The 112,627-nt window shown below is 65.5% G+C and carries 114 protein-coding genes and 2 pseudogenes (2 of these 116 running past the window's edge); 48 read left to right on the plus strand and 68 right to left on the minus strand.

Going from position 1 to position 112,627, the window contains the following annotated elements; genetic code table 11:
• Positions 1–395: the end of an NADH:flavin oxidoreductase gene (locus OIE68_RS17410; protein ID WP_327100404.1), read on the plus strand. Its footprint begins 724 nt before the window's first position; the window shows 395 of its 1,119 coding nt (coding positions 725–1,119); its start codon lies beyond the left edge, outside the window; the stop codon is at positions 393–395.
• Between the two features lie 15 nt (positions 396–410).
• On the opposite strand, the gene OIE68_RS17415 is transcribed toward OIE68_RS17410, so the two are convergent.
• Complete coding sequence (locus OIE68_RS17415) at positions 411–1,262, minus strand: phosphotransferase family protein (RefSeq protein WP_327100405.1); 852 nt, start codon at positions 1,260–1,262, stop codon at positions 411–413.
• Positions 1,263–1,884: 622 nt separating this feature from the next.
• On the opposite strand from OIE68_RS17415, the gene OIE68_RS17420 reads away from it, so the two are divergent.
• A complete protein-coding gene (locus OIE68_RS17420) occupies positions 1,885–2,178 on the plus strand; it encodes a hypothetical protein (protein WP_327100406.1) in 294 nt (97 codons plus the stop codon).
• 686 nt (positions 2,179–2,864) lie between these two features.
• Positions 2,865–3,053: a dihydroxy-acid dehydratase gene (locus OIE68_RS47100; RefSeq protein ID WP_396957061.1), complete on the plus strand. Its 189-nt coding sequence runs from the start codon at positions 2,865–2,867 to the stop codon at positions 3,051–3,053.
• Between the two features lie 48 nt (positions 3,054–3,101).
• On the opposite strand, the gene OIE68_RS17430 is transcribed toward OIE68_RS47100, so the two are convergent.
• The gene (locus OIE68_RS17430) at positions 3,102–4,025 is read right to left on the minus strand and encodes a helix-turn-helix transcriptional regulator (protein ID WP_327100407.1); all 924 of its coding nucleotides are present in this window, start codon (positions 4,023–4,025) and stop codon (positions 3,102–3,104) included.
• Positions 4,026–4,142: 117 nt separating this feature from the next.
• On the opposite strand from OIE68_RS17430, the gene OIE68_RS17435 reads away from it, so the two are divergent.
• Entirely contained in the window at positions 4,143–5,186 is a 1,044-nt protein-coding gene (locus OIE68_RS17435) for an NAD(P)-dependent alcohol dehydrogenase (RefSeq protein WP_327100408.1), read from the plus strand.
• Positions 5,187–6,030: 844 nt separating this feature from the next.
• On the opposite strand, the gene OIE68_RS17440 is transcribed toward OIE68_RS17435, so the two are convergent.
• A complete protein-coding gene (locus tag OIE68_RS17440; protein ID WP_327100409.1) occupies positions 6,031–6,831 on the minus strand; it encodes an IclR family transcriptional regulator in 801 nt (266 codons plus the stop codon).
• Between the two features lie 208 nt (positions 6,832–7,039).
• Between OIE68_RS17440 and OIE68_RS17445 the strand changes: the two genes are divergently transcribed.
• From OIE68_RS17445 to OIE68_RS17465, 5 genes are all read left to right on the plus strand, one after another.
• The gene (locus tag OIE68_RS17445) at positions 7,040–8,029 is read left to right on the plus strand and encodes an amidohydrolase family protein (protein ID WP_327100410.1); all 990 of its coding nucleotides are present in this window, start codon (positions 7,040–7,042) and stop codon (positions 8,027–8,029) included.
• 14 nt (positions 8,030–8,043) lie between these two features.
• The gene (locus tag OIE68_RS17450) at positions 8,044–9,567 is read left to right on the plus strand and encodes a bifunctional 3-(3-hydroxy-phenyl)propionate/3-hydroxycinnamic acid hydroxylase (protein WP_327100411.1); all 1,524 of its coding nucleotides are present in this window, start codon (positions 8,044–8,046) and stop codon (positions 9,565–9,567) included.
• A gap of 10 nt (positions 9,568–9,577) precedes the next feature.
• Positions 9,578–10,918 (plus strand): MFS transporter, encoded by a 1,341-nt coding sequence (locus OIE68_RS17455; protein WP_327100412.1) that lies wholly within the window; start codon positions 9,578–9,580, stop codon positions 10,916–10,918.
• An 88-nt stretch (positions 10,919–11,006) separates the two neighbouring features.
• Positions 11,007–12,071 carry a maleylacetate reductase gene (locus OIE68_RS17460; protein ID WP_327100413.1) on the plus strand — a complete coding sequence of 355 codons (1,065 nt, stop codon included), beginning with the start codon at positions 11,007–11,009 and terminating at the stop codon, positions 12,069–12,071.
• Between the two features lie 14 nt (positions 12,072–12,085).
• Positions 12,086–12,988, plus strand: coding sequence for a dioxygenase (locus OIE68_RS17465; RefSeq protein ID WP_327100414.1), 903 nt, complete (start codon positions 12,086–12,088; stop codon positions 12,986–12,988).
• Between the two features lie 561 nt (positions 12,989–13,549).
• On the opposite strand, the gene OIE68_RS17470 is transcribed toward OIE68_RS17465, so the two are convergent.
• The 5 genes from OIE68_RS17470 to OIE68_RS17490 form a co-directional block, all read right to left on the minus strand.
• Entirely contained in the window at positions 13,550–14,338 is a 789-nt protein-coding gene (locus OIE68_RS17470; protein ID WP_327100415.1) for a DUF3224 domain-containing protein, read from the minus strand.
• Between the two features lie 86 nt (positions 14,339–14,424).
• The gene (locus OIE68_RS17475; protein WP_327100416.1) at positions 14,425–14,772 is read right to left on the minus strand and encodes a YciI family protein; all 348 of its coding nucleotides are present in this window, start codon (positions 14,770–14,772) and stop codon (positions 14,425–14,427) included.
• A 19-nt stretch (positions 14,773–14,791) separates the two neighbouring features.
• The gene (locus tag OIE68_RS17480; RefSeq protein ID WP_327100417.1) at positions 14,792–15,670 is read right to left on the minus strand and encodes a virginiamycin B lyase; all 879 of its coding nucleotides are present in this window, start codon (positions 15,668–15,670) and stop codon (positions 14,792–14,794) included.
• Positions 15,667–16,308: a CatB-related O-acetyltransferase gene (locus tag OIE68_RS17485; protein ID WP_327100418.1), complete on the minus strand. Its 642-nt coding sequence runs from the start codon at positions 16,306–16,308 to the stop codon at positions 15,667–15,669. Before OIE68_RS17485 ends, OIE68_RS17480 begins: the two co-directional genes overlap by 4 nt.
• An 11-nt stretch (positions 16,309–16,319) precedes the next feature.
• Positions 16,320–16,706: a nuclear transport factor 2 family protein gene (locus tag OIE68_RS17490; RefSeq protein WP_327100419.1), complete on the minus strand. Its 387-nt coding sequence runs from the start codon at positions 16,704–16,706 to the stop codon at positions 16,320–16,322.
• 123 nt (positions 16,707–16,829) lie between these two features.
• On the opposite strand from OIE68_RS17490, the gene OIE68_RS17495 reads away from it, so the two are divergent.
• Positions 16,830–19,547 (plus strand): helix-turn-helix transcriptional regulator, encoded by a 2,718-nt coding sequence (locus OIE68_RS17495; protein WP_327100420.1) that lies wholly within the window; start codon positions 16,830–16,832, stop codon positions 19,545–19,547.
• Between the two features lie 667 nt (positions 19,548–20,214).
• Positions 20,215–21,732: an FAD-binding oxidoreductase gene (locus OIE68_RS17500; RefSeq protein WP_327100421.1), complete on the plus strand. Its 1,518-nt coding sequence runs from the start codon at positions 20,215–20,217 to the stop codon at positions 21,730–21,732.
• Positions 21,733–22,445: 713 nt separating this feature from the next.
• Here OIE68_RS17500 and OIE68_RS17505 read toward each other — a convergent pair.
• From OIE68_RS17505 to OIE68_RS17525, 5 genes are all read right to left on the minus strand, one after another.
• Complete coding sequence (locus OIE68_RS17505; protein WP_327100422.1) at positions 22,446–22,898, minus strand: hypothetical protein; 453 nt, start codon at positions 22,896–22,898, stop codon at positions 22,446–22,448.
• 107 nt (positions 22,899–23,005) lie between these two features.
• Complete coding sequence (locus tag OIE68_RS17510; RefSeq protein ID WP_327100423.1) at positions 23,006–23,899, minus strand: hypothetical protein; 894 nt, start codon at positions 23,897–23,899, stop codon at positions 23,006–23,008.
• Complete coding sequence (locus OIE68_RS17515; protein WP_327100424.1) at positions 23,896–24,207, minus strand: type VII secretion target; 312 nt, start codon at positions 24,205–24,207, stop codon at positions 23,896–23,898. The genes OIE68_RS17510 and OIE68_RS17515 overlap by 4 nt, the downstream gene beginning before the upstream one ends.
• Positions 24,197–24,763: a hypothetical protein gene (locus OIE68_RS17520; protein ID WP_327100425.1), complete on the minus strand. Its 567-nt coding sequence runs from the start codon at positions 24,761–24,763 to the stop codon at positions 24,197–24,199. The genes OIE68_RS17515 and OIE68_RS17520 overlap by 11 nt, the downstream gene beginning before the upstream one ends.
• A gap of 1,224 nt (positions 24,764–25,987) precedes the next feature.
• Positions 25,988–26,683 (minus strand): TetR family transcriptional regulator, encoded by a 696-nt coding sequence (locus OIE68_RS17525; protein ID WP_327100426.1) that lies wholly within the window; start codon positions 26,681–26,683, stop codon positions 25,988–25,990.
• 396 nt (positions 26,684–27,079) lie between these two features.
• On the opposite strand from OIE68_RS17525, the gene OIE68_RS17530 reads away from it, so the two are divergent.
• Positions 27,080–27,319, plus strand: a complete 240-nt coding sequence (locus tag OIE68_RS17530) for a hypothetical protein (RefSeq protein WP_327100427.1) — start codon at positions 27,080–27,082, stop codon at positions 27,317–27,319.
• A gap of 422 nt (positions 27,320–27,741) precedes the next feature.
• On the opposite strand, the gene OIE68_RS17535 is transcribed toward OIE68_RS17530, so the two are convergent.
• From OIE68_RS17535 to OIE68_RS17545, 3 genes are all read right to left on the minus strand, one after another.
• On the minus strand, positions 27,742–28,161 hold the full coding sequence (locus OIE68_RS17535; protein WP_327100428.1) for a hypothetical protein: 420 nt from the start codon (positions 28,159–28,161) through the stop codon (positions 27,742–27,744).
• 3 nt (positions 28,162–28,164) lie between these two features.
• Complete coding sequence (locus tag OIE68_RS17540; protein ID WP_327100429.1) at positions 28,165–28,494, minus strand: hypothetical protein; 330 nt, start codon at positions 28,492–28,494, stop codon at positions 28,165–28,167.
• 243 nt (positions 28,495–28,737) lie between these two features.
• A complete protein-coding gene (locus OIE68_RS17545; protein WP_327100430.1) occupies positions 28,738–29,751 on the minus strand; it encodes an alcohol dehydrogenase catalytic domain-containing protein in 1,014 nt (337 codons plus the stop codon).
• A gap of 388 nt (positions 29,752–30,139) precedes the next feature.
• On the opposite strand from OIE68_RS17545, the pseudogene OIE68_RS17550 reads away from it, so the two are divergent.
• A pseudogene (locus OIE68_RS17550) lies at positions 30,140–30,508 on the plus strand (LysR substrate-binding domain-containing protein); the annotation flags it as partial.
• Positions 30,509–30,590: 82 nt separating this feature from the next.
• Here the strand turns inward: OIE68_RS17550 and OIE68_RS17555 are convergent.
• The gene (locus tag OIE68_RS17555; RefSeq protein ID WP_327100431.1) at positions 30,591–31,322 is read right to left on the minus strand and encodes a cache domain-containing protein; all 732 of its coding nucleotides are present in this window, start codon (positions 31,320–31,322) and stop codon (positions 30,591–30,593) included.
• Positions 31,319–32,071, minus strand: coding sequence for a FadR/GntR family transcriptional regulator (locus tag OIE68_RS17560; protein WP_327100432.1), 753 nt, complete (start codon positions 32,069–32,071; stop codon positions 31,319–31,321). The genes OIE68_RS17555 and OIE68_RS17560 overlap by 4 nt, the downstream gene beginning before the upstream one ends.
• Before the next feature lie 424 nt (positions 32,072–32,495).
• On the opposite strand from OIE68_RS17560, the gene OIE68_RS17565 reads away from it, so the two are divergent.
• Together OIE68_RS17565 and OIE68_RS17570 are read left to right on the plus strand one after the other, a co-directional pair.
• On the plus strand, positions 32,496–32,765 hold the full coding sequence (locus OIE68_RS17565; RefSeq protein WP_327100433.1) for a hypothetical protein: 270 nt from the start codon (positions 32,496–32,498) through the stop codon (positions 32,763–32,765).
• 333 nt (positions 32,766–33,098) lie between these two features.
• Complete coding sequence (locus OIE68_RS17570; protein ID WP_327100434.1) at positions 33,099–34,046, plus strand: alpha/beta hydrolase; 948 nt, start codon at positions 33,099–33,101, stop codon at positions 34,044–34,046.
• 258 nt (positions 34,047–34,304) lie between these two features.
• Here the strand turns inward: OIE68_RS17570 and OIE68_RS17575 are convergent, their stop codons facing one another.
• Positions 34,305–35,009, minus strand: coding sequence for a DUF5995 family protein (locus OIE68_RS17575; protein WP_327100435.1), 705 nt, complete (start codon positions 35,007–35,009; stop codon positions 34,305–34,307).
• A gap of 438 nt (positions 35,010–35,447) precedes the next feature.
• Here OIE68_RS17575 and OIE68_RS17580 point away from each other — a divergent pair, with 438 nt between their 5' ends.
• Positions 35,448–35,747, plus strand: a complete 300-nt coding sequence (locus tag OIE68_RS17580) for a hypothetical protein (protein ID WP_327100436.1) — start codon at positions 35,448–35,450, stop codon at positions 35,745–35,747.
• A 24-nt stretch (positions 35,748–35,771) separates the two neighbouring features.
• Here the strand turns inward: OIE68_RS17580 and OIE68_RS47105 are convergent, their stop codons facing one another.
• From OIE68_RS47105 to OIE68_RS17595, 4 genes and pseudogenes are all read right to left on the minus strand, one after another.
• Entirely contained in the window at positions 35,772–36,014 is a 243-nt protein-coding gene (locus tag OIE68_RS47105; RefSeq protein ID WP_419150714.1) for a hypothetical protein, read from the minus strand.
• 366 nt (positions 36,015–36,380) lie between these two features.
• A pseudogene (locus OIE68_RS17585) lies at positions 36,381–36,668 on the minus strand (nuclear transport factor 2 family protein); the annotation flags it as partial.
• A 195-nt stretch (positions 36,669–36,863) separates the two neighbouring features.
• The gene (locus OIE68_RS17590) at positions 36,864–37,766 is read right to left on the minus strand and encodes an oxygenase MpaB family protein (protein WP_327100437.1); all 903 of its coding nucleotides are present in this window, start codon (positions 37,764–37,766) and stop codon (positions 36,864–36,866) included.
• A gap of 455 nt (positions 37,767–38,221) precedes the next feature.
• Positions 38,222–38,665, minus strand: a complete 444-nt coding sequence (locus OIE68_RS17595) for an NUDIX hydrolase (RefSeq protein ID WP_327100438.1) — start codon at positions 38,663–38,665, stop codon at positions 38,222–38,224.
• A gap of 471 nt (positions 38,666–39,136) precedes the next feature.
• Between OIE68_RS17595 and OIE68_RS17600 the strand changes: the two genes are divergently transcribed.
• Positions 39,137–39,694: a hypothetical protein gene (locus OIE68_RS17600; RefSeq protein WP_327100439.1), complete on the plus strand. Its 558-nt coding sequence runs from the start codon at positions 39,137–39,139 to the stop codon at positions 39,692–39,694.
• Positions 39,695–39,699: 5 nt separating this feature from the next.
• Here the strand turns inward: OIE68_RS17600 and bfr are convergent, their stop codons facing one another.
• The 3 genes from bfr to OIE68_RS17615 all read right to left on the minus strand — a co-directional run bounded on the left by bfr (position 39,700) and on the right by OIE68_RS17615 (position 40,790).
• Positions 39,700–40,182, minus strand: a complete 483-nt coding sequence (gene bfr / locus OIE68_RS17605) for a bacterioferritin (protein ID WP_327100440.1) — start codon at positions 40,180–40,182, stop codon at positions 39,700–39,702.
• Between the two features lie 61 nt (positions 40,183–40,243).
• Positions 40,244–40,441 (minus strand): (2Fe-2S)-binding protein, encoded by a 198-nt coding sequence (locus OIE68_RS17610; RefSeq protein ID WP_327100441.1) that lies wholly within the window; start codon positions 40,439–40,441, stop codon positions 40,244–40,246.
• A gap of 136 nt (positions 40,442–40,577) precedes the next feature.
• Entirely contained in the window at positions 40,578–40,790 is a 213-nt protein-coding gene (locus OIE68_RS17615) for a hypothetical protein (protein ID WP_327100442.1), read from the minus strand.
• Between the two features lie 21 nt (positions 40,791–40,811).
• On the opposite strand from OIE68_RS17615, the gene OIE68_RS17620 reads away from it, so the two are divergent.
• On the plus strand, positions 40,812–41,108 hold the full coding sequence (locus tag OIE68_RS17620; RefSeq protein WP_327100443.1) for a hypothetical protein: 297 nt from the start codon (positions 40,812–40,814) through the stop codon (positions 41,106–41,108).
• Positions 41,109–41,205: 97 nt separating this feature from the next.
• Here OIE68_RS17620 and OIE68_RS17625 read toward each other — a convergent pair whose 3' ends face one another.
• The 3 genes from OIE68_RS17625 to OIE68_RS17635 all read right to left on the minus strand — a co-directional run bounded on the left by OIE68_RS17625 (position 41,206) and on the right by OIE68_RS17635 (position 43,906).
• Entirely contained in the window at positions 41,206–42,183 is a 978-nt protein-coding gene (locus OIE68_RS17625) for a nitronate monooxygenase family protein (protein WP_327100444.1), read from the minus strand.
• Positions 42,184–42,245: 62 nt separating this feature from the next.
• Positions 42,246–43,157 (minus strand): adenylate/guanylate cyclase domain-containing protein, encoded by a 912-nt coding sequence (locus tag OIE68_RS17630; RefSeq protein ID WP_327100445.1) that lies wholly within the window; start codon positions 43,155–43,157, stop codon positions 42,246–42,248.
• Positions 43,154–43,906 carry an SDR family NAD(P)-dependent oxidoreductase gene (locus tag OIE68_RS17635; RefSeq protein ID WP_327100446.1) on the minus strand — a complete coding sequence of 251 codons (753 nt, stop codon included), beginning with the start codon at positions 43,904–43,906 and terminating at the stop codon, positions 43,154–43,156. Before OIE68_RS17635 ends, OIE68_RS17630 begins: the two co-directional genes overlap by 4 nt.
• A 90-nt stretch (positions 43,907–43,996) precedes the next feature.
• On the opposite strand from OIE68_RS17635, the gene OIE68_RS17640 reads away from it, so the two are divergent.
• Together OIE68_RS17640 and OIE68_RS17645 are read left to right on the plus strand one after the other, a co-directional pair.
• Positions 43,997–44,794 carry an enoyl-CoA hydratase/isomerase family protein gene (locus OIE68_RS17640; RefSeq protein ID WP_327100447.1) on the plus strand — a complete coding sequence of 266 codons (798 nt, stop codon included), beginning with the start codon at positions 43,997–43,999 and terminating at the stop codon, positions 44,792–44,794.
• A gap of 84 nt (positions 44,795–44,878) precedes the next feature.
• Positions 44,879–45,817: an SDR family NAD(P)-dependent oxidoreductase gene (locus OIE68_RS17645; protein ID WP_327100448.1), complete on the plus strand. Its 939-nt coding sequence runs from the start codon at positions 44,879–44,881 to the stop codon at positions 45,815–45,817.
• 63 nt (positions 45,818–45,880) lie between these two features.
• Here OIE68_RS17645 and OIE68_RS17650 read toward each other — a convergent pair whose 3' ends face one another.
• The 5 genes from OIE68_RS17650 to OIE68_RS17670 form a co-directional block, all read right to left on the minus strand.
• Positions 45,881–46,573 (minus strand): TetR/AcrR family transcriptional regulator, encoded by a 693-nt coding sequence (locus OIE68_RS17650; RefSeq protein ID WP_327100449.1) that lies wholly within the window; start codon positions 46,571–46,573, stop codon positions 45,881–45,883.
• Between the two features lie 95 nt (positions 46,574–46,668).
• Positions 46,669–47,706, minus strand: a complete 1,038-nt coding sequence (locus OIE68_RS17655) for a cyclase family protein (RefSeq protein ID WP_327100450.1) — start codon at positions 47,704–47,706, stop codon at positions 46,669–46,671.
• A gap of 18 nt (positions 47,707–47,724) precedes the next feature.
• Positions 47,725–48,123: a nuclear transport factor 2 family protein gene (locus OIE68_RS17660; protein ID WP_327100451.1), complete on the minus strand. Its 399-nt coding sequence runs from the start codon at positions 48,121–48,123 to the stop codon at positions 47,725–47,727.
• A gap of 42 nt (positions 48,124–48,165) precedes the next feature.
• The gene (locus tag OIE68_RS17665) at positions 48,166–48,564 is read right to left on the minus strand and encodes a nuclear transport factor 2 family protein (protein ID WP_327100452.1); all 399 of its coding nucleotides are present in this window, start codon (positions 48,562–48,564) and stop codon (positions 48,166–48,168) included.
• A gap of 40 nt (positions 48,565–48,604) precedes the next feature.
• Entirely contained in the window at positions 48,605–50,236 is a 1,632-nt protein-coding gene (locus OIE68_RS17670; protein WP_327100453.1) for an NAD(P)/FAD-dependent oxidoreductase, read from the minus strand.
• 228 nt (positions 50,237–50,464) lie between these two features.
• Between OIE68_RS17670 and OIE68_RS17675 the strand changes: the two genes are divergently transcribed.
• On the plus strand, positions 50,465–50,860 hold the full coding sequence (locus OIE68_RS17675) for a carboxymuconolactone decarboxylase family protein (RefSeq protein WP_327100454.1): 396 nt from the start codon (positions 50,465–50,467) through the stop codon (positions 50,858–50,860).
• A 38-nt stretch (positions 50,861–50,898) separates the two neighbouring features.
• A complete protein-coding gene (locus tag OIE68_RS17680) occupies positions 50,899–51,636 on the plus strand; it encodes an SDR family NAD(P)-dependent oxidoreductase (protein WP_327100455.1) in 738 nt (245 codons plus the stop codon).
• Positions 51,637–51,806: 170 nt separating this feature from the next.
• Here OIE68_RS17680 and OIE68_RS17685 read toward each other — a convergent pair whose 3' ends face one another.
• The 6 genes from OIE68_RS17685 to OIE68_RS17710 form a co-directional block, all read right to left on the minus strand.
• Positions 51,807–52,223, minus strand: a complete 417-nt coding sequence (locus OIE68_RS17685; protein WP_327100456.1) for a hypothetical protein — start codon at positions 52,221–52,223, stop codon at positions 51,807–51,809.
• Positions 52,220–53,083: an amidohydrolase family protein gene (locus OIE68_RS17690; RefSeq protein WP_327100457.1), complete on the minus strand. Its 864-nt coding sequence runs from the start codon at positions 53,081–53,083 to the stop codon at positions 52,220–52,222. The genes OIE68_RS17685 and OIE68_RS17690 overlap by 4 nt, the downstream gene beginning before the upstream one ends.
• 108 nt (positions 53,084–53,191) lie before the next feature.
• Positions 53,192–54,409, minus strand: a complete 1,218-nt coding sequence (locus OIE68_RS17695; protein WP_327100458.1) for a cytochrome P450 — start codon at positions 54,407–54,409, stop codon at positions 53,192–53,194.
• Between the two features lie 25 nt (positions 54,410–54,434).
• Entirely contained in the window at positions 54,435–54,629 is a 195-nt protein-coding gene (locus tag OIE68_RS17700) for a ferredoxin (protein ID WP_327100459.1), read from the minus strand.
• A 46-nt stretch (positions 54,630–54,675) separates the two neighbouring features.
• The gene (locus OIE68_RS17705; RefSeq protein ID WP_327100460.1) at positions 54,676–55,872 is read right to left on the minus strand and encodes an NAD(P)/FAD-dependent oxidoreductase; all 1,197 of its coding nucleotides are present in this window, start codon (positions 55,870–55,872) and stop codon (positions 54,676–54,678) included.
• Positions 55,873–56,146: 274 nt separating this feature from the next.
• Positions 56,147–56,389, minus strand: a complete 243-nt coding sequence (locus OIE68_RS17710; RefSeq protein WP_327100461.1) for a helix-turn-helix transcriptional regulator — start codon at positions 56,387–56,389, stop codon at positions 56,147–56,149.
• A 59-nt stretch (positions 56,390–56,448) separates the two neighbouring features.
• On the opposite strand from OIE68_RS17710, the gene OIE68_RS17715 reads away from it, so the two are divergent.
• Complete coding sequence (locus OIE68_RS17715) at positions 56,449–56,712, plus strand: hypothetical protein (protein WP_327100462.1); 264 nt, start codon at positions 56,449–56,451, stop codon at positions 56,710–56,712.
• Positions 56,713–56,717: 5 nt separating this feature from the next.
• Here the strand turns inward: OIE68_RS17715 and OIE68_RS17720 are convergent, their stop codons facing one another.
• The 4 genes from OIE68_RS17720 to OIE68_RS17735 form a co-directional block, all read right to left on the minus strand.
• A complete protein-coding gene (locus OIE68_RS17720) occupies positions 56,718–58,241 on the minus strand; it encodes a long-chain fatty acid--CoA ligase (RefSeq protein ID WP_327100463.1) in 1,524 nt (507 codons plus the stop codon).
• Positions 58,242–58,342: 101 nt separating this feature from the next.
• On the minus strand, positions 58,343–59,095 hold the full coding sequence (locus OIE68_RS17725; RefSeq protein WP_327100464.1) for an SDR family NAD(P)-dependent oxidoreductase: 753 nt from the start codon (positions 59,093–59,095) through the stop codon (positions 58,343–58,345).
• Between the two features lie 158 nt (positions 59,096–59,253).
• Positions 59,254–59,913, minus strand: a complete 660-nt coding sequence (locus OIE68_RS17730) for a TetR/AcrR family transcriptional regulator (protein ID WP_327100465.1) — start codon at positions 59,911–59,913, stop codon at positions 59,254–59,256.
• Between the two features lie 78 nt (positions 59,914–59,991).
• On the minus strand, positions 59,992–61,983 hold the full coding sequence (locus OIE68_RS17735) for a dehydrogenase E1 component subunit alpha/beta (protein WP_327100466.1): 1,992 nt from the start codon (positions 61,981–61,983) through the stop codon (positions 59,992–59,994).
• Between the two features lie 141 nt (positions 61,984–62,124).
• Here OIE68_RS17735 and OIE68_RS17740 point away from each other — a divergent pair, with 141 nt between their 5' ends.
• Positions 62,125–63,285 carry an acyl-CoA dehydrogenase family protein gene (locus tag OIE68_RS17740; protein ID WP_327100467.1) on the plus strand — a complete coding sequence of 387 codons (1,161 nt, stop codon included), beginning with the start codon at positions 62,125–62,127 and terminating at the stop codon, positions 63,283–63,285.
• 53 nt (positions 63,286–63,338) lie between these two features.
• Here the strand turns inward: OIE68_RS17740 and OIE68_RS17745 are convergent, their stop codons facing one another.
• The gene (locus OIE68_RS17745; RefSeq protein ID WP_327100468.1) at positions 63,339–64,202 is read right to left on the minus strand and encodes a mycofactocin-coupled SDR family oxidoreductase; all 864 of its coding nucleotides are present in this window, start codon (positions 64,200–64,202) and stop codon (positions 63,339–63,341) included.
• A 351-nt stretch (positions 64,203–64,553) separates the two neighbouring features.
• Between OIE68_RS17745 and OIE68_RS17750 the strand changes: the two genes are divergently transcribed.
• The 5 genes from OIE68_RS17750 (at position 64,554) to OIE68_RS17770 (ending at position 67,874) form a co-directional block, all read left to right on the plus strand.
• Complete coding sequence (locus tag OIE68_RS17750) at positions 64,554–65,702, plus strand: amidohydrolase family protein (RefSeq protein WP_327100469.1); 1,149 nt, start codon at positions 64,554–64,556, stop codon at positions 65,700–65,702.
• Positions 65,703–65,772: 70 nt separating this feature from the next.
• The gene (locus OIE68_RS17755; RefSeq protein ID WP_327100470.1) at positions 65,773–65,982 is read left to right on the plus strand and encodes a hypothetical protein; all 210 of its coding nucleotides are present in this window, start codon (positions 65,773–65,775) and stop codon (positions 65,980–65,982) included.
• Between the two features lie 58 nt (positions 65,983–66,040).
• A complete protein-coding gene (locus OIE68_RS17760) occupies positions 66,041–66,853 on the plus strand; it encodes a mycofactocin-coupled SDR family oxidoreductase (RefSeq protein ID WP_327100471.1) in 813 nt (270 codons plus the stop codon).
• Entirely contained in the window at positions 66,850–67,689 is an 840-nt protein-coding gene (locus tag OIE68_RS17765) for an NAD(P)-dependent oxidoreductase (RefSeq protein ID WP_327100472.1), read from the plus strand. The genes OIE68_RS17760 and OIE68_RS17765 overlap by 4 nt, the downstream gene beginning before the upstream one ends.
• Positions 67,686–67,874 (plus strand): ferredoxin, encoded by a 189-nt coding sequence (locus OIE68_RS17770; RefSeq protein WP_327100473.1) that lies wholly within the window; start codon positions 67,686–67,688, stop codon positions 67,872–67,874. Before OIE68_RS17765 ends, OIE68_RS17770 begins: the two co-directional genes overlap by 4 nt.
• A gap of 79 nt (positions 67,875–67,953) precedes the next feature.
• Here the strand turns inward: OIE68_RS17770 and OIE68_RS17775 are convergent, their stop codons facing one another.
• Both OIE68_RS17775 and OIE68_RS17780 read right to left on the minus strand, forming a co-directional pair.
• Complete coding sequence (locus tag OIE68_RS17775) at positions 67,954–68,598, minus strand: LuxR C-terminal-related transcriptional regulator (RefSeq protein WP_040701288.1); 645 nt, start codon at positions 68,596–68,598, stop codon at positions 67,954–67,956.
• Complete coding sequence (locus OIE68_RS17780) at positions 68,586–69,761, minus strand: sensor histidine kinase (RefSeq protein ID WP_327100474.1); 1,176 nt, start codon at positions 69,759–69,761, stop codon at positions 68,586–68,588. Before OIE68_RS17780 ends, OIE68_RS17775 begins: the two co-directional genes overlap by 13 nt.
• A 161-nt stretch (positions 69,762–69,922) precedes the next feature.
• Between OIE68_RS17780 and OIE68_RS17785 the strand changes: the two genes are divergently transcribed.
• Genes OIE68_RS17785 through OIE68_RS17805 form a run of 5 tightly spaced genes read left to right on the plus strand, consistent with a single transcriptional unit; the run spans position 69,923 to position 73,693 of the window.
• Positions 69,923–70,135, plus strand: a complete 213-nt coding sequence (locus OIE68_RS17785; RefSeq protein WP_327100475.1) for a hypothetical protein — start codon at positions 69,923–69,925, stop codon at positions 70,133–70,135.
• 34 nt (positions 70,136–70,169) lie between these two features.
• Entirely contained in the window at positions 70,170–71,357 is a 1,188-nt protein-coding gene (locus tag OIE68_RS17790) for an NAD(P)/FAD-dependent oxidoreductase (RefSeq protein ID WP_327100476.1), read from the plus strand.
• 16 nt (positions 71,358–71,373) lie between these two features.
• Positions 71,374–71,568 (plus strand): ferredoxin, encoded by a 195-nt coding sequence (locus OIE68_RS17795; RefSeq protein ID WP_327100477.1) that lies wholly within the window; start codon positions 71,374–71,376, stop codon positions 71,566–71,568.
• A 21-nt stretch (positions 71,569–71,589) separates the two neighbouring features.
• Positions 71,590–72,813: a cytochrome P450 gene (locus OIE68_RS17800; RefSeq protein ID WP_327100478.1), complete on the plus strand. Its 1,224-nt coding sequence runs from the start codon at positions 71,590–71,592 to the stop codon at positions 72,811–72,813.
• A gap of 22 nt (positions 72,814–72,835) precedes the next feature.
• The gene (locus tag OIE68_RS17805) at positions 72,836–73,693 is read left to right on the plus strand and encodes an SDR family NAD(P)-dependent oxidoreductase (protein ID WP_327100479.1); all 858 of its coding nucleotides are present in this window, start codon (positions 72,836–72,838) and stop codon (positions 73,691–73,693) included.
• A 48-nt stretch (positions 73,694–73,741) separates the two neighbouring features.
• Here the strand turns inward: OIE68_RS17805 and OIE68_RS17810 are convergent, their stop codons facing one another.
• From OIE68_RS17810 to OIE68_RS17825, 4 genes are read right to left on the minus strand one after another with little or no spacing between them, the layout of a single operon-like run.
• Positions 73,742–74,722 carry an NADPH:quinone oxidoreductase family protein gene (locus tag OIE68_RS17810; protein ID WP_327100480.1) on the minus strand — a complete coding sequence of 327 codons (981 nt, stop codon included), beginning with the start codon at positions 74,720–74,722 and terminating at the stop codon, positions 73,742–73,744.
• Entirely contained in the window at positions 74,719–75,936 is a 1,218-nt protein-coding gene (locus OIE68_RS17815) for an acyl-CoA dehydrogenase family protein (protein ID WP_327100481.1), read from the minus strand. Before OIE68_RS17815 ends, OIE68_RS17810 begins: the two co-directional genes overlap by 4 nt.
• Positions 75,937–75,969: 33 nt before the next feature.
• Positions 75,970–76,737 carry an SDR family NAD(P)-dependent oxidoreductase gene (locus OIE68_RS17820; protein ID WP_327100482.1) on the minus strand — a complete coding sequence of 256 codons (768 nt, stop codon included), beginning with the start codon at positions 76,735–76,737 and terminating at the stop codon, positions 75,970–75,972.
• A 10-nt stretch (positions 76,738–76,747) separates the two neighbouring features.
• Positions 76,748–77,896: an acyl-CoA dehydrogenase family protein gene (locus tag OIE68_RS17825; RefSeq protein WP_327100483.1), complete on the minus strand. Its 1,149-nt coding sequence runs from the start codon at positions 77,894–77,896 to the stop codon at positions 76,748–76,750.
• A 163-nt stretch (positions 77,897–78,059) separates the two neighbouring features.
• On the opposite strand from OIE68_RS17825, the gene OIE68_RS17830 reads away from it, so the two are divergent.
• From OIE68_RS17830 to OIE68_RS17845, 4 genes are read left to right on the plus strand one after another with little or no spacing between them, the layout of a single operon-like run.
• The gene (locus OIE68_RS17830; RefSeq protein ID WP_327100484.1) at positions 78,060–78,824 is read left to right on the plus strand and encodes a crotonase/enoyl-CoA hydratase family protein; all 765 of its coding nucleotides are present in this window, start codon (positions 78,060–78,062) and stop codon (positions 78,822–78,824) included.
• The gene (locus tag OIE68_RS17835; protein ID WP_327100485.1) at positions 78,824–80,020 is read left to right on the plus strand and encodes a CaiB/BaiF CoA-transferase family protein; all 1,197 of its coding nucleotides are present in this window, start codon (positions 78,824–78,826) and stop codon (positions 80,018–80,020) included. Before OIE68_RS17830 ends, OIE68_RS17835 begins: the two co-directional genes overlap by 1 nt.
• Before the next feature lie 10 nt (positions 80,021–80,030).
• Positions 80,031–81,176, plus strand: a complete 1,146-nt coding sequence (locus tag OIE68_RS17840; RefSeq protein ID WP_327100486.1) for an acetyl-CoA C-acyltransferase — start codon at positions 80,031–80,033, stop codon at positions 81,174–81,176.
• 19 nt (positions 81,177–81,195) lie between these two features.
• Positions 81,196–82,851 (plus strand): thiolase C-terminal domain-containing protein, encoded by a 1,656-nt coding sequence (locus OIE68_RS17845; protein ID WP_327100487.1) that lies wholly within the window; start codon positions 81,196–81,198, stop codon positions 82,849–82,851.
• 3 nt (positions 82,852–82,854) lie between these two features.
• Here OIE68_RS17845 and OIE68_RS17850 read toward each other — a convergent pair whose 3' ends face one another.
• Entirely contained in the window at positions 82,855–84,375 is a 1,521-nt protein-coding gene (locus tag OIE68_RS17850) for an acyl-CoA synthetase (RefSeq protein WP_327100488.1), read from the minus strand.
• 340 nt (positions 84,376–84,715) lie between these two features.
• Positions 84,716–85,381: a TetR/AcrR family transcriptional regulator gene (locus OIE68_RS17855; RefSeq protein WP_327100489.1), complete on the minus strand. Its 666-nt coding sequence runs from the start codon at positions 85,379–85,381 to the stop codon at positions 84,716–84,718.
• A 109-nt stretch (positions 85,382–85,490) separates the two neighbouring features.
• Between OIE68_RS17855 and OIE68_RS17860 the strand changes: the two genes are divergently transcribed.
• On the plus strand, positions 85,491–85,862 hold the full coding sequence (locus OIE68_RS17860; RefSeq protein ID WP_327100490.1) for a DoxX family protein: 372 nt from the start codon (positions 85,491–85,493) through the stop codon (positions 85,860–85,862).
• Positions 85,863–85,899: 37 nt separating this feature from the next.
• Here OIE68_RS17860 and OIE68_RS17865 read toward each other — a convergent pair whose 3' ends face one another.
• The gene (locus OIE68_RS17865) at positions 85,900–87,432 is read right to left on the minus strand and encodes an AMP-binding protein (protein ID WP_327100491.1); all 1,533 of its coding nucleotides are present in this window, start codon (positions 87,430–87,432) and stop codon (positions 85,900–85,902) included.
• Positions 87,429–88,628, minus strand: a complete 1,200-nt coding sequence (locus OIE68_RS17870; protein WP_327100492.1) for an acyl-CoA dehydrogenase family protein — start codon at positions 88,626–88,628, stop codon at positions 87,429–87,431. The genes OIE68_RS17865 and OIE68_RS17870 overlap by 4 nt, the downstream gene beginning before the upstream one ends.
• A 149-nt stretch (positions 88,629–88,777) precedes the next feature.
• On the opposite strand from OIE68_RS17870, the gene OIE68_RS17875 reads away from it, so the two are divergent.
• Together OIE68_RS17875 and OIE68_RS17880 are read left to right on the plus strand one after the other, a co-directional pair.
• Positions 88,778–89,569: an SDR family NAD(P)-dependent oxidoreductase gene (locus OIE68_RS17875; protein ID WP_327100493.1), complete on the plus strand. Its 792-nt coding sequence runs from the start codon at positions 88,778–88,780 to the stop codon at positions 89,567–89,569.
• A gap of 246 nt (positions 89,570–89,815) precedes the next feature.
• Positions 89,816–91,216: a FadR/GntR family transcriptional regulator gene (locus tag OIE68_RS17880; RefSeq protein WP_327101708.1), complete on the plus strand. Its 1,401-nt coding sequence runs from the start codon at positions 89,816–89,818 to the stop codon at positions 91,214–91,216.
• 96 nt (positions 91,217–91,312) lie between these two features.
• On the opposite strand, the gene OIE68_RS17885 is transcribed toward OIE68_RS17880, so the two are convergent.
• From OIE68_RS17885 to OIE68_RS17915, 7 genes are all read right to left on the minus strand, one after another.
• A complete protein-coding gene (locus OIE68_RS17885; protein ID WP_327100494.1) occupies positions 91,313–92,566 on the minus strand; it encodes an FAS1-like dehydratase domain-containing protein in 1,254 nt (417 codons plus the stop codon).
• A 22-nt stretch (positions 92,567–92,588) separates the two neighbouring features.
• On the minus strand, positions 92,589–94,085 hold the full coding sequence (locus OIE68_RS17890) for a fatty acid--CoA ligase family protein (protein WP_327100495.1): 1,497 nt from the start codon (positions 94,083–94,085) through the stop codon (positions 92,589–92,591).
• 476 nt (positions 94,086–94,561) lie between these two features.
• Positions 94,562–95,677 carry an acyl-CoA dehydrogenase family protein gene (locus OIE68_RS17895; protein WP_327100496.1) on the minus strand — a complete coding sequence of 372 codons (1,116 nt, stop codon included), beginning with the start codon at positions 95,675–95,677 and terminating at the stop codon, positions 94,562–94,564.
• Positions 95,677–96,159, minus strand: a complete 483-nt coding sequence (locus tag OIE68_RS17900; protein ID WP_327100497.1) for a VOC family protein — start codon at positions 96,157–96,159, stop codon at positions 95,677–95,679. Before OIE68_RS17900 ends, OIE68_RS17895 begins: the two co-directional genes overlap by 1 nt.
• 5 nt (positions 96,160–96,164) lie before the next feature.
• Positions 96,165–97,364: a cytochrome P450 gene (locus tag OIE68_RS17905; protein WP_327100498.1), complete on the minus strand. Its 1,200-nt coding sequence runs from the start codon at positions 97,362–97,364 to the stop codon at positions 96,165–96,167.
• Between the two features lie 419 nt (positions 97,365–97,783).
• Positions 97,784–99,016, minus strand: a complete 1,233-nt coding sequence (locus OIE68_RS17910; RefSeq protein WP_327100499.1) for a CoA transferase — start codon at positions 99,014–99,016, stop codon at positions 97,784–97,786.
• 76 nt (positions 99,017–99,092) lie between these two features.
• Positions 99,093–99,752, minus strand: a complete 660-nt coding sequence (locus tag OIE68_RS17915) for a TetR/AcrR family transcriptional regulator (RefSeq protein WP_327100500.1) — start codon at positions 99,750–99,752, stop codon at positions 99,093–99,095.
• 84 nt (positions 99,753–99,836) lie between these two features.
• Here OIE68_RS17915 and OIE68_RS17920 point away from each other — a divergent pair, with 84 nt between their 5' ends.
• The 5 genes from OIE68_RS17920 (at position 99,837) to pgi (ending at position 105,204) form a co-directional block, all read left to right on the plus strand.
• Positions 99,837–100,856, plus strand: coding sequence for a phosphotransferase family protein (locus OIE68_RS17920; protein ID WP_327100501.1), 1,020 nt, complete (start codon positions 99,837–99,839; stop codon positions 100,854–100,856).
• Positions 100,857–100,873: 17 nt separating this feature from the next.
• On the plus strand, positions 100,874–102,193 hold the full coding sequence (locus tag OIE68_RS17925; RefSeq protein ID WP_327100502.1) for an acyl-CoA dehydrogenase family protein: 1,320 nt from the start codon (positions 100,874–100,876) through the stop codon (positions 102,191–102,193).
• Entirely contained in the window at positions 102,190–102,936 is a 747-nt protein-coding gene (locus tag OIE68_RS17930; RefSeq protein ID WP_327100503.1) for a glucose 1-dehydrogenase, read from the plus strand. Before OIE68_RS17925 ends, OIE68_RS17930 begins: the two co-directional genes overlap by 4 nt.
• A gap of 79 nt (positions 102,937–103,015) precedes the next feature.
• On the plus strand, positions 103,016–103,615 hold the full coding sequence (locus OIE68_RS17935; RefSeq protein ID WP_327100504.1) for a cysteine hydrolase: 600 nt from the start codon (positions 103,016–103,018) through the stop codon (positions 103,613–103,615).
• On the plus strand, positions 103,612–105,204 hold the full coding sequence (pgi, locus tag OIE68_RS17940) for a glucose-6-phosphate isomerase (protein WP_327100505.1): 1,593 nt from the start codon (positions 103,612–103,614) through the stop codon (positions 105,202–105,204). The genes OIE68_RS17935 and pgi overlap by 4 nt, the downstream gene beginning before the upstream one ends.
• On the opposite strand, the gene OIE68_RS17945 is transcribed toward pgi, so the two are convergent.
• The 5 genes from OIE68_RS17945 to OIE68_RS17965 form a co-directional block, all read right to left on the minus strand.
• The gene (locus OIE68_RS17945; RefSeq protein WP_327100506.1) at positions 105,176–105,427 is read right to left on the minus strand and encodes a hypothetical protein; all 252 of its coding nucleotides are present in this window, start codon (positions 105,425–105,427) and stop codon (positions 105,176–105,178) included. The genes pgi and OIE68_RS17945 overlap by 29 nt on opposite strands.
• A 39-nt stretch (positions 105,428–105,466) precedes the next feature.
• Positions 105,467–106,492 (minus strand): phosphotransferase family protein, encoded by a 1,026-nt coding sequence (locus OIE68_RS17950; protein WP_327100507.1) that lies wholly within the window; start codon positions 106,490–106,492, stop codon positions 105,467–105,469.
• Between the two features lie 262 nt (positions 106,493–106,754).
• Positions 106,755–107,552, minus strand: a complete 798-nt coding sequence (locus OIE68_RS17955; RefSeq protein ID WP_327100508.1) for an enoyl-CoA hydratase/isomerase family protein — start codon at positions 107,550–107,552, stop codon at positions 106,755–106,757.
• Complete coding sequence (locus OIE68_RS17960; protein ID WP_327100509.1) at positions 107,549–109,060, minus strand: long-chain fatty acid--CoA ligase; 1,512 nt, start codon at positions 109,058–109,060, stop codon at positions 107,549–107,551. Before OIE68_RS17960 ends, OIE68_RS17955 begins: the two co-directional genes overlap by 4 nt.
• 10 nt (positions 109,061–109,070) lie before the next feature.
• The gene (locus OIE68_RS17965) at positions 109,071–109,382 is read right to left on the minus strand and encodes a hypothetical protein (protein ID WP_327100510.1); all 312 of its coding nucleotides are present in this window, start codon (positions 109,380–109,382) and stop codon (positions 109,071–109,073) included.
• Positions 109,383–109,672: 290 nt separating this feature from the next.
• On the opposite strand from OIE68_RS17965, the gene OIE68_RS17970 reads away from it, so the two are divergent.
• Both OIE68_RS17970 and OIE68_RS17975 read left to right on the plus strand, forming a co-directional pair.
• Entirely contained in the window at positions 109,673–110,446 is a 774-nt protein-coding gene (locus OIE68_RS17970) for an enoyl-CoA hydratase/isomerase family protein (protein WP_327100511.1), read from the plus strand.
• A 42-nt stretch (positions 110,447–110,488) separates the two neighbouring features.
• A complete protein-coding gene (locus OIE68_RS17975) occupies positions 110,489–111,481 on the plus strand; it encodes an LLM class flavin-dependent oxidoreductase (protein ID WP_327100512.1) in 993 nt (330 codons plus the stop codon).
• 41 nt (positions 111,482–111,522) lie between these two features.
• Here the strand turns inward: OIE68_RS17975 and OIE68_RS17980 are convergent, their stop codons facing one another.
• Positions 111,523–112,627: the 3' portion of an MFS transporter gene (locus OIE68_RS17980; protein WP_327100513.1), read on the minus strand. It continues 410 nt past the right edge of the window; the window shows 1,105 of its 1,515 coding nt (coding positions 411–1,515); the start codon falls outside the window, past its right edge; its stop codon occupies positions 111,523–111,525.

Genomic DNA, 112,627 nt, shown 5'->3' on the forward strand with positions numbered 1-112,627 from the left:
ACACCGCCCGCATCGCCCGCACCCCGGACGAGCTAGCCGTGATCCTCACCGCCCTGGTCGAGGCGGGCGTCGACGTTCTCGACGCCAGCACCCACCGTTTCGACCAGCCCGCCTTCGACGGCAGCGACCTGACCCTGGCCGGTTGGGCCAAGAAGCTGACCGGGGCGCCGAGCATGGCCGTCGGCAGCATCGGTCTGAGTAAGTCGTTGCGCGAGAACGGCATTCCCGAACCCGCATCGCTCGACGAGGTGTACCGGCGGTTGTCGGACGAGGAGTTCGATCTGGTCGCGATCGGCCGCCTCCATCTGGCCGACCCGGCCCTGGCCCATACCCTCCGCTCCGGCGGCCCGCTCCCCGCGTTCGACCGTGAGCGTCACGCGGGCGTGCTGTTCTGATCCATGATCCACGGCCTAGGGGTCGCGGAGCAGCTGCTCGATCCCTGCAGCGCAGAACGCGGTCACATCGATCTCCGGCGGTAGCTGTAGCCGGTGCGCCATCCGCAGCAGCGGGATACTGAGCAGGACGGCCGCCAGTATCTCGTTGTAGCGCAGGTTGCGCACCGTCATCCCGCTGCGTTGCTCGTAGCGAGCGATCGTTTCCTCCCGGGTGGGTGTTCCCGGAAGTCGTTCGGTGTCCTGGTATTCCGAGCACGCCCAATCCAGGAACAGCATCCAGGCGAGGTCGGCCTCGTGGTCGCCGATGTAGGCGATCTCCCAGTTGAGGACACCCGTGACCCGGAATTCGCTGTCGTAGAGGATGTTCGACATTCGGGCGTCGCCCCAGCAGAGGGTGACGTGCTCGGGCTCGTAGAGGTTGGCCCGCAACCATTCGGTCGCGCGGCGCAGGGCGGGCGGCTGGGTGTCCGACGCCCACGCCGGCGCGGACTCGATGTAGCCGATGAGCTGTTCGAGCGGAGCTGCGCCGAACTGGGGGAACGCCAGGAAGTCCAGATTCAGCGCACGCCAGTCGAGTTGATGGATCTGGGCGATGGTGTCGACAGGCCCCCACCACATCCGGGCCCACTCTTCCGGCTCGGCGTCGAAGTACAGCCCGGCGCAGTGATAGGACGGCAGATCGCCGGGCGCGCTGCCCTCGATGCTGTCCATCACGAAATACGGACTGCCGAGCGCGGTTCCCTCACGGTCGAGCCAGCGGACGGTGGGAACGGCGATGGGGGGTATCGGCGAGCCGTCGCATGACCAGCACCTGCCGCAGCAGGTCGTAGTCGGGAAACAGCGCCACCTCGGGGGGAGGACCGTCACGCCCCCTCTATTTGCCGATGACCAGCAGTTTTCGGTGTTGCAGGAGGTTGGCGTACTGGTCGATTCCCCCTACCGACATGAACCCCTGGCGCACCCGCCTCGGTGAGCCAGCAGCCGAACGGACGTCCCAAGTGCAGGCGAATCGCGTGGCAGACTGCTCAGATCAATAATTCGAGGCCGAAACCAACCCGGGGCATCAAATGGGTCCAGAAGGACCAGCGGTCATCCCAACCGAGTACGTCACTCGCGCTTCCGAGCAGAGGGAGCGGATCTCCATAGGTCAGGCCGTAATGCAGGTACCGGCTGTTGTATGCGCAGTTGGGCCACTCGGCGCCGATATGATTCGCAGCTAGGTTGATCATCTATACGGATCGTCGTGAGCAAGCCTGAGCAGCAATCGCTTTGGGCTTGCATCATGATCGAGGGGTGTCATATGAGCGCTGTCTGGGCAAGCGTCGTTGCTGTTGTCGGCACACTGCTCGGCTCGTTTACTACATACGGGTTTCAGCGACGAAATGCCATCAGAGCAGAGGACATTGCACGCGCTGAACGTCTTCGGCAAGAGCGGATAGCGGCCTACAGTGAGTGCGCGGGAGCGCTTGCGGACCTGAGGCGAGGTCTTGTGACTCTTTGGCTCCGAAAGTCCGACTCCGGCGATACCGCTGCGGCGTACGGAGAGGCCGACCGGCTCGGGAGTCTTGCACACGCCGCGAAGCTGCGTCTGGAGCTGGTGTCCGCGCGTCCCGAGCCACTGCTGGACGCAGCGGCGGCCCAGGTCAACGATCTGATCAAGGCCGAGAACTTGCCAGATCTCAGATCCCGGGAGCGCGCGGTGGAGGGTGCCTTGTCCGCGTTCATAGCAGACGCGGCGGCGCGACTCCTGACTGATTACCACGGCGGCGTAAGCAGGCGCTGAACGGCCGCTTACCGAGCGGTTTTCCGCCGTTCACAGCCTGCGCGAGATTCGGCCGGACGGTCAGCTTCTGAGACAACGGCTGCCCCGCCGGACGACGGACAGCCACCAACGGGGCGACGGATACAGACAAGCGGGCATGTCGACGGCTTCTGATAGTCGTATCCCGTACCAACCGTCAACAACGCCTCACAGCATGAGGACTTGACTCAAGGGACTCAAACGCCGTCTGGCCGACCATGTTTGGCGCATCATGATCGCCGACGAACAACACCACACGATCGGGGCGGGCTCCGCAGGACAGTCGAGGGCGAGTACGAAATCCTGCGCGGCCGGCTCAACCCCGCACACCAACACTTCGGATCAGTCACTTCCGGAACCCGCCACCGAACAGGCTACGACCAAACCCGCTCCAGCAGCTTGACAAACACAGAGGAACGAACCCCCGCCTGGCCAGGATCGGCTTCCCCGGTGCCCGGCAAGTTCTCGAAGTCGAGCGCACCCGAACCAGCGGCCGCAAGATCAGCGGGGCGAGATCATCGCCCAACTCGAGGTGCCGACGCTAACCGATGGCACGGTAGACACGCTTGGCGCACGTGCGCTCACCTCCGAACACACGCTCCTGCCCACTGTGCTGCAGCAGATAGCTCGCGGACGAAGGGCACAGGTGCACTGGTCACACTGCGGGGATCACTCGCACCCGAGGGCGCGGTCATCAAAGCAGCGGCGGCGTCACCACATCGCGGGGCCCTCTCGCACTCGTGTGCAACGGCGATCGCATTCGCCTCGATGTACCCAACCGCACCGTTGATCTCCTCGTCGACGATGAGGAACTCGACATACGCCGTACCCGACCTGGTGCTGCACCTCCAGCATGATCGGGGGGAGCGATGCGACCGGACGCGAAACCCAGCCCAGCCGGGGCGTCAGGGGCGGGTTGAGTTGATGGGCGCTTGGGCGGCGTCCGTGCCCCAGCTGGCCAGGAGACACAGCGCCTCCGCCGACGGCGAGCCCGGTTCCGCGTGGTAGACACACAGGTACTGCTCCGCGTCGTCCGGGAGGTACAACGTCTCGTACGCCAGGGTCAGCTCACCGACCAGAGGGTGCCGCATCCGCTTCACACCATGCCCCTTTTCCTTCACGTCATGCGTGGCCCACAGCCGCCGGAACTCCTCGCTCTTGACCGATAGTTCCCCCACCAGCGCCGACAGCTCCGGGTCGTCCGGATGCTGGCCCGCGTACAGCCGCAGATAGCTGACCATGTCGGACGCCTTGGAATCCCAGTCCAGGAACAGCCGCCGGTAGTCGGGAGAAAGAAAGGTCAGCCGCGCCCAATTGCGTTCGGCGTGCGGCAGCTGCCCCCAGTCGCCGAAGAGCGCCGCCGCCATCTGGTTCCAGGCGAGGATCTCCGACCGCGCCCCGGCCACGTACGCGGGCATCCTGTCCATCGACTCCAGCAGTTGCTGCAACGTGACCCGCACCTGCTGCTGCTTGGGTGCCCGATACTTGCGCCGCAGTTGCTTGGGCTTGGCGAGGTGGGTCAGGTGCGCGTGCTCGGCGTCGGTCAGCCGCAGGGCGCGCGCGATCGAGTCGAGCACCTCCGCCGACACATTGCGCCCGTTGCCCTGCTCCAGCCGTGTGTAGTAAGCCACCGAGACCCCGGCCAGCTGAGCCAGTTCCTCGCGACGCAGGCCCGGCACCCGCCGGTGCCGCCCTTGCCAGGGAATCCCTACGTCACCCGGCTCGAGCCGGGCCCGGCGCGTACGCAAGAACTCGCTGAGCTCGGCGCGCTGGTCCAGGCCGTCGGAGTGGGCGGCCTGAGCGTCGTCCGGGGCAGGATTGTCGCTCATGCTCTCCAGTATTCCCGGTCGTACGACTACGAGCCTGATCCTGTCAGTGGTAGGACCACTGGACGTACGCAAAGCATGGCCTAGGCGAGTGCCGGTTCGTCCAGCACGCTGGAAGCCATGACCACCACTGTTGCCGCATATGCCGCGCCCAGCGCCAAGGCTCCGCTGGAGCGCACCACCATCGAGCGCCGCACGCTCGGCGAGCACGACGTACTGATCGCCATCAAGTTCGCCGGGATCTGCCACTCCGACATTCACCAGGCCCGTGCGGGCTGGGGTGAGGCCATCTTCCCGATGGTCCCGGGGCACGAGATCGCCGGCGTCGTCGAGGCGGTCGGTTCCGGTGTGACGAAGTTCAAGGTCGGCGACCGCGTCGGCGTCGGCTGCATGGTCGACTCCTGCCGCGAATGCGAGCCCTGCCGCAACGGCCAGGAGCAGCACTGTGTGCAGGGAAATGTGCAGACCTACAACGGCATCGGCAAGGACGGCGAACCCACCTACGGCGGCTACTCACAGAAGGTCGTCGTCGCCGAGGCATTCACCGTACGCATCCCCGAGGGCCTCCCCCTCGACGTCGCGGCGCCGCTGCTGTGCGCCGGCATCACCACGTACTCCCCGCTCAAGCACTGGGGCGCCGGCCCCGGCAAGAAGGTCGCTGTGATCGGCCTGGGCGGCCTGGGACATATGGGCGTCAAGATCGCCCACGCTCTCGGCGCGGAAGTCACCGTCCTGTCGCAGTCGCTGCGCAAGAAGGACGACGGCCTGAAGCTGGGCGCCGACCACTACTACGCCACCAGCGATCCGAAAACGTTCGAGGAGCTGGCCGGTTCCTTCGACATCATCCTCTCCACGGTGTCCGCGCCGCTGAACTTCGGCGCCTACCTGAGCCTGCTGAAGACGGCCGGCGCGCTGGTGAACGTGGGCGCTCCCGAGGAACCCATCTCGCTGAACCTGTTCTCGCTGATCGGGGGCGCCAAGATCCTCGCCGGCTCCATGATCGGCGGCATCGCCGAGACCCAGGAGATGCTCGACTTCTGCGCCGAGCACGGCCTGGGCGCAGAAATCGAGCTGATCGAGGCGAGCCAGATCAACGAAGCGTACGAACGGGTCGACAACTCGGACGTGCGCTACCGCTTCGTGATCGACACGGCCACGATCTGATCGACACCTCGTTGGTCGGGGGCGCACTCACCGTGCCATCGGCCTGATCCCACGGGTAATCGAAGCCCTCCTCGGGCTCCGGCAACATCGCGCACAGAGATCGCCGGATCCCAGGAGGGCTCGCCATGTCCGCGGACGCTTGGTTACGCTTCGTCCTCCCCTGATTTCTCGTCCTTCTATGCCGCACATAGGGCGCACCGAAAGTCGGCTATGCGCTATCGGATGCCCTGGATCACTACACCCGCCGGCCCATCCGAAGAATCCGATACAAACCAGAATGCAAACCGTGGGGTTTCCGCGGGGCTGGGCCAAATAGAAACAGGTCAGGACCGGCACAATACCGGTCCTGACCTGCTATTTTGAGTGGATCTAAGGGGACTCGAACCCTCTGACCCCCACTCAGGAGTTCGAGTTATCTCATGATCACCGCTCGGTCCACCTATGGATGGTAATCGGGTCCGATCACCAATCGCCCGCCCGAACACCGCAGGTCGTCTCCGTTCCCGTGTTCGACACGCCCCGCCGGAAACACGAACCTGCGGCAACCGGACCAGAACCGTCACGCCACCTCTATTTGCCGATGACCAGAAGTTTTCGGTGTCGCAGCAGGTTGGCGTACTGGTCGATACCCCCTCTGGACACAGAGCTGTGGCATTTATGCCCCCAAAACCAGGTCAGGGCATCGCCACGACACATTATCTCCGCTGATCCCTTCCTGGTCCTGTTGGCCGCCGATCCTGATCAACGCCTGCTGGTGGTTTTCCCACCGCATGTCCTCGACGAGATGGCCGCTCGCCGCTTCTGCGAGGGGGTAGGCCGATGAGCATGCGCAGCGACGCCCACGTCAACCCAGACGATTCCGGCCATTGCCGAGATCGGCCGAGGCCGCCGACACCGCGTCGAGCAGCTCCGCGGTCAGCTCGTCGAGATGCTCGCTTGTGCTCTCGATGCCGGGAAGGACGACTGAGACCGCCAGGGGCAACGGGTCTCCGGCGGCGAATACGGGCGCCGCGACGGACACAATGCCGGGAATGACACCACCTGTCGTGACTGTGAAACCCTGTTGACGCGTGGTGTCCTGAGCGGCCAGAACGCGCTGATCGTCCCAGTCGGGCGCGGTAGACATCTCGCGATCGCACAACTCGCGCGTGAGCGAAACCGGCAGGTAGGCGAGAAAGATCTGGCCTACCGACGAGGACAGCAGCGGCAAGGTTGCGCCGACCCGCACAGTGAGCGGGAGCGGGCGCGTTCCGTACGCCCAACTCACGACGATCGGGCCTTGATCTCCCCACACCGCAACGTTCACTGAATGTCCGGTACGGTTTCGCAGCGCCTCGGCGTGGCTGCTCGTCACAGCCACTTCATTCGTCCGGCGCAGCGACTCCGCTCCGAGGCGGCGCATCGCCGGACCGAAATCGTAGAGCCCCGAAGAAGATTCCTGGGATGTCAAACCCGCACGACCGAGGCTGACGAGATAGCGGTGCACCTTGCTCGGCGCCATCTCGCTGGCTTGCGCAAGCGTCGACAAGCCCATCGGGCCACCACCTGCCGACAAGGCCTCGAGTACTCGCATCGCGATCTCGACGGACTGGATGCCGGTTCGTCCGTCCACCCGCCCCTGTTCGTCATGGTCCTCGACTGTCACATGTGCAGCATAGGCAACCCGCGATGAATTCACCATTGCGAAGTCCATTTCTCTATGTTTAACTCACCTCGCCACGTTTTGTGATCTAGGACATATCCGATGCAGAGAGTGGCCTGTATCCGTGCCCCGCCAGCAGGCGAAGTGACTACCGCACCGTCGGCGTCGGCACCCCTCGCGGCCACTGCTGCGCCACCACGAAGGAGTCGAGATGAAACTGATCGGGCTGGAAGAACACTTTGTGACACCCGAATTGGTGGGATACGGCAACTCGACGGCCTCGATCGCGCAACCCGCCGCGTGGGCCGAGGCATCCCGCCGACTCCTCGACCTCACCGAGGAGCGGATTGTCGAGATGGACGCCGCCGGTCTCGACATGCAGGTGCTTTCCCTCAACTCACCCGGCATACAAGCCGAAGCGGACGCGGGGAACGCTGTGCGTCAGACGATCACCGTCAATGACTTCCTCGCCGGCGTCATCGCGGAGCACCCAGACCGCTTCTCAGGTTTCGCCGCCCTACCGCTGCAGGATCCGGTGGCCGCGGCAGCAGAACTCGAACGTGCCGTCACGCAACTCGGCCTCAAAGGTGCACTGGTCAACGCGCATACTCAGGGCCGATACCTCGACGACCCAACGATGCGCGTGGTGTGGGAACGCGCTGAGGCGCTGGATGTCCCGCTCTACCTCCACCCGGCCAACGGTGTCGACACCTCGCATGTCTTCAGTGGCCATCCGGAACTGGTGGGACCGATGTGGAGCTGGGGTGTCGACACGGCCACGCATGTACTGCGGCTGATCTTCGGCGGCGTCTTCGATGACTTTCCGAAAGCGAAGCTGCTACTCGGCCACATGGGTGAGGGGCTGGCGTTCGTGCTGTGGCGGATGGACTCGCGCTGGAGCTTCCACGCCCACCATGGCATCGAGCTGGCCAAGGGGGTTCCGTCGGCGTATCTGAAGGACAACCTCTACATCACCACGAGCGGCGTGTGTTCGGCACCGCCTCTGCTGGCCGCGCTGCTCGCACTCGGGCCCGAGCACATCCTATTCGGTACCGATTATCCGTTCGAGTCCATCGAGACCGCGACCGATTTCCTCCGCAGCGCCCCGATCAGCGACGCGGACCGCGCCAAGATCGGGCATCTCAATGCCGAACGGCTGCTGCATCTCGACGTCGCCGCGCCCGCACCGGCACTCGTCTGAAGGGGCCGACAGCGATGACGACCAAGGCTGAATACGACGTCGCGGTGATCGGGTACGGGCCGGTCGGTATGGTCACCGCCGCACTGCTCGGACGGTCCGGACACCGGGTGGTTGTGCTCGAGCGCTACGCGACCCTTTACAACCGTCCCCGTGCCGCGATCTTCGATGACGAAACGATGCGCACGTTCGACCGGCTCGGGATTGCCAACAGCCTCGAACCGAAGATGCACCGGCAGACCAGCTACGAATGGCGCAACGGCTCCGGCGAACTGCTGATCGAGCATTCCTTCGCCGAGATCGGCAGGCAGGGTTGGGCCGAGTGGTACATGATGTATCAACCCGATCTCGAGGATGCACTCGACGCATGTGTCCGATTACTGCCGAATGTGACGGTCCGGATGAACACCCCGGTCACGGGTATCGAACAAGCTTCGGACCAGGTGGCACTCACACTGTCGAACGGTGCCGCGCCGGTCACTGCGACGTACGTCGTAGCCTGCGACGGCGGCAACAGCTTCACTCGCGAGTTCCTCGACATCGGACAAGAGGACTACGGCTTCTCCGAACCCTGGATGGTCTGCGACTTCCGCCTGACCGGTGGCGCCGCCCCACCGAAGGCACGTCAGGTGTGCGACCCGGTCCAGCCGATCTCGGTGATCGCACTCGGACATGAACATCACCGCTTCAGCTTCATGCTCGATTCGGAGGAGTCCTTCGCGACCGAATCGGATCCGGAATCCGTGTGGCGGCGAGTCGCCGCATACCTCACACCCGATCAGGCCGAACTGATTCGCGCGGCGACATACACCTTCCGGTCACTGGTGGCGCAGCGCTGGCGTATCGAGCGGGTACTGCTGGCCGGCGACGCCGCCCACCAGATGCCGCCCTTCCTCGGCCAAGGCATGTGCTCCGGTATTCGCGACGCCCAGAATATCGCCTTCAAGCTGGACGCGGTTCTCGCCGGTATCGACTCCGACATACTCGACACCTACCAGAGCGAGCGGGAGCCGCACGTGCGCGCCGTAATCGAGAAGGGCATCGAACTCGGACGGATCCAGACCGTTCGTGATCCGAAGCTCGCCGCTGAACGCGACGCCCGATTGCTCGCCCAGCGCGCCGAAATGCACGTTCCAGAGAAGCTCCGGTTCCCCGGCCTCGGCCCGGGCCTACGCACCGACACCCCCCAGGCCGGCTACTTGATGCCGCAAGGGATGGTTGCTGCCGAACAACGGAAAGGCCGTTTCGACGAGATCGTCGGAACCGGATTCGTCCTTCTTGTCGACGAACGGCACGGCAACTCGGCTCCGCCGCCGCATGCCGACCTGCGCGTGGTCACACTCGGCGTCGACATCGACGACACCGACGACGGCACCTACACCTCCTGGTTCGACGAGCACAGCTGTGCAGCGGTGCTCTGGCGACCGGACTTCTACATCTATGGCACGGCATCGACGGCCGCGGACATTTCGGCTCTGGTGAACACACTGGAGTCCGCTCTGCGGCCCGTCGAATCACTTGTGCCCACCGGAACAGCGTGAGAGAGCCACAATGAAACCTCAGACCTCCACAGGCCGCATGCTGGTTGTCGCTTGGATCGTGGCGATGCTGGAAGGGTTCGACCTGTCGGTGTACGGCGTCACCATCCCATCGTTGGTCGGTACGAAATCTCTCGGAATCGGGCCATCCGAGGCAGGGCATATCGGGTCATTGGTAGGAATCGGCATGCTGGTCGGAGCCGCCGCTGCCGGCGCGATCGTGCACCGTTTCGGCCCGCGCAGATTGCTGATCGTCAGCACGATTCTGTTCTCGGTAGGCATGCTGGTATCCACACTGGCCGTCGACGTCGCATGGTTCGGTGGGGGCCGGCTCATCGTCGGACTCGGCCTGGGTGTGGTTCTGCCAACACTCAACGCCTATGTCGCCGACCTCAGCGTGCCGGGCCGGCGCAGTAGGCACATCACGCTGATGATGAGTGGCTATGCGGCAGGTGCCATGCTCGCCCCGGTGCTGGGAGCGGCGCTCTTGCCCAGCTCGTCCTTCCGCTGGCTGTATGTCATCGGAGTGGTGCCCGCACTGATCGCGGTGCCGCTGCTGGTTGGGCTACCGGAGAGCCCACTGCACCTGCGCCGGATCGGCCGGCTCGATGCCGCCGCACCTATCGAACAGCGATTCGGGCTGTCGAGCGCGGCGCTGGCTGCGGCCGACGAGGCCACTGGTAGCAAGGTCGCAGACCCGGGCCGCTGGTTCGGACTCCGCGAACTGCTTGTCGGTGGTCGGACGTTGCCCACCTGCATGTTCTGGATGATGTCATTTTGCGGACTGTTGCTCGTGTTCGGGATCAGCGCCTGGCTGCCATCGATCATGCGGGCGGCCGGGTACTCCCTCGGCTCGGCGCTGCTGCAAACAGCGGCGATGTGGTCCGGAGTCTTCGTCGGCGTGATCATCGGGGGACACGTCGCAGACACCCTCGGCCCGAAACGCGTTGTGGTATCGGCCTTCCTCGTCGGGACGGTCAGCTTGATGCTGATGAGCCTCGGGCCGGCGACTCCACTGCTGTTCGTGCTGATGTTCATCAGCGGTTTCGGCTTCATCGGCTCACAGATCCTCGGCAACGCCTTCATCGTCACGACCTATCCCGACGACCTCCGTGGCAACGGCCTGGCCTGGGCCTTGTCGGTGGGACGGTTCGGGGCGATCGTGGGCCCGACACTCGGTGCCTTCGTATTGGAGAGAGCCAGCGCGGTGGAATGGAACTTCTACACCTTCGCCTTCGTCGGCGTAATCGGAGCTGCCGCGGCGGCAGCGGTCCCCCGCGTCGTGAACCAGCGAACCGCGGGACGCAGCCTGATCGAGGTACGCGACGCTGGACCGGCGAATTTGGCCGGCTGACCGGCGCATCGATTCACGGCCGCAGACTGGTCATCCGGCCGCCCCATGCCGCCGCTGGCCGTCGATCAACTGAAAGTTGGTTACCTACATGATCATCTCTTTCGATCACATCACTCTCGGACAGCGTGTGTTGTTCGGATCGGGACGCGCCGCCGACAACCTCGCGGCGGAAGTCGACCGTCTCGGCGCGGAACACGTCATGGTCATCGCATCGCCGTCCGAAGTCACAGTCGCGCATCAGGTCACACGCAATATCAACGTGGCCGTCCGGCACGACGACGTGGCGCCACACGTCCCGATCGCCACCGCGGACAAGGCTCGCGCCGTGGCGTCGGACAGCGGTGCGGATCTGATCGTCTGCATCGGCGGGGGATCGACGACCGGCCTCGCCAAAGCGGTCGCGATGACCACTGGGCTGCCGATCGTCGCGGTCCCCACCACCTATGCCGGATCCGAGGCCACCAACGTCTGGGGCCTGACCGAGTCCGCCCGCAAGACCACCGGGGTCGACGACACGGTCCTGCCGGTGACGGTGATCTACGACGCGACCCTGACCTTGTCGTTGCCGGTAGAGTTGTCGATCGCATCCGGGCTCAACGGCATGGCGCACTGCATCGACTCGATGTGGGCGCCGCGCACGGACCCGATCAACCGGGCCCTCGCAACCGAAGGTATTCGCGCACTCGCCGACGGTCTCCCTGTGGTGAAGAACGACCCGCAGGACCTGGCGGGGAGAGAACAGGCACTCTACGGGGCCTACCTGTCCGCAGTGGCGTTCGCATCCGCCGGATCCGGTCTGCACCACAAGATCTGCCATGTTCTCGGCGGGGCCTACAACCTGCCACACGCCCAAACCCACGCCACCGTCCTGCCGTACGTCCTCGCCTTCAACGCTCCAGCAGCGCCGGAAGCCGAGTCCCACATCGCCGCGGCATTCGGCACCACGACCGCCGGAGCTGGCCTGACTGCCCTGCGCGACACACTGGACGCGCCCCGCGCATTGAAGGACTACGGCCTGCGGGAGGAGAACATTCCCGAGGCCGTGGAGTTGATCCTGCCCGTCGTTCCAGACTCCAACCCCCGGCCGGTCACAGCCGCTGACCTCGAACAACTTCTGCGTGCCGCCCAAGCCGGCGACACGTCCGTTCTGTGAGAGGAACACCGAGCATGCACGCCACCAGCACCCACATCTCCGCTGCGCAGACTGCGGTCGAAGACCAGCTCGTCGACACCGTGGTCGCCTCGTTCGACGCCACCCCCGACGCACGGCTCAAGCAGGTGATGCAGTCACTGACCCGGCACCTGCACGCGTTCATCCGGGACGTGCGCTTGACCGAGGCCGAATGGAACACCGCGATCGAGTTCCTCACCGCCGCCGGCCATATCACCGACGACAAAAGACAGGAGTTCGTGCTCCTGTCCGATGTACTCGGTGCCTCCATGCAGACCATCGCCGTGAACAACCAGACGTACAAAGGTGCCACAGAGGCCACAGTCTTCGGGCCGTTCTTCGTCGCCGACGCCCCCGAGATTCCGCTCGGCGGGGACATCAGCGGCGGGGCCGCCGGCCAACCGTGCTGGGTCGAAGGCACTGTCACCGACACCGACGGTAACCCCGTGCCCGGTGCGCGAATCGAGGTTTGGGAGTGCGATGAAGACGGGTTCTACGACGTCCAGTACCCCGACGAGCGGATCGCCGGGCGCGCACGCCTGTACTCGGATGCCAATGGGGAGTATCGGTTCTGGGGCCTGACACCTGTCCCGTATCCCATTCCGGGCGATGGTCCGGTCGGCGCGATGCTCGCAGCGGTCGGACGCTCACCGGTACGCGTTTCACATCTGCACTTCATGGTCAACGCGGAGGGGCTACGCACCCTGGTCACACACATCTTCGTCGACGGCGACCCGCAGATCGAGGTCGGCGACAGCGTCTTCGGCGTCAAGGATTCGCTGATCACGGAGTTTGTGCAGCAGCCTCCCGGCACACCCACCCCGGACGGTCACGACCTCGGCAGCAAATCCTGGGCCCGGGCGCGCTTCGACATCGTTCTCGCACCCGCCGGGGTGTAACGCACTAAGGTAGCTCCGGCGGCCCGCAGGGCGCCGGCGTCACGGGATGGGCTGCGGCGGGGAACTCAGAAACAGGACAGCGGCTATTCGGTGGTCTGGTGCGGCGGGGACATTGTGCGCTTTGCGTACTTCGAGGGCTGGCCGGCACGGCACCGACATCGAACTCATGCGCGACAGCGGCGGCAGCATCATCAACTTCGGGTCGGCGGAAACACGAACCTGCGGCAACCGGACCAGAACCGTCACGCCACCTCTATTTGCCGATGACCAGCAGTTTTCGGTGTCGCAGTAGGTTGGCGTACTGGTCGGTACCCCCTCCGGACACAGACACTACGCACACGGGCGGTCGTGGGTTGGATTCAACCGCGACCGCCCGTGTTTCGTGGTAGTCAGTTTCAGGCCGAGCTGCCGTACGGTGACCCCTACATCGCACAGGGTGCCGATCGCAACTGGCCGCGCACGGATACCAAAAGCCTGTCGTCGCAAGCGAACACAGCGGTCCAGTGCCGATGGAATTCCCTGACGATACGTCCAGGTGCCGACGATCGTTGCCACCGGTGTTCAGGAGAGCCTGTCGAAAATGTAGGTGAGGGTCAGGACGCCGGGGCGGGCCTCTATGGCATGTCCGGACAGCCCGGCGAGATCGGCCGTGCCCGAGTGCGGCACCACGGTGCCGAAGGTGCTTCGGTCGTCGCCGTCGGCCAGGCCGCCATGTTGGATCACGAAGGTGCCCTGCCGGCCCTCCAGGGTCGTGTTGATGTGCTCGGAGGCGACGTAGCCTGCGCCCGTGGCGCCCTGTGCGGTGAGAACCTCGGCGACCCCAGTTCCCTCCAGAGCGCCTCGGTAGGTTTTGCGGATCACGATCCTGGTCTGTTTCGGGCCTTCGTCCGGCTCGTGATAGGGAACCTCGTCCCAGCTGTCGATCTCGAACTCCGCCTGGATCGTTCGCGGCACCGTGTAGTCCGCCGTGGGCTCGGTGCCCCACGCGACCAGTTGCATCACGATGCCGTTGGGGTCGGTGACCTGGAACAGCCGTTCACCCCGGGGTTCCTCGCGCAGCGGCATGGTGATGGTTGCGCCCGCAGCGCGCAGGCGTTCATGCTCGCCCTCGATCCCGGTCACCGTGAAGGCCAGGATCATGCCGGTCGCACGCTGGTCGCGTTGGTGTGCGGGCAGGACGTCGATCCCGCGTCGCAGCAGGACGATGTCAGCTGCCGCGTCGTCCCGGGTCAGGGACACAAAGCCTTCGGCGGCGCGCGCTTGCTGGTAGCCGAAATGGGTGGTAAGGAAATCGCGGGAAGCGGCCACGTCGTCGACGGTCAGCGAGATGGTGGTTGCGGTGATGTTCAACGTTGTGTCCTCTGTATGGGGTACGCGGACGGTCGCAGCCGCCAGCGATCCTCGCTCTCGAACTGCCCTGGTCCTTCGGTGACGACTCAGGCGGATTCGAGGATCAGGCGGATTTCGATCGTCTCCGGAGTGGGGAGCGTCTTGGCCAGTTCGACGGCTTCCGCATGGTCGGCGACATCGAACACGAACCAACCGCCGAGGGTCTCCTCGCCGACGTACGCGGGTCCCACGGTCGCTGTGGGCGATCCGTCGGCCGCCCTGCGGACGGTCACCGGGGTGGTGTGCTCGGTATCGAAGGCCTCGCCGCCGACCAGTTTGCCCGCGGCCGCGACCTGGCCGATCCAAGTCTCATATGCCTCCCGGTAGGCGTCCCGGTCAGCCTGGATCTGGCGGCGTGACTCGTCCGTCTCGAAGATCACGAGCGCGTACTTCATGAAGGGTTCTTCTCCTGGGTCAGGCGGTGATGCGGGCGAGTGCCCCGGTTTCGAGGGCTGTCCACATGGCACGGTCGGGGCCGAGGGTGATGCCGTGCGGCTCGGCGCCGGGGGTGGGCAGGTCGTGTGTTTCGATCACAGCGTCCGGCGTGATGGTGCCGACACGGTTGCCGCCCCATTCGGTGAACCACAGGGTGTGGTCAAGGCCGGGGGTGATGGCGTGCGGTCGGCCGGAGCGGTCGGGTAGCGGGAACTCGGTCACGGTGCCGTCGGTGGTGATCCGGCCGATCTGCCCCGCGGCGATCTCAACGAACCACAGTGCACCGTCGGGTCCCGCGGTCATCCCGACCGGTGCGGCTGCCTCGGTCGGGAGCGGGTGCACAGTCACGGTGCCGTCCATGCCGATGCGGCCGATGGCGTTGGCCTGGTTCATTGTGAACCACATTCCGCCGTCCGGGCCCACGGTGATGGCGGACGGGAACGCCCCGGTGGCCGAAAGCGGGAACTCCGTGACCTCACCATCGGTGGTGATCCGGCCTATGCGGTCAGCGGCGGTCTCGGTGAACCACAGCGCCCCGTCGGGACCGGCTGCGATGCCGAACGGTCCGCACTGCGCCGTCGGTAACGCGAACTCCCGGACCGCACCGTCGGTGGTGATCCGGCCGATCCGGTGTGCCTGGTACTCGGTGAACCAGAGCGCACCGTCCGGGCCGGGTGTGATGATCGTCGGCCCACAGCCTGGGTCGAGTTGATGGTTCTCCGGCTCGCCGCCCGGCGCCAGCCGACCGATATGTCCACTGTGAACCAGCGTGTACCAGAGCGCGCTGTCCGGCCCGGTGGTGATCGCGTACGGCCCGTCGCCGGTCACGCTGTACTCCTCGATCGATACCCGTGTCATACGGCCTTCTCCAGTCCGTGCTCGGCGGCTGTGCGGGCGATGTCGGCGGGGGTACCGGCCATGATGGTGCGGGCGTGCTCGGTGACGAACTCCACCGGCCAGTCCCACCAGGCCGCGCGGCCCAGCGCCGCGACGTCGGCGGCGTCGAAACGCTGCCGGATCGGACGCGCCGGGTTGCCGCCGACGATCGTGTACGGCGGTACGTCCGCGGTGACCACCGCACCGGCCGCCACGATGGCGCCATCGCCGATGGTCACGCCGGGCATGACGATGGCCTGATAGCCGAACCAGACGTCGTTGCCGACCACAGTGTCGCCACGACTGGGCATGCCGGTGACGAGGTCGAGGGTTTGCTCGGCCCATTCGCCGCCGAACATGGTGAACGGGAAGGTGGACACGCCCATCGTCGGGTGTTCGGCGCCGGCCATCAGGAACCGCGTGCCGGCGGCGATCGCGCAGTACTTGCCGATGACCAGCCGTTCCGAGCCGTAGGCGTAGAGCACGTTGCGGTGCTCGAACTCCGTCGCGCCGTCCGGATCGTCGTAGTAGGTAAACTCCCCCACCGCGATCTTCGGCGAGCTGACCAGCGGTTTGAGGAACACCACCCGCTCATGGGCCGGTAACGGGTGGCGGGTCATCGGATCAGGTATCAAGGTTGAGCTCCTGGTGACGGGATCGGCGCGGGCACGGGATCGAGGAAGCCGTAGACACGGCGCAAGCGGGCCCGCTCGGTGACCATGACGACCAGCCCGATGATCACGGGAGGGCCATCGGCCGGTGCTAGTTCTCGGGTGAGGCGTACCACATGGTGGTGGCTGTCGACGCTCCCGGCCATGCGGTACACCAGACCGGGGAACTGCCGCTGGGCGGTGGCCACCACGTCCTCGATGGCGTCGCGGCCCTCGGCGGCCACGATCGGGTCGATGTAGCCGGCGTCGTCGGTCCAGAGCTCGTCGACGAGCACTCGACGCCTGGCCGGGTCGCGCTCGTTCCAGCTCGCCAGGTACCGCCTGACCAGCTCGTCGATGTCGGACATGGTCGATCTCCCTCGGCTCTCGTGCTCCGGTGATCAAGCTACGTCGGGGAACGGCGTGCGGAATCTGTCACATCCAGGTAATCCGGCCCGGGCGTCACCGGTCGGCTTAAGTACTGTCGCCGCATGCTGCACGGACGAGTGGAGGAGGTATCGGTCATCGATCGGCTGTTGGCGGACTGCCGCACCGGTCGCAGTGGGTGCCTGCTCATCACCGGCGAGCCGGGGATAGGCAAGACCGCGCTGCTCGAGTACGCGGCGTCGAGGGCCGACGGGCTGCGGGTCGTGCGCAGCACCGGGGTCGAGTCCGAGGCGCACCTACCGTTCGCCGGCCTGCACCTGCTGCTGCGCACGGCCCTCGGCCGGACCGACGCCCTGCCCGCGCCGCAGGCACGTGCCCTGCGCGGGGCCTTCGGGCTCGCCCCAGCCGAACCGGGCGACCGCATGCTGGTCGGCCTCGCCGTGCTCTCCCTCATCGGCGAGTTCGCCGACGGTGGCTCCGTGCTGTGTCTCGTCGACGACGCGCAGTGGCTGGACCGGGCATCCGCAGAGGCCTTGCTGTTCGCCGCGCGCCGTCTCGACGCCGAGGGCGTCGCGTTGATCATCGCCGCCCGGGCGGGCTTCGCCGCGCCAGGACTCGCCCAGATGTCACTGACCGGGCTCGACGCGCCCGCCGCCGCCGGACTGCTGGCCGAGCACGCCGCCACGCTGTCCCCCGCCGACCGGTACCGGGTGCTGGCCGAAGCGCAGGGCAACCCGCTCGCCCTCCTCGAACTACCGGCCGCCCTCGCCGCCGGCCAGCCGATCACCGCAGGTCGAGTCCTGCCCATGACGGACACGGTCCAGGCGGCGTTTCTCGACCAGGTGCGGCGGCTACCCGAGCCCAGCCAGCACCTACTGCTCGTCGCGGCCACCGAGGACACCGGCAACCGCGACGTCGTCCTACGCGCGGCCGACACCCTCGGCTGCCGCCCGACGGACCTGGTGCCGGCGGAAACGGCGCGGCTGATCCGGGTGGACAACCACACCGTGCGCTTTCGCCATCCCCTCGTGCGGTCGGCCATCTACCAGGCGGCACCGGTCAGCCTCCGCCTCGTCGTGCACACCGCCCTCGCCGACGCCCTCGACCAGCCGGACGACGCCGACCGGCGCGCCTGGCACCACGCCGTGGTCGCCACCGGACCTGACGATCACGTGGCCACAGAACTCGAGAGCACCGCCCAGCGAGCCGCCGCACGCAGTGGATACGCCGCCGCGGCGGCAGCCTACGAACGGGCCGCACAGCTGACACCACCGGGCGCGGACCGGGCACGCCGACTCGTGCTGGCCGCCGAAGCGGCCGCCGAGGAAGGCGACATCGAACGCATGACGGAACTCGCCGGCCACGGCGTCACGAGCACAGACGACCCCGCCCTCACCGTCCGCGCCATCCGGGTGCGAGCCACTGCGGCGTTTCATGTCGGCTCGCTCAGCACGGCCCGCCGGCTGCTTACCGAGGCAGCCGCGCTCACCCACGTCAGCAACCCGTCACTGGCCGGTCACATACTGCTCGATGCGGTGCACGCCGCCTGGTACCTCGGAGAACACGAGATCGCGGACACCGTGGAACGGCTGGACGTGCTCTCGTTGCCGCCCGACGACCCACTCACCCACGTCGCCCGCCTGCTGACCTGCGTCGTACGATCCGCGATCGGACAGGGTAGCCGGGACCCCGAGGCACTTACACAACAGATCGCGGACGCCCAGCGGACCGGGTTCGGTGGGCCGCACGACACGATCCTCGTCGGCGCCACCAGCCTGCAGGTCGCCGGCCAGGACACCGAGGCACACCGGGTGGCCCACGAACTGCTCACCCAATGCCGTGACCAGGGATGGATCGGCCGCACACCACCGGTACTTGCCTGCGTCGCCAGAGCGCTGACCTTCCTCAGCCGGCACACCGACGCCTGGGACGAGGCGACCCAGGGACTGCAGATCGCACAGGAGCTCGGACACCGGCAGTGGATCGCCGAAACCAGCGGCGTACTGGCCTACCTGGCCGCGGCGGCGGGCGACGAGCGACGCTGCCACGCCTTCGCCGACGACGCGCTCACCGCGCCGGAACTCGGCTCGCCCGCACCGGGCATGTCCTGGGCACAGTGGGCACTGGCGTTGCTCGACCTCGGGCACGCCCGCTGGGATTCCGCCCTCACCCGGCTGACGATCCTGCACACCGGACCGGTGCGACATCAGCTCCCCGGCCTGCGCAGCATCCCTGACCTGGTCGAGGCGTCGGTCCGACTCGGCCGTCCGGCCGTCGCCCGCGAACCGCTCGCCCGGCTCACCGATTGGGCACACCAAGCCAGGCAGCCATGGATCGACGCGCACGTCCACCGCTGCCGCGCACTGCTCGCACCAGAAGCCGACGCCGCGGAGCTGTACGAGACGGCACTGCGGCTACACCCCGACGACCGACAGTTCGAACGCGCGCGAACCGCGCTGCTCTACGGCGAATGGCTGCGCCGCGCGCGCCGCAAGTCCGATGCCAGGGCTCACCTCCGTGACGCCCACGAGACGTTTCGCAGGCTCGGCGCCATGCCCTGGGCCGAACGAGCCCGCGCCGAGCGGGACGCGACCGGAGAAGTCGTACCGAAACCCGAGACAGCGGACGGCGCGCTGGCCGTACTCACCCCACAGGAGCGCAAGACCATCCGACTCGCCGCACGCGGACTCTCCAACCGGGACATCGCAGCACAGCTGTTCCTAAGCCCACGCACCGTCGGGTACCACCTCTATAAGGCATTCCCCAAACTCGGCATCACCGCCCGAACCGAACTCGCTGCCCTCGAACTCACAGACACCTGACCATGACTCCAACCGGAACATCGCCGATTGACCGATGTCGAAGACGCGTCCGCATACCTCCATGAGGGCCGCATCAGCGACCTCACCGGACAGCTCTACGACCCGAGGGCAACCAGCTCATCGACGAAACGCCAAGCTGCGAAGCCTTCTCACCACACTCAATCAGAACCTGACCAGGGCCAACAACGAGAACCGCTCCCTCCGGCGATCCTTCGAAGGCGCACGCGCCAACGTCAAACGCGAACGCAACCTCACCCAGATCTTCTGTCAGTGATGCCTAGCGGTCCCGAGGCACAGCCGCGCAGGGGCTCGAGGTGCTGCAGCTATTCGGTGAGTCTATTGCGGTGCGGTTCAAGGAAATTCACCACCATGGCGGCGATCAGACCGCGCGGTGCACGACGTCGATCATGGTTTCCGACGCGCGGGCCGCAACGGGCCGTGGTGGCGTGCGGTCCACGAGACCGCAGCCGCGAGCTGAGGCCGCGGTTACGTGTCGCGGGTCTCCTTCATGCTGTCGCCATCGTCCTCGACTGGCGTGTCGGGACACACCGCCACGTCACCCCGTTACCGTGCGGGGGTCGACCACAAAGGACTGCCCGGCGGCTGGCGGGTAAGAGTTCCCTTGGCAGCCGGGTACTGGCGTAGCCCGATTGAGAGGATCTGGACCTTGAGCGATCTTTCTCGCCGTGACCTGCTCAGGACATCGGCCGCCGCTGGCGTCGGAGCAGTCGTTGTCTCGAGCCTGACGGCCGCAGACACACCGGATATTGCGGACGCGAGCGCCCCGGGAAGTGTGGCCGCGGGCCACCCGAGTAAAAGCCCGGGAAGCCCGCCGGCGGCGCTGACCGGCCACATCGTCCGCCCCGGTGACGCGTCGTACACGGATGCGCGACTCGGCTGGGACCAGCTCTTTTCTCACTATCCGCTGGTGATCGCCTTCGCACAGGAAACCCAGGACGTAGTGAACGCCCTGACGTGGGCGCGGCAGCACAACATCGCGCTGCGGGTGCGCAGCGGCCGCCACGCCCTCGAAGGCTGGTCGAACCTCGACGACGGCATCGTAATCGACGTCAGCCAGCTGAAGTCGGTACAGATCGACCCTGGCGCTCGTAGCGCGACGGTCGGTGCCGGGCTGAACCAACTGGAAGCGGTAACGACGCTCGCGAAGCAGAACCTTGCGGTCACAACCGGGAGCGAGGGCAGCGTGAGCTTGTGTGGTGCGACGCTCGGCGGTGGCCTCGGGCCCCTCAACCGCTGGCTCGGCATGGCCTGCGACAGCCTGATGGCGGCCGAGGTCGTCGTCCCGTCGGGTCACGACTGCGCCAAAGTGATCAACGCGGACTTGCAGCACCACTCGGACCTGCTCTGGGCGCTTCGCGGGGCGGGAAACGGCAACTTCGGGATCGTCACACAACTCACCTATAAGGTGTATCCGCTCGAGCATCTCGCCTATGTGCAGGCGACATGGGATGGACTTGGGGACCTGTACGGGGTCTTCGAAGCGTGGCAGCATACGGTACCGTCCGCCGACAGCCGTCTGGGATCCGAGCTCGAGATCCACAAGTCCCAGATTCTGCTGTCCGCGTGGCTTGTGGAGGGGGCAGCGGCACAGGCCACAGAGATGCTGGCTCCGATCCTGTCGGTCGGCACGCCCGATATCACGGTGCAGGTCGGTAACTGGGGCGACTTCTTTGCGGGAGCCCAGGTCCCGCTCGCGCAAGAGCCCGCGAACTGGAAGTTCTTCTCGGAGTTCGTCAAAGAGCGGTTCCCGAAGAAGGCGATCGACATCATCGGCGACTTCATGCGAAACGCTCCCACAGAGGAGAGCAACTACTTCGTCGATGCCTTCGGTGGGGCGATCAAGCGGGAGCCCCCCGGCGGCACGGCGTTCGCGCATCGCGACGCGCTTTTCTACGGCGAGATCGGCGCAGCCTGGGGGACTCGTTCAACACAACCAGGCGTCGGCGACCCGCTCACCTCGCAGGCCCAGGCCTGGACCGCCGAGTTCAGCCAGGCGCTGCGGCCCTACGCGGACGGCGCCTACGTCAACGTGCCGGACGTCGGAATGCAAGAGTGGGAGACCGCCTACTGGGGAAGACAGCACTTCGAGCGGCTGCGCAGGATCAAGGCGAAGTACGACCCCCACAACGTCTTCCAGTACGAGCAGAGCATCCCGCCCGCGTAACACTGATCGACAGTTCGCCGCTGCTCCCCAACCCCCGGGTGGCCGTCAGCGCCACCGCTATTTGCCGATGACCAGCAGTTTTCGATGTTGCAGGAGGTTGGCGTACTGGTCGATACCCTCTCCGGACACCAGTGCTAACCACACACCGGTCAGCTGACGCAACGGTGATTTGCCGTTTGGGGTCGTAGCGGATCTCCAGGTTCAATGCCTCGTCGAGCGCGATCCTGTCCTGTGGTGCGCCTGCATCGAGCACGGCGGCCATATCTCCCAGCGAATTGATCATCATCTCGATCTGGGTAGCGGTCAGCGGGACCGTGTGCGCTATCTGATCCATTCACTTTGCGCGATTGCCTCGTCGGCCTGCGCGGCGTTCATGGCGTCGACGAGCGATTGGGGTCCACCCCGGCTTCGATGGCGCCCAGGTGGCGTTACAGCTTGGTTTCGGCGGTGTTTATCTTGGCGCGCAGCATCTTTCGGCGCACCTGCAACCCGGCTGACCAGCACACACCGCACCTACGAAACGAAGGGACCAACCACTCCGAACCCGTGGAACCCGGCAGCCAACCCGCTGACCGGGCCACCCACGTTTGCCCATACGCTGCTGATCAACAGCGAAAACCCAATCCCGATCAGGCCGACACGCCACCCACGAGAGAAATCGAGGTTAGGTCCCGACAGTTCCCCGTGCCGTCGCTTGGTGCTCACCGAACCGGCTATCGATCGGCTGCAAATTTTTTGGTCAGCTCGGTTAGGAATTGAACGGATTTGCGTTTGTCGTCGTCTGTCAGGTGGAGGTCACCGTTAGCCGTCTGGGTTTCGGTATCCCGGATCTCGAGAATTGCGTTCCACGTATTGATGCGGGTAGCGAACCGTACCGTGTCCGGATATATGTCTTTATCTGTTCGCAGGTCGTACACCCATACTGCCTCGCCCAGCTCTGGCGTCTTCACGAATCCACGGCGGCCCCATGTTGGGTCCGCATCGTCCGGTGCGTTTTGCACCACGTAACTCCCAATCGGGTTCTGCCCCTGGGCGAGTGTGCACACTCCACCGTGAACAAGGACGGTGCCTGTCGAGAGGATTAAGTCGGTGGCTCGCACTTCGACGGCGTGCAACTCGGTTGTGAAGAAGTTCTTCACAACATCGCACAGCTCGCCCTGCGTCATTGCCGGTCGAGCCTGAGACGACACGGGTGTTGCAGCGGGCTGCGACGAGGAGCATCCCGCTGCCAAGGCCAGGGCGGCAGTGGCGACCACGGTTAGCAAGCCAATCCTCACTGAGGCACCGTCCAATCCGACTTGTCCCCGTCTTTCGTCGACGCGTCGCCGATTGCTTCCCGGATTCCTTCGATTCCAGTCCCGTAGGAAGATTTGACACCACTGGGCCACTTATTGTCAGGCAAACCCTTTTGAATCTCCACGATCTGCGATATCTTGTTACCTTCAATCATATTAGTCTTGGCGGCATCCCCCATAGTCTTCACAATACCGATAATGAAGGCCCTTGCAGCCTCAACCACCTTTACCAACTCCTGCGCAACCGAGAGCGCGCCCGAGAACGATATGGATAGCATACTCTTGACGCTGCTGAAAAAGCCGTCCTCAACCTTAGAGATCAACTCCTGCACTTTCGTGGCGATCTCGCCGTATAGAGTCAACTCCGCCGCAGCAATCATTTCCAAGCCGCCTGCGATTTTGTCAAATTCTAGCGGTAAGCTGTCCAATGCAGGCTGTTGCCTGGTTGTGCGCATTTCTTCGTACCTGGTAGCCGCATCACCCGACCACTCAGAGAGCTTGGTGTCAACGAAGTCGCCTCCTGCTGCGACCAGGTTATTCCTGAGGTTGCGCCACTCATTCGCGACGTCGATGAACTTGACCGGAACATCTAGATCGGGTTCGAGTTTCTTGAGCTTCTCCCAGGTTTCACGAATGGCATTATTCGCCTTGTCACGTTCGGCCCAAATCTCATCGACGGCATCTTCAACCGACCCGGTCAATACCCCCACGGGATTGTTGACGGCACCGGCATACCCGTTTGCTCGAACAAGCTTGACGAGATGCCCGCAGCCTGAGTCCACCTTCGCCGGCAGATCTCCCACTTCGATTACCTTCGCACGAAGATACGATGACTTTTCGAGCAAGCTTTGCCGGTTATCTGCGGCTGTCATATCTCCCCCTCGAGCTTTACCAGCTTTCCTTTACTAGCGAGGTCTTCCGCTTCATACGTATCGGCCGCGGATTTAAGGACTTTGCCGATATCCTCGAAAACGGTGACACCTTCATTCAACCTGTCTCGGAAGTAGCCAGGGGCCGGTTGATACTTCGACAGGGCTTCCGCGAACGTGCCCGCTTCTGACGCAGTGATTTCAAGCTTTTTGGTTGTCTCCACTCCCGCCTCGAGGTTGCTGGCAGCTTCACCCCAGCTGGTGGCAGCCAATCTCATCGCGCGCAGGTTAAGTGTCAGCTTATCTGCCATCACCCATCCGTTCTTCTAGGAGCCGCAGCCGATGGTGGTCCAACTGATATTCCAGATCATCGTCTGCATAACGTGAATAGTCTCCCCGTACGATGCGCTTTGGGCGCATGGAACGGATCTGATCGGCGCACCACAGGATTTCGTCTACGATCCGATCGGGCTGCGCGGTCGCTGCCCAATCATTTCGCACCTCGATCGACAGCAGTCGGGATACGTCAGCGGTCAGCCTGACGGGATGTTGTCCGTGAAATATGACTTGACCCGATGCTTGGAAGTGGCCGCTGTTGATCATGCTGCTGGACGCGATGCTGTATTCCTCCCAGGTCCGAGTCTCGAGCAACACCATCAGAATTGTCCGGTGATCCGGGATCGCTGCCTCCGAAATTTCTTGCGGAGTCGGCCGACGACCAGATGCGTACAACTGGTCTATACGCTTTTCCACAGCGGCTCTGTAGGCCGCCATAAGTTCGGCGCCTACCTCATGGGGAGCAACATAGCGGCTCCACTGCGGACGAATCAGAATGCGGATTGGAAGGCATCCGCGGTCGAGTTCCATTGAGGCGAAGGATGACCCGATACGGGTTGGAGTTGCGGATGAGTCAGCCGCCACAAAGGGGGCCTCAGCCCGTGGCGGCGTCGACTTGGTGACGGCCGGTGATGGTTTCGGCTCGACAGGAGGTGGCACCGAAACAGGTTGCGCGGCGTTGGACCTCCTCGGTCCAAGTGGCTCTTCGTCCCAGTACTCATCGGGGTCGTCGAGTGATTGAAGTATCCCCCCGCCGCCATCACGTCCCCTCATAGCCTTCTACCCGCTGCGCGGGACAGTGTCCTTCTGTGATTTGAACTGACATCGCACCCCTCCTGCAGTTGGCCACACCCAACCGCGACGACTGCCTGTCAGCCTCTCGGGCGTCGTCCGGTTTGTCAAGGTGACGATGATCTTTCTTATCCCTGAAATTGCCTGGCCGCCAGGGTGATTGGTACTCCAACAGCCGTGCAGCGCGAGACACCGAACCATCATCGTTGACGTGAGCTGTTGGGGCGCTTGACATCTGGTAGGTCTCTCCCGGCTCATCAGGCGCTTACCAGGTCCCGTGTGCAAATTGCTCGCCGGTGTCCTGCTGGCGAATTCTTGCTCGGTCGATCCAAGTCGTGAATATGGCGGCCAAATCCGTTGGTGCTGTGGGGCGGATAGTGATGTGGTAGTGCGGGTTTCGGTGTAGCGGCCGTCGTCGGTGATGTCGTACCACTGCACGGCGTTGGTTGCGTCGACGCGGCTGTGGAAGGCCGGGATACTTTCGCTGTAGCAGTTTGCTTGTGGCCGGCGCGGCCTTGGAAAAAGAGCGTGTGGGGTTTGTGAGGTGGGTCGATCGGGCTGTTTCTTTTCCCGGCATCGTGGCCGGATCTTGCCCGACGGCCATTCGAGAGGAATCGGCTGAACCACTGGCAGGCGATCAAGGATCGCTCGAGCCGAACAGGAAAAGTGTTGCCGCGTTGACCGCAAAAGGAAGCGCCGTCCGGCCGGTCGCTGCATACAGGCATTCGTCGGGAGCTCGCCGCCACAGGGGCACACGTTCAGCGCGGCGGTATGGGGGCGGGAGCTTGGACTCGAACCTCGTCCAGCGGCACGCGTTCGCCGCGGCGGGTCTACAACTCGAACCAGACGCGCTTGTCACGCGGAACGATAGAGGGGGTGGAAGATTTGGGTACTGGCGACCGGCAGTCAGCGCTGGAAATAGGCGGGCAGGCAGGCGATGTGCGCCCCGCCAGTCGCCAGCGGTCAGGCGTTCCCTGGGATGTCTCCGCCCAGTGCACCCGTGAGGTAGTGCTGCACAGTCGGCGCGATCAGGCGGATGACCTGCTCTGAGGGGATATCGGCGATGCGGTCGATCGCCCAGACGTTACGCGTCATCGCCAGACCCACGATCTGCGTGGCGACCAGATCTGCGCGCAGCTCGGCCTCGTCGTGGGCAAGGCTCGCCGACACGACCTGCAAGACGAGCGCGGAGCAGACGGAGCGGAGGCGCTCCACGGCGAAGGGTTCGTGACTTGCCGCGATGATGATCGAGCGCAGGACCTCCGAGGTGGCCGGGTCGTCCCACATGCGCAGCGCCGCCTCCACGAAGGCTCGCCCGCGCTCCTCCAGCGGCACCTGGGCGGCCTCGGCAATGCCCGCACCGAAGGCATCCGGCGGTTCCAGCGCCGCCTTCAGCAGTCCCGTCTTGTTGGAGAAGTCGTAGTTCACCAGGGTGGGATCCACATCGGCGGCCTGAGCCACCAACCGCAATGAGGTCCCGTTGTAGCCCCGCTCGGCGAAGGACTTGCGGGCCGCCCTCAGGATGCGGTCCGCCTGCGCGCCACGTTCCCCACTCGGACCCCTTCCTGCCCCTATCGATCTAGCAAACTCGCTGCATGCGCGACAGAGCGGTGGCACACCTGCGGTTTTCTGCAATGACTCCCACAATCCCCTATACATAGTTAACCGACTGTGCGTAAACTGTGACCAAGCTGATATCAAAAGACGACCGGGAAGGTCGGCAGCCCTGTAGGCGCTAGGTCGAAACGACTGCACGTCCCACAAGTTGCCCACTAGGTCGGCGAGCAGAAGTCCGCAACCGGCTCGCGATCTGCAGGCTTACCCTCTCGTCATCATATTGAAGATTGGCCCCCCGCGACGCGGCGGCGGACAGACGGTAGCCGCGATTTAGTGACGTTATCGAACAGTTGAGCGTTTCCACAACACCAGAACTGCTGCATCGGCGAGCCTCAGCGGCTCTTCCTGGGTCCGCGCTACCGAACACGTTGCCGGAAACCCGATCCCCCTGTCCGAGAAACCGATCCGCAAGATCACTACCGCCACGAAGGAACTGCAATGCGCAAGAATGTCGAAGACGCACTACATCAGGATTTCAATCGCTGGAGCGAACTGGTCGACCGCGCCGCACACGCGGATAACGAAGTCGAAAGAGAGAAACCCGCCTTGGCTGCGGCAGAGCTGGAAATGAAGTGGATCCGCACCGCCGCCGAAGAATGGAGAACACTGCACGACCAATGGTGGGAAAGAATCGACCGGCCGCGAACAAGTGTGAAGTCCGAATACGCTCTGCTTTGATTGTGTGACTGGTGTTGCGGTAGTGGTCGCCGACCACGCCTTGCTCACCGGCTTACTCACCACATCTACGTCACCGAGTCCGGGCGGGCGCGCTTGGCAGAGGCGCGCATAGCCGTCGCCCGCCGTGAGTTCCGAAATGGAAGCCGTCTTCACGCCTGAGCAACGAGGGCGATCCGCGACTGACTCGAAGGTATCTCCGAAGCGTGCCCCTGGCCCCATCGACCCTAATGTGCTGCCGGGGACAACAAATTGGCGAAGGCCGCCGCGACTGGCCATCTATCTCCGCGAGTCACAGCAGCTCAGTGGCCACTTCATGCGCACCCAACCAGGGTAGGAGCTGAACACGCCGCCGGACCATCGCGGCATTCCGAATTGCAGTGGTACAACCGACATACGCCGCACGCTCACCAGGAGCTGACGAGTCAGACGGAGAGGTCACTGAGTTGGCGCCACAGCTGGTCGGCGGTGCGCGTGTTGCGATGTGCGACGTACGCGGTCCATGCCCAACCGACGATCGACACGGAATACCAGTACAGCCGCCAGTCTGTCGGGTGCAGACCGCTTCCGAGACCTATGGCGAGCAGCACCATGAATAGCGCGGCGAACCCGGTGTAGAGCGCGCGCCGGCGCGAGGCTGCATCCTGTGCCTGTTCGAGGCGCGGGATCCATGATTCGGCGGTCGCGTCCGGGGGGAGCTCGCGGGCCTTCAATGCGCGGCCGATTTCACGATTCGCGCCTTTGTCGGCAGATTCGAATACTCGGACAGGACGCATGTATCGCCACGCGAGCACGGATCCGACAACGGCCGGTACGAGCATGAGCACGATGATGACCACGACCATGATTCACCTACCCGCAGTGTGGGCAAGATGGTCGAGGACTGTGCCCGCGAACCGCCATTGGAGGTGGATCGTGGTGAGGTTGACGGCCGAAGCGGCAAGCGCGAGCAAATAGACATAAAGCAGCGTATTGCTCGCGGCCGGATTCGTTGCGATCTCGGTGATCAGCAGCGCCGCCCAAAGCGCGGTGAGTGCGATGAACGGGCCACGCAGCCGTATCGGACGTGCCTGCGCGTAAACGAGATGCGGCCCATTCGGGAGAAGGACCAGGCTGCGACGCCGCTCCGGAATCACCAACCAGCGCACCAGCAGCCCGGCGATGACTGCAGTCAGCACAGTAACGGCGATGAGATGCAAAGAATACCTGTCTTTCCTCGTGCGAGACTTCGTCGACCTGCATGAATAGATTCGGTCACGTACGCAGTTAGCGATAGCCACCCATGGGTGGACATCGGCCCACCTCACAGGGCTTCTCCAACAAGAATCGATTTCCGGGCAGCTGGAGTTCGCACCACCTACCGCCCGAACCGCTGCTGATCTACCGGGTAGCGGGCTAGCGGTCATCGTCGTTGTTGACGGTCACACCGTGAGGACCATGCGGTAGCGGGCCCGTCCCTGTTCCATTGCGGCATATGCCTCGGCGGCCTGATCCAGGGGCCGTTCCTGGATTCGCGTGCGCACGCCGGATTGGACCGCGAATTGCATCGTTTCCTCGATATCGGGCGCAGTGCCGGAGGCGTGGCCGGTGATGCTCAGCCCGCGAGTGATCAGCTGCATCGGGCTGATCGGTAGTGGCTCGGCGGAGACACCAACGGCGATGAGCTCGCCGCGCGGTAGTAGCCCACCGACCGTTTCGGCCATGGCTGTAGCGCTGCCCACAGTTCCCAGAACAACCGACACACCGCCGAGCCCCCGCAGCGCTTCGCTGACGTCGCCGGCGGTCGAGTCGATGTAGTGGTGGGCGCCTAGCGCGCGGGCGTCCTCGGCTCTTCCCGCACCGCGGGCGATCGCAATCGTTTCGAAGCCCATAGCGTGGGCGAACTGCACGCCGAGGTGGCCCAATCCGCCGATACCCAGTATGGCGACGCGGTCGCCGGGTACCGCCTGGGTTTCGCGAAGCGCGTGGTAGGTGGTGACTCCGGCACAACCCATCGGCGCGGCCTCGGCCAGAGAAAGCGCATCAGGGATTCGGGCCAGCGCATTGGCCGGTACAGTCACCGACTCGGCATATCCGCCGGGGTACTGCCAGCTGGGGACCTGCATGTTCGCGCAGTGGATGAAGTCGCCTTTCCGGCATGGGACGCACTTGCCGCAGTGCCCACCGAACCAGCCCACAGCGACACGGTCTCCGACGACGTAATTGTCGACATCGGCGCCGAGCTCGGCGATCGTTCCGGCGATCTCGTGCCCCGGGGTCAGCGGCCACGACATGTTTGGGAACGCGCCGCTGATGAACGCACGGTCGGTGCCGCAGATCCCGCACGCCGAGACTGCGAGGCGTACATGGTTGCGAGGCGGTGAGGTCGTTTCGACATCGACCAGTTTCAATGCCGCACCGGCGGACTGCACGTGAACAGCCTGATGAGTAGACATCGGTATCCTCGCATTTCCTGGGGAGCGGCGGCGTCTGGAACCTCACCACAACGGGACCGAGGCGGCGGCGCCGGCAATTCTCGAACGGTATCGGGCACCAGATGAAAAATCGGTTTTCATGGTTTGTCTTTTGTTGCCGTCGGCAACCCCTGCCATCGACGCTGCTGTCGCGTTCAACGACGGTGCCAGCGGCACCCTGGTCACGTAGAGCTACCTTGCCGTGCCACTTTTGTATCGGCCGGCTGACAGATCGTCATCCACCCTGCGCGGCGTCGCACGCCCAGTGCAATGGACACCGGCCCAAAACGATGCCGTGAGAATCATACGTTCGCCGAGGCGGTACCGAGGTGTAACGCGACGTGTCCTTGCCGGCCTCACCATGCACCCAGCGCACGGCCGACGGCTGCTCCGCATCGCGGCCTCGAGCGTGTTCGCCGAACATGCCGCGCCCGGCCTCATCGACCGGTTCGCGGCGCGGGCGAAGGGTCTGTAGGTCGAGCTGAGTGTGCGTCCCACCAGCCAGTTCCGCGGCTTGATCGGGACCTGCGCGGTGGATATCGCGCTGGGGCCTGGGCAGGACGACGCTGCCGCCCTCGGAGTGGTACGCGACCACCCTGCCACCCGACATCCGCCAGCCCGCGGTGTCGGAACTGCTGCGGTTCATCACCACCCCGCGCTGCATCCGGGCGATGATCCGCGGGTCGGGGTCGGCGTCACTCGGTTCCGCCCGAAAGTGCATGTGACGCTGTGGAGTTGAACGCGGGCGCCGCGCGGAGTATCGGCGGGGCCGACCAAAATATGTGCCGGGAGCTCGCGGCAGGATCCCAATCCGGAATGGCTCAGTGGGATGTCGTGGATCCCAACGGATGCAATGACCAAGGCACCGCCTCGACCGGGACGGTCGCAGCGGATCTGTCCATCCGGCTCGTCTTGGATCCGGTCGTGAATTCGGGATCGGTCCCGATGATGACGCGGCCTTCGCTATTGACCAGCACTACCCGCTGATCGAATGCCTGGAATCGCGGTAGCAAGGCCTGCTCGATCGCGGCGACCGGCACATCGGCACCGGCGATTCCGAGAAATGTTCCCGACGTGATCGTGACCGGTGTCGAGAATGTGCAAACGTACTCGTCGGTGCACGCGTAATCGAGGTGTGGCCCTTGTACCCATCGCCGACCCTGGTCGCGCGGAACCGTGAACCAGTCCATTTTGGTGTAGTCGTAGAAGTATTCACTATCGGGATTCAATTCGAGGATCAGGCGCTGCCCGTCCGGAAGCCACCATTCCAGATGTCGGGGGCGATCGGTGAGAACGCCGTCGGCCATCACGACACCTGCTCCGTTGAACAGTTTTCCGCGCCGCTCGAGCTCGCCGAGAATGGTCTCGCACAGCGGTGCCAGATCGGTCGACCGGGGAGCGAGCCGCGGCCTCTCGGGGAGCCCCTTCCAGAGGGCTGTCAGCGCGGTCCCGATGGTTGTCAGCGACAGGTAGATCTCGTCGGCCAGTTTTGTGACGGAATCAGCGAGCGACTCGATGGTCGCTGGGGCGGGAACGTTATCGGTATCCCTCATCGATCACTGAGCTCCAAGCGTAAAGCGACGAGGCGGCGGATGCGTGACTCCGTCTGCGATTCTGCCAGTTCTCTCGCCCGGGCATCGTCTTCTCGTTCGATGGCGTCCACCAGGTCACGATGGGCGGTCGCCTCGGCCGTCGGCTCCAGTTCCAGCCGCGGCAGCCAGAGCAGGGCAGAGAGCTCGGCCTGCAGACCGACCTCGGCGCGGGTAAGCCGGGTGGACTGCGCGCACACCGCCATCTCGATATGAAAGCGGCTGTCGGCCCGGCGTGCCGAGACGAGGTCAGCGCTCTCCTTCAGCCGGTCGGCCAGCGCCCGGAGCCGGGCTATATCGGCCTGCAACCCGCGGCGCGCGGCAAACACAGCGACCGCTCCGGTGACGGCGAAGTGCTCATCCCCCAGATCGCGCAGTTCCTGGATGCTCATCTGTTGCAGCCGCGCCAGCGAGGTGTTCTCGAAGACCTCCGCCGAAGCACTGATGAAGCTACCGCCCCCGCGCCCGCGCTTGGTGTGGACGATGCCCTGCTGCCGAAGTACGACCAGCGCCTCTCGCAGAGTCATCGTCGACACACCCAACTGGTTGGCGAGATCGGTCTCGCTCGGCAACTGCTGGCCGTCGACCATCACACCGAGGCTGATCGCCGCAGACAGCCGCTGGACCACTGCCTCGGTTTTCGGACCGCCGCCCTCGAGCGGTGACAGCACGGCACCGAGCGCGGTCAATCCGACCCTCTTCTGCTGGGACAACACGACTCCTGGGGTGGCGTGCACGTAACACGATTCTAGCCAACTAACACTTGAAATATGAACTATGAAGTTAGAAGAGATCGGCTATCCGACCGGCGTTGCTCACCGGACTATCGGCCGACGAGGTGCGAGCGGGGTGGGACGGCGGGGCTCAACGCAATCTTCACTGGCGCTATTGAACTATGAACTCTAATGTCTTATGTTAAATGCCGGGTGAATCGCCCCACCCCTCGACGCGCCGGCGTCACGATCGAAGTAGGAATCCCCATGCCCGAGAATCCGACCTGGTCCAGGGAGCACCTCCGGTGGCGCACCCGTGGCCGTGCCGAGTTGCCAGCCGAGATGGTGGCGCACGGCCGGACGCGTCCGGTTGACAGCGGTCGCCGTATGCACGAGGTAAGCGTGCGGAGACGGGGTATCGAAGATGGATGAGAATCTTCGTCGCACGGAGGTCGATGGATTCTGTGTGACGTGGCGCTTGGTTCAGCATCATCTGATCGCAATTGTCGCCGTGGGCAAGGCATCCGACGCTTCGCAGATTGCATCCTTCTGCCCGAGCAACTATCCGGATCTCGTGCGGGCGCGAGAACTCTTTCCGGAACTGGCGAGACTGTGGGATGCGGTCCGCCGCGAATTCTGGACGAATCTCATTCCGCCGTTGCCTCTGGCAGCCAGAAAGCGGGTATTGGCATAACGCCACCGCTCACCCGCTGCGGAATTGGCCATGCACCGCGTCCACCGCCAGTTCCCCACAGAGCGTTCGAGGCGCGGACGACGAGTGCGCGTTCGGCGCCGAGGGCTGAGCAGCGCATCGACGATACGACGCCGATCCGGCGCACCTGATGACTGAAACCGTGAGCTGACGATCGAGGTAGTTGGATAGTTCGAACTGCTGCCCGCCGCTATGCCGGACAGCAATCACATTCCGGGAGGAATTGGCTTCGATCCACCGACTACCCACCGGCCGTTCGCTGCCCGTCTATGATCACTGCGAACGCTCACGCACCAACGGGTATCGGAGCGAACAATGAACGATACGGACAGTGAATCGTCGGCTGACGGCCGCGTCTCCCCCTCACGAAGATCCCGCAACGGACCAACAAAATCGGTCACAACCCGAGACGGCCGTCAGCTCAGTTATCTCGAAGTCGGAGATCCGCATGGTCCGCTCGTTATCCATAATCATGGTGGACCCAGTAGCAGGATCGAGGCACGCTTCTTCGCAGATTCCGCAACGAAGAAGCGGTTACGACTCGTATGTGTCGACCGTCCCGGAATAGGACAGTCCAGTCCGCAAAAAGCACGAACGTACGCCGGCTGGGCCGACGACATGACAGCGATCGCTGATGCGTTGGGATGCAACGAATTCGGCGTGACCGGCTGGTCGGAGGGTGGTCCATGGGCACTTGCGGCAGCTGCGTATATCGATCCGCTTCGACTGCGCCACGTCAGCAGCATCGCAGGTGGCAGCTACGGAGCATTCGGTGACAATTGGGCAGCAGAGTACCTCTCCAAAGTCGACGCGCTGGGGGGATCCCTCGCACTGCGCTGCACACCTGGCTTTCGCCTCATGTACGCAATCCTCGGCATAACAGCAAAACGCTTCCGCAAGCCCTACCTCGAACAAGCCCGGAAAGCCGTCAACGACTACGACCGGCAGATCTTGCTTCAGCGGAACTTTGCAAGCGACTTCTCCGAAGCGAGCGCCGAATGCTTCGCACAAAGTTCCGACGGACTGGTCCGCGACAGTGAACTCCTATATCGGAATTGGGCTTTCGACGTGACAACAATCGAACGACGAGTCCACATGTGGCAAGGAACGGATGACCGACTGGTCCCGGATCCCATAAATAAAGCGGTGGCCGACCGAATGCCTGGGTCGGTATGGCATCCAGTCGAGGGGGCCGGGCACTTTGTCGCTGTCGGATCGGCGGACGAATGGTTCGGAATCGCGGCCGAGGAACTGCGGGCGTAGTGCCTCGAGCCTGAACTGCGGAAACGCAGAGAATCGCTATTGCGATCGTCGTCATCGATGAATGGGAAAGCGAAGATCCTCAGCGAAGCTTCGCCAATGATGACCTGGGGCATCAGACGGTGGGGATCGTCAGCTGAGGTTGCGGTGGAGCCCTGAGGTGGGGCGCCACCGCAATCCGTTCTGCGGCTGGCTACTCGTCTGCGAAACATCAACCAAGCCAGCCGGTCTCGAACCGGCGGACAAGGAACAAGCCGAGGTTTACTTCGGCGGCGGGACTACGGGTGTGAGGAGCAGCCGTCCCGTGGCGCCGACGCCTTCTTCGAGTCCGCGCTCGGTCATACGGCGGAGCATGCTGTTGTTGCGTTGCATCCAGAGCGCCTGCGTCGTGGCCCAGGCGGCGTCCCTGGCGTGGGCGATGCTGAAGCTGCACAGGATGTGCTTCAGTGTCTCGGCGTCCTTGGTGGTCAGCTTGAGCAACTGGGGCTCGTATTCCGCGCGGACCTCGGCCTCTACCCTGGCCAGCAGCTCATTGACCTTCAGATAGTCGGCGTGCACCGGTTTGGTGTCGGGAGTGATGGACCGCTCCTTGCAGGTCATCACAACTGCCATCGGCAAATCGTGGTTGATGTGGGCATTCATGCCCGCCAACGCGAACTGGAGTGGCCACACGGTGCGGTTGGGCCGGGAATCGAAGACCGGCTGCCAGACCGGATTCGGCCACTTGCCGCCCTTGTCGGCGTCGACCGCGTCGAAATACAGCTGCGCGAACACCACATCGAGGCGTTCGACGAATTCGGAGTCGGCGAAGAATCCCTCGGTGATCTGTTGACCGACCAATTCGGTGACGCGCAAATACATGTTGTTGAAGCACGCGACGCCGTCGCGTGGATCGAGTTCGTCCTTGATGTCGTGCATTCGCCGGATGACCTCGGCGACGGGACCGGGAATTTGAACCGTTGTCACGATCTCCTCCTCTACAGTCCTCGGCACGGCGGAGTTACTGCCGGCGCGGTTGATCGAGCCCTTCCGGTTACCAAGGTATCGCTGGGCGAACGACCATGAGCAGCAACGGATTACTTCGGACAAACATCATGGAATCACTACCCGACGCCGGCCGGACCCAGCCTTGTCGGCAGCCAGGCCACCAGTCAGCTCCTGCCCGTGGCTGCGTGCGCCGCTGATCTCGGAGAGCAGGAAAACCCCGAGCAGGCCCTTGGCCAGCACGATCGGTTGCGATGCTCGAAAAGGTAGTTTGCGCGAACCAGTCCATGGTTACTGCTAGGAGGATGCCGGTGCCGACGACGCCACCGGCTCACGATCAGGGCTGGAGACCAGCCTGCGGGAAATGCAGTCCGCCACTTACCTCGGCCTACTGCGACGACAGCGGAAGGAATCCGACACATGCTGATGCTCACCCCCAATGCCATCGAGGCAGTTCGCACCATCACCTCCGCGAACGGCACGCCGACGGATGCCGGGCTGCGGATCTCCACAACGGATGGCGCCGAGACGATGTCGCTCGCCATCGCCGCGGGCCCGGCCGAGCAGGATCAGGTCCTGACCGCGGAGGGGTCGCGGATCTTCCTGGACGAGCAAGCCGCCGCCTTCCTGGACGACAAGATCCTCGACACCGAACTGGACCCGAACGGCCAGGGCACCTTCGTCCTGGCCCAGCAGGACCAAGGCACGACCGGCCTGTAGTCCGGATCGGGGGATCAGAACCGGCTAATTCTGCGGCAAGCCCCAGCAGGGGTAATCACGGCCGGCATCAACGAGGCCGACGCTTTGCGGTGTGCGGCAGATGACGTGTGGTTTGTGGCGATAATCCACAACCAAATGCAGAGTCGCAGCCTTGTCACCGGTGAACGTCTGATGGCATTGGGAACAATGGCACACATTGTGCGCGCTCAACGGCCACCAGCAGCGACATCCCCGGCATTTCACCGTCTCCGGCGATCTCGTATTCATGATCACTCACCCACTTGCGCAACCCGGATGCGGGCCGCCATCATCCTCGGCCGTACCCGCAGGATAGACCGTCGCAGCGCTCAGGCATCAATACGTGTCGGCGGCCGACCGGGATTTCGCGATGCGGTACTTCACGCCGGTCGGCTTCTCGGAGCCGCGGCCCAGAGCCGCTTCTGCAGCTCCTATGGCGTAGGACCGGTCCTCGATGTCACGAGATCGCCGCCTCCCGGTCATCGTCGCAATGCTGGTGTGGTGGCTCCAGGTCCCGGGACGGAAGTTCCCGGGACCTGCTCGATGGTCAAAGATTGAGCGCTACTCCGGTTCTGACGGTGAAGCTCGGCAGATCCTGGAGCGAGACGGTCGCCTCACCCGGTCCTGCAGATACCAGCGACCGGCCGCCTCATCGCCGTGCACGGTGATCTCCGGATGATTTACCCGATGCTCGGTGAGGACGGCCGTGCCGAGGGCCGACCGCATGAACTCGACCAGATCGTCGCGATTGGCAAACCTGAGATTGCCGCCCTGGTGGCCGTCTTCGCCGTAGTCGCCGATGACGTCCTCGGTAAGAGTGTCGGCCAAGACGTCCCATGCCTTGGTGTCGATGGCATACAGATAGCGGTATTTGACCTGTTCGATCGCCTCGATGTCGCCCATTGACCGATCCTCCTCAGCCCCGGTCCCAGCGGTCGTAGCCGCTGGCCGCTACCGCCTGGCTGAGCGCAGTCTCTTTTCCATGCCGGCAACGCTACGGCGGGTGCACGCAGCTCCGATCCCACGTTTCCGCTCGACGAGACGACTTGGGAGGCAAGGAATTAAGAGCGATGTCTGCAGGTGGGCTGAGGGGAGCTCTCAGATGAGGCTCTTGTTTTTGCGGATGCGCCGGCGCAGGTCTCGCATCAGCCCATAGGTGGGGGCGAAGCGCAGGAAGCGTGGGATGAAGCGGTTGACGAAGCCGACGAACAGGAAGAGGTGTTCGAAGCGGCGTTGATCGGCATCGGTCCATTCGACTTGGAGTTGTTCCTTGAAATACGGCGCCAGAAATCCGATCGTCAAGAACTTCAACAGATTTCGGAACGGCAGCCGCAGATACCAGTGGATCATGCGGAGGTTGAGCAGATCATCCAGGTAGGCGCGGACCTTGTCGTCGAGGACGGCGTGGCTGCTCGCCTCGTTCCAGTAGCGGTCGAAGTCCTTGCGGGTGGCGGGCCACATATCTTTGGTGACCTGCACACCGGTCGCCAGGGTGGAAGCGGTCTGATAGAACTGCTCGGCCTGCTCATCGTTCATCTTGCCGTGCAACAACTGGTAGGTGTCTTCGAAGCCGATGAAAAGGCAAGCGGCGACCCACTTTTGGAGATCACGGTTGAAGGCGTTGTACTTGACCGGACTATCGGGCCCCGACCGCACTTGACGGTGCGCGACGTTGATCGCCTCCCGATAGGCATCGATCTCATCCTGGGTGCCCAGGATCGCCACCGCCAGATACTGCGTGGTGGTCCTGGCCCGCTTCCACGGGTGCACCATCAGCGCGCCGGACTCCACTCGGCTCTCCGAAACGCCATAGCCGACACCGGGTCGCGCCATCTGCATCACCACATTGGCGGCGGCACCCGCGAAATTCCAGAAATCCAGTGCGTCAGCGAGTTTCAGCGGCCGCTTGGTCTGCGAGCGATGGATGGCCGGAATATGGATCCGGGTTTCCTCGGTGGTCAGTGGCACCGGCATGGGCAGCGGTTGAGCGGTGGCGGTCATCGGATTCCTTCCGTTGTCGGGCTCTGCAGAGGTCGAGTGAGACGTGGATGTACGTTCTGTCGTTCTTCTCCCCCGCCCTGGCGCCGGACGACCGTGCAGTTCCTTCTCCGGCTAACAAGAGGTCAAAGCACCATGAATACACAGTAACTTACTGACGGCAAATACACTGGCCAACAGCGAAAACTGCGCGTTATTTCGAGTGTTGACTGGTCGTTGCCAACACGCACTCGCTATGTTCGCTCACGAATATTGAGTAACATCATTAATCGGGAATCGACAAGCCACGATCACGCGCCGGGCAGTCGCGATCGGCTCCATGCGAGGGGTGGTCCAGCATCGCCGATCCAGCGAATCCCTTGGCCGACGCGGAGGTGTGGGCTATCGACGAGCTCGACAGGGCGCGCTCAGTGTGAGAAGTGCACGGGCACAACCGATATCGAGTATCGAAACGGCGCTCAGTGGCTGAGGAGGTCCTTGTAGGCTTCGAGGATGCCGCGGATGGATGGCGTCACGAGCAGTTCACCGTCCAGCGGTGCCCAGACATAATCGGCGTGGGCGGAGAGGACGATCGGGCTGGTGGCTGCTACCTCTACGGCGAAATGCAAGCGCCGCACCGGTTTTCCGGCCGGCGACAGGTAGTCGAAGTCCCCGATGTGGTGGCCGATGCCGGTGACGGTCAGGCCGGTCTCTTCGCGGACTCCGCGAATCAATGCGGCGGAGACCGATTCGCCGGGTTCCACGGTGGCACCCGGAAGCTTGCGGGTCAGCGGGAGCGGTCCTGTGCTGTGGGCCTCCAGCAGCAACACTTCCCCGCCCCGGTCGATGATCGCACCGACTCGCAGACCAACACCATCACGTTCGCCGCGCGGAAGCGCCTCATCGAACATCGATACCGACATCGGCGGACTCACCAGCCTTCGGTCGGGCGGACGCGCCGCGTTCGTGTGAAAGCAATCATCCCAATATTAACGTGACGTGCCCGCCGCAGGACAGCAGGCACCAGAGGTGTGTTCGTGCAATTGATTTCGCCCGGTTGCCCCGCCGACCGGACGCACCCCCCTCCGCCGCTTTTCAACCGTATGGTTTCAAGTATTGAACGCACTGGTTTCCATAACTAGTCCCCGGCGTTCGTGGTGTCCGGAACCGACGCTCACCTCTAGTTGATACAGCGACTATTGGCTGCCGCTTGTCGGTAGCTCGAGATTGTCTGCTTCTGTATCGTCGTGTCTGCACTCACCGCCGGGTGGCGGACGTTTCGACGCGAACGGCCGTGCAGCGGATGGTGCCGGGAGGGTTCGAAGTAGTCGTTAGGGTCCACGAAGTGTTGTCGCGCAACGGTAGCTCGGAATGAACGACGGAGAGGGGCGTAGGTGGCGACAGCTGCGCAATTGCGAGCAGTGCTGGCGGTATTGCAGGCCGACGTGGAAAGAACCGCTTCCGGCTGGTCGGCCGAACCGCCCGTCGAACGCGCCGAGCTAGCGGGTCGGCTACACGGTTTGATCAGTAGTGAGCTGCGGGACTTGGTTGTCCAGGACCCACTGGGGGGGCAGTACATGGGCCACTGGTCGATGGCCGCGACTGCGGAGCAAGACGCCGTAGGTGATGTGTCGGTGCAGGCGCAGTTCGACGCACGGTGGCTGCGTCACCACATCGCCACACTGGCCTCCCGCAATGCCCCGACCCCCGTGCCCGCGCTACTGGCTGCGGCCGTTCAGGCCGTCGACGCCGCCACTACTTTGCTGGCGCTGGCGCGCGATCCCCGCGGCGAGGGCAGTCAGGCCGCGTGGCAGGCGGTAATCGACGATCTCGCGATCGCATTCCATCTGGTCAACGACGAACATGACGCCGTCACACAGCCGATCCGCTCAGTGCCGGCACCTGACGATCACCGGTTCCGGGCGCCGAGATCGGCGGACCGGAACCGGTGACGATGTCAGTCGTCTTCCGGGGTGTCGGTATAACGCTGTAGGTACAGCTGCTCGCCCAGCTTCTCGATCAGGTCGAGTTCGGTCTCCAGATAGTCGACGTGCGATTCCTCATCCTCGAGAATGGACTCGAAGATGCGCGCGGAGGTGGCATCACCGCGTGAGCGCATCAGCTCGATACCGCCGCGCAGCCGGTCCACGGCCTCCATCTCGATCTTCAGATCGGCCCGCAACTGTTCGGGGACGGTCTGGCCGATGCGCAGCGGGTTGAGCTTCTGGTAGTTCGGCAGCCCCTCGAGGAAGAGGATGCGATCGGTGAGCACCTCCGCATGCTTCATCTCATCGATGGACTCGTGGCGGGTGTGCTTGGCAAGTTTGGTGAAACCCCAGTTCTCCTGCATCTTTGCATGCAGGAAGTACTGATTGATCGCCGTGAGTTCGGCTGTCAGCTGCTCATTGAGCAGCGCGATGATTTCCTTATCGCCATCCATGGCTGCGATCGTGTCACAGCTCACAATCGGCGAACCGGTAAGGACGGCCTATCGTGTCGGACTACGCCGCGGAGGTCTCGACCTCCTGGAGGGGCGCAGCGCAAGCTCGGCCAACCACCTCGGAAAGGCGCCGGGTACAGCTACCGCAGCCGGGCTTCCAGCCGCACGCCTTTTTGACCTGCGCGGTCGAGCTGGCTCCGGCGGCGACACAGCTGTGCACGTCCGATTCGGAGACGGCGTTGCAGATACAGACGTACACGATGCCTCATTGTGCGAGCGGAACAGTTCACGAGGTTAGCCTCATCTAAAGAGGTAAGCCTCCCCTAATGTATAGCACCCTCATGCCGATTCCTGTCAATAGCCTCTCGGCACTATTCGAGGCGATGATCCCACCCTTACCGGATGCGGCGGACGAGGCGGGCTCGCTCGAAGAGACCGAGCAGTTGCTGTGCCTCCGCTTTGGACAGTTCGGGCGCCGCGGTGAGTACGTCGGCTACGTCCAGCGAGACTCCGGTCGGCGGCTGGTTCACCGACCGGCACGCGGGTAGGTAGCTTCGGTCGAGTTGCACGGTCGTGGTCGAAGTGTCGCGGAAGCCGTAGGCGGTCACGGAGATTCCGGCGGTTTCGGCGTGGGTGGTGTCGACGTGCAGTGCGCATTGCCCGGCTCGGACAAAGACAATTTCGGGGGTCAGCCAGACCTGGCAACCAGCGCGGCTGCTCCGGCACGGCCGCTGCGACAGCTCACCGCGGCATCCGATCGCGGCGGCTTCAGCCTCGCGGTGACCGACCGGGGATACACCATGCTCATCGGCGGTATCGGACGCGAGATCGACGAGATCTTTCCACTGCGGCCGGGAGTACTGCTGCCTTTGGTCAGCACCAATCTCGCCAAACTCCTCAGATCACACGGCGCGCTGACACTCTGAGCGGATATGAGGCGGCCGGTCCTTGCCGCATTGCGATATGACAGCTACGCGGCGACTCACCCGACCGCCGCGGCATCAGTGCCCCTACGCACCACCGTCACGTATGGACGGGTACGGCCGACAGACGGGTCCGAGCCGTCTCGTACTCCTCGATGAGGCGGTCGATGACGGCGGCGGCCGGACGTACCGCGTCGACGTTGCCGATGCCATGACCGGCACCCCAAACATCGCGCCAGGCCTTCGCATCCTTGGCGCTGCCGTCGGCGAAATTCATTGCCGCGGAGTCGGATCCGGGTAGCGCATCGGGGTCGAGTCCGGCGGCGAGGATGCTGCCGCGCAGGTAGTTGCCGTGCACGCCGGTGAAGAGGTTGCTGTAGATGATGTCGGAGGCGGTTGAATCGACGATCATCTGCTTGTAGTCGGGTTCCGCGTTCGCCTCGTCGGTGGCGATGAACATCGACCCGACGTAGGCGAAGTCGGCACCCGCCGCCTGGGCGGCCAATACCGAGTTGCCGTGCGCGATCGATCCGGACAGCACAAGCGGTCCGTCGAACCAACTCCGGATCTCCTGGACCAATGCGAATGGCGACTGCGTTCCCGCGTGACCGCCCGCGCCCGCCGCCACGGCGATGAGTCCGTCGGCGCCCTTGTCGACGGCTTTGCGGGCGAAGACATTGTTGATCACGTCGTGCAGCACGATGCCGCCGTAGGCGTGGATGCGTTCGTTGACCTCCGGCCGAGCGCCTAGCGAGGTGATCACGATGGGGACGCGGAATTCCTCGACCACCGCGAGATCGTGCTCGAGCCGATCGCTGGTCTTGTGCACGATCAGGTTCACGGCGTACGGCGCACTCGGCGTCTGCGGATGTTGGGCATCGAATTCCGCCAGTGCCTGGGTGATCCGGGTGAGCCAGTGCCGCAGTTCTGATTCCGGGCGTGCATTGAGTGAGGGGAACGACCCGACTATGCCCGAGGTCGACTGGGCGATGACCAACTCCGGATTCGACACGATGAACATCGGGGACGCGATAACGGGCAGACGCAGTCGGTCACACAGGACGGGCGGCACGCTCATGGAATCTCCTCGAACACGGCCGGAGGTTGGGAATGCGCTGATCGGGACGGCCGCGACGGAAATCAGGATACTTTATTACGCAATAGGACCGGCGTCGTCGGGCCGAATCCTCGAATATCCGCAGGTTCCAGTGCTGTGAGGTCGAAGTCGGGATGCCCGGCGAGCGCCTCGGCCACCGTGGGTGCGACCAGCACGGTATTCGGTTCGGTGCGTACCGTGAGCCGATTCGCCAAATTCACCGTGGTGCCGAAGACATCACCCAGGTGCCGGGCCACCGGCCCCAACGCCAAACCCACCCGCAGGCCGCGGATATCGGCATCGTCTTCGAAGGCCGCGATCAGCCCGGTGGCGATATGCGCGAGGGCCGCGGCGTTATCGGCAGTGAACAGCACCTCGTCGCCGAGCATTTTGACGACGTCACCACCACAGTCGACGACGATCTCGGTGACGCGATATTCGAATCGTGCGATGATGCGCGTCAGCTCGATATCGGAGCGATCCCGGCTCAGTTCCGTGAAATCGACGATGTCGGCGAAGCCCACGCCCGATACGGCCGACGTGGACTCGTCGGCCTCGGGCATGGCCACCGCGACGCTCAACTGGCGACGCCAGATCTGCCCGAGCAACCACTGAACCTCCGAGGTCCGGTCCGTCAGGACTCGGACCGCCTCGGCGCGCCCGATACCATTCGCACCCGACCGGCTGGTGACGATCTCCACCTGCAACTGCGCCAGATGTGCGATGGAGCGACTCAACACCCGGGCCAACCGCAGCGAATCGGGTTCGGCCACCGCACCTTCGGCGACGAACCCAGTCATCATGCGCAGCATCTCGATATCGGATTCGGTGAATTCGAGATCGGCCGCACCCGCGGCCGGATAACCGAGCGCGCACCAGTACCGGCGCGCCCGAGCGAGCGGTACCCCGGCGGCGGCCGCAGCCTGTGCGGCGGTGTAGCGCGGAGCGGCGGTCACAGCAGGGAATATCCGCCGTCGACCGTAATCGTCGTGCCCGTGACATAGGCCGAGGATTCGGCGGCCAGGAACAGATAGATGCCGGGCAGGTCGGCGGGAGTTCCCCAGCGCCCGAGGGCGGTATGGCCGACGATATCGTTCTCACGCTCGGCATCTCGGTGCCAGTGCGCTCCCATCCCGGTGTCGAACCAGCCGAGCGCGACCGCGTTGACGGTGATCGCACGTGGTCCGAGTTCCTGCGCCAGGGCCTGAACCAGGGCGTGGGCACCGCTTTTGGAGGCCGCGTACGCGGAAAGTCCGGCCCGAGGCCGCTGACCGATGACCGAACCGGTGACGATGATCCGACCGCCCTCCCCCATCACCGATGCCGCCGCACGCGCGCCGAGGAAGGTCCCGGTCAGGTTCACGTCGATGATGTCGCGCCATACGGCGGGCTTGGTCTGTGTCACCGTCGAAACCTCCGGTGACACACCAGCATTGCAGATCCACACGTCCACGCCACCGAAGCGCTCGACCATGCGTTCGGCGACGGTGTCGTTGAACTCGTCGTCGCGCACATCACCCGCACACACCAGCGGGTCTCCGTGCAGCGAGTCGGCCACCTCGCGCAGCGCGTGCTCCGACCGCGCGACCAATCCCAGCTGCGCCCCCGCGGCGTCGAAGGCGGTCGCGAGCACCCGTCCCAAGCCGCGTCCGGCGCCGGTAATGACTACGCGTCGCCCCGATACGTCGGCATGCCCCATACCCATTGCATCTCACCGTCCATCCACCGATAAATTCTTCGACCGGTCGGTACACTATACTGCGCGAACGTAGCACACAAACGGAGGCATCGAATAGTGAGCAGCAATCCAGCACCCGCCAAGGTCGGGCTCGAGCCGCATCCCGCCGACGAGCGACTGGCCATCCTGCGCATCGAGCGCCATCCGGTGAACGCGCTCGACCAGGAGATGTGGGATCTGCTCGAAACCGTTGCGGCGGAACTGCACAGCAGCACCACCTATCGGGCTGTCGTGATCACCGGCGGCGAACACTTCGCGGCCGGTGCCGACGTGAAGGAGATGCTCGGCCTGTCCCCTGAGGCATTCGGACGGCGAAACCGGGTGCTGCAACAAGCATTTCACGCCCTGGCAACGGCTCCGCAGATCACGATCGCGGCGATCAACGGCTACGCGCTGGGCGGCGGCTGCGAGCTGGCGCTGGCCGCCGACTTCCGCATCGGCGGTCGCGGCGCCGTCCTCGGCCTGCCCGAGATCACGCTCGGGATCATGCCCGGCTCCGGTGGTACACAACGTCTTTCGCGGATCGCCGGACTCGCTGGAGCAAAGGATCTGATCCTCACCGGACGCCTCGTGCGCGCGGAGGAGGCCCTGCGCATCGGCCTCATCGATCAACTGCTCGACGACGCCGAAGTGTTCGACGCCGCCGTCGAGCGAGGGCTCTCGTACGCCCGCGGCCCGCTCGCACTCAGGTACGCGAAGCAGGCGATCGATAACGGGTTCGGCCTGCCGATCGAGGACGGGCTGGCACTGGAAGCCGATCTGATCACCCGATGCTTCGCAAGCGAGGACGGACAGCGCGGTCTGCGCAGCTTCGTCCAGGACGGCCCGCGAAAAGCAACCTTCCAGGGCCGGTGACTTTCATTGTATGTACTGACCGATTGGTCTAAAATACGGTGACCGGGGCCACGGATCGACAATGAAGTACGACAGGAGTCGCGAATGAGTGAGTTGAGTTTCGAGGGCCGCGTCGCGGTGGTTACCGGCGCGGGTCGCGGCATCGGCCGGGCCCACGCCCGGCTCCTGGCCGAACGCGGGGCGAGCGTCGTTGTCAACGACCTCGGTGGATCGATCGAGGGCGACGGCGCCGACACCACACCGGCCCAAGCGGTCGTCGACGGCATCACCGCGGCCGGTGGTTCGGCCATCGCCGACGGCAACGACGTCTCGACACCGGCCGGGGCCCAGGCGATCATCGACTCCGCGGTAGAGCGGTTCGGCCGCATCGACATCCTGATCAACAACGCGGGCATCGTCAGGTATGCGGGCCTGCCCGACGTCGAACTGGACAATGTCGAGCGGCACCTCGCGGTACATCTGCTCGGCTCGTTCAACACCATGAAGGCCGCCTGGCCGCATTTCTCGAGCCAGAGCTATGGCCGGGTCGTGCTGACCACCTCGAGCGGCATCTTCGGCATGGACGTCAACCTGCCGTACGCGACGGCGAAGGCGGGACTCATCGGCCTGGCACGCAGCGCGAAACTGGCCGGTGAACCGCACGGGATCAAGGTGAATCTGCTTGCGCCCGCGGCCTACACCCGCATGGCCGGTGGCGATCCCGACAGCGACGAGAACGCCGCGGCCGCCGCGGCGGCCATGCCATCGGAGTCGGTGGCACCGATGGCCGCCTTCCTGGCCCACGAAAGCTGCCCGGTCAACGGCGAGATCTACACCGCGGGAGCGGGCCGGTTCGCGCGACTGTTCCTGGCCTCGACGGAAGGCTATCTCGCACAGGGCCCGGCCACGATCGAGGATGTCGCCGCACACTGGGCGGCGATCAATGACGAGACCGGCTATTACGTGCCGACGGATCTGATGGATTGGTCCGGCACATTCCTGAAGCATCAGTTCGCTCAGATGAGCGCAGACACGACGTCATAGGGCGATAGGCAGCAGCCCGTCGCTTGCCGCACCCGAGGGAGAGGGCGGTGAGCGACGGGCTTCCTAGTGTTCGAGCCCCTTCGCGAGCAGCACACCGAGCACGGAACGGCCGTGCGCCAGTTCGGCTTCGGCCGCCGCCTCGTCGATCCGCTCGATCAGAATTCCGTTCAAGAAGATCTCGCAATAGAAGCGGGCGAGCTCGTCCACCTGCAGATCCGGGCGCCGACCCACCCACTGATATGTGTAGTTGTGCAGGTTCAGGTACGCGAGGGTGGTGAGCTCCAGATCCCGCACCCGCAGCTTGCCCTGCCGATGCCCATCGGCGAGCACATCGCGGATCTGTGACTCGAAACGCTGGCGCTTGGCCCGGAATCGAATGCGGTATTCACCCTGCAGTTGATGGTGCTCGTGCAGAAAGACCCACACATGATCTTGCCGGTGCACGATCTGGCGCAGTAGCGATTCCGAGAGCAATCGCAGACGGGTCTGGAAGCCGATATCCAGCCGGACGATCGCCGAGGCCTCGATGAGCAGTGGATCCATCACGCGGTCGTGGATCTCGGCCAGCAACTCTTCTTTGGAACCGATGTAGTAGTACAGCGCACCGCGGGCCAGTCCGGCGGCGGTGCCGATATCGGCGACCCCGGTGCTCGCATAGCCGTTCTTCGAGAAGAGCTCGACGGCGACATCCACCACTTGCTCCCGCTTGCGGTAGTAGCGGGCGGTTTTCGCGCGTTCCGTACGCGTTGTAGGCATCGCGGCGCTCCCTTCCTTCGAGCGAAACAGTTCGGTGCAGGTCAGGCATAGCGCCTCACCTGCACCGAACCGAATCTGGAATCCGGCGACCCGCGTCAGACGGTCGCGACCGGGGTCAGCGGGCTGCCCATCGTCCCGGGCAGGCGCAGTGGCGGCGCAGTCAGCAGGAAGCGGCTGCGCTCGTGTTCGCGCAGCCAGGTCGCCAGTTCCTCGGTGTACCAGAGCTCACCCAGCGGGATGCCGAGCTTGAAAAGGCAGAGGTTGTGGATCGGCAGCAGCGTGTGCGGCGTCTCGCTGTCGGGCGCCCAGCCCTCGACCGCATAGTTGTCCGAGACGAGCGCCGAGATCTGCGATTCGGCGATCCACTCCAGCAGCGACTCATCCGTCGCGTCGAGGTAGGGATACATGGCCTGGATCTCGGGTCCCGGGTTCTTCTCCCAGGCGAGAACCTGGGTGGCGAAGCCAGTGTGCAGCAGGAGCATGTCGCCCGGTTCCACGACGACGTTGTCCTTCGCCATGATGTCTTTGAGCATCTTCAAATCGACCGGCTGCCAGTCGCTTCCGAGGTGCGACACGTCGATCAGTACGCCGCGGCCCTGCATGCCGTGCGCGGCCATGTGCTCGCAGCCGAGGTGCTTGGCGAAGGAAACACTTCCGCTGCCGTCCCCCTTGGCGTCCTCCTGTGGACCGACGATATCGGTCCCGGGGCGAAATCCGTTGTAGTACACCGGTTCCGCGACACCGTCGCCGTCCGCATCGAACAATGCGCCCTGATGCGCCAGCGAGTCCCACTGCGTCGAATACTGCAGCCAGAGCGTCACGACATCGTCGCTCCACAGATCGATGAAGCTGGGGGCGATCTTGTCGCGCGCGACGACGTTGTAGAAGGTGTCCTGGTTGTGCGCCAGATCCTCGGTCGGCCGAAGGATCGGCGGATACCGACGCTGGTTCAGCGCGGTACCGCCCGGGTAGTCCAGCGGCAGGCTCAGGCTGAAGGTAATGCCGTGTTCGACCTCGCGCACCCCCTGCAGAACCTTCTCCGGGGTGAGCAGGTTGACCCGCCCCAACTCATCGTCGTCGCCGAAATCGCCCCAGTTCGAGCCGGGCGGGCGTTGCTTCCACCGTTTGGTCACGGGTTGCTCCTATCTCTCTTACATCACGTAGGTGATCTTGCGGTGCTGGAAAAGCCACGAGGCGCCATCGTGACGCAGGGTGTCCTCGTAACGGCCCGCGATCAGCACAGCCCAACCCGATTCGCCACGCTGCAGGAAGACCAGGTCGCTGTTCGCGGTCGCCTCGTCCTCGGTCCAGGATGTGATGACGGTGTTGGCCACCAGGTGCCGTTGCGGTTGGGTGGGCACCATTCCGGCAAAGACCTGACGGATGGCTTCGTGGCCCTCGAACGTGCCGACGCCCATGATCTCGCTGACGCCGTCGGGGCAGAACAGCGCGACGATGTCGTCGGTGCGTCCATCGTCGAGCGCATGCGCGTACGCGGCGATGGCGTTGTGGACCCCGTGCGCGACCTGCGCCTGGGTGGACTCGCTCATTGATTCTCCAAAGATGTTCTGGTTCCGGCAGATTCGCCGTTTCTAGGTCAGGTAGGTCGTCTTGCGATGCTGGAACAGCCAGGCTCCGTCGCTGCGGCGCAGCGTGTCCTCGTATCGACCGACGACCTGCACTGCCCACCCCGCCTCGCCGCGCTGAAAGAAGGCCACGTCGCTGACGGCCGTCGCCTCGTCCGCGGTCACGGCGGTGATCAGGGTGTTGGCGACGAGGTGACGCTGCGGCGCTGTCGGCGCCCAGCCCTCGAATGCCGCCCGCAGCGCGTCCTGACCGCTGATCGGGTCCATGCCCGGAATCTCGAGCACCCCGTCGGGCGCATACAGGGCGACGATTTCATCGGCCTGTCCCGCGTCCTGCGCCTGCGTGTGGGCGCCGATCGCCGCACGCACGCCGGCCGCGATCCGGGCTTCGGTGGATTCGCTCATTTTCTCTCCATCTTCGAACGGAACTGCCTGCTAGATCGCTTTACGCGGCCGCTTCCTCGACCTTGGACAAGATGAATGTCGAGTACTCGTTCGCGGCGAGTTCAGCGATCAGCCGCTGTAGGTTGGGCCGCCCGGTCGGATTCAGCAGCTGCTTGACCGCCTTGCCGGGAATGTTCGACCCGTAGAAATAGCTGCTCTCCAAGAACAGCGACCCGCTGCCGTTGACCGTTTCGGTCCACTCCGCCTCCGCGGCGGGGTCCACCTCGATGACCTCGTAGCCGTTGTCGCGTGCGTGCACCAGCGCCCCGATGACGCAATCCACCTGGTCACCGGCGTAACGCGGGTTGTTGCCGAGTGCGCCGTGCGGCCCGCCGGGGAAGAAGAAGTTCGGGAAACCGGCCGTCGCGACGCCCAGGTAGGTATTGGGCCCCTCCGCCCAATACTCCTCGAGCGCAAGACCATCGCGGCCGCGGACGCCGAGCCGATTGAGCGCACCGGTGCCGAAGTCGTAGCCGGTCGCCCAGATGATGGTGTCGATTTCACGCAGGCCTTCGGCGGTCTCGATTCCGGTCTCGGTGATGCGGACGATCGGGGTCTCTTTGAGCGCGACGAGCGAAACGTTCGGCTTGTTGTAGGCCTCGAAGTAGCCGGTCACGAACGGTGGACGCCGACCGGCGTAGATGTGGTCCTTCGGGACCAGTTTGTCGGCCGTCGCGGGATCGGTGACGATGCCGCGGATCTTGTCCGCGATGAATTCGCAGAACTCCTTGTTCACTTCGGGATTGGTCGTGAAGTCGATGTAGTTTTCGGTCAGCTTCGTGAAACCCGGGCTGTTCCACATCTTTTCGAAGAACGCCTGCCGCTGTTCGGCCGTATCGTCGGTCGAAAAGCGGCTGGGCAGCGCATGCAGGAATCCGCTCGGCGAGGTGTTCAGGGTCTCGCGGATCCGTTCGAAGTCGGCCTTGATCTCGGCCCGCTCCACCGGGGTGAGCGGGGCGTTGTTCAGCGGCGTGCACCAGTCCGGCGTCCGCTGGTACACCGTCAGCGAGCCGACCTGGTCGGCGATGGCCGGAACGATCTGCACGCCACTGGATCCGGTGCCGATGATGGCGACGCGCTTACCGGTGAAATCGACTGGTGTCTTCGGCCAGCGACCGGTGTGATGCTGTTCGCCGCCGAACACCTCGCGTCCGGACACCTCCGGAATGAACGGCACCGACAGCACCCCGGTCGCGGCGACGAGGAAGCGTGCGCGATGCTCGGCGCCATCATCCGTGCGCACCGTCCAGATACCGGCCGACTCGTCGAATTCCGCGGCGGTCACCCGGACGCCGAACCGGATGTGGCGGCGCAGATCGAATCGGTCCACCACGAAGTTGAAGTAGCGTTCGTTCTCCGGCTGGCCGGTGAACCGCTCCGACCACTCCCACTCCTCCCACAGTTCCTTGGAGAACAGGTAGCCGTAGGTGTAGCTCTCGGAGTCGAAACGCGCCTCGGGATAGCGGTTCCAGTACCAGGTCCCGCCGACGCCGTCGCCCGCCTCGAGCAGCTGCACCGAAAAGCCCTCCTCGCGGGCCCGGTACAGCTGATAGATGCCCGTCACGCCCGCGCCGACCACCAGGACGTCGACCGCGTCAGCCGTCGTACCAGCGGCGTTCGCCGATCCACTCATACGTTCTCCAATCTCGAATGGGTCGCCTGCTGCACGACGCCAAAGATGTTTCGACCGGTCGGTCTATGACGTTGGTCACGAGACTAGAGCCGAATCCGATCGGAATCAACAGCGCCCCCGTCCGAACATTTCGCACGCAGGGACGCTGCCCACTCATTGATTGTACCGACCGATTGTTCTAACATTGCCGACAATCAGTAGCACAACGGAATGCGATGGGAGTCGCTGATGACAACCAAGGACACCGACTTGCGCACCGAGGGTCTCGCGGCGATGCGCGCGGCCCTGCCCGGCGCCTTTCCCGAGGGCGATATCGACCTGCGCGACGGTCAGCTCGGTGAAGATCTCGTCGAGATCGGCCTGGTCAGTGTGTGGGCCCAGCTGTGGGGCCGGGAGGGACTCACCCCACGCGATCGCAGCCTGGTCACGCTCGGCATCCTGATCGCGCTCGGGTCCGAGACCGAGTTCGGCCACCACGTCCGAATCGGCTTGACCAACGGACTGACCAAGGACGAGATCGCCGAGGTCATCTACCACGCCAGCGGCTATGCCGGATTCCCGCGCGCGACTGCGGCACGCACCGCCGCCCGGGCCGCGCTGGGTGAATCGACACCGGGCGAATAACCCGGCCCGGCAACCGATTTCGACGCAAAGGAACGAATATGTCACTCGCAGGCAAGATCGCCGTCGTCACCGGCGGCGGTAGCGGGATCGGCCAGTCCATCGCGACCGTACTCGCAGCCAAGGGCGCCGCGGTCGCGATCTGGGATCTGAACCTGGAGAACGCCGAGAAGACCGTCGCCTCGATCCGCGAATCGGGCGGCACCGCCATCGCGGTCGTCGGCGATGCGGCCGATGCCGATGCCATCGCAGCGTCGGCGGCCCGCACCCACGCCGAGCTCGGACCCGTCACCGTGCTGGTCAACAATGCCGGAATCACCACGTACGAGCCCTTCACGAGCTTGGCCGAGGAATCCTGGGATCGCATGATCGGGATCAATCTCAAGGGCCCCTTCCTGGTCACGAAGGCGCTGATCCCCGACATGCTCGCGGCTGGATGGGGCCGGATCATCAATATCTCCTCATCATCCGCGCAGACCGGAGCCCCCGGCATGGCCCACTACGCGGCCTCCAAGGGCGGCGTGATCGGCCTGACGAAGGCGTTGGCGGTCGAGTTCATCGAACAGGGAATCACCGTCAACCACGTTCCGCCCGGATTCATCGACACCCCACTGACCCGCCAGACCATCGACGTGGAGGCAGCAGCGGCGCATATGCCGATGAAGCGGGCCGGGCAGCCGGAGGAGATCGGCCACGCGGTCGCCTACCTCGCCTCCGAGGAAGCCGGTTACGTCACGGGACAGACGCTCAGTGTGAACGGCGGGCGCTACCTGTTCTGACAACTCGACCCGCTGATGAAGCCGGGCTCGCGGCCGGATGGATTCGCCTCCAGGTGGGAGCGCTCGACACTCCCGCTGTCGAAGTCATCGTGCGAGCGCTGGACCGTGTCCCGGTCCACTGACAACGCGACGTGCCCGGAGCGGCCGTGCTCCGGGCACGCGAGCGCGGGTCAGACGCCCTCCGGGACCTCCGCGAGCTTCTTGGACTTGTCGAAACCGACGATGTCGGCGAGGGTGCCGCCCAGGATGGCGGCGCGATCCTCGTCGGGAACGCCCTCGAAATTCTCGGCAATGCATTCGGCGCTGCCGCGGAAAGTTCCCTCCGCATGCGGGTAGTCGTTGCCCCACATGATGGTCGTCAATCCGGTGATGTGCCGGGCCTTGACCGCGGTCGGGTCATCGGCGAACTGGACGTGGATCTGACGCTGCACATACTCACTCGGCTCGAGCGGCCACGGCCACTTCGCATTGATATTGAACAGCCGTCCCATGGTCGGCTGATCCTTCGGCGAGCGAGTGTCGTCCCAGAAGCCGAGCCACCAGTCCGGGTCCTGGCCGGTGCCCGTCCGCCACGACCGGTCCATCATGCCCAGGTACGAAACGAGCCATCCCGCGCTGTACTCGACCAGGTTGAAGTGCAGATTCGGAAAGCGTTCACAGACCCCGCCGCCGACCAGATCGGCGATGATGCCCTGTGGGATCGCGGAGGCGGTATTGCCCCGCCGCCCATGGTCCGGCCCGCCACCATATCGTCGGTGAGCTGGCCCTTGCCCATATTGACGGCCATCATCAGACCTTTGACGGTCACCGCCGTCTCCGAGGTTTCTTCCTTGACCGAAACCCCGCCGGTGGCGACATGGAAGAACACCGGCATTCCGTTCGCCTGCGCGGCCGCCCAGATCGGGTCGTAATGCCGTGACCAGTACGGCACCGGCGGCAACTCGGGCAGCAGGATGGCCCCGAGTCCGGCGCGGGCGCAGCGCTCGATCTCGGCGACCGCGTCCGGGACATCGGTGACGGGGATGGCGGCGGTCGGGCGCATCCGGTCCTTGTACCGGAGATAGCGCTCGACAATGTAATCGTTGTAGACGCGCGCATGCGCCATCGACAACTCGTGGTCATCGGTGAACAGCACGAACAGCGACAGATTCGGGAACATGACGGCGGCGTCGACGCCATCGATATTCATATCCCGCAGGATGTGCTCCGGCTCGCCATCCGGAGTCGGTCCGGCGGTCTGCCGGTACTTCGAAATGGTCCAGCCGTCGAAGCCGATCGTGTGCAGTTTCTTGAACTCGGTGTGTCCACCCGGCACGATCGGCTCGTCGAGCGTGAATTCCTCTTCCCAGAGCGCCCGTTCCCGAAGATGTACGGGCAGCCGGGTTTTGAACAGGTCGACCGGTTCGATGATGTGCGAGTCACCGGAGGCGACGAACTCCTTGAACATGCGGTACCTCTCTCGTCCCTCGATGCGCTGGTGGCAATCGGTTCAGGGATCCGCATCCAAGGTTACTTGTACCGGTCGGTCCAGTCTTGGAAATGAGGGCACTAATCGCTACCAGGCAACCGGCAGTTCGTAGATGCCGTAGGCGAGCGAATCACCCTTGAACCGCAACTGGTCGAAGTCGACTCCCAGCCGCAGCGTCGGGATGCGACGGTAGAGGGTGCCGAATACGACCTCGAGTTCGATGCGCGCGAGCTGCTGGCCGATGCACTGGTGTGGGCCCCAGCCGAACGCATGGTGGTGGCGCGCCTCGCGCAGGAGATCCAGCTTGTCGGGCTCAGGGAAGGCCACCGGGTCGAAATTGGCCGCGGGCAACGAACTGATGATGCCCTCCCCCGCGCGGATCGTCTGTCCTTCGACCTCGATATCTTCGGTGGCGATGCGCCGCTGAAGCAGATGCGGGATGGTCAGATAGCGCAGCAGTTCCTCGACCGCGCCCGCGATGACCTTCTTATCCTCGGTTTCGCGCAGCAGTGCCAGCTGGTCCGGATTCTCCAGCAGCAGCGCGGTCGCGAGCGTGATCATATTCGCGCTGGTCTCGTGACCGGCGATGAGCATGATCATGCTCATGATGGTGGCGCCGGGCATATCGAGCTCGCCCGCCTTGACCCGCGCCGCGAGGTCCGAGACAACGTCCTCTTCGGGCTTTTCCATCTTGGCCACGATCAGCTTGCCCAGGTAGGCGCCGAGGGCCGCATTCGAGGCGTTGTTCTCCTCCGGAGTCACCTCCCGACCGTTGGTGATCTTGGCGTGTGCTTCGAAGAAGTCGTGATCCTCGTACGGCACGCCGAGGAGTTCGCAGATCATCAGCGACGGCAGCGGCAGCGAGAGCGCCTCCACCAGATCGGTCGGATTCGGGCCCGCCAGCATCTTGTCGATGAGGTCATCGGTGACCCGCTGGATCGCCGGGCGAACCTTCTCCATCCGCCCGCGGGTAAACGAATTCGTCAGCATCCGGCGCAATCGCGCATGCTCAGGCCCATCGGTGTCGAAGAGCGTCTTCGGCCGGTCGTGGATCGTCTCGGCGATGGCCGGGGTCATATACGGAAATCCGGGCAGATGATCGTTGGCGCTGACCCGCGGATCGGCCATGACCTGCCGCTGGGCGGCGTGCGAGGCGATGAGCCACGGGGTTCGACCGTCCCAGGTACGCACCCGCGAGAGCGGGAGACCGGCGGTATGCAGCTCACGCAATTCCGGCGGAGGCAGGAACGGGCACTTGGCATCTCGCGGCGTCGGGTATTCGGGGATATCCACGGTCTCGGTCATGATCGGCTCTCCTTGGGTCGACATTTCATTCCTCGATGGAGATCGCCATCGCGGGACAAACGGCCGCCGCCTGACGGACGTCATCGGCCTGTTCGGCCGATGGGTGTTCGTTCAGCAGCACCACGATGCCGTCCTCGTCACGCTGGTCGAACACCTCGACAGCGGCGGCAACGCATTGTCCGGCCGCGACACACTTGTCTTCGTCGATGACAACCTTCATCGGGTCTCTCCTGGTCTTTCGTGAATTGGGCTGGGGCTGAAGGCGATCAGGGCCGAGGGCTGGTTGCCGCGAGACTCGGGAGCGCATCGACGATCTCCTGTCGGCGCAGGCGAGTCTGCTTGGGCATATTCCAGCCGAGGACTCCGGTGACGACACCCGCGTCGCGGTACCGCGCGACGAACCGTCCGGTCGCCGGGTCACCGTCGACGATGTCGACCTCGGCACCGATGGGGAGCCTGCCGTGCACCTGGATCTTCACGTCGAATTGATCGGTCCAGAAGTAGGGCACCGGCACATAGGGGTGGTCCTCCCCCATGATCACACCGGCGACGGCCGCGGCCTGCTCGGTGGCATTGGTCCGGTTCTCCAGACGGATCAGCCCGCCGAACTGCTCGTGATGCCACCGGGCCAGATCGCCGACAGCGTATATTCCCTCGGCGGCGCGGCAGCGGGAATCGCAGACCACACCGTTATCGAGTTGCAGCCCACTGTCTTTCAGCCAGTCGGTCGCCGGGGCCGCGCCGATCGCGACGACCACTACGTCGGCGGGTAGCACCTCCCCGGTGCCGAGTCGCACCCCGGTAACCCGACCGTCCGCACCGTCCAAGCCGACGACACCGGTGCCCAGTCGCAGCCGCACACCGCGCTCGGTGTGCAAGTCCGCCAACAGTTTCGACACCATCGGGCCGACCTGCAAAGCCATGGGGGCCGGCTGCGGACCGGTCATCGTCACGTCCAGCCCGAGTGTGCGTGCGGTGGCGGCGATTTCGGCACCGAGGACGCCCTCACCGACGACGACCAACCGCGAGCTGATCAGTAGGTCCGCTCGTAGCGCCAGCGCGTCGTCGAGGGTGCGCAATACGTGCACACCGATCAGGTCATCCTGTCCGGGCAATGTCCGCGCCCGCACCCCCGTGGCGAGTACGACCGCGTCCGCCCGCAATTCGTGTCCGGCAGCAGTGCGTACGGTTCGGGTCGTCGGATCCAACCCCGTCGCCCCGGCCCCGAGTATGAATTCGGCATCCAACGCCGCCAGCATCTCCTGCTTGCGCAGCGCGGCCCGATCCGGCTCCCACGCGCCCGCAAGCACCTGCTTGGACAGCGGCGGCCGATCGTAAGGCGCATGCCGCTCATCGCCGAGCACCGTTATCGGGCCTTGAAAGCCCTTGCGCCGCAGCGATTCCACCGTCGACAGTCCGGCCGCCGACGCACCGACCACCAGCACCCGTTCCGGCGCGGTCATGCGACTGCCTCGCGAACAAACCTCATCTACGACTCCCGTTCGACTGCCTCGTGCCCGGCGACAATCGAATGTTAGACCTATCGGTCGGTACAATCAAGGTTGGCCGCCGGACCCGCGACACAGATCGGGCTCGGCCGCAGTCGACCGGCCGAACCCGACAAAAGAGTGAACCTATTTCCTGGACGCGACCTGCACGGCGGCATACGCGCCGACGTCGACGAGCAGGTCGATGCCATTGAGAAAACTCGCCTGATCTGGCTACACCCTCGCCGACTCATCGGACGGCCACGCGGTGGCGGTATTCGACCGGGGTGCAGCCCGCGAAGGTGCGGAAGGCGCGGCTGAAAGCGCTCGCGCTGCCGAAGCCGACCGACATGGCGACCTCCAGGATGTTCACACCCGGCTGCGCCAATGCGACCATGGCTCGGATCAGCCTGGCCTGTACCAGGAAGTCCCGCCAAATCATGCCGGTGGCGCTGCGGAATCGTCTGCGCAGGGTGCGCTCGGAGATATTCAACGCGGCACAGACGTCCTCGGCGGCGACGGTTGCCAGATGCTGTGCGGCAATGTTTCGAGTTGCTGTTCGACGAACTCGGCCTGCGCCGACCCGAGTACGTCACCACGAAAGAGCAACTGGGTGAACTGGATTCGGCCTTCGACAGTAGGCTCGGCTTCTACGGGTCCTATCTGTCGGGGGCCAAGCTGTTCCAGCAGACCACGCACGACCGAGCGCTGCATTTCGAATTCGACGATATGACCCTGCTCCGCTACATCCGGTGGTATCTGCGGCATATCGGTGACACCGGGCAGGTGGGCGGGGATGTCGCGGCGGCCGTGTGAGCGAATCAAGCAGGACCGTCGCGCAATACGCGCTTGAGCACCTTCCCGGAAGGGGTTCTCGGCAAGGTGTCGATGCATTCGATCTCCGCGGGCACTTTGTATTTGGCCAAGCGGGTGCGACAGAAATCCTTCAGCGCCTCGGCGTCGAAGTGGCTGCCCGCACGCAACACGACGAATGCCTTCGGCACTTCGCCCCAGCGCGGATGGGGCATACCGACGACCGCCGCCTCGACGACGTCGGGGTTTTCGTACAGCACCCGCTCGACCTCCGGGGTGGCGATATTCTCCCCGCCCGAGACGATCATGTCCTTCTTGCGGTCCTCGATGTAGAGGTAGCCGTCTTCGTCGAGGCGGCCGATGTCTCCGGTGTGGAACCACCCGTTGCGCAGGGCCGAGCGGGTGGCCGCCTCGTCCCGCCAGTAGCCGGAGGTCACCTTGGGCCCCCGGATGACGATCTCGCCGAGTTGTCCGGCCGGAACACGGGTATCGCCCTCGTCGACAATGGCGACCTCGACATCGGCCACCGGGCGCCCGACGGAGCCGACCTTCGTTCGCATGTGCTCGGCGTCGTTGACGGTATCGCCGGAGACGGTTTCGGTGAGGCCGTACGCGTCGGCGAACCAGGCACCCGGGAACGCATCGGCGATCCGGTCGAGCAGCGGGATGGGCATCTTCTCGCCACCGCCGGTGATGAAGCGGATCGATGAGGTGTCGCGATCAGCGATATCGGGCAGTTGCAGCAGGCCGTTCATCATCGACGGCGCCAGCCAGACATTGGTCGGGCGCAGCTGTTCGATCGCGTCCATCACCGCGACGGCGTCGAAACGGCGGATCAGGCTCAGTCGGCCACCGGCGTGGAAAGTGGCCAGACCCGGCAGGTCCATTCCGCCCACGTGGTAGAGGGGACCGCACACCAGGGTGTTGTCCGCGGCGGTCAGCGAGAACTCGAGGATGTGCGCGAGGTTTTTCCAGGTCAGATTCTGATGCGAGATCATCACACCCTTCGGGCGCGAGGTCGTGCCCGAGGTGTACATAAGTCGTTGCAGCGCATCGGGTTGCACATCGACGACGTCGGTCGTCCGGCCGATATTCGGTCCGACCAGCGCGTCGTATTCCAGCCACGACGGATCCGGCGCGGCATCCAGCGTCACGCGGTGTCGCAACTGCGGCAAGGACGAGGCCAATGCATCGATGCCAGTCGTGAACTCCGACTCCGTCACGATGGCGCCGGCGTTCGAGTGCTCGAGAATGTACTGCCATTCCGCCGGGGACAACCGATAGTTGAGCGGCATGATCGCGGCGCCGATGTGATTGGCCGCGAGCATGGTTTCCACGAATTCGACCCGGTTGTACAACAGTACGGCGACGATATCGCCCGCGTCGACTCCCAGTTCACGCAGTGCGAGGGCCAGCGCATGCACTCGGGTGCGCAGCTCGGCGTAGGTCAGGGCCCGATCGCCTTCGGACAGTGCGATTTCGGCTGCGTATTGTTGCGCGTTCCGGTCGAACACGGCGGCGAAGTTGTACATTCACGGGCCTTCGCTGTGAAGAGGAAGCTGAAAGTTTTCTGTACCGGTCAGACTAATCAACTGTGGCGCGGCAGACAACCATTGACGACGGTTCCGCCACATCACGGCAATGAGTAGCCACCGTCGACAACCAGGGAATGCCCGGTGACCCAACGGGATTCATCGCTGGCGAGATAGACGACCGCGCCGGTGATGTCGGCGGGTGCGCCGAATCCGAGCGGATGCTTGGCCTCGATCGCATTCATCGCCTCGGCGGGCAGGCCGTCGTGCACGGCCGTCGGAAAGGTGCCGGGACATACGGCGTTGACCCGAATCCCCTCCTTGGCGTATTCGAGTGCGGCGACCCGGGTCAGGTGGATCACTCCGGCCTTCGACGCGCAGTAGGGCGCGGCATACGCCCAAGCGGTCAACCCGCCGACGGAGGCGATATTGACTATGGAGACATTCGCCTTCTTGCGCAGTGCGCGGGCGACGGCGCGGATGCCGTGGAACGTGCCGGTCAAGTTGACCGACATCGTGCGCTGCCAGTCCTCGGTGGACAGATGGTGGATGCGGGCGTTCGGCGACACGATGCCCGCGGTATTCACCAGCACATCGACAGTGCCGCTGCGCTCGACGGCGGACCGGATGAGCGCGTCGAATTCGTCGCCGTCGGCGACGTCCAGCCGTTCGGTTTCCACGGCAATTCCCTTGGCGCGCAACGTATCCGCCAGCGACGCCATGGCATCGACATCGAGGTCGGCAAGGACGAGATCGCGAATCCCCTCCTCGGCGCAGCGCAGCGCCACCGCCGAGCCGAGCGCGCCGCCCGCGCCGGTCACCACCGCGGTCTTGCCTTCGAGCCTCGAACCCATGTCGGCCTCCCATGTCGGGACAGTGAATTAATTAGAACACTCGGTATACAAAACCAAAACCGCAAATCTGTCAAGGTCTCGCGCGCCGACCCCGGAAACGCCGAACGCCGCGTTGGACAACACGTGGTTGTCGAACGCGGCGTTCGGGTCGGTCAGTGCTAGGCGGTACTCGCCGCTGTCTGCGCCTCGACCTGCGCCTCCAGCGCCTCGAGATCGCATTTGCCATCGGCGAAGCCATTGAAGAGCGTGTGGCAGTAGGACTTCGACAGGAATTTCGCATCCCATCGCTTATCCGGATCCAGCCACTGATAGGTGCGGTTGTGCATATTGAGAAACTGCAGCATGGCCAGGGTCGGATCGGCCTTGCGCAGCGATCCGTCATCCATCGCGTCGACCAGCAGCGACCGCACGACGTGCTCGACTTCTTTGCGCTTCTCGAGCATGCGGGACAGATTCTCGCCGGTCAGTTGGCGATAGTCGTGTTCGTACACCCAGATATGGTCCAGGCGCTCGAAGATGACGTTCAGCAATTCCTCGGACAACAACCGCAGTTTGACCAGTGGCGGCGCATCCAACCCTTGGATACGCGCGGCGACGACCAGCAACGGGTCGAGAACCCGCCCCTGGATTTCGACGAGCAGATTTTCCTTGGAGCCGATGTAGTAGTACAGCGCGCCCTTGGCCAAGCCGACCGTTTCGCCGATCTCGATGATCCCGGTCGCCGCATAGCCCTTTTTCGCGAATAGCGCCGCGGCCGTATCGATGATTTCCTGCCGCTTGACCTCGTAGGCGGGTCCGTGTCCTGGTGGTCGAGCCATCTCATCCCTCCCGCGGTCGCGTGCGAACCGAGTATACGCAGAGTGAACGGTCGGTAGAAACTTCCGTGTCGGTGTCTGTCACGGGTGGGCGTCCAGGGATTCGCGAATCGCGGCCTCGATGCGCGCCTCGTCGGGCAGCCAGATCTGCTCCAGCGCCGGAGTGTACGGCGCGGGTGTCGCTCCGGCGGTCACCCGGATCACCGGCGCGTCCAGGTACCAGAATCCCTCGCGGACGGCGCGGGCGGCCAGTTCGGCGCCGACACCGAATTCACCGACGGCCTGGTGGACGACCACCAGACGATTCGTCTTGCGCAGCGAGGTCAGGACGGTATCGAAGTCCAGGGGACTGATGGTCCGCAGATCGATGACCTCGACCTCGATGCCCTCGGCGGACAGGCGATCGGCGACAGCGAGGCAGTCGTACATCATCTTCGAATACGACACCACGGTCGCATCTACGCCTGGTCGTCGCACGATCGCCTTGCCGAGGGGCACAAGGTGATCCGCCGACGGCTCGGGCCCCTTCTTGCCGTACAGCAGGCGGTTCTCGATGAAGATCACCGGATTGGGATCCTGGATCGCGGCCCGCAACAAGCCATAGGTGTCGGCCGGAGTCGACGGCATCACCACCGTCAACCCGGGGATATGGGCGAGCAGACCCTCGAGGCTCTGGGAATGCTGACTGCCGGAGGATTTGCCCGCGCCGAACTGGGTGCGCACAACCAGGGGCATGGTGACCGCGCCGCCGGTCATGAAGCGCAATTTGGCCGCCTGGTTCATCAATTGATCCAGGCAGACGCCGATGAAGTCGAAGTACATCAGTTCGACGACCGGGCGGTAGCCCGCCATCGCCGCGCCCACCGCGGTCCCCATGATCGCGCTTTCGGAAATCGGGGTGTCGCGGACGCGGCCCGGGAATTTGTCGGCCAGACCGCGCGTCAAACCGTAGACATTGCCACCTTTTCCGACATCGATACCCGCCAGGAAGACGGTCGGATCTTCTTCGAGCTCGCGGGTCAGCGCATTGGTGATCGCATGCATGATCTTCAGCGTTCCGCCGGTCGGGGTCGCCGGCTCCGGTATTTCGGCACGTGGCGTGGTGACGAAATCGCCGACCGTCTCGGCAGCGGGATACGGTGCGGCGGTGGCCTGTTCGATCGCGTGCTCGATCACGACATCGACCTCGCGCTCGACGACAGCCAGTTGCTCGGCCAGGCCGCGCCCGCGCATGGTGTCGGCGAGCAGGACCAGCGGATCGCGCTTCTTCCATTCGGCGAGTTCTTCGGCGTCCCGGTAGCTTTCGGGATCGCCCTCGTAGTGCCCGTGCCAGCGGTAGGTGGTGGCCTCGACGATCATCGGGCCCGCGCCGGCGCGCAGCCGCGCAACCAGCTCGCGCTGTAGCGCCGCGACCTGCACGACATCGTTGCCGTCCACCCCGTGGTATTCGACGCCGTAGCCCGCCGCGCGCTCGCGCAGGGTCGCCCGGTGCTGGTCGGCCGCCGCGGAGAATTCGGAGTAGCCGTTGTTCTCGCAGAAGAAGATGACGGGCAGGTCCCACACCGCGGCCAGGTTGACCGATTCATGGAACACGCCCTGTGCGATGGCGCCGTCGCCGAAGAAGGCGACGACCACGCCGCCTCCCCGGCGCAGCTGGGCGGCGGTACCGGCGCCGACCGCGATCGGGAGGCCCGCGCCCACAATGCCGTTCGCACCGAAGATGCCCTTGCGCGGATCCGCGATGTGCATCGACCCGCCGCGGCCCTTGCAGGTTCCGGTCTCCTTGCCCATCAGCTCGGCGAACATGCCGTCGACATCGAGACCCTTGGCGATGCAGTGGCCGTGCCCGCGATGGGTCGAGGTCACCACATCCCGGTCGTCCAGTGGCCAGCAGGCGCCGACCGCGGAGGCCTCCTGCCCGATGGAAAGGTGCAGGAATCCGGGTATCCGGCTGTCGCGGTAGAGCCGGGCGGCGTGCTCTTCGAACCGCCGAATCGTCAGCATTCTCCGGTACATCTCGGTCAGCGTCGCCGCATTCCCCGAGTCCGTTGTCCGCAAGTTGGATTCAGTCATTGTCATGGATTTCTCACCGATCGCTCGACGGCCTCGCACTCGGTGCGACTGTTGACGCGCGGCACCGATAGTCAATATTATACCGAGTGTTCGAAAAAACAAGAGTCGCTGTTGGCGACCAGATGACAGGACGGACTCGCTATGGATCTAGACCTGCCCGCCGAGGCGATCGAGCTACAGAAGCTGTGCCGTGACTTCGCCGAACGGGAGATCGAGCCGCACGCCGAGTCCTGGTCGGAGCAGGAACGATTCCCGTCCGAGGTCTTCCTGAAAATGGGCGAGTTGGACCTGACCGGGCTGCTCGTCGCCCCCGAGTACGGTGGCACCGATGCCGGGTTCGTCTCCTACGTAGCCGCCATGGAAATGATCGGCGCGGCGGACCAGTCGCTGGCCGCCTGCTGGAACGCCCACTCCACCATCGCCTCACTCCCCCTGGCCACCTTCGGCACCGCGGAACAGAAGGCGAAATGGCTTACACCGCTCGCGAGCGGTACCCATATCGGCGCCTTCGGACTGACGGAACCGACCGCGGGCTCGGATGCGGCCGGAATCCGGACCACCGCAAAGCGCGACGGTGACGGATGGCTCATCAACGGCACCAAAATGTTCATCACCAATGCGGGCACCGAGATCAGCCTCGGTGTCACGATTCTCGCGGTGACCGGTACCGACGACGACGGAACCAGAAGGTACGGAACGTTTTTCGTGCCGACCGGCACACCGGGCTACACCGTCGGGCATCCGATGAAGAAGCTCGGCTGGCATGCGATGGATTCGCGGGAGCTGATTTTCGACGATTGCTGGATTCCGGGCGAGAACCTGATCGGCGACGAGGGCAACGGGCTGCGGCAGTTCCTCGACGTGCTCGACGGCGGCCGCATCAGCGTTGCCGCATTGGCGCTGTCACTGGCCCAAGAGGCGCTCGATCTCGCGGCCACCCACGCGTCCCAGCGCGAGCAGTTCGGCAAGCCGCTCTCGGCATTCCAGGCGGTACAGCACAAGCTCGCCGATATGGCCACCGAGGTCGAAGCGGCCCGCGCCCTCGTCTATCGCGCCGCGTGGCTCGCCGACCAGGGCAGGCCGTTCGGCCAGGCGGCGGCCATGGCCAAGTTGTACGCCTCCGAGGTGGCCAATCGCGCGGCCAGTGCCAGCGTCCAGATCCACGGCGGATACGGCTATATGCGCGAGTCGAAGATCTCGCGCTTCTATGCCGATGCCAAGATCCTCGAAATCGGCGAGGGCACCAATGAGATTCAGCGCAATGTGATCGCGCGGTATGTGGCGCGCTCGGCGCGAGCCTGAAAGCGGTGGGTGGGCAGCCGACCACTGCCCACCCGGTCAGCAAGTCGGCAGCGTCAGAAAGCTGGCAGCTGGGGGCGCTTCCTGACGTAACCACCGGCGTCGACGCGCATCTGCATGCCGGTGACCCACCGGGATTCCTCGGAAATCAGATAGAGCACGGCGTCGGCGATGTCCTCGGGTTCGACGTAGGGGTTGCCCATACCGGTGGTCGCGGGGAAGGAGACCAGGGCGTCCTCGCGCGTCGGATTCTCCAGATCGGGCCGGAACGAGCGGTACATGAGCTCGTTGTTGAGCATGTCGGTATTGACATTCGTCGGGTGCACCGCATTGGCCCTGATCTGCCGGGATGCGAGCACGGTCGCGAGATCGTGGATGAAGGCCGCGACGGTGCGCTTGGCAAAGGAGTAACCGAGGCCCCCGGGACCGTTGGCCGGATTGTCGACGCTCGCCGGAATCAGTGCGGCAAGCGATCCGGTCGCGACGATCGAGGCCCCCGCCTTCAGATGCGGCAGGGCGGCCTCTACGGCGTGGACGACGCCGTTGAAGTCGACGGTGATGGCGTCGATGAAGGCCAGCGCACTGTCCTGCGGACCCAACGGGGCGATACCGGCTTGTGCCACAACGCCATCGAGCCTGCCGAATTCGGCAACACCCTCGGCCACAGCGGCCTTCAATGCGGCTGGGTCGCGCACATCGGCCTTGCGGGCGACGATGCGCCGCCCGAGCTTATCCACCAGGCGGGCGGTTTCGTCGAGATCATCCTGGCTCGCCAATGCATAACCGTTGGTGGGGATGTTCTCGCACAGATCGACGGCAATGATGTCGGCGCCCTCCTCCGCGAGCCGCAGCGCGTGTGCGCGCCCCTGACCGCGGGCGGCTCCGGTTATGAAGACGACTTTGTCCTGTACTCGACCCATTGTGGCTTCCTTCCATCGACTCTCGCGGCGCGGCGGGACGCTCGAATGCGGGCGCGGATCTACTCCGGCGCTGCCGTGGACACGGCGCGGCCGCACGATCCCGGCGAGCTGGTGCCATGAGCATAGTGAGTTCGACGGTAAATGGGTAGACTGAATTTTGCTTGATTAGTTGACGGAGGCACAGTTTCCGCTGAGTGAGAAGTAATCAGGTGTACACAATAAGTGGAGTGATATAGAGTTATGTGCCAGCACACAGCTGGCTTCGGCTCTGCGCTGCGTATGTCGAGGGCGGAGCAAGCCCATTTGCGGGACCTGCTCCGACGCGCCGCGATCTGGACGAGGGAGCACAAGATGCCATTGCAGCCATGGATGAAGCTGCTGTCGACCGATGACCACCTGATCGAGCCCCCGCGCCTGTGGGTGGACCGGTTGCCCACGAAATACCGGGAGGCCGGTCCGCGGATCGTGGAGCAGGCTCGCGAGGGCAACGCCGCACCCGCGGAGGTGTGGACCTACGAGGGTCGCGTCTATCCGTACATCGGCCTCAATGCCGTTGCGGGTAAGAAGCCCGAAGAGTTCGGCACCGAGCCGACCCGCTACGACGAGATGATCCCGGGCTGCTACGACCCAAAGGCCCGCCTGCGCGATATGGACCTCGATGGCGTCTGGGGTGCGCTGTGCTTCCCGTCGTTCCCACGCTTCGCTGGCACGGTATTCCTGGAGGGCCGGGACAAGGAACTCGCACTGCTGTCTGTGCAGGCGTGGAACGATTTCGTGCTCGACGAGTGGTGCACGGCGGGTCCGGCCGACCGCCTCATCCCGCTGAGCATTCTGCCGCTGTGGGATGTGCAGGCGTGCGTCGCGGAGATCCATCGGGTCGCAGCCAAGGGCTCGAAGGCGATTTCCTTCCCGGAGAATCCGGAGCCACTCGGGTTGCCGTCGTTCTACACCGATCATTGGGATCCGATGTTCTCCGCGCTCGAGGAGACCGATATCCCGCTGTGCCTGCACTTCGGCACCTCGGGTAAACCGCCGAAGACCTCCGAGGAGGCCCCGTTCGCGGTGACCATCTCGCTGTTCGGCTGCAACTCCATGTTCGCCACCGCGGACCTGTTGTTCTCGCCGGTGTTCCACCGGCACCCCAAGCTGAAGGTCGGTTTGTCCGAAGGCGGCATCGGCTGGATGCCGTACATGTTGGAGCGGATGGACGGGACGTGGGAGCGGCACCGCTTCTACCAGAACATCAATCAGGATGTGCGGCCGTCGGACCTGTTCAAGAAGCATTTCCACGGCTGCTTCATCGACGACCGGTTCGGCATCGAGGTGCGCCACCACATCGGCGTCGAGCGCATCACGTGGGAATGCGACTACCCGCACTCGGACTCGTACTGGCCCAAGAGCCGTGCCTACGCGGCCGAAGTGCTCGCCGACGTACCGGACGACGAAGTGCACCAGATGGTCGAGCTCAACACCCGTCGGCTCTACAACCTTCCGGCATGAGAGGTCAGGCCCGGAGGCGGCAGCGCAGCGTAACCACGCAGGGCCCCGATCATGCCGCAGGAGGTACAGCATGAGTCGCAAGCCCGAGTCGGAGCGCTCCGACTGGACGGAACTGGACCTGCTGACCCGCGAGGAGGCCTATGGCCGCCTGCAGGAGGAGATCGGCGAGGTGGAGGCGCGGCTGCCCGAACTCGGTGCGGCCGACGCCGCCGAGCGTGAGCTGCTCGAAACGCGGCTGCGCGCGCTACGCGAGGCCGCCGCCGACCTACTCGGATCCTGACCGGCCACGTCGGTCAGTGACGCGAAAAGCATTGCACAACAATGGAACTGAGGTTGGTATGGGGCGTGCAGAGGGCAAGGTCGCACTCATCACCGGAGCTGGGCGCGGCCAGGGCCGCTCGCATGCGGTGCGGCTGGCGGAAGAGGGGGCGGCCGTCGTGATCACCGATGTCTGCCAGGAGATCAGCCAGGCGCTGCCCTATCCGCTGGCGACGAAGGAACAGCTCGAGGAGACCGCGAAACTGGTCGAGGCCGTCGGCGGCCGGTGCGTCACCCTCCAGGCCGATGTGCGCTCGCTCAGCGATATGCGGGCCGCGGTCGACGCGGCGACGGCCGAATTCGGTCACCTCGACACGATTGTCGCCAATGCCGGAGTGATGAGTACCGGTCGCGCCTGGGAATTGTCCGAGGAGGAGTGGGACGTGACCATGGACGTCAACCTCAAGGGCGTGTGGAATACCGTGCGTGCCGCCGTGCCCGGCATGATCGCCGCCGATGCGGGCGGATCGATCATCATCACCAGCTCGGCGGCGGGTATCCGGGGCCATGTGCCCTACGCCCATTATGTGGCGAGCAAGCACGGCGTGGTCGGCCTGATGAAGGCGCTGTCCAATGAGCTCGCCAAGCACCGGATCCGGGTGAACACCGTGCATCCCACCGGCGTCAGCGACACCGGCATCACGGTCGGCGTGCCGATGGAGGAGCTGAAGGAACGCGAGCCGCTGTTCGCGCTGGCCGCGATGAATACGCTGCACACGCACGTCGAGCCGCGGGATATCTCGAATGCCGTGCTGTTCCTCGCTTCCGACGAGGCGCGGTACGTGACGGGACTGCAGTTCACCGTCGACGCGGGGTCTACCACCAAGCCATGAGCGAGCTCCCGACGATCGGATTCCTGGGGGCGGGCCGTATCGGTGAACCGATGGCGCAGCACTTGCTCGCGGCTGGCCACCGGGTCCGCCTGTATACCCGGCGCGCGGAGGTCGGCGAGCGGCTCGCCGGAGCCGGAGCCGAACTCGTCGACCGGGTGCGTGATATCGCGGACGCCGACGTCGTCGTCAGCTGTCTGTTCAGTGATGCCCAGGTGCTCGAGGTGCTGCCCGAAGTCGTGGGAGCCATGCGCGCGGACGCGATTCTCATCTCGCACACCACCGGAACGCCGACGACGCTGAGTCGACTCGACGAGTTCTCACCCACCGGCAAGGCCCCGATCGTGGACGGACCATTCAGTGGGACAGCGGATTCGGCACGCGCCGGACGGCTCGTGGTCTACCTCGGCGGCGAGCCCGAACATGTGGCGACGGCACGTCAGGTGGTGCGGGCCTATGCCGATCCCGTCATCACGACGGGCGCGCGCGGTACGGCGCTGCTGGTGAAGCTGCTCAACAATCTGCTGTTCGCGACGATCTCGCAGGTGACATTGCGCGGTCTCGCGGCAGGTCGATCGGTGGGCATCGAGGACAGCGCCTTGCTCGAAGCCCTCGCGGTCAGCGCCGGTGGCAGCAATGCGGGGCGTCATATCGCCGCCGTCGGCAGCCCCGATCAGTATGCCGAAACCGTCGGTCCTTTCCTGCGCAAGGATCTGGCGGCCTGCCGGGAAGTCGCGGCCGAAGTGGGCGTCGACCTCTCGGACCTGCTGGCCATCGCCTACGCCGGGCCGATGAATCTCGGCGAAATCTCTACTCTCGAGAACGGAGTTGTTCGATGAAAATCACGATCGACAGTTCGCTGTGTTCCGGACACGCCCGGTGTGCGGCCGCGGCACCGGAGTTGTTCGAACTCGATGACGACGGTTACGCCCTGCCTTTCGCAGGTGAGTTGCCCGCGGATCTCGAGGATGCGGCGCGCGAGGGCGAAATGGCCTGTCCGGAACGCGCCATCACCATCGAGTGACACCGTTCCCGTACTCAGCGCCCCGTCGAGAACCTGCCGCAGGTCTCTGAACGGGGCGCTCGTGCTCGACTGCCGGCCGCTAGGCGTTGTTGAGGTACGCGAGTACCGCCAGCACCCGGCGATGTCCGCTATCTGTCGTCGGCAGGCCGAGCTTCTGGAAGACATTGCCGATGTGCTTGCTCACCGCACGTTCGGTGACGACGAGTGTCTCGGCGATGGTCGCGTTGTCGTGCCCGGCCGCCATCAATTCCAGCACCTCGCGCTCCCGCGGAGTCAGCGAGTCCAGGGGCGAATTCCGGCGGCGGGTGAGCAATTGGCTCACCACCTCCGGGTCGAGTGCGGTGCCGCCGGCCGCGACCCGGTCCAGTGCCTCCAGGAATTCGTCGACGCGCCCCACCCGATCCTTGAGTAGATAGCCGACCCCGCTGGCCCCGCCACCGAGCAATTCGGCGGCATAGGACTCCTCGACGTACTGCGAGAGCACGAGCACCGGCAATCCGGGCAGCTCCTTGCGCGCGGCCAGCGCGGCCCGCAGCCCCTCGTCCCGGAAGGCCGGTGGCAGCCGGACATCGAGTACGGCGATATCCGGGCGGTGGGTAAGCAATGCGGGCAGAATCTCCGGCCCGCTGCCCGCCACGGCCACGACCTCGTGTCCGGCCGAGGTCAGCAACAGGACGAGTCCTTCCCGTAGCAGGGCGTTGTCCTCGGCCATCACCACACGCACGGCAATTCCACCTCGATTTCGGTAGGGCCCCCGACGGGGCTTGTCACAGTAAAGGTTCCGTCGAGCGCGGCGACCCGACGCTGCATTCCGAGCACACCGGACCCCGCCGCCTGGGAACCGTTGCCCCGCAACATATCCTCGACTCCGCCCCGCCCCTCGTCGCGCACCGACACGCGTAACCCGTTGTGTATCCGCATGATTCGGACCTCGGCCCGCTCGGACCGGCTGTGTTTGGCCACATTGGTCAATGCCTCGGCGACGACGAAATATGCCGCCGCCTCCACTGCCGCCGGGGCCCGCGGCCCCTGCGACACCTCGTCCACGTCCACGGTGACGTCGAGACCGCTGTCGGTCGCGAGTGCCAGAATGGCTCCGGCTAGACCGCGGTCAGTGAGGATCGGCGGGTGGATCACCCGCACGATGTGGCGCAGTTCGGTCAGCGCTTCCTCGGTCAGTTGCTGCGCCTCGTCGAGCAGCTTGCGCGCGTTCGCTGGATCGCGTTCCATCGCGCGTTTCGCCAGACCGATCCGCATGGACAGCGATACCAACCGCGCCTGCGTGCCGTCGTGCAGATCGCGTTCGATCCGGCGCAGTTCGGCGCCGTGTGCGGCGATCGCGCTGGCCCGGGTCTCCGTCAGCTCGTCGACCCGGGCCGCGAGCCATGCCTTGGGCGGGGGGCGCAACAGCGACCGCGACCAGTTGGCGTCCAGATCGGCCAGTCGACCGATCAGCGGGAGTACCAACGCTTTTCGGCCGAGCAGACCGCACCACACCCCGTCGACGGGCAAACCGATCAGCCACAGCGGTATCGCCAAATAGGCCAGGGCGCCGTAGAAGTAGTAGGCCAGCATCCAGCGCAGGTCGGCGAGCGTCGTCGGGTCGCGCACGACCGCGCGCAGGCTCTGCCGTAGCGGGCCGCCGATCGGCGAATACACCTCGGGGACGGTGCGGCCCGTCCAAGCCGCCACCTGGCGCCGCTTACTGCCCGCGAACTGGCGCACCAGCTGGGCCGTCACCGGCACCATCCCGATACCGATCAGCGACAGCGCACCGGCCAGCGTCAGCAACAGCATCGAGATGAACAGGTACGAGCCGAAGGCCAGTGCCGCGGCATTGGCCAGCTGCGCGGTTGCCCGCGCCGCATGTCGCACCGTTTTCCGCATGTGACCAGGCTATGCGACGCGATGCCCGCTGACGGTGTAGCGCGGTACCGCTGAGGGGTGTAGCCAGGTACACCCCGACTTCGGGACCGCACTCCCTCGTTGCGGCGAGCGGCAGACGGAATCGTTGACGCCAGACGTTAACCGATCTCGAAGGAATCGCCATGAAGTCCGTACAGACGCTGCTTTCCGCGAAGCCCACCCTCTGGTTCCTGTTCCTGTTCAACCTCGGCATCGCGCTGGCGGTCGGCTTCGAACCGGTGGCCGACAGCCTCGGCCTCGAAGGTGTCCAGCAGACAGTCACCAGCGTCGGCATGGGTCTGGTCTCGCTGGGTGCGGGCGCCGCCCTGCTGCGCAGGCGCCTGCAGCTCGTCTGATCCGAACCACGAGACCTACGAAAGAGAGTCAGCCATGCATGTTCCCGAGAGCGTACTGATAGTCGGCGCCTCGGCGGCCGGCCTGTCCACGGCGGAAGCCTTGCTGCGCAACGGATATCAGGGCAGCATCACCATCCTCGGCGCCGAACCCGAACTCCCCTACGACCGGCCGCCGCTGTCCAAGCAGATCCTGGCCGGCGCCTGGGAACCCGAGAAGGCGCAACTGCGCCCCACCACGCAGCTGGTCGCGATGCCGATGGACCTGGTCCTCGGCGAGACCGCGGTCGCCCTCGACCCTGTCAACCACATCGTGCACGCCGAATCCGGGCTGTCCGTACAGGCCGACGCCGTCGTGATCGCCACCGGGGTGCGCGCCCGCACCCTGCCCGGCGTGGACGCCCTGGCCGGTGTGCACGTGCTGCGCACCCTCGAAGACGCAGTCGCCCTGCGCGCGGACCTGCTGCGCGCCACTCGGCTCGTGGTGGTCGGTGAAGGTGTGCTGGGCTCCGAAATCGCCGCCACCGCAAGGACTATGGGCCTGGACGTCACCGTGGTCGGCCCACTGTTGGCGCCCATGGCCGGACAACTCGGCCCGGTGATCGCGCCCCTGCTCGGCGATCTGCACACCGAACGCGGGGTGCGGTTGCGGCTCGGCACCGGAGTCAGCGGGTTCATCCACGACGGCGCCCGGGTCGGTGGCGTACGGCTGGACACCGGTGAGGAACTGCCCGCCGATGTCGTGGTGGTCGCGGTCGGCGCGGTCCCGGCGACCGATTGGCTGACCGACAGCGGACTGACGCTGGACAACGGCGTGGTGTGCGACTCCTATTGCCGTGCGGCCCAAGGTGTTTACGCCGCGGGTGACGTCGCCCGCTGGCATGACGACCACGTGGGCGGCCTGGTCCGGATGGAGAACCGCACCAACGCCACCGAACAGGCCGCCACGGTCGCCGCCAATCTGCTCGGCGCCGAACAGCCCTACACCCCGGTCCCCTACTTCTGGACCGATCAGTTCGACACCAAGATCCAAGTCCACGGCACCCTCCCGACCGGAGCGGACGTGGAGATCGTGGACGGTTCCACCGACGCGCGCAGATTCGTCGCCCGCTACACCCTCGACGGCCGAGTCACCGGCGTCGTCGGCTGGAACATGCCCAAACAGACCCGCCTGCGCAGGCAGGAAATCATCGACGCCCGGTCGGTCGCGACCAGTCGGCACTGACAGCGAGGAGCATCCCATGAAAGTCACCATCGACGAAGACAAGTGCGTCGCCTGCGGGCAGTGCGTAGCCGTCGCCCCCGAGGTCTTCGACCAGCGCGACGAGGACGGAATCGTCATCCTGCTCGACACGAACCCGCCCGATGACCAGGCCGCCGACGTCCGGGAAGCCGCCGCGGTCTGCCCGGCACTCGTCATCACCATCCAGGAATAGCCGTCCGCGAAAGGAAAACCCATGTCCGAGTTCATGATTACCGCGGACCTGCCCGAATTCCCGATGGCGCGGACCACGGGCTGCCCGTTCGGGCCGCCGCAGCGGCAGCGTGAACTGCAGGCCGCGAAACCGCTGTCCCGGGTGCGGATCTGGGATGGGAGCACACACTGGTTCGTCACCGGCCACGCCGAACAGCGGGTGGTCCTGTCCGACCCGCGATTCAGCGCCGACGAGCGTCGTCCCGGCTTCCCCCATCAGAACCAGGGCATGGCCGAAACCGTCGACCATCGCCCGCTGACCATCTTCAATTCCGATGCCCCGGAACACAGCCGGTTCCGCAGGCTGATGACCTTTCCGTTCACCGTCAAGCGGGTCGAGGCGCTGCGTCCGGCGATCCAGCGGATCACCGATGACTTGATCGACGATATGTTGGCGGGCCCGAACCCGACCGATCTGGTCAACGCGCTGGCGCTGCCCCTGCCGTCGCTGATGATCTGCGAATTGCTCGGCGTCCCTTATGAAGACAAGGAGTTCTTCCACCGGCACGCGGGAGTCGCCGTCGACCGCAATGCCACGCCGGAAGAGAACGCGCGCTCGGCCACGGAAATTTTGGAATACCTCGCCGCGCTCATCAGCGCACGGATGGATTCCCCCGGCCAAGGCTGGATCTCCGAGCTCGCCGAGCGGGTCGCGGCCGGGGAGGTCACCGTGCACGAGGCCGCGCAGATGGGCGTCGTACTGCTCATCGCCGGACACGACACCAGCGCGAATATGATCGCCCTCGGCACCCTGGCGCTGCTGCAGAATCCGGAGCAGCTCGCGGTATTCCGCGACAGCGACGATCCGAAGGTCATCGCGGGCGGCGTCGAGGAGATGCTGCGCTATCTGTCCATCGCCCAGCACGGACTGCGTCGAATCGCGGTGGCAGACATCGAGGTCGGCGGCGAGGTCATCCGCGCAGGCGACGGCATCGTCGTGCCGCTGCCGGTAGCCAACTGGGATCCGGATGTCTTTCCCGAACCCGAATCGCTCGACCTGCACCGACAGGCGCGCCACCATCACGCCTTCGGGTTCGGCATCCACCAGTGCGTCGGGCAGCAGTTGGCCCGGGTGGAACTGCAGGTCGTCTACGGCACGCTCTACCGCCGCATCCCCACCCTCCGGCTGGCCACCACCTTCGACGACATCGAATTCAAAGAAGACCACTTCGCCCACGGCGTCCACGCACTACCGGTCACCTGGTAGCTCACGAAAGGCATTGATCACCATGACAAATGAACTGACCGGCAAGGTTGCCATCGTCACCGGCGGCGCATCGGGAATCGGGCGCTCGACTGTCGACAAATTCGTCGAAGAGGGCGCCCGCGTCGTCATCGCCGATATCAATTCCGAACAGGGTGCCGCCGTGGCCGCCGAGTACGGGCCGGAGGTGCTGTTCAAGCAGACCGACGTCGCGGATTCCGCGCAGATCGAAGAGCTGATCGCCGACACGGTGGCGCAATTCGGCGGACTGCACATCATGCTGAACAACGCGGGCGTTCCGACCGCTATGTACCCGCATTTCCTCGACGATCCGCTCGACGAATTCCACCGTGTGATGGCGGTCGACCTGCTCGGCGTCATGCTCGGCACCCAGCACGCGGCCCGGCATATGGCCGCCAACGGCGGCGGCTCGATCATCAATACCACCTCCATCGGCGGCATTCGAGCGGGCGCGGGCGAGGCGACCTATCGCGCGGCGAAGGCCGGTGTCATCCACTTCACCAAATGCGCCGCCATCGACCTCGCCGGTTACGGCATCCGGGTGAATTGCATTGCGCCGGGCGCGATTCCGACCCCGATCATGGGCAGCACACTCGCCCATATCGCCGGCGGTGACGACATGACCCAGCAGTTACGCGAGGCCATCAAGACCATCCGGCCGCTGCGACGGGATGGCTCGGCCACCGATATCGCCGAGGCCACCGTCTTCCTCATCGCCGAGGCCACCGTCTTCCTCGCCGGTGATCGGTCCGGCTACATTACCGGCACGGTATTGCCGGTCGACGGCGGCATCGTCGCGGGCCATGCGATGAATTCCCTCGCCGACATCGTCGAAAATCGAGCCGACGCCCTCACGGCGTGACCGCCTCGAAAGTGGTGGCACGGTGGTGCCACTCCTGTGCGATGCGGTTCAGCCAGCAGTCATGTCGAGGACGATCTTTCCGGTGGTGCGGCGTTCGGCCACGTCGGTCAACGCGGTGGCGATATCGGTGAGTGGATGGACGTGGGAGACGAGTGGACGCATCCCGTCGCGAACCATCGCGGCGAGCGCGCGATCACCCTCTGCCACAGCATCTTTGGCGTACTGCCGCAACATCCGAATCTCGAAACCCCGCACGGTCGCTTCTTTGAGCAGTACGAGATTCAGCGGAATGCTGGGAATCTTCCCATCGGCGTAGCCGACCGTGACGAACCGGCCACCGCGCCGCAGTCCGCGCAGAGCGGCCTCCGAGTAGTCACCGCCCACTGGATCGATCACCAGATGGACACCTTCGCCGCCGGTCACTTCGCGCAACCGCTTCTTCAGATCCTCACGGACATAATCGATTCCGGCCTCGGCGCCGAGCTTGCGCGCGACCACGAGCCGATCCTCGCTCGACGCGGCCGCGATGATATGCAACCCCAGCCGGGTGCCGACATCGACTGTGGCCGAGCCGACCCCGCCGGCGGCGCCGAGCACGACCGCCCACTCCCCCGCTTTTCCCTCGCCGATGGTGACCAGCGAGTGGTAGGCGGTGGCGTAGGTGACGTGGAACGCGGCGGCGTGGACCATATCGAGACCGTCCGGAATCGGGCGCAAACCCGTGGCGGGCACCACGATCTGTTCGGCGAACGCACCGGTGAATGCGGCTCCGGCCACCGGCGAACCCACCGGCGGACCCGTCACCCCGGGCCCCAAAGCCGTTATGACACCGGCGAATTCACTGCCGGGCGTGAAGGGCAGCGGTGCCGATACCTGATATCGATTCGCGATGACCAGCACATCCGGGTAGTTGACCGCGGCGGCATGCACCCGGATCAGCACTTCGCCGGGACCGGGCTGGGGATCGTCGAGCTCGACGACCGAGAGTCCGCCGGGCGCACCGTATTCGGTGCAGCGCGCCGCCCTCATCGGGTCCGCCCAACCGACGGCATCGCCGGGTCGCGTGGCAGGCCGAGCACCTGTTCGGCGATGGTATTGCGTTGGATCTCCGCGGTTCCCGCACCGATCGTCGAGGCCCGGGTGCGCAGAAAGCCCCACACCCAGCGGCCGCGCTGTACGGCGTGCGGATCGCGCCGACCGAGCACACCGTAGGCGCCGAGCATATCGACGGCGAATTCGTGCAGGTCTTGTTCGAAGGTCACGATGAACAACCGCGATGTGGACGACGCGGGCCCGGGCTCCCCCTTGGCCATGATGTCGGCGATCGTGCGCATTCCGGTCAGCCGCATGATCGATACCCGGATCTCGAAGTCCGCCAATCGATCACGCACCAGGGGGTCCGCGGTCGCCCCGCGCTCGTGCGCCAGCTCGATCAGCTCGTCGAGTACCCGCCGGTACATCGCGGCCTGGTTCATCGCCCCGGCCGCGCGCTCATGGCCCAGGCTGGTGCGCACCAGCGGCCACCCGCCGTTCTCTGTGCCGACCCGGTTGGCGACCGGCACCCGCACATCACTGAAGAAGATCTCGCAGAAATGCTCGTCTCCGGTCAGATCTCGCAGCGGCCGCACACTCACGCCGGGCGCGTGCGCATCGATCAGCAGATAGCTGATCCCCTCCTGCCGCGAGCCCGGCGGACCGGTGCGGACCAGGGTGAAGATGATGTCGGCGATATCGGCCGCGCTGTTCCACACCTTCTGCCCGTTGACCACATATGCCGCGTCGGGATCATCGGGACCGCCGCCCTCGAGCCGCGCCGAGGTGCGCAGCGCGGGCAGATCCGATCCGGCGCCCGGCTCGGAATAACCCTGCGCCCAAACCATATCGCCGCGCAACATCGGAGCCAGGAAGCGCTGCTTCTGCTCGGCCGTGCCGTATTTGATGATCGTCGGTGCGGCGATGCCGAGCCCGGTCCCCAGCGGACCCGGGACCCGGGCCCGCGCGTACTCCTCCTGATAGATCACCTGACGCCCGAAGCTCAGGCCCATCCCACCGTATTCCCGCGGCCAGCTCGGACCGGCGTATCCGGCGTCGAAAAGCGTTGCCAGCCAGGCCTTCTGCCAGGCCAGCCGCGCGGCCGGATCCTTGGGCCGACGGCCGGGATGATGGTCGGTCAGGAACGCCCGCAGGCGCGCCCGGAACTCCTCATCGGTCTCGACCTGCTCCTCGGTGAACGTGAGAGTCACCTGGCTCCTCCATGGTTGCGATCGATGCGGCGGTCAGCGCGGGGCCATGCGGATGGCGCCGTCGAGCCGGATGGTCTGGCCGTTGAGGTAGGGGTTCTCCAGCATCTCGACGGCCAGACGGGCGTAGTCGTCGCCGTCACCGAGACGCTTGGGATGTGGCACCGTGGCGGCCAGGCCTTCGCGGATGTCGTCGCGCAGCCGGGCGAGCATGGGGGTGTCCATGATGCCCGGCGCGATGGTGTTCACCCGAATCTGCCAGCTGGCCAGATCCCGGGCTCCGACCAAGGTGATACCGTGCACACCCGCCTTGGAGGCGGTGTAGGAGGTCTGCCCGATCTGGCCGTCGAATGCGGCGACCGATGCGGTGAGGACGATGGAACCGCGGTCGCCGTCGACGATTTCGTTCGCCGCCATGCGGGCGGCGGCCAGGCGCAGCACGTTGTAGGTGCCGATCAGATTGATCCGCACGACCTCGGCGAAGGTCGCCAGGTCACCGGGGGTGCGGTCGCGGTCGATGATCCGGACCCGGTCGCCGCCGCGGCCGGCGCAGTGCACGACGAAACGCAACGGACCGCTCTTTTCGGCGGCATCGAGGGCGGCGGAGATCTCGGCCTCGTCGGTGACATCCGCGCGAACGAACTGTGCCGCGTCGCCGAGTTCGGCGACGGCCTTGGCGCCCTGCTCCTCGGAGATGTCGGCGAGGACGACGCGCCCGCCACGGTCGATGATCCGACGCGCGGTGGCCAGGCCGAGCCCGGAGGCGCCGCCGGTGACCAGTGCCGAGGAACCGTCGATGTGCATACCAAACTCCTTATAAGCCAAGGGATTTACTGATGATGGTCTTCATGACCTCGCTGGTGCCGCCGTAGATGCGGCTCACCCGCGCGTCGGCGTAGAGCCGGGCGATCGGGGATTCGAGGATGTAGCCGTAGCCGCCGTGCAGTTGCAGGCAGCGGTCGACCACACGGCCCTGCATCTCGGTGCAGAACAGCTTGGTCTTGGCCGCGTCGACGGGACTCAACTCGCCGGCGACCAATGCCGTGATGGCCGCGTCGAGCATGGTCTGGGCGGCCTCGACCTCGGCAGCGATGGCCGCGAGCTCGAATTTGGTGTTCTGGAAGTGCGCGACCGGTTTACCGAATACGGTCCGGTCCCGGACGTAGGTGATGGTCATCTCGAGCGCGGCCCTGGCCTGCGCGACCGCGCCGACCGAGATGGCCAGCCGCTCCTGCGCCAGATTGCGGCCGAGGTAGGAGAATGCCTCGCCTTCCGCGCCGAGCAGATTGGCGACGGGGACGCGCACATCGGCGAAGGACAGCTCGACGGTGTCCTGCACGGTGAGACCGAGTTTGTCGAGTTTGCGTCCGACGGTGAAGCCCGGCATCCCCTTCTCCACCACCAGCAGGGAAAGGCCGGCGCGGCGATTGTCCGGATCGGTGCTGGTCCGTGCGACGACGATGACCAAGTCGGCGTGGTAGCCACCGGTGATGAAGGTCTTGGCTCCGTTGAGCACGTAATGGTCGCCGTCGCGAACCGCCTTGGTCGCGACACCCGCCAGATCCGAACCGGTACCCGGTTCGCTCATCGCGATCGCGGTGTAGAACTCCCCCGAGGCCAGGCCGGGGAACCAGCGGGACCGCTGGGCATCGTCGGCCAAGCCCAGGAAGTACGGGACGACGATATCGAGGTGGGTGCGCAGGCCACCGAGCGTCACGCCCGCCCGCGCGCACTCCTCCTGGAGCACCACGTTGTAGCGGTAGTCGTCCTGACCCCCACCGCCGTATTCCTCCGCAATGGCGGTGCCGATGATGCCGAGCTTGCCCAGCGAGGTGAACAGTTCACGGGGCACCAGGCCCGCGTCGCGCCACTGCTCGTACTCCGGGACCACCTCGCGGGCGAGATAGTCGCGGACCAAGAGGCGGAAGTCCTCATGGTCCTGGGTGAACAGCGTCCGGCGCATCCGGTTACCTCCTCGTAGCGAGCGCGTCGCCAGGGCCGCCAAGGGCCGCCGCGACGAATTCAGTATACGCATTCATTCGGAAAATTAGCCAAATTAAGTATACTGTTCTGAATCGAACGGCCCGAGAGCGGCGCCGATCGACGGCCAGTGCGAAGGAGAAGATGTGTCGGACGAAGTGCTTGTGGAGCGCCGTGGCGCGGTCCAGGTCATAACGATCAATCGCCCGACGGCGAAGAACGCGCTCAATGCCGGCGTCGCGGCCGGGGTGGCCGCCGCAGTCGACGAGCTCGACCAGTCGGACGAGTTATGGGCGGGCGTGCTCACCGGCGCAGGCGGGACGTTCTCGTCCGGAATGGATTTGAAGGCGTGGCTGCGCGGTGAGAGTCCAGCGATCGAGGGCCGCGGCCTGTGCGGGATCACGATGACGCCGCCGCGCAAACCGCTGATCGCCGCGGTCGAGGGTTGGGCCGTCGCCGGTGGCTTCGAACTGCTGCTGGCCTGCGATCTCGTGGTCGCGGCCCGCACCGCGCGCGTCGGTGTGCCCGAGGTGAAGCGGTCGCTGGTCGCGCGCGGCGGCGCCGCGCTGCTGCTGCCGCGGCGGGTGCCGTTCGCGATCGCATTGGAGTTGCTGCTGACCGGTGATCCGATCGGCGCCGAGCGGGCGGCCGAGGTCGGCCTGGTCAACCGGCTCACCGAGGAGGGCGGCGCGCTCGAGGGCGCATTGGCGCTCGCCGAAACGATTACGACGAACGGACCTTTGGCCGTCGCGGCGACCAAAGAGATCGCCCGTTCCAGCGCCGACTGGACCCTGGAGGAGGGCTGGGTCAAGCAGGTCGACATCGCACAGCCGGTGTTCTCCTCCGCCGACGCCGTCGAAGGCGCCACCGCCTTTGCGGAAAAGAGGGCACCGATCTGGAAAGGTCGCTGATGTCCAGCGGACCGCTGGCCGGCTGCCGGGTGGTCGAGCTCGGCGGCATCGGCCCCGGTCCCTTCGCCGGGATGTTCCTCGCCGATCTCGGGGCCGAGGTCGTCCGGGTGGATCGGCCGGAACGCGCCGATGAGCCGGACGTGAGCGGCCCGACCAATGTGACCGATCGCGGGAAGCGGTCGGTGGTGCTCGATCTCAAGCACCCGTCGGGTCCGGCCGCGCTGCTCGACCTGATCGAACGTGCCGACATTTTGATCGAAGGATTTCGTCCCGGCGTCACCGAGCGTCTCGGTATCGGGCCGCACGAATGCCTGGCTCGCAACCCCCGGCTGGTGTACGGCCGGATGACCGGTTGGGGCCAGGATGGCCCGCTGGCCGCCGCGGCCGGGCACGATATCGGTTATATCGCCCTCACGGGGGCGCTCGGTGCGATCGGGTCCGCGGGCGGACCACCGCAGATCCCACTCAATCTGGTCGGCGATTTCGGAGGCGGCGGTTGCTATCTGGTGATCGGGGTGCTTGCCGCGCTGTACGCCGTCGAGCGGACCGGCCGCGGCCAGGTCGTCGACGCGGCCATCGTGGACGGCACCGCGCATCTGCTCGCAAGCACCTTCGCCAAACTGGCCCGTGGCGCGTGGACCGACGAGCGTGGGGTCAATCAATTGGACGGCGGTTGGCCGTTCTATTCCGTCTACGAGACCAAAGACGGTCGGCACATGGCGGTCGGTGCGCTGGAGGCAAAGTTCTACCGGCAGCTGATCGAGCTGCTCGACATCGACATCGACCCGGAACAACAGCACGACCGATCGACCTGGCCGAAGCTGCGAATTTTGTTGGCCGAACGGTTCGCCGAGCGCACCCGCGACGAATGGGCTCAGTTGTTCGAGGGGACCGACGCCTGCGTCGCGCCCGTCCTCGGCCTCACCGAGGCGGCGACCCATCCACACCTGGCCGTACGCGGCAGTGTGATCACCCGAGACGGTGTGGTCCAACCCGCTGCGGCACCGCGGTTTTCGGCCACCCCGGCGCAACCCGGCGCGACCGCACCGGCCATCGGCGCCGACACCCGCGCGGTATTCCAGGATTGGGGTATCGGCAGCGGCGACGAACTCGTCCACAGCGGTGCCGCCAGGCAGGCGAGCCAAGACGCAACCAACACCAGACCGGGTCGCCACCTTGCCGACCCGCAGGACTGAGGAGGTCCATATGAGAGACGCCGTCATCGTTGATGCGGTCCGCACCCCGATCGGTAAGCGCAACGGCACGCTCGGGCCGGTACACGCGGCCGATCTGTCCGCGAAGGTGCTCAATGCGCTGGTGGAGCGCAATGGGTTCGATCCCGCCACGGTGGACGATGTGGTCTGGGGCTGTGTCACTCAGATCGGCGACCAGTCGAGCAATATCGGCCGGTTCGCCGTACTCGCGGCCGGATGGCCGGAACATGTGCCCGGAGTGACGATCAACCGGGCCTGCGGCTCCAGTCAGCAGGCCGTCGACTCCGCGGCGCACGCCGTCATGGCCGGGCAATACGACCTCGTGGTCGCCGGTGGTGTGGAAACGATGACCCGCGTTCCGCTCGGGTCGCACCGGACCACGGGGCAGCCGTACGGACCCGCCGTGCTGGCTCGCTATGACAACTTCGACTTCAACCAGGGCATCGGCGCCGAGTTGATGGTCGAACGGTGGGGCTTCACCCGTACCCAGCTCGACGAGTTCGCGGCACAGTCGCACGCCAAGGCGGCCGCGGCGATCGACGAGGGCGTCTTCGACGACCACATCGTGCCGATCGAGGTCGACGGGACCAAGTTCACCGTGGACGAAGGACTGCGCCGAGGCACCACGGCAGAGAAGCTGGCCGGGCTGAAGCCGTCGTTCAAGCCCGACGGCGCGATCCACGCTGGCAATTCGTCCCAGATCGCCGACGGTGCGGCCGCACTGCTCATCACAACCACCGAACGGGCACGCGAACTCGGTCTCACGCCGATCGCGCGCTATCACTCCGGTGCGGTAAGCGGCGCGGACCCGATCCTGATGCTGACCGGGCCGATCCCGGCGACGGAGAAGGTGCTGCGCAAGGCTGGACTGTCCATCGACGATATCGGTGCGTTCGAGGTCAACGAGGCGTTCGCGCCGGTCCCGCTGGCCTGGCTCGCCGAAACCGGTGCCGACGCGAAGCGGCTCAACCCGCTCGGCGGTGCGATCGGTGTCGGCCACCCGCTCGGCGGCTCGGGTGCCATTCTGATGACGCGGCTGCTGGCGCAGCTGCGGCGCGAGAACCTGCAGTACGGACTGCAGACCATGTGCGAGGGCGGCGGCACCGCCAACGCGACCATTATCGAACTGCTCCGCTGAATTCGAGGTATCCCACATCATGTCCGCCCCGGATCGCCCGCTACCGCAACCAACACTCGCGAGCGCCGAGTTCTGGCGATCCGGTGCCGACGGCGTCCTCAGAATTTCGCACTGCGCCGACTGCGGACGGTTCTTCCATCCACCGATGCCGGTGTGCCCGTCCTGCCGCGGGCGGGCGGTGTCGCTCGCGCCGACCTCCGGGAAGGCGGTGGTCGTCGGGTTCAGCGTGAACCATCAGACGTGGTTGCCGAAGTTCCCGCCGCCGTACGTAGTAGCGGTGGTCGCGCTCGCCGAGGACGATCGGGCGCGGCTGACCACCAATATCGTCGGGTGCGAGCCGGACGAAGTGCACATCGGAATGCGGGTGCGGGCGCGTTTCGAACAGGTCGATGATCTGTACCTTCCCCTGTTCGAACCGGACCCGGAAACCGAAGCGGCCGAAGGGCCGGGGCCGTTACCTGAGCCGCGCGAGATCCGAAATGCGCTGCGGCCCATGGCTTCCCCACGAAAGTACGAGGACAAGGTCGCACTCACCGGGGTCGGGCAGTCGCAAGTGGGCCGACGGCTCATGGTCGACCCGATCTCGCTGACCGTCGACGCCTGCCTGGCCGCGGTGGCGGACGCCGGACTCGACCTGAGCGAGATCGACGGGCTGTCCACCTATCCGGGAGCCGTCCCCGGCGGTATGAGCGAAGGCGGCATCACGGCTCTCACCGAGGCGCTGCAGCTGACTCCGACCTGGGTCAACGGTGCGCGCGAGGTGCCGGGGCAGATCGGCTCGATCACCGCCGCCATGCTCGCGGTCGCGGCCGGGCTGTGTCGGCATGTGCTGTGTTTCCGCACGGTCTGGGAGGCGTCGCACAGCGTGCTGGTGCGGTCTGGTGAGTGGCATCCAGACGGTGGCCGTGCGAGCGGAATGATGGAGTTTCGGGCTCCCTTCGGTGCCATGTCGGCCGCCCAGTGGATCGGCTGCAACGCTTCGCATTACATGCACCGCTACGGCGTCGGGCGCGAAGCGCTCGGTGCCATCGCGGTCACCGCGCGCGCGGGCGCGGTCCGCAACCCGGAGGCCCTCTATCGCGACCCGCTCACCATCGACGACTACTTCAATGCCCGCATGGTGACCACCCCCTTCGGTCTCTACGACTGCGATGTCCCGTGCGACGGCGCCATCGCGGTGGTGGTCTCGGCCATCGAGACCACCGATGACCGCCCGCACCCACCAGTGCTGGTCGAGGCCGTCGGCACCGCGATCCTGGAACGGCTCAGCTGGGACCAGGACACCCTGAGCCACACCCCGCAGTCCCGCGGCCCATCGGCCCACCTCTGGACCCGCACCGACCTCACCCCCGCCGACGTGGACGTCGCCCTCCTCTACGACGGCTTCACGTTCAACGCCCTGTCCTGGATCGAGGGTCTCGGCTTCTGCGGCCCCGGCGAGGCAACCGATTTCATCGCAGGCGGCAAAACCATCGCCCTCGACGGTCCCCTCCCCCTCAACCCCCACGGCGGACAACTCTCGGCCGGCCGCCTCCACGGCTACGGCTTCGTCCGCGAGGCAATGCTGCAACTGCGCGGCGCCGCCCACGGCCGTCAGGTCGATGACGCCCAGCTGGCAGTAGTCACCGCAGGCGGCGGCGTCCCTTCCGGCGCAATGCTTTTGAAGAGGGCATAGCAGTCAGCGCTGAGACTCCTCATACGCCTTCATCAGTTCGCGGCGCAGGATTTTGCCGCTGGGCAGGCGGGGTACGGGTTCGAAGGAGATTGATTTCGGGCATTTGTAGTGGCCGAGATGTTCGCGGCAGTAGGCGATCAGGGCTGCGGCGAGGTCCGGGCCCGGGGTCGCTGTGGCGGCGGGTTGGACGACGGCGTGGACGCGTTGGCCGAATTCGGGGTCTGGGATGCCGATTACGGCTACGTCGTCGACCGCGGGGTGCAGGGTCAGGGTGTCCTCGATTTCTCGGGGGTAGATGTTGACGCCGCCGGAGAGGATCAGGTCTGTGCGGCGGCCGGACAGGTAGAGGTAGCCCTCCTCGTCTACGTATCCGAGGTCGCCGAGGGTGTTCCAGCCTTTGTCGTTGTATGCGCTCGCCGTCTTGTCCGGGTCGCGGTGGTAGGAGAATTGGCCGGCATCGCCGAACCAGATGGTTCCGATTTCACCCGGCTTCAGTTCATTGCCTTCGTCGTCGCAGATGTGCGGGATGCCGCGCAGTGGTTTGCCGACCGAGCCCTTGTGGGTCACCCAGGTCTGGGTGTCGATCATGCAGAATCCGGTGCCCTCGGTGCCGCCGTAGAACTCCACCAGCTTCGGTCCGAACCAGTCGATCATCTGCTCTTTCACCTCGACCGGGCATTGGGCTGCGGAGTGCACGACCGCGCGCAGACCGGATACGTCGTAGCGCGCCCGAACCGTCTCTGGGAGTTTGAGCATGCGCACGAACATGGTCGGCACGAACTGGCCGTGGGTCACGCCGTGCCGTTCGATCAACCGCAGTGCGTGCTCGGCGTCGAATTTCTCCATCACCACGGCTGTTCCGCCGTTGCGGATGGTGCCGATGGTCCAGGCGAGCGGCGCGGCGTGATAGAGCGGGCCAGGACTGAGATAAACGGTGTCCCGGCCGAAGCCGAAGGCTGCGGCCATCCGGTGGTCGATCGGCAATCCCGCGCCGAAGGGCAGCCCGGAGATCTCGGGCAGGATCCCCTTCGGACGGCCGGTCGTGCCGGACGAGTAGAACATGTAGTAACCCTCGGTCTCGTGCTCGATCGGGTCGATCGGACAGCCCGCGACCGCGTTGTCGAGGCTCCGCACCCCGGATACGTCGCCGGTGACGATCCGCTCGAGTCCGGGCAGCGCGCCACCGATCGCCGCGGCCGAATCCTCCAGGGCCGGCGCGGAAAGCAGAACGCGGGCTTCGCAATTCTCGACGATGTAGATCGCCTCAGACTCGGACAGATGCCAATTCACCGGGGTGTAGAACAGGCCCGACCGCTGGGCGGCGAACACGATCGGGAACATATCGATCGTGTTGTCGAACAGCAACGCAATGTGGTCGCCCGCGCGCAATCCACGCGCCCGCAGCATCCGCGCGATCTGGTTCGACCTGGCTTCGAGCTCGCGGAAGGTCAGTGTGTCACCCGAACCGCCCATGATGATCGCGGGCTTGTCCGCCAGTCCCACCGCCAGTGTTGTGAGCTGCATCGCTCGCTCCTGATAGTTCGATTCCGTTGTCCCGGTTCAGCTTTGCCGCACCCTTGATCCAGCGTGGTCACCTGGACCGGGCAGTCGATATCGTGCGACAGTAGTTTCGTCACCGGTGCGGCGAAGTACGACCGGAATTACCTGCGGTGCAGTGGTCTCGTAGTGCGTTAGCACCGCGCGGCTCGCCACCCGCGCAATTAGAGTATCCTTAATCGACACTTTGCATCAAGGATCGCTGGGAATCCACGCGGCAACTGATCGAACGGCCTACCGGAACGCTGAGAGGTTCTCCGAAACCCATCCTTGAAAGGTTCGGCCGGGAGTCAAGCGATCTTCCAGATCAGTCGGGTCGACCGTGTGCCGAGTCGGCTATCGAATCACCCTGGCGTCCACCGGGTTCGGGGGTGACGATTCGTTCGACCAGTCGCTCCCAACCATCAGCCAATTGCTTTCGCGCGTGCGCGATATCGGCCGCGGTTGTGGCGTGAAGATAGAGCAGGACGGGGGCTTCCAAGGCCGCGGTCAGCTGGATGGCAAGGATGTCGGTATCCGGAATGTCCGCGCGCGCCTGGTTCAGCAGCATGCGGACGTGGAATTGGGAGATAGTGGCCGCTCCGACCGGGATCGGCTGGTTGGCGTCCAGGGATGCGCGGGCGATCGCGATGTGGTCGAACAGGAAGTCCAGGCGAGCTCGGCCGTAGGCGATCAATCGGTGGATCGGGTCGACGCCGGGGCCCAGTGGTGGCGGGCCCGACAGTACCGATTGCTGGAAGGCTTTTTCGTCCTCGTCCATCAGGGCGTGGAAGATGCCCGCCTTGGTCCGGAATCGGCGGAATACCGTGCCCTTGCCGAGTCCGGCACGTTCGGCCAATCCATCCATCGTGACTTTTTCGACGCCGAGTTCGTCGACCAACTGGCGCGCCACATCCAGCAGATGTCGTCGATTACGTGCGGCATCGCCGCGTTCGTTACGCGGCAGGCCAAGGTGTAGCGCGGTCGGTTCCACGAGTTCCAAGTTACCGCCGGGAATGAAAGCGGGGTAAAGTCCGCTTTTGATTCTGTTCGTGTTTGCCCGCTCACCGCCCTCCGGCCGAGCGATTGACTAGGAGTTCTCGATGAACGTCTTCCTCTGGATCCTGCAGGGCCTGTTGGCCGTGGTCTTGGTGGCCGCCGGTGCCGGGAAACTCGCCCAGCCGCGCGAAAAACTCGCCGCCAAAATGTCCTGGGTCGAGAGCTACACCGACCAGCAGGTGAAGGCGATCGGCGCGGTCGAGGTGGTGGGCGGACTCGGCCTCGTGCTGCCCGCGCTCACCGGAATCGTCCCGGTACTCACCCCGATCGCCGCGGTCGGCGTCGCGATCATCATGATCGGCGCCGCCCTGACGCACGCGCGCCGCAACGAATGGGCCGAAATCGCGCCCAGCGTGGTGCTGTTCGTACTCGCCGCCGTGATTGCGTGGGGCCGGTTCGGCCCTTACGCGTTCTGACGCCACCAGCTGATCGCGAGCGGATGCGCGGCTACCGCTAGCCGCGCATCCGTTCGCGCAGCACGAACTTCTGCACCTTGCCCGCGGCCGTTCGGGGCAGTTCGTCGACGATGACGAGCCGCTCGGGTGTCTTCTGCCGCGCCAAACCGGTTCGGGCGAAATGGCTTCCGATTTCGTCGAGATCCAGCGCGCAATCCGGGCGCAGCACGACAACGGCACAGACCCGCTCGCCGTAGCGCTCATCCGGTAAGCCCACCGCGGCCGCCTCGGCCACCGCCGGGTGCTGCGCGAGGACGTCCTCGACCTCCTTCGCGGAGATGTTCTCCCCGCCGCGAACGATGATGTCCTTCTTGCGGTCGGTGATCGTCAGACAGCCGTCGGCGTCGAGGCGGCCGATATCGCCGGTGCGGAACCAGCCGCCCGGCAGGAACGCCGCGGCGTCCAGTTCCGGGTCGGTGTAGCCGAGGAACAGCTCGCCACCCCGGGTGACGATTTCACCCTCCGGCACATCCATGCCGTCCTCGTCCACGAGGCGCACCTGGTTGCCATGGGTCACGCGCCCGTCGGTGTCGGCCCGCTTGATCAGCGGATCCGACGGTCGCCCCGAACTGATGGTGGGATGCTCGCTGGAACCGTAGGAACGGAATGCGGCGATACCGGCGCGATCGGCACGAGTTATGAGCGCGGGCGCTACCCCGGCTGCGCCGACGAGGAACTCACGCAATGTCGCGAGGGAGGCGGTGCCGCGGTCGCGTTCGTCGAGCAGTCCGGCCAGGTATATCGGTGCGCCGACACCGGACGTCAGGGCGTATTCGTCGACCAGCGCGGCTGCCCGAGCGGCCTGCCAGGCATCGAGTACGACGGTCTCGTCGCCGTGGATCACGATACGCAAGAGCCCGAGCAGTCCGGCGACGTGTCCGGCGGGGAACAACGCCAGATGCCGTGCCGCATGCCCGCTTTCGCGCAGTGTCAGTTGCGAATCCAGCTCGGCCAGCAGTGACGCATGCGAGTGCTGTACGCCCTTCGGATCGGCCGTCGTCCCCGAGGTGAAGACGAGCAAGGCACGATCCGACGGGCGCACCTCGGGGCGCAGGTAGGGGTGGTCGGTGAGATCGCCGAACGGGATCATCCCCTCCGCAGCCTGCTCATCCACCACGACAACACGTAGCCCAGGCAGTTCGCCGAGGCTCGCGATCATTGCCGCATGGTCGCGACCGCGACGGACACCGGGCACCACGAGTACACGCGCCCCGGACCGCCGGAGTATGAAGTCGAGTTCCCTTGTGCCGTAGCTCAATACGATCGGCAGCAGCACCGCACCGCACAGTGTGACGGCTGTCTGCGCGACCGCGCCCTCGTACCAGTTCGGCAGCTGCACGGCGACGATATCGCCCGGCCCCACCCCGAGCCCCTGCAGCGCACCCGCCACCCGCGTCGCGTCGGACACCAACTCACCGAGTGTCGTCGAAACCGTCCGCTCGGTTCCGGCGAAAACCACCGGCACTCCACCGTGCTCGGCGGCGCCGCGCTCGATCTCCGAAATCAGCGTCCGGATCTCGCCGGTTGTCACCGGGATTCCCGGGGTAGCCCCAATCCCCGCTCCGCGACCTGTGTCCGCAGGATCTCGTTCGCACCACCGGCGATCGTGTAGGCACGCGAATACAGGTGCGCGTCCTGCCACCAGCCCGCCGCCACCGCATCCGGGTCGGCCTCGGTCAGCAGCCCGTCCGTGCCCTGCAGCCGCATCCCGAATTCGACCAGGTCGTAATTGAGTTCGCTGAAGAAGATCTTCCCGATCGGGGCGTCGGCGGGCTGTTCGGTGTGATGCAGCATCCGGGACTGGGCGAGGCCGACCATTGCCGCGTTGACATACACCCGTGTGGCGAGCTCACCGATCGCCTGCCGCGTGGCGGAATCCTCCAGTGCGGGCACGCCGCCGACCGATGTCGCACCGGCCAGCCGCAACAGATCGTCGAGCGCGGCGAACAACTCCACCCCGCGCGCGGCCACGCCGGAGCGCTCGTGTCCGAGGCTGCTCATCGCCACCCGCCAGCCGTCGTCCACCCGACCGATCACATTCGCCACCGGAATCCGGACACCGTCGAGGAAGACCTCGTTGAAATCGGTGGTCCCGGTGATCTCGCGCAGCGGCCGGATGTCGACGCCCGGACTGCGCATATCGAGCGCAAATGCCGTGATGCCCTTGTGTTTCGGCGCATCGCGGTCGGTGCGCGCGAGCAGATATCCCATATCGGCGTGCTGCCCGTTGGTGGTCCAGACCTTCTGGCCGTCGATGACGAATACCGCGTCATCGCCTTCACCCTCGAGCCGCGCCCGCGTCTGCAATGCCGCCAGATCACTGCCCGCACCCGGCTCGCTGAACAGCTGGCACCACACGTCTTCGCAGGTACGGATGCGGGGCAGGAAGCGCGCCTGCTGCTCGTCGGTGCCGAAGTCGATCACCGCGGCCGAGGCGAGCGCGGCCGCGCCGATCGGCTGCCAGGTGCGGGCGCGGGTGATCTCTTCGACGACGATGAACGGTTCGAGCGGATGCGCGTCTGGCCGGCCGCCGTATTCGGCGGGCCAGTTGATGCCGAGGAAGCCCGCGTCGAACAGCTTCGCGGTCCACTCGCGGATCGCAGGCATGAGTTCGGGCTCAGGCGCGCGCACACCGGTGTGGGTCTTGATTCCCGGCGCGTGCTCGGCGACGAATGCCCGCACCTTCTTCCGGAACGCTTCGAGTTCCGGCGTGGACTCCAGCTGCATCGCTATCTACTCCTCATCGTCGGGCACCACGACCTCGCGATGGGGCCACTCTAACCCACTGTTCAACCAACGATTCGCGCCATTCTCCGCGATACATCTTGAACGAACACTCAAAAGAGTATACTCCATATCACATGAAAGGATCTGCGATGAGTACGACCCTCGAGCCCGAGCAGGTATCGGCGGGCCACCCACTCACCGGCTGCCGCGCCGTGGTGACCGGGGCGGCCACCGGAGTCGGCGCCGCGGCCGTCGCCGCATTCCTGGACGCCGGCGCCAGTGTCGTCGGCCTCTTCCACCACACGCCACCGCCGGACGAGTTGAAGGGGCGCTGCGACTGGTTGTCCTGCGACGCGCGCGACCGCGCTTCCGTCGACGCCGCCTTCGAATCGGCGACGGCGATCCTCGGCGGACTGGATATCCTGTTGCACGCGGCGGGCGTCTGGCAGCCGAGCACCCCGGAGACGCTGACCGATGACGAGTTCGATTTCGTCCTCGACGCCAATCTCCGGACCACGATCCTCACCAACCAGGCCGCGTTCGCGCGCATGCGCGACGCCGGCGGGCGAATCATCAATCTCGGTTCGGGCGAGGCGATTCGCGGGAATCCGCTCGCACCGCACTACGCGGCGGCAAAGGCCGGTGTGCAGGCGTGGACCAGGTCCGCGGCCGCGGCGTGGGGAAGGTTCGACGTTACCGTGAACGCGCTCGCACCAGCGGTCGAGACGCCCGGCACCGAACGGTTCCGGGAGCATCTCGGGCCCGCGGGTTCGGCCGCGCTCGCCGAGCGCCTGCGGGAGACCATCCCGTTGCGCGGCGAACTCGGTGATCCGTATGCCGACCTCGGGCCGGTCATGGTATTCCTGGCCGGACCGGGATCGCGCTATATGACCGGCCAGTTGATCGCGGTCAGCGGTGGATTGCAGATGCTGGGCGCTTGATGCCCGGTGAGTGAGTGACAAACAGTGGCCCTAATCCCGTCACTCACCACTTTCCCCCGCACGTCGCACGCACTTTTGGCCAACCGGCCAGTAGACTGAGGATCCGCAAAGTCCGCATTGAGGAGTTGGCCCATAGTGACTGCCGTCGACGTCGAGCCCGCCGACAGCGAGCAGGACTCCGACCTCACCACCGTCGAGACCTACGCAGTCGAGACCTACGCACCGGTCGGCAAACTCGCGGCCCAGATCGCCCATCGTATCGAGGCGGATGTGATGCGCCGCGGCTGGCCGGTGGGCGAGTCCTTGGGATCCGAGGTGGACCTGCGCGAACGCTTCGGGGTCAGCCGCGCGGTACTGCGCGAGGCGGTGCGGCTGGTCGAACATCACCAGGTCGCCAAGATGCGGCGCGGTCCCAATGGCGGCCTGTTCATCTGCGCTCCTGATGCGGGCCCGGCGACGCGAGCCATGGTGATCTACCTCGAGTACGTCGGCACCAGTGTGTCGGACCTGCTGCAGGCCCGGTTATTGCTCGAGCCGATCGCGGCGGGGCTGGCCGCGGAACGGATCACCGAAGAGGGTATCGATACCCTGCGCACGGCCCTCGAATACGAGGTCCGCCATGCCGACGAACCCGGAGTTCAGTCGCAGGATCCGCTGCATCCGATGCTGGGTGAATTATCCGGAAATCCGGTGCTGCACTTGTTCATCGATGTGCTGACCCGCCTCACCGCACGATATGCGAACACCTCGCGCCGACTCTCGAAGGCCGAGATTCTGAGCTCCAAGGAGACCTCGCGCATCGCGCATCGGGCCATCATCGATGCCGTCATCGATGGCGACGGCGCGCGGGCGCAGACGGATCTGACCGCACATCTGGAGTCGGTGGCCGCCTGGATCGAAAAGCACCGGGTACGTCGCGGACCGCGGGTCGCGGGCAATGTGATCGAGCCCGAAATGGTCGAGGGGCCGCGGGCGAAGCTCGCCGAAGTCGTCGCCGCCAGGATCCACGACGATATCGCCGCGCGCGGCTGGCAGGTCGGCATGGTGCTCGGCTCGGAGACCGATATGCTCGCCCGCTACGGGATCAGCCGAGCGGTGCTGCGCGAGGCCGTCCGTCTGCTCGAATACCACGCGGTCGCCCAGATGCGCCGCGGACCGGGCGGTGGACTGGTGGTCACCGAGCCCGAACCGCAGGCCAGCATCGACACGATGGCGCTGTTCCTCGAATACGAAGGCGTCACCGCGGACGATCTGCGAATCGTCCGCAATGCCATCGAACTCGGCATCGTCGCCCGGGTGACCGCCCGCTACGCCGACGGCGATAACGAAGTGGCGCAACGTCTCGCGGCGGCGGTCCGGTGGCCGACCGAGGGTCCGGCCGACGACCCGCGCAAGGCCGACCTCTTCCACACCGAGTTGGCCGATTTGGCCGGCAATCCGGTACTTTCGCTGTTCCTGTCGATCATCACCGAACTGTTCCGCCGCCACGCGGCCGGACATGATCAGCCGCTGCCCGGTGACACCGCCGCCGAGGAGGTCGAGCACGTGCACCAGCTCATCCTCGACGCGATCGTCCAGGGCGACGCCGGAATCGCCCGGCACCGCATGCGCCGCCACCTCGACGCACTCGCTCCTTGGTGGCACTGAACCTCCAGCCGGACCGAACTCCTCAGCGCCACTGAAGTTTCGACGACCGGGACGCCGACCACTGGCGTTGCCCGCGTCCCGGCCGCCGGGTCCGGCTCAACCGCTGACGCTGAACCGGGCCAGTTCGTGGGCCACCATGCCGTCCAGATCCGGGGCGGGTGGTGCGGGCAGTTCGACGGCGTGGTCCCGCGTCGGCAACAGCACGACGGCGGTACCGGGTGTGGTGATCTCACCCCGCTGGTTCTCGCAGCGCACCTCGAGGTGAATCTCGTTGCGCCCGTCCACCTGTCGCTTGTCGACGACCGTGCCGCGCACCCAGGTGGTATCGCCGATGTAATTGAATTTGCGGTGCTCGCAGCGCAGTTTCCACAGCCAGCCGTCGTCGCCGACCCAGTCGGTGAGCAGATGGCACAGCCAGGTCTCGCGCATGCCGCCGTAGTCGTAGGAGTTCGGCAGCCCGAGTTCCTGTGCCCGCGCGGGTTCCCAGTGCAGGCGCTGCACGGTATCCGGAATGTTCAACCCGTTGGCCGGGTACAGGCCCGGGGCCTTGCGCCGGATATTCGCGGCGATCTTGAATGCGCCCGGCGGGGTGAGCTGCATACCCCAGCCCAGATGCCAGACGACCACATCGGTGGTGGTCAGCGGCCCTTTCACCTTGGGCTGCAGCACCTCGCCGACCGCCACGTCCTCCCAGTAGCGCGGTTCGGCGCCGCGCCTGGTCTCGGCCGCGTACGCCGCGTCGATTTCGGCGAGTTGTGCTGGCGTATACGGGGTTTGCTCCAGTTTCTCTTTGGCCCGCTTATTCGAGGTGTGCCGCTCGGCATTGATCCAGGTGCCGCGCCGCACAGCGTGCATCTCACCGGATCCGTTGGTGTACAGGTAATCCTGGGTGACGTGCGCGGTGCGGCCGCCGAAGCCGCTGCGCTTGGGCTGGACGCCGACCTGAGTCTGCAGCACCCGGCTGCGGTCACCGAGGCGCAGCGGCTGCCACCACTCGAATTCCATCACCGCCTGATAGGAGCCCAGCCCGGCGAAGGGGTCACCCTTCAGCAGTGCCTTGGTTTCGGCGTCCGGCTTCGGTGCGGCATCCTCGCCCATCGTGTAGAGGAAGGTCGGCGGCGCGATCAGGGAACCCCAGCGGGTCTGCGCCGCGTAGTCCGGATCGCAGTACAGCGGATTGTCGTCGCCGTAGCCGAATGCGAAGTGGCGCACCCCATCCCAGGTCACCTGGTAGTTGTGCGGCGGATTGCGCTGGGGATTCGGTATGCCGAGACGGCGGCGGGACCGCTCGATCGCCTGGTCGGTCAGCACACCGAACTGTTCAGCGGGCTTGTCCTCGGTGCTCGTCACAGATCCTCCTCGATCGTTGCGGTCAGGCCGTCGTGCGTTCGGCGAGTCGGGCTCGCACGATATCCAGTAGCTCCACGCGGCTCACTTTGCTCGACGGTGTGCGCGGCAATGCGTCGAGCACGAGGATGTGCGCGGGCACTTCGTAGGGCATCAGCTGAGTACGGCAGAGGGCGACGAGTTCGGCAACCGCGGGCGGCGTGCGTCCGGGTTCGACTTCGACCGCCGCCACCGGCACCGAGCCGAGCCGCGGATCGGGCAGACCGGCGACGGCTGCCTCCCGCACCGCGTCGTGCGCTTCGAGCACGCGCTGGACCGTCTCCGGCTGCACCTTGAAGCCGCCGCGGATGATGGCGTCATCGGCGCGCCCTTCGATCCACAGGAAGCCGTCCGCGTCGATCCGGGCCAGATCACTGGTGCGCACCCACACCGTGCCGCCCTGCGCGGTCTGCTCGGTGCGGACCTCGAGCCGTCCGGTCTGCCCGGTCGGCAGTTCGCTGCCGTTCTCGTCTGTCACCCGGAGCTCGACGCCGTCCAGGGCGCGGCCGGTACTGCCGACCTTGCGATCCCACCACTGCTCGTGCATCGGCAGCGTCCACCCGGCGACCGCACCGGCGAATTCGGTTGCGCCATATGTCATCAGGACGCGCAGACCGTATTTCTGAAAGAACGCGTCGGCGAGTTCCGGCGGGCAGGGCGCGGTGCCGGAAGTGACCACCTGCAGGCTCGCCAACCGCTGCTTCGGCACATCGGCCTCCAGCACGGTGCGCAGCGCCGCGGGCACCAAGCTGACCGCTCGCAGTTCGTGGCGTTCCACCGCACGCAGCCACGGCTCCAGGGCGAATTTGGACATGAGGATCATCCGGCGGCCGGTGGCCAGGCAGGCCAGTGCCCGCCACAGTCCGCCGATATGCACCAGCGGCGCGGATACCAGTGCCGCCGACCGCGTCAGCAGCCGACCCGGCTTCGGCGTCTGCCCGCCCGAAGCGAGCGCCTGGTCGAGCTGTCCGACCCGCAGGTGCACCCGCTTCGGCGGACCGGTCGTGCCGGAGGTGAGCATTTCGACGGCCACGCCCGGATTGGCCGGTGCGTCGGGTGCGGCGGTTCCACCCGCCGGACGCAGTGCCCCGTCCGCGCCGAGTTCCACAGCGAGGCCGTGCGCGGTCACCGCGGCGAGTACGCCCGTACGAGCCAGCGCCTCCGCCCCGGCGATAACGACGGGGAGCTCGCAGCGGGCGATATCGGCCGCGAGTCGGGCCGCGGGCTGCAGCGGACTGAGCATCACCACACAGCGCCCGGAGGCGATCACGGCGGCGACCACCGCGACATGTTCGGGCCGGTTCTCCAACACCACGCCCACGCGCGCGTCGGCATGCAGACCCGCGGTATCGAGCACACCGTTCACCGTCCGCGCCGTCTCCTGGACCATGCCCCAGGTCCACCAGCGCTCCTCGTGCTCGATGGCCTCGGCATCGGCGGGCGCCTCGGCGAGCAACAGGGACAGTCGGTCGCGAATTCCCATGTGATCAGCCTTTCGGAAGGCCGAGCACCTGCTCGGCGAGAACGTTGGTCATGGTGTTCGACTCCGTGCGATAACGCCGCATCGGGCCGTCGCTCGGACCACTCCGTGTGCGCGGAGATCGAGTCCACGAGCTCACCGTCGAGATAAGAGTACACTGATTTATTGGATCGAACAGACAACCGGGGAGCCTGATAGATCACATCCGTGACGTGAACATGGAGCTGTCGGCTACAGAATCTCCCCTCTGTGCCGCACGATTCGAGCATTGTTCAGTCAATCGCAACGCCAGGTCGGATGGCGGCGAACTGATGCGACACACCAACGCGCTATCGCTCAGCGATCTATTTCAGGGCACCGATATGGCGGGCGACCAACTATTGCGCCGATGTCTATCTGCGAGTCGCTACGAGAAGACTTGGCGCAGTGCGGATTCCAGGCCGGGGCGAACACCGTCGGCGCCCCCCGGCCCGAACCGCTCAGATACCGACGAGGTCGGCCAGCCGCGCCCGATGCGAAGCCGGGCCGCCGAACAGCTGCTCGGACGACTTCGCGCGCTTCAGATACAGGTGCGCGTCATGCTCCCAGGTGTATCCGATGCCGCCATGGATCTGGATGTTCTCCTTGGCCGCATGGGTGCCGACCTGCGAGCAGTACGCCGCCGCCAATGCCGCGGCCGTCGGCAGCTCGGTCGAACCGGCGGCCGCCACGGTCGCGGCATGGTAGGCGGCCGAGCGTGCGGCCTCCACCTCGAGCAGCATGTCCGCGCACTTGTGTTTGACGGCCTGGAATGAGCCGATCGGCCGGTCGAACTGAACCCGGATCTTGGCGTATTCGACCGCGGCGTCCAGACATGCCTGCGCCACACCGACCTGCTCGGCGGCCAGCGCGACGACCGCGAGATCGAGAACGCCCTGCAGGTATGCCGACGCATCAGTAGGTGGGCTGATCCGTTGCGCCACAGCGTCGTTCAGGTCGATCTTGGCCAGACGGCGGGTCGGATCGAGTGTCTCCAACCGGGTTCTGGTCACCCCGGCCGCAGTTCCGTTCACAGCGAACAGTCCGACTCCGGCCTCGCCGCCTGCCACGACGAGCAGCAGGTCGGCCGAGTCGCCGTCGACGACGAACATTTTGGTGCCGGACAGAGTCCAGGTCTCGCCCACCCGCGTCGCCACGGTGGTGACGTCCGCGAGCCGCCACGAGCCGCTCTCCTCGGCCAGCGCCAGTGTCGCGGTCAGCGACCCGTCGGCGAGCGCGGGCAGCCAGCGCGCCTTGGCCGCCTCGTCACCGCAAGTGGCGAGCGCCTGACCGGCGAGTGCGACCGTCGCGAAATACGGCGACGGCAACAGCGCTCGCCCCATCTCCTCGAGCACGATGCCCAGCTCGACCGGTCCGCCGTCGGAACCGCCGTACTCCTCCGGCAGTGCCAGGCCGTGCAGGCCGAGTTGCTCGGCCATCTGCTGCCACACCGCGGGATCGTGACCGGGTTCGGTTTCCATCCAGTGCCGCACCGCCGCGCTCGGCGATTTGTCCGCCAGGAATCTCCGCACGGTAGCGCGGAGTTCTTCCTGCTCCGCCGTGAACGAGAAGGCCATCACTGCAGCTTCGAGCGCAGGTAGACGTCGAAATCGGGCATCCGCGACCGGTCCACGATCTCGAGCCGCACACCCGAAGGCGACAGGTGATAGGCGAAGATCGACGGCTCGCCGTCGACCACCGCGCAGGCTTCCAAGGCGAACCCCGCCGCCGCCAACCGCTTCGATGTGGTCGCGACGTCATCGCAGAAGTAACCGAGATGGTGCGTCGCGACGTGCGGCGGCGCCGCCGTCCACGGCGTCCCGGGGATCTCCTGCACCAGTTCGATGTGCGGGGCGTCGAGCGAATACGTGAAGCTGAGCTGCATCACCCGCTCACCGTCGGCCAGCCGGACCGGCACCTCGACGGTCTGGGTCGCGGTCCACCGGTAGCCCGCGAGCTCGGTCATCCGTGTCTTCCATGCCTCGATGTCCGGCACCACGATCCCGGTGTGGTAGAGATCCGCAGCGCGAAGTATTTGTGTCACAGTGGAATTCGTCATGGCGGTCACCACTCCAATCGCAGCGACTGGATGCCGTACATATTGCCGTGCTGCGAAAGCTCCTGTCCGTCCACGATCCGATACTCCGGAATCCGCTTGTGCCACTCCTCGACCGCGACATTGAGCTCCAAGCGCGCCAGATGCGAGCCGAGGCAACGGTGCGGACCCGAGCCGAAGGCGATGTGGTTGGTCGCGGTGCGGTGCAGATCCACCTCCAGCGGATTCTCGAACCGCTCGGGATCGCGATTGGTGACCGCCAGCGGCAGCATCACCATCTCGCCCGCCTTGACCGGGCAACCACCGATCTCGGTGTCCTGCATAGCTTTCCGCGCGGGCACCACGAACGAGTAGACGCGCAGGATCTCCTCGACGCTCATCGCGATCAGCGACGGGTCGGCGATGATCGCTTCGCGCTGCTCCGGATGGGTGGCGAAGTGATAAAGGGCCCAGCCGATGGAGATCGGGACCGTATCGAAGCCCGCCTGGAACAGCAGAATGCAGAATGCGTGCATATCCGCATCGCTGATCGGCTCGCCATCGATCTCGTAATCCAGTGCACGCGAGAGCAGATCGTCGCGCGGGGCCTCGCGCCGCAGTGCGATCTGCTCGTCGAAGTAGTCCGACACGGCCCGCATCGCGGCGAGTTGTCTGGCCCCCTCCGGATCCTCGTCATAGGGCAGGTGCAGCATGTCGTGCACCCAGTCCAGGAAGATGGGCAGATCCGCCTCGGGCAGGCCGACCAGCCGCATGAAGATGATGGTCGGGAACCGGCGGGCGAATTCGTCCAGGACATCGGCACTGCCGCTGTCCTCGAGCTGATCGATCAGCTCGATCGCGACCTGCCGGATCTCCTCCTCTCGGGCGGCGATGGTCTTCGGGGAGAAGTCATTGCCGAGCAGTCGCCGCCATTTCGTGTGCACAGGCGGATCGAGCATCTCCGGAATCCACAGGAAACGGGGATTCGGCTCGAGCGCGGTCACCGAGGTGTTCGAGAAGGTTCGCCAGTCCTGCAGCGCCTCCTGCACCGCCCGGCCCTCCGTGACGACCCAGTATCCGCGCGCGATGGTGCTGCGGAATCCGGAATGGGTGCGGGCGACTTCATCCCATCGCTGCTGATGACTCAGGACCGGACCGCCGAGCCGGTTGTCGAAGTGATACGCGGGGACACCCTCGTAGGTGCCCTCGGGCTCGAGCGCAGTACTCATGACTGCGCCTCGCTGTCGCCCGGCTCCGTCATGACCACTGACGTGGCTGTGCCTATTGCTCGCTCGCTCATCGCTGATCCTCTCTGGAAGGCCGCCGCGCCGGGCGCTGTATTCGCGTCTCCGCGGGCCGGTGGGCGTTGCGACCGCACCCGTGCCGCGTCGCAGCCTCGTAGTACGTCATGCGCATACCGTGACCCGGCATGCCTCGACTCGTCGTGCTGGTCCAATATACCGGCCAGCCCTTATTTCGTAACCTCTTTTGCCTAGCGTCGACGAATTCTTGCTCGTCACCCTCTGAAACAACTCGCAATTAGCAGCCTATTTGATGGCGGATGCGAGTCGGGGCGCTATCCCATGGGATGGACGTTCAGCTTCGAAGAGGACACTTTTCCTTCCGCATGCCTGCGATGCGGAAGCGATCAGGTGACCGCGCCGTCGATCTTCAGCGCGATCAGCTCCTCCTCGGTGAGACCGATCTCGAGCAGGACCTCGTCGGTGTGTTCGGCGAATTGCGGTGCCCGCGTGAGAGTTACCGGCGTCTCGTCGAACTGGACCGGGTTGGCGACCAGTTCACGATCGACGCCGTCGGCATCGACGACCGAGGCGATCAGATCGTTGGCACGCAGCGACGGATCCTGACCGACCTCCCACGCGTTCTGCACCGCCGCCCACTGCCCTTCCCCACTGCCGAGGATCTCGACCCACTCGGCGAACGGCCGCGCCGCGATGATCTCGGCGACGAGCTCGGCGGCCTGCGCCGCATTGGACATCAGCTTCTCGGTGTTGTCGAAGCGTTCGTCGGCGGCCAATTCCTCGCGACCTGCCAGCCTGCAGAACTCGGGCCAGTAGCGGCCGGGCTGCAGCATCGACAATTCGAGCCACCGCTGGTCCGAGGTGCGGTACGCCCCGATGAGCGGATTCGTGGCCGAACCGTGCCGCGGCGGCGAATTCACCGGCAGCGGACCACCGTTCATCAATGCGAGATTGACCGTGAACTGCGTGGCCCAGGCGCCGACGCCGAGCAGCGAGACGTCCACCACGGACGGCTCCCCCGTCATCTTGCGCGAGTAGAGCGCGGCCGCGATACCACCGGCGATGGTCATGCCACCGATCGAATCGCCGTAGGCGCCCGCTGGCATTCGGGTCATCCGGTCGGCGCCGGGCGGGGTCACCCCGGCGGCGCTGCCGCCGCGCGCCCAGAATGCCGTGCTGTCGTAGCCGCCCTTGGTCGCCTCCGCGCCGCGCACACCGAAGCCACTGCCCCGCACGTAGATGATGTCCGGATTGATCGCGCGCACGTCCTCGAGATCGATCCGCAGTTTCGCTCGCGCCTCCGGCAGGAAGTTTGTGAGGAATACGTCGCTGTTGCGGATCAACTCCTCCAGCACCCGGCGCGCGGACGGCTTCTCCAGTGCGAGACCGACACTGCGTTTGCCTCGGTTCGGTCCCTCCATGATCGGGAAGAAGGACGACCCGGCACTGTTCGCCTCGTAACCGAGCACCCGGACCAGTCCGCGCTGGGCATCACCGCGTTCCGCGTGCTCGATCTTGATCACGTCGGCGCCCCAGTCCGCGAGCACCGCACCCGCCGCCGGGACGAAGGTGAATTGCGCGACCTCGAGTACGCGCACGCCCTGCATCGGTTTGTGCATCGAACCAGCTCCTCTTAGCGTCGGTATTTGAAGAAGAGTATCCGCTATTCAACGGACACCACAAGGTTGTGCAGGGTCAGACCGCATCGGTCACCCCTGGTTTCGGTGGCACGATCCAGGCCACGAGATGCTCGACATCCGCGGCCGTCGGCACCCGTTCGGTCCACAGGAACTGCTCCATGACGGCGAAGATCGCACAGGCTGCGACCAGGGCGTCGCGGTCCGGATCCGGGCTCCCACCCGCACCGAGCGGCACCGCGAGCAGTTCGGCAATGCGGCGGCGCAGTTCGACACCGCCGAAGGCCGATCGCCCATCACGGGAGGTATTCCGCAGCACCGCCCGGGTCGTCGCGGCTACCTCGGGATCGGCCGCCTGCTTGAAAACCACCTGAACACAGGCCCTGATCTGGTCGACCGGGTCGGTGTGCCGAGCGCATCGGCGGCGGATATGGCCGAGCAACCGCCTGGCCCCGTCGTCGGCGATCGCGGCCATGAGATCGTCCTTGCTCCGGAATGCCCGGTAGAAGGCATCGTTGGAAACCCTTGCCCGGCGGACGATCTCGACGATTCGCGGATTCCCGCCCGGATCGGCCCGCATCAACTCCATGCCCGCGTCGAGCAGGCGGCGCACTTCATCCCGCGCGATCGCGTACCGATCTCCCGTACGCCGCCGCACCGCCCGGGCCACCAGGGATTCGCCGCCGACGGGGTCGTCCTCGACGTGTGGACTCGTCATGTAAAAGAGTGTACTGTTCGGATACCGATTCACCAGAATCGTTTTCTTGCACGGTGGTATGGCGTTCTGTCGAACGGAGTGGGCATGGCCGATGGGTCACAGGTGGTAGGACCGAAAGTGGGTATTGCCGATCCCGCCGATATCGCGCATCGCGCGGCCGCGGCGATCGGCCGTCCATTGCACGACCTGACGCAGCTGACCGGCGGTACCTCGAGCCTCACCTACTCGGCCGTGACCGACGAGCGGGTTCGCGTCGTAGTCAAGGTCGCCCCGCCGGGTCTCGAACCCGTCCGGAACCGGGATGTGCTGCGCCAAGCCCGCGCACTCACCGCACTCGCCGAGGTGCCCGATGTGGCCGTACCGAAGGTACTCGGTTCCGACGTCGGCGCACCGCCGGAGATCCCGCCGCTGTTCGTCATGTCCTTCGCGGACGGCGAAGGTTACGAACCCCGCCATATCGCGCGCGAACGTCGCCCCGCTCCGAACGAGGTGCGCGCGCGGGCCGCGGCGGCCGCCCGTATGCTGGCGGCCCTGCACACCGTCGGGCCCGCCGAATTGGGCATCGACGAACCCGCGGTCGCCCTCGGCACCGAGGTCGAGCGGTGGCAGCGGGCCTTCGCCACCTGCGCGCTCGAACCGGACGCGGAGCTCGACGAAGTCAAGTGCCGGACTCTGCTCACCGCAGCGATTCCGAAGCCACTGCCGCCCGCGCTCCTGCACGGTGACTGGCGGCTGGGCAATATGCAGTGCGTCGGGACCGAGATCCGGGCGGTGATCGACTGGGAGATCTGGTCGGTCGGCGATCCGCGCCTGGACCTGGCGTGGCTGCGCCTGATGTCCGATCCCGCCCATCCGACGGCCGTCGCGCCCGTAGCCCCGACGCTCGAACCCGACGAACTACTCGCCGCGTACGAGGCGGCGCGCGGCACACCGGTCGCGGACCTCGGCTGGTTCGACGCCCTGGTCCGCTACAAACAGGCTGCCGCATCCGCGCTGCTGGTCAAGAACGCTGAGCGCCGCGGCCAGGTCACCGAGCGGGTGGAACGGATGCGCCACGGCATCCCGCCATTGCTCACGGCCGCCCGCACCTACCTCACCCACTGATCCCTTTCGGAGGACCGATGCTGGATTTCACGATCGAACCCGAATTCCAGGCCAAGCTGGACTGGGCCGCGGGGTTCGTGCGCAAGGAGGTCGAGCCGCTCGACCTGCTGTTCCCGCACGGCGGCGACCCGTACGACACCGGTAACGAAAAGGCCCGCGCGATCCTGCGGCCGTTGCAGCAGCAGGTCCGGGCGCAGGGCCTGTGGGCCTGTCACCTCGGACCCGAACTGGGCGGGCCGGGCTACGGTCAGGTCAAGCTCGCCTACCTCAACGAGATTCTGGGCCGGTCCTATTGGGCGCCAACGGTTTTCGGCACCGCCGCACCGGACACCGGTAATGCGGAGATCCTGGCCATGTTCGGCACCGAGGAGCAGAAGGCCCGCTACCTGCAGCCGCTGCTCGACGGCGAGATCGTCTCCACCTTCTCGATGACCGAACCGCAGGCGGGCGCCGACCCCAAGGAGTTCGTGTGTCGCGCCTGGCGCGACGGGGACGAATGGGTGATCGACGGCGAGAAGTGGTTCTCCTCCAATGCCAGGTACGCGTCATTCCTCATCGTCATGGCCGTCACCGATCCGGACGCGCCGCCGCACGCCCGTATGTCGATGCTGATCGTGCCCGCCGAGACGCCCGGCATCGAGATCAAGCGCAATGTCGGCACCATGGATGAACGCGACGCCCTCGACGAGGGCATCCACGGCTATATCCGCTACCACCAGGTCCGGGTCCCGCTCGACGCCATGCTCGGCGCACCCGGCGAGGGCTTCAAGGTCGCCCAGGCCCGCCTCGGCGGTGGCCGCGTCCACCACGCCATGCGCACCGTGGGCAAATGCACCCGTGCCTTCGACATGATGTGCGAGCGCGCGATCTCCCGCCGCACCCAAGGCACCCTGCTCGCCGATAAGCAGGCGGTACAGCAGTTCATCGCGGACTCCTGGATCGAATTGCAGCAGTACCGATTGCTGGTGCTGAACACCGCTTGGATCATCGACACCCAGCCGCACGGCGCCGCCCGCACGCAGATCGCGATGTGCAAGGTCGCGATGGCGAAGGTGCTGCACGACATCATCCAGCGCGCGCTGCACCTGCACGGCTCGCTCGGCACCACCAATGAACTGCCGCTGGCGAAGTGGTGGATGGCCGCCCCGAATCTCGCCCTGGCCGATGGCCCGACCGAGGTGCACCGCACCACGGTCGCCAAGCAGATGCTGAAGAAGTACCGGCCCGCCGAGGGACTGTTCCCCAGCGAACACATCCCACCGAAGCTCGAGGATGCGCGAAAGCGCTACGCGCACATCATCAATGACGACAGCCTCAGCGGCGGGGTGAACGCATGACGGCGGAACTGTTCGATCTGTCCGGCAAGGTCGCGCTGGTCACCGGCGGCAGCCGGGGCCTCGGCCTGGAAATGGTGCGCGCCTTCGCCGCCGCCGGCGCGGACGTGGTGATCACCAGCCGCAAGCTCGACGCCTGCGAGGTGGTCGCCAAGGAGGTCCGCGAACTGGGCAGGCGCGCACTGCCGTTCGCCGCGCATGTCGGCCACTGGGACGACCTCGGCCGACTCACCGACGCGGCCTACGAGGAGTTCGGCAAGGTCGACATCCTGGTCAACAATGCGGGTATGTCGCCGCTGGCGCCGTCCTCGGAGGAGACCAGCGAAGAGCTGTTCGACAAGGTGATCGGGGTCAATTTCAAGGGCCCGTTCCGGCTCGCGTCGCTGATCGGGCGGCGCATGGCCGACGGCGACGGCGGCTCGATCATCAATATCTCCTCCTCGGGAGCACTGCTGCCGCAACCACGATTCGGCCCTTACGCCGGAGCCAAGGCCGCCCTGAATGTGCTGACCACTGTCTTCGCCCAGGAATACGGTCCGAAGGTGCGGGTCAACACCATCTCGGCGGGGCCGTTCCTCACCGATATCTCCAAGGCCTGGGCGGAGGAGAAGCGACACATCACCCGTAGTGCGCTCGGCAGGCCGGGTAAGCCGGAGGAGATCATCAGCACCGCGCTGTATCTCGCCAGCGACGCCTCCAGCTACACCACCGACGCACTGATCCGGGTGGACGGCGGGTTGTACTGAAGGCTGATCCGATTACCGGACAGCGCAATTGGCATTCTCAGTGGAGAATAATGTCGATCTTGGACCGAAAGGTGATCTCATGCCATTGACCGAAATAGATGCGAACACCGCGCTGGTCGTCGTCGACCTGCAGGATGCGGTGGTAGCGCTGCCGACCGCGCATTCCGCGAAGTCGATTGTCGAGCAGTCGATCCGGCTGGCCGACGCGTTCCGGAAACGCGACCTCCCGGTCGTGATCGTGACAGCGGCCGGTGTCGCACCCGGCCGCACCGAGGCGAGCCGCGGTGGCGGGGCGGGCCGCCAGTCCGACAGTTCGGCCGCGAGCTCGGCGGCCGAGGCCGTCGCGCTGCTGTCCGAGTTGGGGCCGCGGCCGGGTGACCACACCGTGATAAAACGGGTCTGGGGCGCGTTCCACGACCCCGCGCTCGCGGCGTGGCTGCGCGAACACGACGTCACCCAGGTCGTGGTTACCGGTATCGCCACCAGTATGGGCGTCGAATCGACCGCGCGTGGCGCGCACGAGTACGGCTTCAACGTCACGATCGCCACCGACGCGGTTACCGATCTGGATCAGGAAGATCACGACTACGTGCTGCGCAGGGTGTTTCCCAAGATCGCCGAAACCGGTACCACCGACGAGATACTCGCCCTACTCGACAGGACCCCGATCAGCGCATGAATCTCGCCGAGACCGCGGCCTGGACCAAGCTCCGGACCCACCGGGGCGACCTGCGCGAAACCCGGCTGCGCGAATTGTTCGACCGGGAACCGGGGCGCGGACCGGCGATGACCATCGAGCACAGCGGCCTGGTACTGGACTACTCCAAGAATCTGCTCACCGCCGAAACCCTGGACCTACTCATCGAATTGGCCGATGAGCGCGAACTCGGGACCGGCATCCGCGCCATGTTCACCGGCGAGGCGATCAACACCACCGAGCAGCGTCCCGCACTGCATACCGCGCTGCGCGCACCCGCGGCGCGCAGTATCGAGGTCGGCGGGCGCAACGTGGTCACCGACATACGAACCGTCCTGGACCGGATGAGCGCATTCGCCGAGCGGGTGCGCTCCGGGCAGTGGCGCGGCGCGACCGGTGCGCCGATCCGGGCGGTGGTCAATATCGGTATCGGCGGGTCCGACCTAGGACCCGCCATGGCCTATCAAGCCTTGCGCGAATTCGCCTCCGAGACATTGGATGTCCGGTTCGTCGCCAATATCGACGGCCACGACATCAGCCGCACCCTGCACCACCTCGATCCGGCCACCACCCTGTTCGTGGTGTCGTCGAAAACCTTCACCACGATCGAAACCCTGACCAACGCCCGCACCGCCCGCGAATGGCTACTGGCCGCGCTCGACGAGCCCGCCGCCATCGCCCGGCATTTCGTCGCGGTATCGACCAATGCCCGCGAGGTCGCCGCGTTCGGTATCGACCCGGCCAATATGTTCGAGTTCTGGGACTGGGTCGGCGGCCGGTATTCGCTGCATTCGGCGATCGGTCTATCGCTCATGCTCGCCATCGGTCCGGACAACTTCCGCGGCATGCTCGCCGGAGCGCATTCGATCGACGAGCACTTCCGCACCGCCCCACCGCGACAGAATATTCCGATACTGCTCGGACTCATCGGGGTCTGGTATCGCAACTTCTGGCACGCCCATACCCACGCCGTGCTTCCCTATGACCAGCGGCTGTCCCGACTGCCTGCCTACCTGCAACAGCTGGATATGGAGAGCAACGGCAAATCCGTTGACCACCAAGGCAATCCGATCGGCTACGACACCGCGCCGATCGTGTGGGGCGAACCGGGTACCAACGGCCAACACGCCTTCTATCAACTCCTGCACCAGGGCACCACGACCGTGCCCGCCGACTTCATCGGAGTGCTGCGCCCGCGGCACGATCTGACCGAGCACCACGACCTGCTCATGGCCAACCTGTTCGCACAGACCGAAGCCCTGGCCTTCGGCAGCGCCGATGACACCGGTCCACTGCGGGGCCATCGCGACTTCCGGGGAAACCGGCCGAGCAACACCCTCTTGCTACGCCACCTCACCCCGTACACGCTCGGCCAACTCATCGCCGTCTACGAGCACAAGATCTTCACCCAGGGCTGGATCTGGGGCATAAACTCCTTCGACCAATGGGGCGTCGAACTCGGAAAGGTCCTCGCCACAAAGATTTACGCCGAACTCACCACCGATCAGCCGAGTGCACACGACAGTTCGACAACCGCCCTGGTCAACCGGTATCGGCACGCCCGCAAGTAACCGCCGGATCCACCCGCACCGACCGCAATCGCCGCAGCCCGCCGAGTGCGCCGAGTGCGCCGAGTGCGCCGAGTGCGCCGAGTGCGCCGAGTGCGCCGAGTGCGCCGAGTGCGCCGACGGTATCGCTGCTGTTTCGTGGCTGTCGACCCGCATCGTGAACGCGGCGCCCGCGATGGTGCTCGACATCGACGTTCCGATGGTGTGAATCACCGCGTCCGAGCATCGGCGTGACCGATCCATATCGATGCTGTCTACATCGGTATCAGCCCAACAGTTCCATCGCCTCGTGCAGCAGGACGGGCAGTGCGGGCAGCATGCGTTGGTGCATGTCGTTCCACTGGCCGGATTTGCGGCCGCGTTTGATCAGCAATGCGGTTGCGGCGGACTCCTTGTATTTGGTGAGCGCCTCGAACCACGGTAGGTCCGGCAGTGCGGCACCGCGCGCCTCCTGGTAGGCGTCGACCAGTTCGGCCTTGCTCGGCATCCCGGTCGGCTCATCGGAGACCGATGCCGGATGCGCGGCCTCGTCGGTGAAGAAGCTCAGCCAGCTCACGTCGATCCGGGGGTCGCCGAGGGACCAGATTTCCCAGTCGATGATCGAGGTGATGTGATCCGCTTCGCACAGTGTGTTGCCGAGCCGGTAGTCACCGTGGGTGAAGACCGGTGTCATGGCGGCGGGCACGGTGGCGTGCAGGCGGTCCGCGACCGCTTCGTAGCCGGTCCGCAGATCGTCCGATACGGTGGTGAAAGCCCTTGTCCAGCGGTCGATCTCAGCACCGAGGGTAACCACCGGCTCGGTCGCGAGCGCGGTGTGCTCTGGGTTCACTCGATGCAGATCGGCGAGCATTCCGGCCGCGTCCAAGGCACGGGTCCGAACCTGGTCGGCCGGCACCGTGCCGCGCGGCACGAGCACCGGTTCGACACAGGTGCCGGGTACCAGGTTCATGGCGACGAACGGCGGGACCGTCGGCGGTGCGCCCGCGTCGTGGAACAGAACCTTCGGCACGCGCACCCCGGGTCGATCCGCCAGCGCTTCCATGATCCGGGCCTGGCGCAGTACATCTCGATTGCGGACCGGCGCCAGGCCCGGGGGCGACACCTTCAGCACGACGCGCTCGTATTCGGTTGGGGCACCGGATAATTTGGCCACGTAGGTCAGGCTCGATGTCCCGCCGGTGAGTGGTTCGACACCAACTACAGTCGCACCGGGTACCCAGCCACTGACCGCGATCGCGGTGCGCGCGGTCAGCTGCCGCACCAACTCCGGACTATTCGCGACAATGTTCATGCCCACTCACCCTTGTCATTTCGTCGGTACGATCGGCGGACCATATGTACCGGTTCGCGTTTCAGCGACAGTGCTCACGACGACGTTGCTGCGCCTCCGGGCAATGCTCTGGGCGAGAAGGCGTTTCGCGCCCGAGGCCGGTGCGGCGGCGATCAGATCGCAGGTGCCCTCGGCACGGATGCGCGCATTCTGGTCATCTCGGCGGCACGATCGACCGTTCGTTTCCGCACTGCTCACTCCGGAACCGGGGCAAGCGATGTCCTCACGACTCACGCACCCGATCGCTTTGTACGCGCAACGCCTCGGCGGTCTGCGTGCGCTGCTCTCCGGTGAAGAATCCGTGGTGCCGTTCGCTTTCCACCGCGATGTAGTCCGCCAGCTCGGTGCGTTCGGCCAGTAGGAAATTCGCCTCGAGGGTCCGCAGGACGGCGGGCCTACGCGCCGCGAGTTCGCGCACCAAATCGGCGACCTCATGATCGAATTCGTCGTCGGGAAACACCCGGGAGACGAATCCGATGGCACGGACCTCGTCCGCGGTCAGCTTGCGCGGGAGGAAGCACAGGTCCCGCGCCGACGCCGCTCCGAGTGCCCGCGCCAATGTCCACGGCAGGCCGAGTTCACCGGACACACCGGCCTGCAGGAACGCCGTCGCGAATCGGGCACCTGCCGCGGCGACGCGCAGGTCGCATGCCGCGGCCCAGGCGAATCCCGGGCCCGCGCAGGCTCCGTTCACCGCGGCGAGGGTCAACTGCGGCATCTCGTACAGCAGGGTCGCCGACTGATACACCTCGAGCGGCGGCAGCACGGCGGACCCGCCCGCCCCGGCGCGGTTCAGATCCGCACCGGGGCAGAACGTCGAACCGTTTCCGGTCAGCACCACCACGGCGAGCGCTTCGTCCCGGCTCAATTCGGTCAGCACGGAATGCATCTCGATGAGAAGCTCCGGAATCACCGTGTTGCGTGCTTCCGGCCGATCGAAGCGCACCCACGCGACGGGCCCCTCGATCGTGACATCGAGGGTGCTCGACCCCGATACCGGTCCCGGTTGGTTGGTGCTCACCCTGCGGTCGGCTGCCGATCGGCCGTCAGCGCCGCGACGATGTCCCGGCGCACCAGCTTGCCGGTCGCGGTGCGCGGCAGTTCCGGCCAGTACGTGATGCGATCGGGAGTCTTGGAGCCGCGCAATGTCTTTCGCACCTCGGCGCGCAATTGTTCGGCATCGACGTCCACCCCGCTGCGAGGGACGACAACGGCCTCGATCCGCTGGCCCCACTCCTCGTCGAGCACACCGACGACGACCGCGTCGAGCACATCCGGATGCCGCAGCAGGACGTCCTCGATCTCGGCGGGCGCGATATTCTCCGCGCCGCGGATGATGGTGTCGTCGACCCGGCCCTCGATGTAGAGATAGCCGTCGGCATCCACGCGGCCGTGGTCACGAGTGTGGAAGAAGCCCCGTTCGTCGACCGAGGCACGGTGCCCGGCGTATTCACCGGAGACCTGTTCGCCACGCACCCAGATCTGGCCCGGCTCTCCCGCCGCGGCGAGCGCACCGGATTCGGCGCGAACCTCGAGCTCGATACCGGGCACCGGTCGACCGGCCGAGCCGATGCGGGCGCGCACCGCGGGATCGTCGCTGGCGACGGCCGCGCGATGCTCCTCGGGCCCCAGCACCGAGATCGTGGACGAGGTCTCCGTCAACCCGTAGGCATTGACGAAATCGACATGCGGCCACTCCCGCAGTGCGGTCTCGATCACCCGCACCGGCATCTTGGCGCCGCCGTAGGCGAGCGAACGCAACGACGGGACCGAGCGGTCGAGCCCGTCACCGTCCATGATCCGGGCAAGCATGGTCGGAACGACCATCGCATTCGTTATCCGCTGCTCGCGCACGAGTTCGAGCCACTGCTGCGGCGTGAACTGTTCGAGGGTGAGCACCCGACGCCCGGCATACAGGTTCGTCAAAACGTTGGACACGGCCGCGATGTGGTACGGCGGCACGCTCATCAGCGCGGCCTCATCGGCGTCCGCACCCGCGAATTCCACCGTGCCGAGCACATACGACACCAAGTTGTGGTGCCGCAGGACCACACCCTTCGGCGCGGAGGTCGTGCCGCTGGTGTAAATCAACACCGCCGGTGTTTCGGGCGCGGCCGGAACCTCGGCACCATCGTCGACACCGGCATCCGCCGCGGAAGCGATCCACTCTTCCGGGCTCCGCACCGACAGCCCCGCCCGGCGCAATGCCTCGGCCTGTTCGGGATCGGCGATACCGAGTGCGCGTGGATGATTCGCCAATAACGCGTCCAGTTGCTCCGCGCCGAGGCGGTAGTTCACCGGCACCAACGGCACACCCGCCTGGGCCGCCGCGAACAGCGCGATCGGGAAGGCCGGACCGTTGACAGCGAGGTACACGATCGCGTCGGCACCGGCCGCACGGACCACCCGCGCACCGCCGGCGGCCAGTTCGCGCAGCCGCGCCGGCGTGAGTTCCTCGGCCGTCCGCCCGACCACGATTCGGTCGCCGAAACCGTCGGCGGCCATATCCAACAGCATCGCTACGTTCATCGATGCGCTCTCAGTCCGAGGCCGGCAGCGGCTTGGCGTTCTTGAGCGGCAACGCGACACCGTTCACCGCCAGCGTGCCCTGACCCGCCTTCGTGCAGAGCAGTTCCACACCGAGTTCCTCATCGGCGTAGCGCTTGCCGAGCTGCGAACCGCCGAGCTGTTCGGGATCGGCGGTGCCGGCGGGGACGCCGCCGGGGCCCTTCGGATCGACCATCGCCGCCCCGCCACAGGTGATCTCCAGATCGGCCTGCGGAGCGCGTACGACGATGACCGTCGTCGTGTCGGCCGTGCTGGCGAGCGTCTGCCCCACGCGTGGCTTCATCGCAACTTCCTCCGTGGATCTCGTCGTGCCATCTCGCCCCGACCGCCGTCGTCACGAACACATCCGGACGACCGAGACCAGAGAAGAGTATACGACTTATCTAGAATCTGCAGCAGCCCAAGGGTCGGGCCGCGCGGCACTATTGCTTGTCTACCACATATTAAGCGGTTCGAATCGGACCACGACCAGCGCGAAGCCGAATGTCGCCGACAGAACAATTTGTTACACTCTAATCCGGTCACTCTCCGGAGGGCCGCATTCAGCCGACCCACGAACATCGGAGTTTCCGGATGGAGCTGAAAACCGTCCTGTTCGACCTGACCGACCATGTCGCGACGATCACCCTGAACCGACCGGAAGCCATGAACAGCTTCAACCAGGAGATGCTCGAGGACTTCGATCGCATCTGGCAGCGAGTGAAGTTCGATGACGATATCCGTGTCGTCGTGCTGCGCGGTGCGGGCGACCGCGCATTCTGCACCGGTATGGACGTCAAGCAGGGCATCGACCGCCATACCAATGTCTGGTCGCAGACCGATCCCGGCGAGAAGTTGTCGCCGAAGCTCAACCAGGTGTGGAAACCGCTGGTCTGCGCGGTGCACGGAATGGCGGCCGGGGGCGCGTTCTACTGGCTGAACGAGGCCGACATCATCATCTGTGCAGAGGACGCGAGCTTCTTCGACCCGCATGTCAGCTATGGGCTGACCGCGGCGCTGGAACCGATCGGGCTCGCGCGCCGCATTCCGCTGGGCGAGACATTGCGCATCGCGCTGCTCGGCCTCGACGAGCGCCTGTCCCCTGAGCGCGCCATGCAGATCGGCCTGGTCAGCGAGATACTGCCGCGCGATCAGCTCTGGGATCGCGCCGACGAGATCGCCCGCATCATCGCCGCCAAACCACCGGCCGCGATCCAGGGTACGGTCCGGGCGATCTGGGAGTCGTTGGATGCCACCCGCACCCAGGCACTGCGCACCGGCCTGTCCTACACCCAGATCGGCAACCCCATCGGCAAAGCCGAAATCGACCGCGCCGCGGTGCCCCGCAGCAAATGGACAATGCGCTGACGCGCATCCACCACCGATCAGACTGTCCAAGAGGAGAATTCGATGAAGTTCGGCATGCCGTGGCCCGGCCGCGACGTCGGGAAGGAGGCCGAGCAGGCCGGTGTGGAAGCCTTCTGCACCGGTGACTTCGTCGACCACGACGCCTACCTCACCGTGGCCGAGATCGTCGCCAATACCGAACGCGCGCTGGTCGGTCCGGCCATCGCCTACGCCTTCGCCCGCACCCCGTACGCGCACGCCACCGCCATGCGGCAGCTGCACGCGCAAGCACCGGGCCGACTGTTCCTCGGCCTCGGCACCGCCGCCTTCCGGATCAACCGCGACTGGTTCGGCGTCCCCGCCGATCGCCCGGTCGACCGAATCGCCGAGACCATCGATGTGGTGCGCGCCTGGCTGCACGCGGAGAACGGTGAGAAGATCCAGTACTCCGGGGAGTTCTATTCGATAGACGCCGATGTCCGGGCCCCGGTGCTCGGCCGGCTCGAAATCCCGGTGCTGCTCGCGGGATTCAACAGCCGGATGGCCGCCACCGCGGGCCGGGTCGGCGACGGTGTGATCGGCCACGGCCTGTTCACCCGCACCTGGTGGAACGATATCGTTCGCCCCGCCGTCAACCGTGGTGCGGCCGCTAGCGATCGGCGCCCACTCGAACACGGCTGGATCATCACCGCCATCGATGACAACGCACCGGAACGCGCCATCGCCGACGCCAGGCGCATGATCGCCTTCTATCTCACCGTCAAGACCTACGACCCCTACGTCGCCCATCACGGTTGGGAAAGCCCTGTCGCACAACTGCGGTCGGCATTCCGGGCGGGCGATACCGACGGTATGGTCCAGGCGGTCACCGACGAGATGCTCGCCGAGATCGCGCTCTGCGGTACCACCGCCGACGCTCGTGCGGCCCTCGCGCGCCGCGCCGACGCCCTGCCCCACGATGTCGGCTACTTCGCCCCGCCCTCGTATCTGGTGAGTCCCAAACGTCGTGCCGCGTATGCCCATTCCAGCCTCGCCCTGATAGGCACCACACCCTGAGAAAAGGCGGCCGCGTTTGCACGCGGCCGCCCTCGACTCGGTCAGTGCGTCAATACCGGAGCCTCGACATCCTGCGCGACAGGTGCCGGCAGTTGCTCGATCTTGCGGGGCAGCAGCACAGCGAGGAGCGCGCCGATGGCGCAGGCCACCGCGCCGATCAGGAACGCGACCTGGAATCCCTTATCCGTGTAGAGCACCGCGCCATGGGTCATTTCGAGCGGGATCGGCGCGACATAGGAGTTGTTCAGCACGGTGAACGCGAGCACAGGCAGGACCGCCGCGATGACACTCTGCGCGGCACCCGCGATACTCGCCGTGCTGGCTTGCAACTGCGGCGGAACCGCCTCGATCAACAGATTCGGAACCGATGCGTAGCCCAGTCCCATACCGGTGCCCGCTATACCCGCGAACACGAGCAGCAGCGCCTTGTCGTCATGCTTTACCGCGATGAGCACGAAAGCGAGCGCGAACAGCAGCAGGCCGACGATCATCAGCAACCGCGGGCGAACACTGCGACCGACCAGAATGCCGACCACCACACCGCCGACCACGACCATGCCGCCGATCGGCGCCTGGAAGATCGCGAATCCCTTTGCGCTGACACCGAATCCGTAGCCCAGTCCGACGGCGGCGGGCGTCATCACCATCATCGGCAGCAGAATGGTGATGAGCGCACTGCAGCCGTAGCACATTCCGGAACCGATGGAGATCAGCAATACCGGCCGCCTGCGCAGCACATCCAGATCGAGCAGCGGGTCGCGCACGATCCCGGCCGAAACCAACCAGGCCACCACCAACACAGCGCCGCCGACAAGGTAGGCGAGCGTAGAACCGGTCGTCCACCCCCAGGAGGGACCGAAGCTGAGCGCGACGAGTATGCCCGCGATGCCGGAACCGAGCAGCAGCGCGCCGGCGAAGTCGATCCGCGACCGCACCCGCACGGCGGATTCGTCGGTGGTGAGCGCGACCAGGGTGCCGAACACCGCGAGCCCGATCACGAACAACCAGAAGATGCTCCGGAACCCGAAATCGTCGAGCAGCCAGCCGGTGAGGAACGGCGCCGGTATCGCGATGAGCCCCAAACCGCTGGTGGTAACGCTGACCGCGAGCGCGACCGTCTTCTTCGGGAACACATCCCGGATCAGC

Origin of the sequence: Nocardia vinacea, assembly GCF_035920345.1 — a bacterium.
In the GTDB taxonomy this organism is placed as follows: domain Bacteria; phylum Actinomycetota; class Actinomycetes; order Mycobacteriales; family Mycobacteriaceae; genus Nocardia; species Nocardia vinacea_A.

Excerpts from the sequence above, each read along its gene's own strand:
- OIE68_RS17430 (WP_327100407.1), bottom strand. The coding sequence starts at position 4,025 with ATGAGCGACAATCCTGCCCCGGACGACGCTCAGGCCGCCCACTCCGAC.
- OIE68_RS17435 (WP_327100408.1), top strand. The coding sequence starts at position 4,143 with ATGACCACCACTGTTGCCGCATATGCCGCGCCCAGCGCCAAGGCTCCG.
- OIE68_RS17445 (WP_327100410.1), top strand. The coding sequence starts at position 7,040 with ATGAAACTGATCGGGCTGGAAGAACACTTTGTGACACCCGAATTGGTG.
- OIE68_RS17450 (WP_327100411.1), top strand. The coding sequence starts at position 8,044 with ATGACGACCAAGGCTGAATACGACGTCGCGGTGATCGGGTACGGGCCG.
- OIE68_RS17455 (WP_327100412.1), top strand. The coding sequence starts at position 9,578 with ATGAAACCTCAGACCTCCACAGGCCGCATGCTGGTTGTCGCTTGGATC.
- OIE68_RS17460 (WP_327100413.1), top strand. The coding sequence starts at position 11,007 with ATGATCATCTCTTTCGATCACATCACTCTCGGACAGCGTGTGTTGTTC.
- OIE68_RS17465 (WP_327100414.1), top strand. The coding sequence starts at position 12,086 with ATGCACGCCACCAGCACCCACATCTCCGCTGCGCAGACTGCGGTCGAA.
- OIE68_RS17475 (WP_327100416.1), bottom strand. The coding sequence starts at position 14,772 with ATGAAGTACGCGCTCGTGATCTTCGAGACGGACGAGTCACGCCGCCAG.
- OIE68_RS17480 (WP_327100417.1), bottom strand. The coding sequence starts at position 15,670 with ATGACACGGGTATCGATCGAGGAGTACAGCGTGACCGGCGACGGGCCG.
- OIE68_RS17485 (WP_327100418.1), bottom strand. The coding sequence starts at position 16,308 with ATGACCCGCCACCCGTTACCGGCCCATGAGCGGGTGGTGTTCCTCAAA.
- OIE68_RS17490 (WP_327100419.1), bottom strand. The coding sequence starts at position 16,706 with ATGTCCGACATCGACGAGCTGGTCAGGCGGTACCTGGCGAGCTGGAAC.
- OIE68_RS17495 (WP_327100420.1), top strand. The coding sequence starts at position 16,830 with ATGCTGCACGGACGAGTGGAGGAGGTATCGGTCATCGATCGGCTGTTG.
- OIE68_RS17505 (WP_327100422.1), bottom strand. The coding sequence starts at position 22,898 with ATGACGCAGGGCGAGCTGTGCGATGTTGTGAAGAACTTCTTCACAACC.
- OIE68_RS17510 (WP_327100423.1), bottom strand. The coding sequence starts at position 23,899 with ATGACAGCCGCAGATAACCGGCAAAGCTTGCTCGAAAAGTCATCGTAT.
- OIE68_RS17515 (WP_327100424.1), bottom strand. The coding sequence starts at position 24,207 with ATGGCAGATAAGCTGACACTTAACCTGCGCGCGATGAGATTGGCTGCC.
- OIE68_RS17520 (WP_327100425.1), bottom strand. The coding sequence starts at position 24,763 with ATGGAACTCGACCGCGGATGCCTTCCAATCCGCATTCTGATTCGTCCG.
- OIE68_RS17525 (WP_327100426.1), bottom strand. The coding sequence starts at position 26,683 with ATGTATAGGGGATTGTGGGAGTCATTGCAGAAAACCGCAGGTGTGCCA.
- OIE68_RS17530 (WP_327100427.1), top strand. The coding sequence starts at position 27,080 with ATGCGCAAGAATGTCGAAGACGCACTACATCAGGATTTCAATCGCTGG.
- OIE68_RS17535 (WP_327100428.1), bottom strand. The coding sequence starts at position 28,161 with ATGGTCGTGGTCATCATCGTGCTCATGCTCGTACCGGCCGTTGTCGGA.
- OIE68_RS17545 (WP_327100430.1), bottom strand. The coding sequence starts at position 29,751 with ATGTCTACTCATCAGGCTGTTCACGTGCAGTCCGCCGGTGCGGCATTG.
- OIE68_RS17555 (WP_327100431.1), bottom strand. The coding sequence starts at position 31,322 with ATGAGGGATACCGATAACGTTCCCGCCCCAGCGACCATCGAGTCGCTC.
- OIE68_RS17565 (WP_327100433.1), top strand. The coding sequence starts at position 32,496 with ATGGATGAGAATCTTCGTCGCACGGAGGTCGATGGATTCTGTGTGACG.
- OIE68_RS17570 (WP_327100434.1), top strand. The coding sequence starts at position 33,099 with ATGAACGATACGGACAGTGAATCGTCGGCTGACGGCCGCGTCTCCCCC.
- OIE68_RS17580 (WP_327100436.1), top strand. The coding sequence starts at position 35,448 with ATGCTGATGCTCACCCCCAATGCCATCGAGGCAGTTCGCACCATCACC.
- OIE68_RS47105 (WP_419150714.1), bottom strand. The coding sequence starts at position 36,014 with ATGAATACGAGATCGCCGGAGACGGTGAAATGCCGGGGATGTCGCTGC.
- OIE68_RS17590 (WP_327100437.1), bottom strand. The coding sequence starts at position 37,766 with ATGACCGCCACCGCTCAACCGCTGCCCATGCCGGTGCCACTGACCACC.
- OIE68_RS17595 (WP_327100438.1), bottom strand. The coding sequence starts at position 38,665 with ATGTCGGTATCGATGTTCGATGAGGCGCTTCCGCGCGGCGAACGTGAT.
- bfr (WP_327100440.1), bottom strand. The coding sequence starts at position 40,182 with ATGGATGGCGATAAGGAAATCATCGCGCTGCTCAATGAGCAGCTGACA.
- OIE68_RS17625 (WP_327100444.1), bottom strand. The coding sequence starts at position 42,183 with ATGAGCGTGCCGCCCGTCCTGTGTGACCGACTGCGTCTGCCCGTTATC.
- OIE68_RS17635 (WP_327100446.1), bottom strand. The coding sequence starts at position 43,906 with ATGGGTATGGGGCATGCCGACGTATCGGGGCGACGCGTAGTCATTACC.
- OIE68_RS17645 (WP_327100448.1), top strand. The coding sequence starts at position 44,879 with ATGAGTGAGTTGAGTTTCGAGGGCCGCGTCGCGGTGGTTACCGGCGCG.
- OIE68_RS17650 (WP_327100449.1), bottom strand. The coding sequence starts at position 46,573 with ATGCCTACAACGCGTACGGAACGCGCGAAAACCGCCCGCTACTACCGC.
- OIE68_RS17660 (WP_327100451.1), bottom strand. The coding sequence starts at position 48,123 with ATGAGCGAGTCCACCCAGGCGCAGGTCGCGCACGGGGTCCACAACGCC.
- OIE68_RS17665 (WP_327100452.1), bottom strand. The coding sequence starts at position 48,564 with ATGAGCGAATCCACCGAAGCCCGGATCGCGGCCGGCGTGCGTGCGGCG.
- OIE68_RS17670 (WP_327100453.1), bottom strand. The coding sequence starts at position 50,236 with ATGAGTGGATCGGCGAACGCCGCTGGTACGACGGCTGACGCGGTCGAC.
- OIE68_RS17675 (WP_327100454.1), top strand. The coding sequence starts at position 50,465 with ATGACAACCAAGGACACCGACTTGCGCACCGAGGGTCTCGCGGCGATG.
- OIE68_RS17680 (WP_327100455.1), top strand. The coding sequence starts at position 50,899 with ATGTCACTCGCAGGCAAGATCGCCGTCGTCACCGGCGGCGGTAGCGGG.
- OIE68_RS17685 (WP_327100456.1), bottom strand. The coding sequence starts at position 52,223 with ATGATGGACCGGTCGTGGCGGACGGGCACCGGCCAGGACCCGGACTGG.
- OIE68_RS17690 (WP_327100457.1), bottom strand. The coding sequence starts at position 53,083 with ATGTTCAAGGAGTTCGTCGCCTCCGGTGACTCGCACATCATCGAACCG.
- OIE68_RS17695 (WP_327100458.1), bottom strand. The coding sequence starts at position 54,409 with ATGACCGAGACCGTGGATATCCCCGAATACCCGACGCCGCGAGATGCC.
- OIE68_RS17700 (WP_327100459.1), bottom strand. The coding sequence starts at position 54,629 with ATGAAGGTTGTCATCGACGAAGACAAGTGTGTCGCGGCCGGACAATGC.
- OIE68_RS17705 (WP_327100460.1), bottom strand. The coding sequence starts at position 55,872 with ATGACCGCGCCGGAACGGGTGCTGGTGGTCGGTGCGTCGGCGGCCGGA.
- OIE68_RS17720 (WP_327100463.1), bottom strand. The coding sequence starts at position 58,241 with ATGTACAACTTCGCCGCCGTGTTCGACCGGAACGCGCAACAATACGCA.
- OIE68_RS17725 (WP_327100464.1), bottom strand. The coding sequence starts at position 59,095 with ATGGGTTCGAGGCTCGAAGGCAAGACCGCGGTGGTGACCGGCGCGGGC.
- OIE68_RS17730 (WP_327100465.1), bottom strand. The coding sequence starts at position 59,913 with ATGGCTCGACCACCAGGACACGGACCCGCCTACGAGGTCAAGCGGCAG.
- OIE68_RS17735 (WP_327100466.1), bottom strand. The coding sequence starts at position 61,983 with ATGACTGAATCCAACTTGCGGACAACGGACTCGGGGAATGCGGCGACG.
- OIE68_RS17740 (WP_327100467.1), top strand. The coding sequence starts at position 62,125 with ATGGATCTAGACCTGCCCGCCGAGGCGATCGAGCTACAGAAGCTGTGC.
- OIE68_RS17745 (WP_327100468.1), bottom strand. The coding sequence starts at position 64,202 with ATGGGTCGAGTACAGGACAAAGTCGTCTTCATAACCGGAGCCGCCCGC.
- OIE68_RS17750 (WP_327100469.1), top strand. The coding sequence starts at position 64,554 with ATGCCATTGCAGCCATGGATGAAGCTGCTGTCGACCGATGACCACCTG.
- OIE68_RS17755 (WP_327100470.1), top strand. The coding sequence starts at position 65,773 with ATGAGTCGCAAGCCCGAGTCGGAGCGCTCCGACTGGACGGAACTGGAC.
- OIE68_RS17760 (WP_327100471.1), top strand. The coding sequence starts at position 66,041 with ATGGGGCGTGCAGAGGGCAAGGTCGCACTCATCACCGGAGCTGGGCGC.
- OIE68_RS17765 (WP_327100472.1), top strand. The coding sequence starts at position 66,850 with ATGAGCGAGCTCCCGACGATCGGATTCCTGGGGGCGGGCCGTATCGGT.
- OIE68_RS17770 (WP_327100473.1), top strand. The coding sequence starts at position 67,686 with ATGAAAATCACGATCGACAGTTCGCTGTGTTCCGGACACGCCCGGTGT.
- OIE68_RS17780 (WP_327100474.1), bottom strand. The coding sequence starts at position 69,761 with ATGCGGAAAACGGTGCGACATGCGGCGCGGGCAACCGCGCAGCTGGCC.
- OIE68_RS17785 (WP_327100475.1), top strand. The coding sequence starts at position 69,923 with ATGAAGTCCGTACAGACGCTGCTTTCCGCGAAGCCCACCCTCTGGTTC.
- OIE68_RS17790 (WP_327100476.1), top strand. The coding sequence starts at position 70,170 with ATGCATGTTCCCGAGAGCGTACTGATAGTCGGCGCCTCGGCGGCCGGC.
- OIE68_RS17795 (WP_327100477.1), top strand. The coding sequence starts at position 71,374 with ATGAAAGTCACCATCGACGAAGACAAGTGCGTCGCCTGCGGGCAGTGC.
- OIE68_RS17800 (WP_327100478.1), top strand. The coding sequence starts at position 71,590 with ATGTCCGAGTTCATGATTACCGCGGACCTGCCCGAATTCCCGATGGCG.
- OIE68_RS17805 (WP_327100479.1), top strand. The coding sequence starts at position 72,836 with ATGACAAATGAACTGACCGGCAAGGTTGCCATCGTCACCGGCGGCGCA.
- OIE68_RS17810 (WP_327100480.1), bottom strand. The coding sequence starts at position 74,722 with ATGAGGGCGGCGCGCTGCACCGAATACGGTGCGCCCGGCGGACTCTCG.
- OIE68_RS17820 (WP_327100482.1), bottom strand. The coding sequence starts at position 76,737 with ATGCACATCGACGGTTCCTCGGCACTGGTCACCGGCGGCGCCTCCGGG.
- OIE68_RS17825 (WP_327100483.1), bottom strand. The coding sequence starts at position 77,896 with ATGCGCCGGACGCTGTTCACCCAGGACCATGAGGACTTCCGCCTCTTG.
- OIE68_RS17835 (WP_327100485.1), top strand. The coding sequence starts at position 78,824 with ATGTCCAGCGGACCGCTGGCCGGCTGCCGGGTGGTCGAGCTCGGCGGC.
- OIE68_RS17840 (WP_327100486.1), top strand. The coding sequence starts at position 80,031 with ATGAGAGACGCCGTCATCGTTGATGCGGTCCGCACCCCGATCGGTAAG.
- OIE68_RS17845 (WP_327100487.1), top strand. The coding sequence starts at position 81,196 with ATGTCCGCCCCGGATCGCCCGCTACCGCAACCAACACTCGCGAGCGCC.
- OIE68_RS17850 (WP_327100488.1), bottom strand. The coding sequence starts at position 84,375 with ATGCAGCTCACAACACTGGCGGTGGGACTGGCGGACAAGCCCGCGATC.
- OIE68_RS17860 (WP_327100490.1), top strand. The coding sequence starts at position 85,491 with ATGAACGTCTTCCTCTGGATCCTGCAGGGCCTGTTGGCCGTGGTCTTG.
- OIE68_RS17870 (WP_327100492.1), bottom strand. The coding sequence starts at position 88,628 with ATGCAGCTGGAGTCCACGCCGGAACTCGAAGCGTTCCGGAAGAAGGTG.
- OIE68_RS17875 (WP_327100493.1), top strand. The coding sequence starts at position 88,778 with ATGAGTACGACCCTCGAGCCCGAGCAGGTATCGGCGGGCCACCCACTC.
- OIE68_RS17890 (WP_327100495.1), bottom strand. The coding sequence starts at position 94,085 with ATGGGAATTCGCGACCGACTGTCCCTGTTGCTCGCCGAGGCGCCCGCC.
- OIE68_RS17895 (WP_327100496.1), bottom strand. The coding sequence starts at position 95,677 with ATGGCCTTCTCGTTCACGGCGGAGCAGGAAGAACTCCGCGCTACCGTG.
- OIE68_RS17900 (WP_327100497.1), bottom strand. The coding sequence starts at position 96,159 with ATGACGAATTCCACTGTGACACAAATACTTCGCGCTGCGGATCTCTAC.
- OIE68_RS17905 (WP_327100498.1), bottom strand. The coding sequence starts at position 97,364 with ATGAGTACTGCGCTCGAGCCCGAGGGCACCTACGAGGGTGTCCCCGCG.
- OIE68_RS17910 (WP_327100499.1), bottom strand. The coding sequence starts at position 99,016 with ATGCACAAACCGATGCAGGGCGTGCGCGTACTCGAGGTCGCGCAATTC.
- OIE68_RS17915 (WP_327100500.1), bottom strand. The coding sequence starts at position 99,752 with ATGACGAGTCCACACGTCGAGGACGACCCCGTCGGCGGCGAATCCCTG.
- OIE68_RS17920 (WP_327100501.1), top strand. The coding sequence starts at position 99,837 with ATGGCCGATGGGTCACAGGTGGTAGGACCGAAAGTGGGTATTGCCGAT.
- OIE68_RS17925 (WP_327100502.1), top strand. The coding sequence starts at position 100,874 with ATGCTGGATTTCACGATCGAACCCGAATTCCAGGCCAAGCTGGACTGG.
- OIE68_RS17930 (WP_327100503.1), top strand. The coding sequence starts at position 102,190 with ATGACGGCGGAACTGTTCGATCTGTCCGGCAAGGTCGCGCTGGTCACC.
- OIE68_RS17935 (WP_327100504.1), top strand. The coding sequence starts at position 103,016 with ATGCCATTGACCGAAATAGATGCGAACACCGCGCTGGTCGTCGTCGAC.
- pgi (WP_327100505.1), top strand. The coding sequence starts at position 103,612 with ATGAATCTCGCCGAGACCGCGGCCTGGACCAAGCTCCGGACCCACCGG.
- OIE68_RS17945 (WP_327100506.1), bottom strand. The coding sequence starts at position 105,427 with ATGCTCGGACGCGGTGATTCACACCATCGGAACGTCGATGTCGAGCAC.
- OIE68_RS17950 (WP_327100507.1), bottom strand. The coding sequence starts at position 106,492 with ATGAACATTGTCGCGAATAGTCCGGAGTTGGTGCGGCAGCTGACCGCG.
- OIE68_RS17960 (WP_327100509.1), bottom strand. The coding sequence starts at position 109,060 with ATGAACGTAGCGATGCTGTTGGATATGGCCGCCGACGGTTTCGGCGAC.
- OIE68_RS17965 (WP_327100510.1), bottom strand. The coding sequence starts at position 109,382 with ATGAAGCCACGCGTGGGGCAGACGCTCGCCAGCACGGCCGACACGACG.
- OIE68_RS17970 (WP_327100511.1), top strand. The coding sequence starts at position 109,673 with ATGGAGCTGAAAACCGTCCTGTTCGACCTGACCGACCATGTCGCGACG.
- OIE68_RS17975 (WP_327100512.1), top strand. The coding sequence starts at position 110,489 with ATGAAGTTCGGCATGCCGTGGCCCGGCCGCGACGTCGGGAAGGAGGCC.